Raw genomic sequence first — 113,645 nt, 5'->3', positions numbered from 1 at the left:
GATGGGTGATCCCACTGCCCACTCGGGCTCCTCCAGCTCCGCCGGCCGGGGGACGCTGTTGTCGGGGCTGGGGCTGGGGCTGAACTTGCGGCGCATCTCGGCGACCTCCTGCCGCGATGTGTCCACGACGGGGAGGCTGGTGCCGGGCCTCAGCTCACGGGCGATCGTGTCCGAGAGGCGGCGGCCCGCCGCGCTCTCCAGGAAGCGCGCCTTCTGCGCCTCGTCGGTCATGGAGTTGTCGGAGAGCAGCGCCGACGCGATGCGGTTGATGAAGTGGAAGGCGAGGGCCGTACCGATGAACTCGGCGGCCTGCTCCGGCGGGAAGGGGCGCTCGGTGGACGGCACACCGATCGCCCGGCCCCACGCCAGCAGCCGCGCCTGCGCCGAATCGGCCGGCTCTTCGCCGCGCCCGATCGTCTCCGCGAGGGCGTGGTCGCCGCCCGCGTACAGCAGCATGGTGTGTGCGTTGATGCAGAACTCGCACTCGTTCGCCAGTGACACCCCCGTGGCCACCAGCTCTTTTGCCGTGCGGGACGTCTGGCCCGCCAGCAGGGACTCGCGCATCAGTGCCCAGGTGGCGGTCAGCACCGGGGGAGCGGACGACAGCACGGTGAACGTCGCCGGGGCCTGGATGCCGAAGTCGGTGTCCAGTTGGGCGTAGACATCGGCGACGACTCCGGTCGCGGACTTGGCGGGTACGGGTGAGGTGAAGCGGAAAGGTCCAGTCATGCTGACGATGCTCGCCCGCGGGCCGGGTCCCCGTCGTCGTACATCCGGAGGCATTCCCGGCTGCGCCCGGCATACGGCGTCGCGCCGGGACTACTTCCCCGGAAGTAGCGTGAAAGCCGTCTGCGGGGAGGAGGCGCGGGGTGGGAGCGGCGTCTAGGGTGCGGTTCATGCGCGGGGATCAGCGGGATCGGCATGCCTGGCGAACGGGGCTCATCGACAAGGGACTTGCGGCCGTCATCGGCGGCGCGGTCCTCCTCGCGGGCTTCACCACGTCGGGGCCGGGGCCCGGTACCGCCGACGTGGTCCTGGTCATGGCAGGGTCGCTGGCGCTCGCCGTGCACCGCCGCGCCCCCGTCCCGGTGCTGGTTTTCACCGCGGCCTGCATGCTCGGTTACGTCGTACACGCGAATCCGGGGACTTCGGCGGCGTTCCCGGTGGTCGCCGGCGTGCACGCGGTGACCCGGGCAGGGCACCGGGCGGCGGCGGTCGGCGTGAGCGTCGTCTTCCTCGTGGGGTTCTTTTTCGCGAGCACGTCCGGGGACGGGTTCGAACGCACGCTGCTGCTGCACGGCTGGTTCATCTGCGCCGGGGTGACCGGGCTCATCGACAAGAACTGGCAGGCGTATCTGCGTCAGACCGAAGAGCGCGCCGCCGAGGCGGAACGCACCCGCGAAGAGGCCGCGCTGCGCCGGGCGGGGGAGGAGCGGCTGCGGATCGCGCGCGAACTTCACGACTCGCTCACCCACTCCATCTCGATCGTCAAGCTCCAGGCGGGAGTTGCCGTCCACCTGGCGCGCAAACGGGGCGAGGAGGTGCCGGAGGCGCTGCTCGCGATCCAGGAGGCGAGCGGCGAGGCCATGCGCGAGCTGCGGGCGACGCTCGACGTGCTGCGCACCGACGTCGTACCACCCGGCAGCGGCCTCGACAGGCTCGGCGAACTCGTCGAGCGGGCCTGTGCGGCCGGACTCGCCGCCTCGGTGACCGTCGCGGGTGAGGAACGTCAGCTGCCGACAGACGTCGACAGGGCGGCGTACCGCATCGTCCAGGAGGCACTCACCAATGTCGCCCGGCACGCGGGCCGGGCCAAGACCTCCGTCCAACTCACCTACGCGGGCGATCACTTCGCCGTACGAATAGACGACGAGGGCACGGACGCAACAGCCGGCCCGACCACCCCCGGCACCGGCCTGACCGGCATGCGCGAGCGCGTCGCGGCCCTCGGCGGTGTCCTGCACGCCGCCCCGCGCCCCGACGGCGGCTTCACCGTACGGGCCGAACTCCCCCTGGACGCTTCATGATCCGCGTACTGATCGTCGACGACCAGGCGCTGATGCGGGCAGGCTTCCGCGCACTCATCGACGCCGAGGACGACATCGAGGTCGTCGCGGAGGCCCCCGACGGCCGTCAGGGCATCGAACTCGCCCGCCGCCACGTCCCGGACGTCGCGCTCGTCGACATACAGATGCCGGTCATGACCGGCATCGAAACCACCCGCCACATCGCCGAAGACCCCGCGCTGGCCGGGGTGCATGTCGTCATCCTCACCAACTACGGCCTCGACGAGTACGTCTTCGACGCCCTGCGTGCCGGGGCCGCCGGTTTCCTCCTCAAGGACACCGAACCGGCCGACCTGCTCCAGGCCATCCGCATCGCGGCCCGCGGCGACGCCCTCCTCTCGCCGTCCGTCACCCGCCGCCTCATCACCGAATTCGTCGCCCGCCCACCGGACCGCCACACCGCCCCCGGCTTCGAGACCCTCACCCGGCGCGAATGCGAGGTCGTCGCGCTCGTCGCGCACGGCCTGACGAACGAGGAGATCGCCGACCACATGGTGATCAGCCCGTTCACTGCCAAGACCCACGTCAGCCGCGCGATGATCAAGCTGGGCGCCCGCGACCGTGCCCAACTGGTCGTATTCGCCTACGAGTCGGGGCTCGTCGCACCGGGACCGGGTAGAAACGGTCCGCCTCGCGGAGCCCATTGCTAACCTCGTGTACATCGAATCTGCGGGGGAGGTGTGGATGCGGCTGGTCTTCGTGCACGGGATAGGCGGCCCCCGTGAGTGCGACCGCGAACTCGCCGACTGGAAAAGGGCTTTGGCCGCCGGAATGAGCGTGGGCGGCCACACCCGGATGGCCCGCGAACTGGAGCGGCCCGGTGGCGCGGTGGAGTGCGTTTTCGCGTACTACGGCGACCTCTTCCGGCGCCCGCAGGCGCAGGGCGCGGGGTCCGGTCCGCTCGACGACGAGGAGGCCCGGATCCTCGTCGACCTGCTGGCCGAGCTGGTCGACGTACTGGCGGCGGAACACGAGCAGAACGCCGGACCCACGGGCCACAAGCGCGGCGGCGACGACTACGAGGCGGGCCGCAGGCTGCTCGAACACGCGCGGGCGGAGGCCGCCCCCAGGCCGCAGGCCCAGGGCAGCATGTCGCTCGTGCGCCGCGCACTCAACGTCGCGACGACCCTCCTGTCCTGGCAGCCGTGGGGCGGGGCCGCCCAGTGGGCGGCGCCCAAGCTGATGGTCCGCGACCTCGCACAGGTCTCCCGCTACCTGGCGCGCGTCGAGCACGACAAGGCCGGCGTCGGCCTGGACCGGCGTATCCGTGCCCGGGTCACCGAGGCGGTCGGGGACGGGCCCGCCGTGGTGGTGGCGCACTCCCTGGGCACGATCGTGGCACTGGAGGCCCTGCATGAACTGCGCGCCGCCGTACCGCTGTTCGTCACGCTCGGCTCGCCGCTGGCCATGCGCACCGTCGTACGGCCGAAGCTCGTGCCGCAGCCGCCCGGCACGCCCCACGGGCTGGCGTGCTGGCTGAACTTCTGGGACCGGGACGACGTCATCGCCGTACGCCCCATCCTGGAGCGGGACTTCACGGTGAACGCGGCAGCGGTCGGCCCGGACAGCAGGCGCGTCGACTCCGACGGCATCTGGGTCCACTCGGCGGTGAAATACCTCGCCCAGCCAGGCGTCGCGGCACCCATCGCCGAGGCCCTCCCGCAGACCGGACACCACCGGGGCCGCGGATGAGAAACGCCCCACCGCGACGCCATGTGCTGGTGGTCGCACCCCAGTGCCGGTCGATGGAAAAGCTCGACCGGCTGGAGGAAGCCGCGACCGACCTGTACGACGTGCTGGCCGACGACGACCTCGGCGCGTGCCGGCCAGGGCTTCCCGACGACCGCCCGTCACTCGTGACGGGCCACAACCTGACGAGCCACGAAATCCGGGCACTGATCGAGGACGCCATCGAGCACGCCGCCAAGCGCAACGCCAGTCTGTTCCTCGCGCTGCTCGGCCACGGATTCGTACCCGGGACGACGACCACGCTGTACCTCATGGGATCCGATTCGAGGGAGGACCGGACCGAACGCGCCGTAAATGTGGGCGAGTTACTGGCCGGGGCCGCGAATCACGGCGCCATTCCGAGTGTCCTCGGGATCATCGACACCTGCCACGCGGCCGGCGCGTCACCGCCCCGCGAAGACCTGGCCGCCGGCATGCGCAACGGACGCAGCCGCCTCTCGCTCCTGATGGGCTCGCTGGCCGGCGAAGAAGGCTCCGGCCTGACCTTCTCCAGAGAACTGGCCCGCGTCATACGCAAGGGCGTATCCGGCAGCGGTGCGCTGCTCGGCCTGCGCGAAGTGCGCCAGAGCGTACGCGGCCTGGTCGTCGGGCAGAACGTCAGCAGCTGGGAGCACGACGGCGACGGGCTCGCGCGGGGGTGGCTCTGGATCACCCGCAACGCCAGCCATCACCATGTGTTCCCCGGCGGCCTGTGCGGCCCCCTGGCCCGCGAAGAACTGACCGCCGCACTCGGCGCCCTCGACCCAGAGGCGTCGGCCACCGCGCTGCCCAGTGACGCGCAGTCGGCCCTGGAGTGCCAGGAACGGCTGAAGGACTTCCCCGACTCCGTGGCCCGCAGACGCGCAGAACGTGCCGTACGGAGCCTGCTCATCGCCGTACACACCGTGAAATTCATCCGCTCCTGGCTCGGCAGCGACCTGACCACCGCAAGACTGCGCCGCGCCCTGCACACCCAGCTCGCCTGGGAACGGCGCCTGCCCAGCAGCGTGCTGGAACTGTCCGAGGTCGAAGCGGTCGACCGGCTGGCCTTCGACCATCCGCGCGCCGACCCCGACTGCCGGCCCTCGGTGGCCAGGTTCGTCGCCCTGCTCGCGCAGGACGCCAGGAAGGACTTCCACGACGAGGCGCTTGCACGCTGGGCACTGCTGATCGACGCCCAGCGGGCCCTCAACGACGCCGTGGAAGACGTAACGGGCAGGCAGCGCGTACGCAGACTGAAGCTCGCCGTCAGCCTGCACTCCTCCCTCACCGGCGACTGGCCCGAGGAGGTCGGCGCCTGGCTGCTCAAGGACGGCGGGCTGCTGCACCGGGAGGACTTCCGCTGCCCCACCGTCGACCGGAACGGCACGGAGAGCGCCGTCATGGCCGCCGTACGCTGGGCCGAGACGTACGCCGCGGCGCTCGACATCAAGCTGAAGCGCATCGACGTCGCCGCACCCAGCAGACTGCTGCGCACCTGGCGCCCCGAGGAAGCGGGAGTGGCGCAGCGCCTCGGAGTGACGTACGACGTCGTCATGCACTGGAGCCGGCGGCTGACGCCGGACCTGGTGCTCCAGGAGATCGAACCCACCGTCCGCGACAAGTCGGAGGCGATCGCCGCCTGCGACGTGGGCGTCCCCGTCGACTGGCTCGCGGAGCAGGACACCGGCGAAAGACAGGTCCTGCGCGGACACCTGCGCAACGGCCGCTACGCACGCGCGATCGGACTGACGCACCACACAGGTGTCGACGACGACCTGCTGGACATGCTCCTCGCCTACACCCCCGTGCTGCTGTGGCCGCACACCGCCGCCGGTTTCCCCGAGGCGCGTCACGGAAGCCTCGAACACGACTGGCGGGACATGCCCGAAGCGCTCGTACGCGCCTACCAGTGCCGCTGGCGGGAGGAGGCCGTGAAGGACTTCGTCGACCTCCGTGCCGTCTGGGACGACCACGAGTGGCTGCGCTTCTGCCGCCTCTTCAGGACCGCGATTCTCCCCGCACAGACTCCGGATGAGGGAACCTCATGACGTGGAACGCGTACTACCGAGGAAACGGTGAGCCCGGGGAGGACGTGCGGCTGCCCGCGCCGCCTCCGTGGCGCACCTTCCCCAGGCGTTCGGCGGCCGAGGTGTTCCAGCCCCCGGAGGGCCTCGTCGACGTGGTGAATGCGGCGCTCGCCCTGCGCAGGCCCCTGCTGATCACCGGCGTACCCGGCTCCGGCAAGTCCACCGTGATCGAGCAGGTCGCGGTGGAACTGTCCCTCGGTCCCGTCCTGCGCTGGCACATCACCTCGCGCAGCACCCTGGCCGACGCGCTCTACCACTACGACGCCCTCGGCCGCATCCACGCCCAGCGGCTGCAGCAGGAGAAGGCCCGCGCGGGCGACGGAAAGCCCGCCGAGGACGACATCGCGGCCTTCCTCAGTCTCGGGCCCCTGGGGACGGCGCTGCTGCCGTCGCCCCGGCCGCGCGCCCTGCTCATCGACGAGATCGACAAGGCCGACCTCGACCTGCCCGGCGACCTTCTCGACGTCCTGGAGCGCGGCGAGTTCCGCATCCCCGAGCTGCTGCGCGAGGAGCAGCGCGCCGTCACCGTACGCATGTGGGACTCCGACGACAGCCACTTCGTCGGGGACGGCCATGTGCAGTGCACCGAGTTCCCCTTCATCGTGATGACGAGCAACGGCGAACAGGAACTGCCCGCCCCCTTCCTGCGCCGTTGCGTGCGCTACGTCATGCCCAAGCCCACCCCGGAGCTCGTCCGTGAAGTGGTGCGCAGGCACCTCCGGCTGGACGTCCCGGACAGCGGGCCGATGGCCGACTTCGTCGACGAGTTCGTACGACGCGTCGCCGGCGGCGAGTCCGTGGCCATCGACCAGCTGCTCGGCAGCCTCCATCTGCTCCACGGCCCCGAAGGCCTCGACCCGGACCAGCACGGCAAGCTGATCAGCCTCCTCATGAAGGACCTCTCCGGTGCCTGAGCACGACCCGCTGGACCGGGTCGTCGGGGCGCTGCACGGGCTCGGCATGGACATGGACACCCTGTCCATCGCCGAGGTGCTGTGGCTGGCGGCCTTCCAGGGGCGGCCGTCCGGCATCCGGGGCGAGGGGGCACGCCGGGAGGCAGCCGGTGGGCGGACCGCCGAACAGCCGGAGCACCGCCGGGAACCGGACGCCGGGCAGGACCCCGACCCGCAACGCCTGCCCCTGTACGACCCGGCCGGGCGAGGCGACACCGCCGTAAGCCCCGCATACCCGGTCTCGCTTCCGCGTGGCCGCGCCCTGCCGGGCGCCCGTGAACTGACCCGTTCGCTGCGGCCGTTGAAACGCTCCTGGCCGCAGGGGCGCCGGATGCGGCTCGACATGACCGCGACGGTCTCCGACTACGCGCGCAGCGGCGAGCTCATCCCGGCGTTCCGCCCCGCGCCGGAACGGTGGTTCGACGGCACGGTCGTCGTCGACCGTTCGGCCACCATGGCCGTATGGGGCGACACGACCGCCGAGCTGCTCAGGCTCCTGTCGCGGGCCGGGATCTTCCGCACCCTGCGGGTCTGGGACCTCAACACCCAGCACACGGCCTCCACGGCCTCCGCACTGCACGGCCCGCTCGGGCAGCGGGTCCCGGAAGGCGGCTCCCGGTCCTCCCAGCCGCGCCGGCTGACGCTCGTCGTCTCGGACTGCGCATCGGCCGCCTGGCGCGACGAACGGCTGTGGCGCCGCCTCCACGGCTGGGCCAAAGCCATGCCCACCGTCCTCGTCAACCCGCTGCCGCCGAGGACCTGGCGGACCGTAGGCCTCGACCTGCCCGCCGTACGGGTCACCTCGCCGGGGCGCCCCGGCGTACGCAACTCACGACTGCGCTTCACACCCCCGCCCCTGATGGAGGAGGCATTTCCCGCCGCCACAGCACCGGGGAAGGAGTGGCTGGCCGTGCCGGCCGTGTCGCTGTCGCCGCGCGCGGTGGGCAACTGGGCGCGCACGCTCATGCGGGCGGACCCCGCCGGTTGCGAGGCGCTGCTGCTGCCCGCTCCGGGGGTGGTCGACCGCGCGGCGGCGCAGGGGGCTCCGGCTCCGGTGGACGCGCGGACGGCGGCCGAGTCGTTCCTGTTGCGGGCCTCGCCGGCGGCCGCGCGCCTGGCCGTACTCTGCTCGCCGTACGAGGAGGTGAAGCTCCCCCTGCTCCGGCTCATCCAGCACGAACTTGTCCCGGAGGCCACGACGGCCGATCTGGCGGAGTTCGTGGTCGGTGGCCTGGTCACGTTCGCGGACAGCGGGACCGCCGGGACCGCCGGGGACGCCGCGAACGCGGGGACCGAAGGGCCGGCACTCCGCTTCCGCAGCGGCGTACGCGAGCAGCTCGAACCGCGGCTGGGCGAGCGCGACCTCTGGCGCTTCTACGACGCGCTGGAGCGGTACAGCGCCATGGACGCGGAGCCGTTGTGCACGCTCCCGGCCGTCGTGCCCGGCGTACGGGGAAGGGCCGCCGTAGCGGCGGGCCGCTCGCCCTTCGCCGAGGCGTCCCTCCAGACGCTGCGGGCGCTGGGGATGGCGGCGGAGGAGGCGCCGGTCGAGGCGGTTCAGGTGGCCGAATCCCAGGGAGCGACGGAGCAGAGGGCCGTACGGCGGCAGACGCCCGCCCCTGCCCCGCAGCCGCAGCCGGATCCCGAGCGGATCCAGCCCTTCGTCGACGGCCCGGACGGCAGGCAGTTCCGGCTTGTCGACGCACCGGCTCAGCAGCCGATCAGCGACGTCCCGGCCGACCTTGCCGCCAAGCCCGCCCCCGAGCAGCCGCCCCCCGTCGGTGCGGACAGCCCCCGGGAATCGCCGCGGCCGCCGCGCGAACCCGGACGACGGCGTGGCACGGAGCAGCGGCCGTACTTCTTCCTGAGCTACGCCCACACCCCGAGGTACGGGGCGGGCGGCCCCGACCCGGACATGTGGGTCGAGCGGCTCTTCCGGGACCTGTGCGGGCATGTGATGGCCATGACGGACCTCCCGGCCGGTACGCCTGCCGGCTTCATGGACCGGGAGATACGGTCGGGCGAGGGCTGGTCGGAGCGGATGGGCCAAGTCCTCGCTGAATGCAAGGTGTTCGTGCCGCTGTTCTCCCCGCGCTACTTCGCGAGTGAGATGTGCGGCAAGGAGTGGTTCGTCTTCGCCCAGCGGGCCATTCACCACCGGGCCAGGTCGGCACGCCCGGCGGAGGCGATCGTGCCTGCCCTCTGGGTGCCGACCCCGCCCGAACAACTTCCGGCGCCGGCGGAACGGTTGCAGTTCAATCACCGGGCGTTCGGGGACCGCTATGTCACCGACGGGCTGTACGGGCTGATCAAACTCCGGATCTTTGCCGAGGAGTACGAACGGGCCGTCTACGAACTCGCCAAGCGCATCGTCAGTGTTGCCGAGCATGCTGACCTTCCCGCCGGACAGCCCGTGGACTACCGGCAGGTTCCCAGCGCCTTCGGCAGCCCCCGCGCAGCAGGTACCCAGAAGATGCAGATCACCGTGGCGGCCCCGGGCCGCGACAGTCTGCCCGAAGGGCGCAGTCCCGACTACTACGGTGCCGGGCCGCAGGACTGGAATCCCTACCACCCGGAGTCGGCAAGGCCGTTGGCGGACACCGCGCAGGACCTGGTACGTGCGCTGAACTACCGGGTGACCGTCTCCACGCTCGGCGAGGCTCAGCCCCTCGACAAACGGCAGCCGCCGCTCACTCCGGAGATCCTGCTCGTCGACCGCTGGGCGCTGCGCGACGACGCACTGCGCGAGCGGCTCGCCGCTTTCGACGCCGAGCCGCAGCCCTGGACGAGCGTCGTCGTCCCCTGGAACCGGGCAGATCACCAGAGCAGAGCCGCCGAAGCCGAGCTGACCGAGCTGATGGAGGTGACCTTGCCGACCATGCTGAGGCAGGGCCGTGCGGCCAGCAGAGCGGCGGCCAGGGGCATTACGTCCATGGAGGCGTTCGCCCAGATCCTGCCGCAGGTCGTGGAGTCCGCCGCCCAGCAGTTTCTGCGCCATTCCGAGGTCTACCCGCCGAGCGGCGGCAGTTCGGTCGAGCGCCCGCGCCTGCGCGGTCCGGTCACAGCCGAATACGACCCCAAGGCCCACCAGAGACCGTGATCGGCTGCCACGTGCGCAGAACGGTTGCCACGACGACCGCCAGCTCCGCACCGGCGAAGCCTCCGCCGATGGACATGTCCTTCCAGCGGTCGGGTCTGAAGCGCTGCGGGTCGGGATACAGCGCCGGGGCGCGGTGCAGGGCGGTGCGGTTGTACAGCAGTTCCGTACCGGCGGGGATGCGGTACGGCCCGAGCCCCACGTCCTGGCCCGCCGTGGTCAGCAGGAACTCGTCCGGCGTGTGCAGCCGTACCACTTCCTGCACCACGCTGCGGGTGTACGGCAGGTGCTCGATCGCGCCCATGGTCAAGTCGTGCTCGTCCGATCCGAGTTGACTTTCGAGCTCGGCGACGATCCGGGACATGACGTCGCGTTGTCTCAGCAACTCGTCGAACAGCCGGGTCAAGGTGGCGGACATGGTCTCGGCGGCGCTGTGCAGCAGCGGGCCGCTCACCGTCCGGTCGACGACTTCACCGAGCGCGCGGACGGCGGCGTCGAACCGGCGGTTGACCGGCAGCGACAGGCGGGCGAGCGAGGGGCGCGGATACAGCAACCGGACGATCCGCCCCTTCACCAGGTCCGGCAGGGCACGGTGGAAGGCGGCGAAGCCTTCGTCCCTGAGCCGGGTGTCGAACAGGGCCCGGGCGACGATCTCCAGCGCCAGCCGGTTCATCTCCTCGGCGACATCGAGGACTTGCCCCCGCTGCCAGCGGTCGACGCGCTCGCGCGTCACCTTCTGGACGACCGGCACGTACGCCGCCATGCGTGCCGGGGCGAAAGCCGTCTTGAGGGTGTCCTGCGCAGGGCAGCCGTCGGCGCATGTCACCAGCAGGGCGTGCACGAGGGCGGGGTCGGTGACCACACACACCCTGCGCGTGCCCAGGTGGATCCGGACCACTCCGCCGACCGGCGACAGCGACCCGATGAACCCCACGGGATCTCGCAGCAGCGCCCGCGTGTGCCCGAGGCCGGGGATGCGTCCCGGCGCTGTGGGGGCGTCCTGCCTGCCCGTTGAGGTCGACGTGAGCACGCCATCACCTTCCCGTGTGTGTCGTCGCGACTGGTCCCGGCGGGCGAGGGAGGTGTACGTGCCGACCGCCCAGCGGCGTCCACCGCTCATAACTCTCTGTATTGCGAACGGTTACTGGGAGTGTCGAAGTGCGGTGCGGGGAACCGCCGACGGCCAACCCCGGGGGAATGCGGGGTTACGTACCGGGGCGGCAGGAGCACCACTGGTTGTCAGCGGTCCGTGCTTTGCTGGACGCATGATCGATGACAAGTTGTCCGACGTCGAAGAGGCAGTGCGCAAGGCGGCCGCCGCCGAGATCGTGCCGCGGTACCGGCAGCTCGCCGCGCACGAGATCGTCGAGAAGAGCGGCCCGCACGACCTGGTGACCGTGGCCGACCGGCTGGCCGAGGAGCACCTGACCGCTTCCCTCACGCGGCTGCTGCCGGGGTCCGTGGTGGTCGGGGAGGAAGCTGTTCACGCGGATCCGTCGGTGTACGACGCCCTGCGCGGCGACGCCCCGGTGTGGATCGTCGACCCGGTCGACGGGACGCGGCAGTTCGTGCGGGGAGAGCCCGGGTTCTGCACGCTGGTCGCGCTGGCGCACCGCGGCGAGGTGCTGGCCTCCTGGACCTATGCGCCGGCCCTCGACTGGATGGCCGTGGCCGTCCGGGGCGGCGGGGCCCGTCTGAACGGTGAGGTGCTGCGCCTGGGGCCCGGCGGGGAGACGCTGCGGGTCGCCACGTCGCACCCCGACTACACGACGCCGGATCAGAAGCGTGCGCTGCTCGGGCTGAACGTCGAGGGCGTCGACGCGCGGCCGTGCGGGTCGGCCGGGCTCGAGTATCTGGCCGTGGCGAAGGGGGAGTTGGACGCGGTCGCCTTCTCCTGGGAACTGGCCTGGGACCATGCTGCCGGGCTGCTGCTGGTCGAGGAGGCGGGCGGTACGGACCGTACGCTGGCGGGGGAGCGGTTCCGTATCACCGGAGGCAACGCCCTTCCGTTCACGGCCGGGCGAAACGAGGCCACGGTGGAGCGGGTCGTGAGACTCCTCGGCGGCGACGCGTAGGGCCGGGCGCCGCCCGGCAGCTGCTCCGGAATATCCTGGGGATCCAGGCCATCGGCTGACGAAGGAGTCCGAAGGTGCCGTCGATGCTCGATGCTGTCGTCGTGGGGGCGGGGCCCAACGGACTGACCGCCGCTGTCGAACTTGCCCGCCGGGGCTTCTCGGTGGAGGTGTTCGAGGCGTCCGGCACAGTGGGGGGCGGAGCCAGAACCGAGGAGCTCACGCTGCCCGGCTTCCGGCACGACCCCTGTTCCGCAGTCCACCCCCTGGGCGCGGGCTCGCCCGCCTTCAAAGCCATGCCGCTGGGCCGGTACGGGCTGGAGTGGCTGCATCCCGAGCTGCCCATGGCGCACCCCTTCGACGACGGCAGCGCCGCTGTGCTGTCCCGGTCGGTCGCCGAGACGGCCGCTTCATTCGGGTCGCGGGACGCCGGGACGTACCGGCGGCTCGTCGCGCCGTACCGGGGGAAGTGGGACACGCTGGCCCGGGACTTCATGTCGCTGCCGCTGAGCGCGCTGCCGCGCGATCCGCTGACGCTGGCCCGCTTCGGGATCGACGGGCTGCCGCCCTCCACCTGGTTGATGCGCCGCTTCCGCGACGACAGGGCGCGTGCCCTCTTCGCCGGGCTCGTCGGGCATGTCATCGCCCCGTTGGACGGCATCGCCACCGGCGCCGTCGGCCTCGTCTTCGCGCTCGCCGCGCACGCGGGGGGCTGGCCGCTCCCACGCGGCGGCTCGCAGTCGATCTCGGACGCCCTCGCGGCGTATCTGCGTGACCTGGGCGGGGTGGTGCACACCGGGTACGAGGTGAAGCGGCTGGACGACCTGCCGCCCGCACGCGCCTACGTTTTCGACACGTCGCCCACCGCGCTGGCCCGGATCGCCGGTCTGGGCCGGGCGTACGAGAACTACCGGTACGGCGCGAGCGTATTCAAGATCGATTACGCGTTGGACGGGCCCGTTCCGTGGACGGCCGAGGAGCCGAGGCGGGCCGGTACGGTCCAGGTCGGGCCGAGCAGCCGCGAGATCGGCACCGCGCTGCGGCAGGCGGCCGGCGGCACGGCTCCCGAAACGCCGTTCCTGATCACCGCGCAGCCCAGTCTCGTCGACCCGTCCCGGGCACCGGACGGCAAGCACGTCTTCTGGGCGTACGGCCATGTCCCGCACGCCTGGGAGGGCGACCTCACCGACGCCATAGAGCGCCAGATCGAGCGCTTCGCCCCCGGCTTCCGCGACCGGATCCTGGCCCGCGCCACGGCAGGCCCGCCCGAGCTCGCCGCGCGCAACGCCAATTACGTGGGCGGGGACATCGCCTGCGGTGCGGCTTCCGGGCTGCAGCTGCTGCTGCGGCCGAAGATCTCCCTCTTCCCGTACGCGACAGCGCATCCGGCGGTCTTCATCTGCTCGTCGGCCACCCCGCCAGGGCCCGGCGTGCACGGCATGTCCGGCCACAACGCGGCGAAGGCGGTCTGGCGGCGGCTGCGCGCGACCTGACCGTCAGGACGCGGCAGGAGGGGCTGGAGGGGCTGGAGGGGCAGGATGGGTGCATGACGGCCATCACTCTCGTACGCGGTGACATCACCGAGCAGCACGTCGACGCCATCGTCAACGCCGCCAACTCCTCCCTGCTGGGCGGTGGCGGCGTAGACGGTGCCATTCACCGGAAGGGCGGCCCGGAGATCCTCGCCGAGTGCCGCAAGCTGCGCGCCTCCCACTACGGGAAGGGGCTGGCGACCGGCCAGGCCGTCGCCACCACGGCGGGGCGGCTGAATGCCCAATGGGTGATCCATACGGTCGGCCCTGTCTGGCAGGCCGACCGGGACCAGTCGGAGCTGCTCGCCTCCTGCTACCGCGAATCCCTGCGCGTGGCGCGGGAGTTGGGGGCCACCACCGTCGCGTTCCCCGCCATCTCCACCGGTGTCTACGGCTGGCCGATGGACGACGGTGCGCGTATCGCCGTCCGTACGGTCCGGGAGGCGGCGGACCAGCCGGTCGCCGAGGTGCGGTTCGTGCTGTTCGACGAGGCTGCCTACGGGGAGTTCGAGAGGGCCCTGGCAGAGACACCTTGATGTCGGATTTTCGCCAGTCAAAGCCATCGGGCGTGCCCGATGCTTGAGCCATGCACACCGACACCGAGCGCTGTGTACGCGCCGTGCAGTCCAAGGACGCCCGCTTCGACGGGTGGTTCTTCACCGCCGTACTGACCACCCGGATCTACTGCCGTCCGAGCTGCCCCGTCGTGCCGCCCAAGGTCGAGAACATGACCTTCCTGCCGAGCGCCGCCGCCTGCCAGCAGGCCGGTTTCCGGGCCTGCAAGCGCTGCCGTCCCGACACCAGCCCGGGCTCCCCGGAGTGGAATGCCCGCGCCGACGTCGTAGCCCGCGCCATGCGGCTCATTGGGGACGGTGTCGTCGACCGCGAGGGCGTGCCGGGGCTCGCCGCCCGCCTCGGCTACAGCACCCGGCAGATCGAACGCCAGCTCCTCGCCGAGCTGGGCGCGGGACCACTCGCCCTGGCCCGCGCCCAGCGCGCCCAGACCGCCCGCCTGCTCATCGAGACGACGCCGCTGGCCATGGCGGACATCGCCTTCGCCGCCGGTTTCGCGTCCGTGCGCACCTTCAACGACACGGTCCGCGAGGTCTTCGCGCTGTCGCCGAGCGAACTGCGCGCCCGCGGCAGGAAGCAGCCGCAGACACCCGGTGTGATCTCCCTGCGGCTGCCGTTCCGCGCCCCGCTCAACCCCACGAACCTGTTCGGGCACCTCGCCGCGACCGCCGTACCCGGCGTCGAGGAATGGCGCGACGGCGCCTACCGCCGCACGCTCGACCTGCCGTACGGGCACGGCATCGCGTCCCTCACGCCGCAGCCCGACCACATCGCCTGCCTGCTCTCCCTCACCGACCTGCGCGACCTGACCATGGCCATCAGCCGGTGCCGCCGGCTGCTCGACCTCGACGCTGATCCGGTCGCCGTCGACGACCACCTGCGCACCGACCCGGTGCTCGCCCCGCTCGTCGACAAGGCTCCCGGGCGCCGGGTTCCGCGTACCACCGACGCGGCGGAATTCGCGGTACGCGCCGTGCTGGGCCAGCAGGTTTCGACGGCCGCCGCCCGTACGCACGCCGCCCGCCTGGTCACCGCGCACGGCACCCCCGTCGACGACCCCGGGGGCGGTCTCACGCACCTCTTCCCGGACGCGGCGGCCCTGGCCGACCTCGATCCGGAGGCGCTGGCCCTGCCGCGCAGCCGGCGGACCACCCTCACCACGCTGGTCTCGTCGCTCGCCGACGGCACGCTCGAGGTCGGCATCGACAGCGACTGGGAGCGGGCCCGCGCGCAGCTGCTGGCGCTGCCGGGGTTCGGGCCCTGGACGGTCGAGGTGATCGCGATGCGTGCACTCGGCGACCCCGACGCGTTCCTGCCGACCGACCTCGGAATCCGGCGCGCGGCGCAGGAGTTGGGGCTGCCGTCGACACCGGCCGCGTTCACGGCACGGGCGGCGGCCTGGCGGCCCTGGCGTGCGTACGCGGTCCAGTACCTGTGGGCCACCGACGACCACCCCATCAACTGCCTTCCCGTATAGAGGCATGCAGAGGAGCGCGTACATGAACACGAAGCAGCACACCGTCATCGACAGCCCGTACGGTCCGCTCACCCTCGTCGCCACGGACGGCAAGCTCTCCGGCCTCTACATGACAGGCCAGCGCCACCGCCCGCCGGAGGAGTCCTTCGGGGACCGCGACGCCGCGCCCGCGATCTTCGGCGAGACCGTCCGCCAGCTCGACGCGTACTTCGCCGGCGAGCTGACGGAGTTCGACCTTGAGCTGAGCCTGGCCGGCACGCCGTTCCAGCGCAGCGTCTGGGCGATGCTCCAGCAGATCCCGTACGGCGAGACCTGGTCGTACGGCGAACTGGCCGAACGCCTCGGCAACCCGGCGGCTTCGCGCGCGGTCGGCCTGGCCAATGGGAAGAATCCGGTGGGCATTGTCGTGCCGTGCCATCGGGTGATCGGCGCGGCGGGCAGCCTTACGGGGTATGGCGGCGGGCTGGACCGGAAGCGGCGGCTGCTGGCGTTCGAGAGCGGTGCGACGGCCCACGAGGACCAGCTCTTCTAGGCCTACGGTCGCCTGCGGCGCTGTTCCCCATCCCGGAACGCGCCGCAGGCGCCTGTCCTAGTCGCCCAGCCGTTCGAACGGGGTCGGGGTCCGCCCCGTCCACCGGTGCTGCACCGACCGCGCCGTCTGCTTCAGTACGCCGCCCTCCTGCACCGTTCCCGCCTCCGTGAGGTAGTAACGCCCGCCGCCGAGCGCGATCAGCCCGTACTGCCCGCCGGACTCCCACCCGTACGTGTCCGACGCCTCGTGGTGCAGACCCTTCGGCAGGAGGGACAGCAGCCGCCCGCGCTCGGGCTCCGGCTGGCCGGTGATCGGGCCCCTCACCGGCTGCTTCGAACCATCCGCGATGTACAGCGAGTAGTTCGGGAACTGCGGCTTCGCGCCCTTGTAGACGGCCATCAGCCAGTTGCCCGTGTGGTCGTCGTACTCCAGATTCTGCACGCCGTACCGCGTGTTGCCGGTGCGGACGAAGACCTTGTCGTCGGCCTGCGAAGGACCGCTGCGGTGCGGCGCGCTCTCCGGCAGCGGGCGCTCGTACTTGCGCCACCAGCGCACGTCGTACTGGAGCAGCACCTGGTGGTCGTTGTCCTTCCGCTTGACGTTCGAATAGATGCCGTACGCGACGGTCAGGACCTGCTTCCCGCGCATGCTGCGGCCGTTCCTGTCGAACTCGGGACCGAACGCGACTCCGTCGATCCCGCTGCAGCCGTACCGGTGGTCGGGGGTGTTCGCGGTGTCGCCGTCGAACTTCCCGTCGCCGTTCATGTCGGCCGTGTAGTCGTCGACGACCTCCTTGAGATGCACCGTCGACATGACGTTGCTTTCCCGTGCGTCCATGCCCATGCGGTCGATGCGGTCCACGTCCAGGATCGCGATGTAGAACGCCTTGGCCGACTTGTACTCCAGCGAGCCGTAGACCCGGCCGTCCTTCGAGTTGAAGTCGAGATCACCCAGATGCCCGGTGAATCCCGATACGGAACCCACCGGATTCCCGCGCAAATCAGTCTTGACGAGCAGGTTGGTGTACGAGAAGTACATGTACCCCTTGTGCCGGTCCACGGTCACGCCCTGCACGTGCCCGGCCTTCCAGGCGCCCCCGTAGACCTCATCCGGCAGGTGTCTGGCCCTGGACGCCTCGGCCGGCGCGGGTGCTTCCGTCGCGCCGGCCAAGGGGGTTCCCTGGGCCACAAGGGCCCCAGCTGCAAGAACAGTCATGAATCCGCCAACGAATGTGCGCATGGGCTCTCCAGATTCGTCGAGGAACGAAGGAACTGCTGGAAGGGACGGACGAGGCAGATGACGCCGGGCACGCTAGGCCGTGCTGTCAACCACTCGGTGCACACCGGTGCAACACCGCGTGAAGGCACTGAGGCAACAGACCGTAGGGCGGACGGAGGTTGGCGGACAGCCTTGATTTCAGCCGTGCGGGGCTTTCTTCGAAGTCAAGCGGTACGTCGCGTGTCCTGCCTGGCCAGTTGGGCCGTACGGTCGGCCAGTTCACTGATCCGTATGCCGTCGAAACCGAACACCGCGCTGCGTACGGTGTCCTCCAGCGGATCGGTCCACTGCGGCGGAATCCCGGCCGCGCCGCACATGACCCCGGCCACCGAGCCCGCCGTTGCGCCGTTCGAGTCGGTGTCGAGGCCGCCGCGCACGGTGAGTGTGATGGTCCGGGTGAAGTCGCCGTCGCCGTACAGCAGTCCCGCCGTGATCACGGCGGCGTTCGGGACGGTGTGGATCCAGCCGAGGCGCCCCGTCTCCTCCTCCAGCGCGGTGAGCGTGTCCGCCCAGGCGGCGCCGGCCGCATGCAGGGCGACGGTGTGCCGGACCGTACGGGCGAGCCGGCTGCTCGCCGGTACGCGCTCCAGCGCGACCTCGATCGCGGCGCGCGGGCCCGGTGCGGTGAACGCGGCGGCGACCAGGGCGGCCGCCCACATCGCGCCGTACACCCCATTGCCGGTGTGCGAGAGCACGGCGTCGCGGCGGGCGAGCGCGGCGGCCCGGTGCGGGTCGCCGGGGGCCGTCCAGCCGAAGATGTCGGCGCGGATGAGGGCGCCGATCCACTCCTGGTACGGGTTGTCGTAGGTGGCGGACAGCGGCGGCCTGATGCCGTTCGCGAGATTGCGGTACGTCGCCCGCTCGGCGGTGAAGGTCTGGAGATAGGGCAGCCGCAGCAGCCACAGCTCGCCGACCTGCTCGGTGGTGAAACCGAAGCCGTGGGTCTCCAGGAGGTGCAGCCCGAGGATCGCGTAGTCGATGTCGTCGTCGCGGCAGCTGCCGCTGATCCGGCCGCGCACGCACTCCGGCCACTCGGGGCGCATCTCGAAACCGGCCGCGCCGGGCGGGGGCGCGGGCAGGTAGTCGGTGAGCGGCAGCGCGCCGGTGAGTCGCAGGTAGCGGTCGATGCGCGAGCGCGTCCAGTAGTCGCCGCGCTCGACGGGCTTGCCGAGCATGTTCCCCGCGATCCGGCCCAGCCAGCCACCGAGGATCCGGTCGGCCGTCCGCGTGCTGTGTGGCGTCATGCGTCGGGTCTACCCATTTCCGGCGGTCAGACGTAGGGCATTTATGCGGTTTTAACTGAAATGCGAGAGCCTGCCGCTAGGTGTGCGGCCCCTCCTGCAGATAGGGTCGGGGCGGCGCGACTGCCTGTTCGAAAGCAAGGGATAGCAAGGTGACGGACGGAGCAGTAACTGAGACCGCCCGCGTGCTCGTCGCGGCGGACAAGTTCAAGGGTTCGCTCACGGCTGTGCAGGTCGCGGAGCGGGTGACGGCCGGGCTGCGGCGGGTCGTCCCCGACGTACGGGTCGAGGCACTGCCCGTCGCCGACGGCGGCGACGGAACGGTGGCCGCGGCGGTCGCGGCCGGGTTCGAGCGCCGGGAGGTACGGGTCACCGGGCCGCTCGGCGAGCAGCTCACGGCGGCCTTCGCGCTGCGCGACGGCACCGCTGTGGTCGAGATGGCGGAGGCCTCGGGCCTCCAGCACCTCCCCGCCGGCGTCTTCGCGCCGCTCACCGCCACGACGTACGGTTCCGGCGAGCTGCTGCGCGCCGCGCTCGACGCGGGCGCCCGCACGATCGTCTTCGGTGTCGGCGGCAGCGCCAGCACCGACGGCGGCGCAGGGATGCTGGCCGCGCTCGGGGCGCACTTCCTGGACGCGGCGGGCGAGCCCGTCGGGCCCGGTGGCGGGGGCCTGCGCGACCTCGCTACCGCCGACCTCGGCGGCCTCGACCCGCGCCTCGCCGACGTGGACCTCGTCCTCGCCAGCGACGTCGACAACCCGCTGACCGGCCCCAAGGGTGCGGCGGCGGTGTACGGCCCCCAGAAGGGCGCCACCGAGGCCGACGTGGCGACCCTCGACGCCGCCCTGGCGCACTACGCCTCGGTCCTCGGCCCGGAGCTCGCCGCTGCGCCCGGCGCGGGTGCGGCCGGCGGTATCGGCTACGGGGCACTGATCGCGCTCGGCGCGAGCTTCCGCCCCGGCATCGAGGTCATGCTCGACGTCCTGGGCTTCGGGCCCGCGCTGGAGCGGGCCACCCTGGTCATCACCGGCGAGGGCTCACTCGACGAGCAGACCCTGCACGGCAAGGCGCCGGCAGGGGTGGCGGCGGCGGCCCGCGCCAAGAACATCGAGGTCATCGCTGTGTGCGGCCGCCTGGCGCTGCCGCCGGAGGCGCTGGGCCGGGCGGGGATCCGCCGCGCGTACGCCTTGACGGACCTGGAGCCGGACCCGGCGAGGTCGATGGCGGAGGCGGGCCCGCTGCTGGAACGAGTGGCGGAGAAGATCGCCCGGGATTTCCTGAGCTGACGACCCGGCGAGGTAGCGGGGCCCGCTCCTCGAACGCCGTAGGGGCTGAAATATTCAGCCCGTCCGGCGTTTGAGGACACTCCCCCAGACTTCGTCCGGGGGACCCCCAAGGGCGTCCCAGGTCTGGGGGCTTGCCCCCAGTTCGGGAAGGGGCGGGTAGGGGGAACAGCCCCGCAGGGCACGCCCAGTGGCGGACAGGGCAACGGTTCCGGGCGGCGCCGCCTACCCACCGCCTTCGCCCCGCACCGCCGCCCCCGCGTCACGCCCCGCTCAACCGAAACGCGTCCAGCGCCAGCGTCATCTCGATCAGGTCCCGCGGCCGCGACAGGGAGCGGGACGTCAGCTGTTCCAGCCGCCGGAGCCGGTTGAACACCGTATTCCGGTGGCAATACAGCCGACCGGCCGTCCGCCCCGCCGACCCCTCGCAAGACAGCCACGCATCCAGCGTCTCCAGCAGCACCACCCGGTCCGCCGGCTCCAGTTCCATCACGCCGGCGAACACATCCGCCACCAGCCGCTCAGCAAGCTCAGGCTGGCTCACCACCAGCGCCGTCGGCATCCGCTCGTCGAGCCGTACGATCCCCGTCGCGTCCGGCGCACACGTCCGCAGCGCCAGGTCCGCGAGCCGGCGGGCCGCGCCCAGGCCGGCGAGCCCGTCCACCACCGGACTGATCCCGCCGGGCCCGGGACACCGCCCGGCGAGGAGCTCCGACAGGTCGGCCGGCGTCGTCTCCTCGCCCAGCGAGACCACCCCCACCTCGCAGTCCGTGCGCATCCGCCAGATGAACCGCATACCTGTGCCCTGGATGCGCCGGTGGAAGGGCTCGCGCCCGTCCCGCCGTTCCACCCGCAGCACCACCACCGCGTACCGCCCCTGCTCCGGCAGATCGAGACCGGCCGCCGCGCGGGCCGCCAGGCCCGGTGAGTCCTTGCCCTCCAGCAGCGCGTCGAGCAGCGCCTGGAGCCGTTCGTCCGTACGGTGGCGCAGCTCCGACTCCGTCGCGCGGTACGCCTCCGAGGCGATCGCCGCCTGCGCGTCCACCGCGGCGAACACCGTCGTGGCCGCCCTCATGAGCACCGCAAGCGTCTCGGGGTTCTCCGCCTCCGTGCCCTCCAGGAGCGCGTCCCACACGAGGTAGCCCGCGTGCCGGTAGGAGTGCACGAGCAGTTCCAGCGGGAAGCCCTGCTGCGCCCGGCGCCGGCCCGTCCACTCCGCGTACTCCAGATCGCGGCGCGGTTGCGACTTCGGCGCGGAGATCGCCTCGATACCGATCCGCATCGCCTGCTCGGTCTCCTGCCAGTGCTGGTCCTGCGACAGGACCTGCCCGTACAGCGGCGAGTGCGCGTTCAGCTCGCGCATGTGCTGATCCACCAGATCCGGCAGCCGGCCGAGCAGCGCCGCACATGCCTCGGTCAGCACCGCCCAGTCGTGCCCCGTCCGTGCTCTGCGGGCTCCCATGGCCGAGAGCGTGCCATGGCCACGGCTTCCTGACAGGCCCCTGACACGCACTGTTGTGCACGTGCACAACCGGTCGTGGGTGCCGCTGGTCACCGGCAGCGGTTCCGCCGCCGACCGTGGACGGGAGGCCACGCCGGTGCTGAGGTGAGCGCCACCGAACGGCCCGAGGAAGGGGTGCCATGTCTGGCGCCGCATTGGAAATACGGGATCTGTCGGCGGGATACGGACCTGTGAGGGCGCTGCGACACGTGTCGCTCACGCTGCCCGAAGGGTCCGTGGTCGCCGTACTGGGCAGCAACGGAGCAGGGAAGTCCACGCTCCTGCGCGCCATCTCCCGCACACTGTCGTTTCACGGCGGAGCGGTCACCGGAGGCACCGTCGCCTTCGACGGCCGGCCGCTGACCGGGCTCTCCCCCGACCGGGTGGTGGCCGCCGGCCTCTGCCAAGTCCCCGAAGGGCGCCAGGTGTTCGCCCGGATGACGGTCGCCGACAATCTGCGCGCGGGCGCACTCGGCTCCACCGGCAACCGCGCCGCCCAGACCGCCGCGCTGCGACGGGTCCATGAGCTGTTCCCGGTACTGGCCGACCGCGCCGGGCAGCGCGCCGGGCTGCTCTCCGGCGGCGAGCAGCAGATGCTCGCGGTTGCCAGAGCCCTGATGGCCGGACCGAAACTGCTGCTGCTCGACGAGCCCTCACTCGGCCTCGCCCCGCTGATGGCACAACGCATCGCCGAGACGATCACCGAGATCAACGCGCAGGGCACGGCCGTACTGCTCGTGGAACAGAACGCCGCCATCGCTCTGCGCCTCGCCTCCCACGCGTACGTCCTCGACGTCGGTGAGGTCGTGCTGTCGGGCCCCGCCGACGAGCTCGCCGCGTCCGACGAGGTACGCCGCCGCTATCTGGGCGTCGTCGACGAGGAGGCCGCGGCCGACGCCTCCCGGGCCGTGGCGGCCCACCGCACCCTCAGCGTCTGGGAGGGCCGATGAGCACCGAAGCGACCCTGGACGTCAGAGATGTGACCGTACGGTTCGCCGGTCTGACCGCACTGGACGCGGTGAGCTTTACCGTTCAGCCCGGAACCGTGCACGCCGTCATCGGACCCAACGGCGCCGGCAAGTCGACCTGCTTCAACGTCCTTTCGGGCGTGTACCGGGCCACCTCGGGCAGCGTCCGCTTCGGCGGCCAGGAAATGACCGGGCTGCCGCCCCACCGCATCGCCGGTCTCGGCATCGCAAGGACCTTCCAGAACCTCGCCCTGCCGCCCGGCGCCACCGTCGAGGACAGCCTGATGCTGGGCCGTCACCGCCTCACCCGCACCGGCTTCGTCGCCGCCGGACTGCGACTGCCTTCCGCCGTACGGGAGGAGGCGAGGCACCGCGAACGCGTCCGGGAGATCGCCGCCTTCGTCGGCCTCGAAGAGCAACTCGGCCGCCCAGCAGGCGCCTTGCCGTACGGGCAGCAGAAACTCGCCGAGCTGGCCCGCGCACTGTGCATGGAGCCAAAGGTGCTGCTCCTCGACGAACCGGTCGCCGGAATGACCGCCGACGAACGCCGGGCCACCGCGTCCATCGTCGCGGGCGTACGGGACAGCCTCGGCATCTCCATCGTGCTGGTCGAGCACGACATGGGCGTGGTGATGCGACTCGCCGACTCCGTGACGGTCCTCGACTTCGGCCGGCTGATCGCCGACGGAACACCCGCCTCCGTCCAGTCCGACCCCGCCGTCGTCCGCGCCTACCTGGGAGAGGAGGCCACCTCATGACCACCTTCGCCGAACTGCTCCTCAATGGGATCTCGATCGGTTCCGTCTACGCCCTGATCGCCCTCGGCTTCGTGGTGATCTTCCGCGCCACCGAGGTCGTCAACTTCGCCCACGCCTCGCTGCTGCTCGCCGGCGGCTACGTCACCGCCGTCCTCCACGATGACATCGGCTTCTGGCTCGCCCTGCTCGCCGGGATCGGCGGCGCCGCCGCCGTAGGAGCCGGGGTCGAGTTCCTGGTGATGCGTCGTTACCGGGGCTCGAATCACAGCGTGCTGGCCATCGTCACCATCGGCGTCGACATCCTCCTCACCACCGAGCTGACCCGGCGTATCGGCACCGACGTGCTCGCCCTGGGCGACCCCTGGGGCGACGCGGTGCTCACCTTCGGCGGGGTGACCGTGGCACACACCCGGATCGCCGCGTTCGTCGCCGCCGGCCTGCTCATCACGGTCTTCCTGCTCGCCTTCCGCTTCACCTCCTGGGGCGTGGCGATGCGCGCCGCCGCCGAGAACTCCGAGACCGCCGCACTGATGGGCGTACGCCTCGGCAGGGTCTCCCTCGGCGCCTGGGCCGTGGCGGGCGGACTCGCCGCCGTCGCCGCACTGTTCCTGACGGTCTTTCCGACGCCGGGCCTGGAGCGCTCGACCTCGCTCGCCGCGATGAAGGCCTTCCCGGCGGCGATCCTCGGCGGCCTCGACTCCACCACCGGCGCACTCGTCGGCGGGTTCCTCGTCGGCATCACCGAGTCGCTCGCCACCGGCTACCAGAGCGATCTGACCTTCCTCGGCCGTGGCATCGGCGACCTGGCTCCGTATCTGGTGATGGTCGCCGTCCTGCTGGTCCGCCCGGCCGGTCTCTTCGGTACGAAGGAGCTGGCCCGTGTCTGAACCGGCCAAGAGACTGCGCCGCCTCCCGCGCACCGCCCTGCTGTGGAGCGCCGGAGCGGTCCTGCTCCTCGCGCTGCCCTTCTACCTCGACCGGTTCTGGCTGCAGGCCGGACTCTTCGCGATGGCCGCCGCCATCGGCGCCATCGGCCTCAACCTGCTGACCGGCGCCACCGGCCAGCTCTCCATGGGCCACGCGTTCTTCCTCGCCGTCGGCGCGTACGGCTACTGCGTCTTCGCCGGGGACTCCGCCGGGACACTGACGGGCCTCGGTCTGCCCAGCTGGCTCGCCGCGGTCCTCGCGGTGGCGCTCGCCGGGGTCGCGGGCGGCCTCTTCAGCCCCATCTCGGGACGCCTCCAGGGCGCGTATCTCGGCATCGCCACCCTCGCGCTCATCTTCATCGGCCAGCACGTGCTCTTCAACGCACACGACCTGACCGGCGGCTTCAACGGCCGCGACGTCCCCCCGCTCAGTCTCTTCGGAATCACCTTCGACGAGAGCGAGCTGCTGGTGGCCGCCGTGCCCTTCGGATCCGCCGAGAAGCTCTGGTACGTCGCCCTGATCGCCGTGGCCGGCTGCGCGCTCTTCGCCCGCGGAGTGCTGCGCGGGCGTCCCGGACGGGCCATGAACGCCATCCGTGACCACCGCATCGCCGCGGGCGTCATAGGGGTGCCGGTCGCCCGCTACCGGGCCGGGGTGTTCGTCCTCTCCTCCATGTACGCGGGCCTGGCGGGCGTACTGCTCGCGCTGGTCTTCCAGCGGACCGTGCCGGAGTACTTCGGCATGATCCTGTCCCTCGAATACCTCGCCATGATCGTCATCGGCGGTCTCGGCTCGGTCGCGGGAGCGGTGGTGGGAGCCGTGTTCGTCTCTCTGCTGCCCCAGCTCCTCACCCGGTACAGCGATGCCCTGCCCCTCGTCTCCGCCCCCGGTACGGGCGGGGTCGCACCGGGCGAGGCATCCCGGTACCTCTACGGCGCCGCCGTTGTCGCGGTGGTGCTCTTCCTGCCGGGCGGCCTGGTGCGGCCTGCCCTCCGGCGCAAGACAACAACCCCAGAGGAGTAACCATGACCACACGCAAGCAGGCAACCAGAACCACCGCCGCCACCCTCGCGGCGCTGCTCGCGCTGACAGCGGCCGGGTGCAGCTCGAAGGCGAAGGACACGAAGGACGACAAGCCCGGGGCCGGCGGGGTCAAGACCGGCCAGGGCGTCACGGACAAGAAGATCAAGCTCGGTGTACTGACCGACATGACCGGCGTCTACGCCTCGCTCGGCAAGAGCGTCACCCAGGCCCAGCAGCTGTACGCGAAGCAGACCAACGCGGCCGGCGGCATCTGCGGCCGGCAGATCGAGCTCACGGTGCGCGACCACGGATACGACCCGCAGAAGGCCGTCTCCGGGTACACCGAGCTGTCGCCGGAGGTCCTGGGCTTCGTCCAGTTCATCGGCTCGCCCTTCGTGGCTGCCGTCAAGCCACGCATCGACGGCCAGGACAAAGGCCTCGTCATCCCGCAGGCCTGGTCCGCCTCGCTGCTCGGCAGCCCGTACATCCGAGTCATAGGCAATACGTACGACGTGGAGACGATCAACGCGATCGACTTCCTGACGAAGGAGCAGGGCGTCAAGAAGGGCGACAAGATCGGCCATGTCTACTTCGAGGGAGATTACGGCGAGAACGCGCTGGCCGGAGCGAAGTACGCGGCGGAGAAGGCCGGGCTCACCGTCGTCGAACAGAAGATCAAGCCCACCGACAACGACATGACGGCCCAGGTCGCGGCGCTCAAGAAGGCCGGGGTCAAGGGCGTCGTCATCAGTGCGGGACCGCGCCAGGCGGCGTCGTTCGTGGGCGTCTCGGCGGCGGTCGGGCTGAAGGTACCGATCATCGGCAACAACTCAGCCTTCTCGCCGCAGCTGCTCGCCACCCAGGCCGGACCGGCACTGATGAAGAACTATTACGTTGCCTCGCCCACGGAGCCGATCGGCACGGACTCGCCCGCCGGCAAGAAGCTCGTCGCCGACTACAAGGCGGCGTACCCCTCGGACGCCCTCGACAACGGAGTGGTGGCGGGCTGGACGGCAGCCTCGGTCTTCGGCGAGGCGCTGAAGAAGGCGTGCACGTCGAAAGACCTGACCAGGGAGGGTGTCGACAAGGCGCTGCTGACGATCAACTCCTACGACTCGGGCTTCGGCACCACGCACGACTTCACCGACCCGAAGGCCCCCTCCTCGCGCCAGACGGTCATCCTGCGGCCGGACAAGAAGGCGACCGGCGGCATGAAGGTGGTGCGCGAGGCGAAGGTCTCGGAGGGCGCCAAGAACTACACCGTGGGCGGCTGACAGCCCCGGGAAACGGAAGGACCGCGGGCCCCGGGGATGTAACCCCGGGGCCCGCGGTCGTACGTACGTCAGCCGCTTACGGAAGCTGCGCGGCCCTCGCCTCGCGTCGGTTGTCGCGGAACGTGTTCACGCGCCGCGCCGTCGCGAAGAGCGGGATGACCGCACCCAGAACCACCTGGAGCGCGCACCCGGTTGCGAGCAGGAACTGTCCGCCGGGCGCGTCGAACGCCCAGGCCGCGAGCAGCCCCATCGCGCCCACTATCCAGGCGAGCATGGCCACCGCGAGGACACCCCGCGGCTTCGGGTACTCGACCCGGCTCACCATCAGCCACGCGACGCCGATGATGGCGAGCAGCGTGGGGATGAAGGGAAGCTCTAGCAGCACGATCGAGACGACCGTGAGCGCACCGAAGGGGCTCGGCATGCCCTGGAACATGCCGTCCTTCATGGTCACGCAGGAGAATCTCGCAAGCCGCAGCACCACCGCCAACAGCACCACGATCGCCGCCAGCGCCGAAACACGCTGGTGGGCGTCGTCCGCGACCATTCCGTACACGAGTACGAAGTAGGCCGGGGCGAGCCCGAAGCTGATCAGGTCGGAGAGGTTGTCGAGCTCCGCACCCATCGGCGAGCTGCGCAGCTTGCGCGCCACGAGCCCGTCGCAGAGGTCGAAGATCGCCGCGAGGAGCATCAGGATCACGGCGGTCGCGGCGCTGTGCCGCGCCATGCCGGTCTCCTGGCTGCCCTGGAGGTGCGGGATGAGGATTCCGGTGGTGGTGAAGTACACCGCCATGAATCCGCACGTCGCGTTACCGAGGGTGAGCGTGTCCGCTATTGACAGCCGCAGTGAGAGCGGCATGTCCTCGGCGTCGGTCTCTTCCTCGGCCTCCGGCACCCAGCCGGCCTGAGTCTCAGGATCAGTCACGGTCAATTCGAGTCACCCCCGCAGTGGTGGCCTGGCCGACCTCGACCGCGACATCGACACCTTCCGGAAGGTAGATGTCGACGCGCGAGCCGAAGCGGATGAGGCCGATGCGCTCACCCTGCTCGACCTTGGTGCCCTGGGGGACGTACGGGACGATGCGGCGCGCGACCGCGCCGGCGATCTGCACCATCTCGATGTCGCCGAGCTCGGTGTCGAAGTGCCAGACAACGCGCTCGTTGTTCTCGCTCTCCTTGTTGAACGCCGGAACGAACCCGCCGGGGATGTGCTCGACCGACGTCACGGTGCCCGCCAGGGGCGCGCGGTTGACGTGGACGTTCAGCGGGCTCATGAAGATCGCGACGCGGGTACGCCCGTCCTTCCACGGCATGATGCTCTGCACCACTCCGTCGGCCGGGGAAATGACCCGGCCCTGGGTGATCTCGCGCTCGGGGTCGCGGAAGAACCACAGCATGCCCGCCGCGAGCGCGGTGGTGGGCACGGCGACGGCAGCCCAGCGGCCGGACTTGCGAGCCCGGGAGAGGCTGAGCGCCGCTGTGGCGACGGTCGGCAGAAGCCACGGCGATGCTCCGCGAGCAAGGCGTCCCTTGAGGAAGCCGTCGCGTGGTGCAGAGGTTTGGCTGTGGGGCATGGATGACCTTCGTAGCGGATGATGCCGCGCTGGCAACGGGGGACGGCGGCTTTCCGGCGATGTTAGCGGTTGCGGGCCGCAACTGGGCAAGCCAGAAGCCGAGTCGACGGCCTGAAGACGATGACAGGGTGTGATCTTCTCCGCGGGCATTTCGCCGCAAAGTGAGCAATCAGCCCTGGAATCGGTACTCTTCGAGGAGCCGCCGACCAATGATCATTTTCTGGATCTCGGCGGTACCTTCACCGATGAGCAGCATCGGCGCCTCGCGGTAGAGGCGCTCGATCTCGTACTCCTTCGAGAACCCGTATCCACCGTGGATACGGAAGGCGTCCTCGACTACCTCCTTGCAGTATTCGGAGGCGAGGTACTTCGCCATCCCTGCCTCAAGGTCGTTTCGTTCCCCGGAGTCCTTTTTGCGTGCTGCATTCACCATCATCGCATGAGCGGCCTCGACCTTGGTAGCCATCTCGGCGAGCTTGAACTGAATCGCCTGGTGCTGGGCGATCGGCTTGCCGAAAGTGTGACGTTGCTGGGCATACGAGACACCCAGTTCGAACGCACGCTGCGCGACACCGCAGCCACGCGCCGCCACATTGACGCGGCCGACCTCGACGCCGTCCATCATTTGGTAAAACCCTCGGCCGGTGGTGCCGCCGAGTACCCGATTGGCCGGAATGCGCAGTCCGTCCATGATCAGCTCAGTGGTGTCGACACCCTTGTAGCCCATCTTGTCGATCTTCCCGGGAATGGTCAGACCCGGACGCACCTCGCCGAAGCCGGGCTCCTTCTCCACCAGGAAGGTCGTCATCTGCTTGTGCGGGGCGGTGCCCTCGGGGAGACCCTCGTCACTGCGGCACAGGACCGCGACGAGCGTGGACGAGCCGCCGTTCGTCAGCCACATCTTCTGGCCGTTCAGGACGTACTCGTCGCCGTCCTTCACGCCCTTCGACGTGATCGCCGACACGTCGGAACCGAGCGCCGGCTCCGACATCGAGAACGCGCCACGCACCTCGCCCAGCGCCATGCGCGGCAGGAAGGTGTCCTTCTGCTCCTGCGTGCCGTGCTGCTTGAGCATGTACGCCACGATGAAGTGCGTGTTGATGATCCCGGAGACGCTCATCCAGCCACGAGCTATCTCTTCGACACACAGCGCGTATGTGAGAAGGGACTCACCCAGGCCCCCGTACTCCTCGGGGATCATCAGCCCGAACAGGCCGAGCTCCTTGAGGCCCTCGACGATCTCCGTCGGGTACTCGTCGCGGTGCTCCAGCTCGGTCGCGACAGGGATGATCTCCTTGTCGACGAAGTTCCTGACGGTGGCCAGGATCTCCTGCTGGATGTCGGTCAGACCGGCGGTCTGGGCGAGACGGGCCATGACTACTTCTCCTGAACCTTGGCGTAGTTAATTAGACGCTGCCGGGCGGCCGGGCTGCTCGCCGCCGCGCTCCTTGATGTACGTCTCGGTCGGCACCATCACCTTGCGCCGGAACACGCAGACGACGGTGCCGTCCTGCTTGTAGCCCTTCGTCTCGACGTAGACGATGCCGCGGTCGTTCTTGGACTTCGACGGCGTCTTGTCGAGGACGGTCGTCTCGCCGTAGATCGTGTCGCCGTGGAAGGTCGGCGCGATGTGCTTGAGCGACTCGACCTCCAGGTTGGCGATGGCCTTGCCGGAGACGTCCGGGACCGACATGCCCAGCAGCAGCGAGTAGATGTAGTTGCCGACGACGACGTTCTTGCCGAAGTCGGTGGTCTTCTCGGCGTAATTGCTGTCCATGTGCAGCGGGTGGTGGTTCATGGTGAGCAGACAGAAGAGGTGGTCGTCGTACTCCGTGACCGTCTTTCCGGGCCAGTGCTTGTAGACGGCGCCGACCTCGAACTCTTCGTAAGTGCGTCCGAACTGCATGATCAGGCCTCCGGAGCTTCGAACTTGGAGGTGCGCTGCATGCCCGCAGCGCGACCCTTGCCGGAGATGACCAGCGCCATCTTGCGGCTCGCCTCGTCGATCATCTCGTCGCCGAGCATCGCCGAGCCCTTCTTGCCGCCCGCCTCGGACGTGCACCACTCGTACGCGTCGAGAATCATCTCCGCGTGGTCGTAGTCCTCCTGGGAGGGCGAGAACACCTCGTTGGCCGCGTCGACCTGACCGGGGTGCAGCACCCACTTGCCGTCGAAGCCCAGCGCCGCCGCACGGCCCGCGACCTCGCGGTACGCGTCCACGTCGCGGATCTGGAGGAACGGGCCGTCGATCGCCTGGAGGTCGTGCGTACGGGCCGCCATCAGGATGCGCATCAGGATGTAGTGGTACGCGTCCGCGCCGTAGCCGGGCGGCTGCATGCCCACGACCAGGGTCTTCATGTTGATGGAGGCCATGAAGTCGGCCGGGCCGAAGATGATGGTCTCCAGGCGCGGGGAGGCGGCGGCGATCTCGTCGACGTTCACCAGGCCCTTGGCGTTCTCGATCTGCGCCTCGATGCCGATCTTGCCGACCTCGAAGCCCATCGTCTTCTCGATCTGGGTGAGGAGGAGGTCGAGCGCGACGACCTGCTGGGCGTCCTGGACCTTCGGCAGCATGATGCAGTCGAGGTTCGGGCCGGCGCCCTCGACGACCGTGATGACATCGCGGTACGTCCAGTGGGTCGTCCAGTCGTTGACGCGCACGACCCGCGTCTTGCCCGTCCAGTCGCCGTTGTTCAGCGCGTCGACGATGGTGTGCCGGGCGCCTTCCTTGGCGAGCGGCGCGCACGCGTCCTCCAGGTCGAGGAAGACCTGGTCGGCCGGGAGGCCCTGGGCCTTCTCCAGGAACCGCGGGTTCGAGCCCGGCACGGCCAGACAGGAGCGGCGCGGGCGCAGGCGGTTCACGGGCGTGGGCGTGGTCATGCGAGGACCTCCAGAGGGTCGAGCTTGTTCGCTTTCCGGATCTCGTCGACGATACGGCCGATGATCTCCGTGATGCCGAAGTCCTTCGGGGTGAATACTGCGGCCACTCCGGCAGCCCGCAGCTCCGCGGCGTCCGCAGGCGGAATGATTCCGCCGGCGATCACCGGAATGTCCGCGGCGCCCGCCTCGCGGAGCCGTACCAGCACGTCCGGCACCAGTTCGGCGTGCGACCCGGACAGGATCGACAGGCCGACGCAGTGCACGTCCTCGGCGAGGGCGGCACTGACGATCTGCTCGGGCGTGAGCCTGATGCCCTGGTAGACCACCTCGAAGCCCGCGTCGCGCGCTCGTACGGCGATCTGCTCGGCGCCGTTGGAGTGCCCGTCCAGGCCGGGCTTGCCGACCAGCAGACGCAGCCTTCCGGAGCCCAGATCGTCCGCCGTACGGGACACCTTCTCCCGTACGAGCGCGAGCGGGGTGCCCGCCTCGGCGGTGACCGCGACCGGGGCGCTGCTCACGCCCGTCGGCGCGCGGAACTCGCCGAAGACGTCGCGCAGCGCCCAGGACCACTCGCCAGTGGTGACGCCCGCGCGGGCGCACTCGACGGTGGCCGCCATCATGTTCTCGGTGCCCGCGGCGGCCTTCTTGAGGGCTGCCAGGGCCTCCGTCGCGCGGGCCTCGTCGCGGTTGTCGCGCCACTCGTGGAGCTTCGCCACGACGCGCGCCTCGTTGGCCGGGTCGACCGTCATGATCGCGCCGTCGAGGTCCGAGGTGAGCGGGCTGGGCTCGGTGGCCTCGTAGCAGTTGACGCCGACGATCTTCTCGTCGCCGGCCTCGATACGCGCGCGGCGCTCCGCGTGCGAGGAGACCAGCTGCGACTTGAGGTAGCCGGACTCGACGGCCGCCATCGCGCCGCCCATCTCCTCGATACGGTCCATCTCCGCGAAGGACTCGGCGACCAGCGCCTCCACCTTGGCCTCGATGACGTGCGACCCCGCGAAGATGTCCTCGTACTCCAGCAGATCGCTCTCCAGGGCGAGCACCTGCTGGATGCGCATCGACCACTGCTGGTCCCAGGGGCGGGGCAGACCCAGCGCCTCGTTCCAGGCAGGGAGCTGAACGGCGCGGGCGCGGGCATCCTTGGAGAGGGTGACGGCCAGCATTTCGAGGACGATGCGCTGGACGTTGTTCTCCGGCTGCGCCTCGGTCAGGCCGAGCGAGTTGACCTGCACGCCGTAGCGGAAGCGGCGCTGCTTCTCGTTCTCGATGCCGTACCGCTCGCGCGTGACCTTGTCCCAGATGCGGCCGAAGGCGCGCATCTTGCACATCTCCTCGACGAAGCGGACGCCCGCGTTGACGAAGAAGGAGATACGAGCGACGACGTCCCCGAACTTCTCCGCCGGCACCTGACCGCTGTCCCGTACGGCGTCGAGAACGGCGATGGCCGTGCTCATCGCGTACGCGATCTCCTGGACCGGTGTGGCACCGGCCTCCTGGAGGTGGTAGCTGCAGATGTTGATCGGGTTCCACTTGGGAATGTTGTTCACCGTGTAGGTGATCATGTCCGTCGTCAGACGCAGGCTCGGCACCGGCGGGAAGACGTGCGTCCCGCGCGACAGGTACTCCTTGACGATGTCGTTCTGCGTCGTCCCCTGGAGCTTGGTGATGTCCGCGCCCTGCTCCTCCGCGACCACCTGATACATCGCCAGCAGCCACATGGCCGTGGCGTTGATGGTCATCGAGGTGTTCATCTGCTCCAGCGGGATGTCCTGGAACAGCCGCCGCATGTCGCCGAGATGGGACACCGGGACCCCGACCCGGCCGACCTCGCCGCGGGCGAGGATGTGGTCGGGGTCGTAGCCGGTCTGCGTCGGAAGGTCGAACGCGACCGACAGACCGGTCTGGCCCTTGGCGAGGTTGTTGCGGTACAGCTCGTTGGACGCTTCGGCGGTCGAGTGACCGGCGTACGTCCGGATGAGCCAGGGCCGGTCCTTCTTGCGCTCAGTCATTACACATTCCGGCTGTGCTTGTTGGTCCGCTCCGCCGGCGCGTCACGGAACAGGTTGATGGCGTCGATGTGCTGCTCGCGAAGCTCGTGGTTCCGCACGCCGAGACCCTCACGGGGCGAGAGCGCCAGCACGCCGACCTTGCCCTGGTGCAGGTTGCGGTGGACGTCGTACGCGGCCTGGCCGGTGTCCTCCAGCGAGTACACCTTCGACAGGGTGGGGTGGATCTTGCCCTTGGCCACCAGACGGTTGGCCTCCCACGCCTCGCGGTAGTTGGCGAAGTGCGAACCGACGATCTTCTTCAGCGACATCCACAGGTAGCGGTTGTCGTACTCGTGGTTGTAGCCGGACGTCGACGCGCAGGTGACGATCGTCCCGCCCTTGCGCGTCACGTACACACTCGCGCCGAAGGTCTCGCGGCCCGGGTGCTCGAAGACGATGTCCACGTCCTCGCCGCCGGTCAGCTCACGGATGCGCTTGCCGAAGCGCTTCCACTCGCGCGGGTCCTGGTTGTGCTCGTCCTTCCAGAACTTGTAGCCCTCGGCGCTGCGGTCGATGATCGCCTCGGCGCCCATCTTGCGGCATATCTCCGCCTTCTGGTCGCTGGAGACGACACAGATGGGGTTTGCGCCACCGGCCAGCGCGAACTGGGTGGCGTACGAACCGAGTCCGCCGCTCGCGCCCCAGATCAGGACGTTGTCGCCCTGCTTCATACCGGCGCCGTTGCGCGAGACGAGCTGGCGGTACGCCGTCGAGTTGACCAGGCCGGGGGCCGCCGCCTCCTCCCAGCTGAGGTGGTCGGGCTTGGGCATCAGCTGGTTGGACTTGACGAGCGCGATCTCGGCGAGGCCGCCGAAGTTCGTCTCGAAGCCCCAGATGCGCTGCTCGGGGTCGAGCATCGTGTCGTTGTGGCCGTCGGACGACTCCAGCTCGACGGACAGGCAGTGCGCGACGACCTCGTCGCCGGGCTTCCAGGCGTTCACGCCGGGTCCGGTGCGCAGCACGACGCCCGCCAGGTCGGAGCCGATGACGTGGTACGGGAGGTCGTGGCGCTTGCTGAGGTCGCTGAGCCTGCCGTACCGCTCCAGGAAGCCGAAGGTCGACACCGGCTCGAAGATCGAGGTCCAGACGGAGTTGTAGTTCACCGAGCTGGCCATGACCGCCACCAGCGCCTCGCCGGGGCCGAGCTCGGGCACCGGCACGTCCTCGACATGGAGGGACTTGCGGGGGTCCTTGTCGCGGCTGGCGACGCCGGCGAACATCTCGGCCTCGTCCTTGTGCACGGTCACCGCGCGGTACGACTCGGGGATGGACAGGGCAGCGAAGTCTGCGGCCGTACTGTCCTGCGACTGGATCGCGTCCAGGATTTCCTTCACGGGGTGCCTCCGGCGAATGGGGACGGGGGGTGGTGCTGTGGAGGTGTGCCGTCGGTTCGGCGGTGCTGCTGGTGCGGCGCGGGTGGCGCGAAGGTTGCCTGGTGACGCAGGCGGCCGGGCGCGCAAGCACTTGGCTTACGGGGACAGCCGACGTACGAATGGTCTCTGCACGTCGGCCGCCCGACAACCACAACGTATGGCACCCCGTGCCAAGTGACAAGACACTGCGTGCCAGTAATTTCACTCAGCTGTGAAAAGCTCACCTCAGGTGAGCGATGATCGATCGAATGCGCCCAGCAAAAAACGCCGACCGCCCCAGGTATCAGGGGCGACCGGCGTCTCGGTGAGCGGAAAGTGTCTCGTCAGCGTTGCTTGAGTGCCCGCTCGATCGTGCGCATGACCTCGTCGAGAGGGGCGTCCGTGCGGGCCACTGCCACCAGCACCTCATCGTCCGTCCGGGTGGTGGCCACCGGCGCGCGGTCCGCGGCCGACGACGAGCGGCCCGCACCGATGCCCGTGCCGAAGGTGTCGCGGACGATCGAGAACGCGTGGTCCAGCTGCGCCTCCACGTCGCCCTGCCCGCCGGCCCGGAGCCAGCGCCGCAGCACATGGTTGTGCGCCGTCACCACCGCGGACGCGGCCACCTCGGCCAGCAGCGGGTCGTCGTTGCCGTCATGGTGGTCGTGCTCGTCGAAATGGCCCAGCAGATAGCGGGTGAACAGCCGCTCGTAACGCGCCACCGAGGCGATCTCCGCCTCGCGCAGAGTGGGAACCTCGCGGGTCAGCTTGTAGCGGGCCACCGAGACCGCGGGAGACGCCGCGTACATCTTCATGACTTCCTTGATGCCCCGGCAGACCGTATCGAGCGGATGCTCGTGCGGGGACGCCGCGTTGAGCACAGCCTCGGCGCGGACGAGCGTGTCGTCGTGGTCCGGGAAGATCGCCTCTTCCTTGGAGCGGAAGTGCCGGAAGAAGGTCCGGCGCGCGACCCCGCCCGCCGCGGCGATCTCGTCGACCGTCGTCGCCTCGTACCCCTTCGTCGCGAACAGCTCCATCGCCGCGGCCGAAAGCTCACGGCGCATCTTGAGCCGCTGCGCCGCCGCGCGGCTGCCCGCGGCGCTTTCAGGGGCGTCGGACGCGGAGTTCGTACGGGACGGGCGTCGGGGTGCGGAAGCGGGCTGGGACATGCCCCGAACGTACTGCATATGCGCAGGAGAGCGCGCCTGTGGGTGCGGGCTGCCGGGAGGTCCTTCCCACGCCGCAGGCTGCGCGGGAGGTTCCAGCAGCCCGCCCCATCCGGTCGCACTCTCCTGCTCAGCGTCGGGCATACTCCCGGAAGCCGCGTCCCGTCTTGCGGCCGAGGCAGCCCGCGGCCACCAGGTGCTCCAGCAGCGGCGCGGGCGCCAGGCCCGGGTCGCGGAACTCGCGGTGCAGGACCTGCTCGATGGCGAGCGAGACGTCCAGGCCGACGACGTCGAGGAGTTCGAACGGACCCATCGGGTAGCCGCCGCCCAGCTTCATCGCGGCGTCGATGTCGTCCAGCGTCGCGTAGTGCTGCTCGACCATCTTGATCGCGTTGTTCAGGTACGGGAAGAGCAGCGCGTTCACGATGAAACCGGCCCGGTCGCCGCAGTCCACCGGGTGCTTGCGGATCTTCGTGCAGACCTCGCGGACGGTCGCGTGGACATCGTCGGAGGTGAGCACCGTACGGACCACTTCGACCAGCTTCATCGCGGGCGCCGGGTTGAAGAAGTGCATCCCGATGACGTCCTGCGGGCGCGAGGTGGCGCGGGCGCAGGCCACGACGGGCAGCGAGGACGTGGTCGTGGCGAGCACCGCGCCCGGCTTGCAGACCTTGTCGAGCGTCGCGAAGAGCTGCTGCTTGACCTCCAGGTCCTCCGCCACCGCCTCGACGGCCAGGTCGACGTCGGCGAACGCGTCGAGCGACCCGGCCGGGGTGACCCGCGCCAGCGTCTCGTCGCGCGCCTCGGCCATCATCCTGCCCTTGTCGACAGAGCGCGAAAGGGACTTGGCGATACGGGACTTGGCCGTCTCCGCCTTCTCCTGGCTGCGGGCGGCGAGCACCACGTCGTACCCGGCCTTGGCGAATACCTCCGCGATACCGGACGCCATCGTGCCGGAACCGGCGACGCCGACCGACTGCACGGTCCGTCCCGTGGCGGCGGTTGCCGACTCCAGCGGCGTGAGCGCGTCGCGCACCACGACCTGGCTGCCCGCGCCCTCGTACGTGTAGAAACCGCGCCCCGACTTGCGGCCGCTCAGACCGGCCTCACTGAGCTGCTTGAGGATGGGGGCGGGCGCATGCAGCCGGTCCTTCGACTCGGAGTACATCGCGTCGAGGACGGTACGGGCCGTGTCGATGCCGATCAGGTCCAGCAGGGCGAGGGGGCCCATCGGCAGGCCGCAGCCCAGCCGCATCGCGGCGTCGATGTCCTCGCGGGAGGCGTACTTCGCCTCGTACATCGCCGCGGCCTGGTTGAGGTAACCGAAGAGCAGCCCGTCCGCGACGAAACCGGGGCGGTCGCCGACCGCGACCGGCTCCTTGCCCAGGTCGCGGGCGAGCGTGGTGACGGCCTCGACCGCCGTGGGCGCGGTCAGCACGGACGAGACGACCTCGACCAGCTTCATCGCGGGCGCCGGGTTGAAGAAGTGCAGGCCGAGGACGCGCTCGGGGTGCGCCGAGTCGGCGGCGAGACGCGTGACGGACAGCGCGTTGGTGCCGGTCGCGATGATCGTCGTCGGGCGCACGATGGAGTCGAGGGCGCGGAAGACCTCCTGCTTGGCCTCGTACGACTCGGTCACGACCTCGATCACGAGGTCGGCGTCCGCCGCGGCCTGGAGGTCGGAGAAGGTACGGAAGCGGGCGAGGGCGTCCCGCCGCTCCTCCTCGGTGATCCGCTCGCGCTGCACGGCGCGGGCGGTGGAGGCTTCGAGTGCGGCAACGGCCTGCAGTGCGGCGGCGTCGCTGACATCGATGCCGATGACTTCACGGCCGGCCCGGGCGAGGACCTCGGCGATGCCGGTGCCCATGGTGCCGAGACCGATCACGGCGACGGTGGAGAGAGGGGTGTCCATCACGGGACTCCAGAGAATGAGTGACGACTGAGGTGGCACACGCACCGCGGGTACGCCGAAGGGCGCACGGCGAAAGAGAGTTGCGTGCGGAGTAACTGCAGGTCGTGGTGCAGGGCCGACGGACTCTGTCCCGGAGTCGCGTCGTACAGAAGAGAACCGAACCGACGAACACTCGTGGCGGCTGCGTCACCAGGCCGCCCTGAGGGTGATCAATCAAGCGGGGGGTTGCCCGCTCACTTGAGGTTAACCGGCGAGTAACGAGCGCGCCAGCCCTGGAGCGATGTGATCTGAGACGCCTGTACGACGCCGATACGCTGGCGGGCATGGATGAGGAGCTGCGGTCGCTCGTGGACCGGGTGCGGGGCGAGGCACACGGTTCGGCAGGGCAGTCGGCGGGGGATCCGGTCGCCTACGAGCGGCTGATCGCCACGGAGGACCGGGACGAACTGGCCCGTGTCCTCACCGAGACGGAACGACCCCTCTGGGCCCGGGAAATAGCCGCCTTCCGGCTCGGCTGCGCGGGCGACCGGCGAGCCTTCGAGACGCTGGTGCTCCTCCTCAACCACCGCGACCCGGAGCGCTGCGTCAGTGCCGCCCATGCGCTGGCCCGCCTCGGCGACCCGCGCACCGCGCGCGCGGCCGCCGCGCTCGCGACGAACACACTGCGCACGGCGTACGCGCTGCACCCGGTGCGGCTGCTGACCGAGCTCCGGGCGCCCGAGACCGTACCCGCGCTGATCACCACCCTGCGCGGGCTGCTCGCCCCGCAGGACCCGCACTGGCGGGTGGCGCTCGCGTGCGTCGAGGGTCTGGGGCAGCTGCGGGACGCGCGGGCGCGTCCGGTGCTCGAAGCGGCCCTGGGTCACCCGCGGTTGAGCGCCGCGGCGTCCGCCGCGCTGAGCCGCCTCGCGTAACGCGTCTCGTGGACGGCGACGCCGTCCACGTCCCACGGAGCCTCGACGCCGTCGGGTGCGAAGCCCGCCTTTTCGTAGAAACGGCGGGCTTCGGTGTTCTCCGTGAGGCGCATGTACGGGAAGCGTCTCTGATCGGCTTAGTGATCCTGTGGGTTGCACAGGATCAGAACCCGGGAATCGCCCCGTGACACCGATCGCCTTCGTGCCCTGGTGCCGATGGCCAAAGCCGTCGGCCCGCGTGGCACGTCCCTCCGGACGCTGACCGGTCAGTTGTTTTACGTCCTGACCGGGGAGGGTGCCCGACGTCGCCTGGGCGCCGAGCGTGCGAGTCACACTCTGCCACAGCATCACTACGGTTGGCTAATTCGAACCGGTGAGCCTTCGGCGGCGGCGCGGGCGAGTATCTCGGTGGTGAGGGCGCGGCCGACGCCGGTCGCTTGGTGCTCCGGTAGTACGTAGATGGCGTTCAGCCCGTAGCTGTACGCCGCTCATGGGCGGCACTCTAACGAGGGGCGAGCCGCCGCAGCAGACGGACGTACCAGCTCCAGCGGGCCGGGCGGGCGACCTTGCCTGTGAGGGCGGACTCGGCGCGGTCCAGGGCGTCTTCGAGGACCGCGTCGTGGCACGACCGGTACATCAGGGGCCACGTGAGCAGGGCCGGGCCCCGGACCTTCATGGCGAGGGTGTGGCGCAGCACGGTCCGGCCGTCGTCGACGGCGTGCACGGTGAGCTCGTGGAAACCGTCGAAGCCGCGCGGCCCGCTGAAGGTGAAGCGGACCCATTTGTCGGGGACGTACGACGTCACGGTGTAGCGCACCGGTCCGTGGCCACCCTTGGAGCCGGGTGTGAGGCCGTTGTCCAGGGACATGCGCGGCCAGTCGTCGCCCGGCCAGAGCAGGTCGCCGGGCGTGGCGAGGGTGTCGATGAGGGCGCCGACTTCGCTTGCCGTGGCGGGCAGAAGGCGCTCGTGGACGTTGAAGGCTGACGTTGACACTGCCATGGGGATACTCCCGGGGCTGGTTTCAGAGAGGTCTCTCTAATTAATTGGAGGGTACTCTCCAGAACATGGCAAGACCACCCCGGTACGACACTCCGCTCCTCCTCGACGCCGCCGTGCGGCTCGCGGCCGAGGGCGGCCCGGCCGCCGTCACCATGGCCGCCGTCGCCAAGGCCGTCGGCGCCCCGAGCGGCTCCGTCTATCACCGCTTCCCGTCCAGGACCGCACTGCTGGCCGAGGTGTGGCTGCGTACGGTCGAGAGATTCCAGGAGGGATACGCCGCGGTGCTGACCGCATCCGGCGACGACCCCAGGCAGGCCGCCGTCGCCGCCTCGCGGCATGTGGTGGCCTGGAGCCGTACGCATCCCGAGGAGGTCGCGCTGCTGCTGCACGGCGCCGAGGCGTTCGGCAGGAGCGAGTGGGCGCGGGAGTATGCCGACCGCGCGGACGAGGGTAATCGCCGGGTCTTCGGAGAGATCTCCGCGATGGCGGCCGCGCTCGGCGCAGCCGGCACCGTCGAGACCGAGCGCATCGCACTCGCGCTCGTCGACCTGCCGCTCGCGCTGGTACGCCGTCATGTGCGGGGAGGCGGGCGCCTCCCCGCACATGCGGAACAACTGGCCGCCGACAGCACGGCCTTGCTTCTGTCGGACCTGTGAGCCGTCGGTCGTATCAGCTGCGGAAGCCGATCAGGCGGTGCAGCGCACCGCCCTTCGACGTGTCCGTACTCGCCCTGGCCGCGGCAGGCAGGGGCTTCGGGTCGGGCAGGGCCGTACAGACCGCGTCCGCGTCACCGCCGTCCTTCGCGCGCGGGACCTTGCCGGTGGTGAGGTAGTCCGCCAAGTACCGGTCCAGGCAGGCATTTTCGCTCAGCGTGACGCCGTGGTTGCCGCCGCCCTCCTCGACGACCAGGCTCGACCCGGGCAGCATGCGGTGCAGGGTGACGCCGCCGCTGTACGGCGTGGCGGCGTCCTCGGTCGCCTGGAGCATCAGCGCCGGCGGGAGCTCGTCGTTGGAGACATTCGGCGGATTCAGCGACTGCGTGGGCCAGAAGGCGCACGGGGCGTTGTACCAGGCGTTGTTCCAGGTCGAGAAGGGCGCCTTCGCGTGCACGTTCCAGTTGTCCTGGTGCCAGAAGCCCCAGTCGCGCTCCCACGGCGCGTCACGGCACTGCACCGCCGCATAGATGCTGTAGCTGTTCTCGCCCGCGGCACCGATGGCGCCGAAGTTCTCGTACTCTCCGACCAGCGGGCCCGCGTCCTTGGCGTTGACGTACGACGCGAACGCCTTGGCCAGCTGCGGCCAGTAGCCGTTGTAGTAGCCGCCGGGCAGGAACGTGTCCTCCAGCTCGCCCGGGCCGACCTTCTTGCCCGCCGGGTTCTTGCGCAGCGCCTCGCGCATCTTGTACCACTTGGCCTCGACCTTCGCCGGGTCGCTGCCGAGCTTGTACGCCGTGTTGTGTTTGGCGACCCATGCGGCGAACGCCTTGTGGCGGGCGTCGAACGCGTAGTCCTGCCCGATGTTGTCGTCGTACCAGACACCGGTCGGGTCGACGATGCTGTCGAGCACGAGCCGCCGCACCCGCTGCGGGTAGAGCTTCGCGTACACGGCGCCGAGGTAGGTGCCGTAGGAGTAGCCGAAGTAGTTGATCTGCTGCGCGCCCAGGGCGCGGCGGACGACGTCCAGGTCCCTGGCGGTGCTCACCGTGTCCATGTACGGCAGCAGCCCGCCGTACTTGGTGGCGCACGCCGTGGCGAAGGCCTTCGCCCGGTCGAGATTGACCCGCTCGTCCTCCTCGCTGCGCGGCACCGAATCGGGCCGTACGGGCGAGAAGTGCCCGGGACGGCAGTTCAGCGCCGGTTCGCTCCTGCCCACGCCGCGCGGGTCGAAGCCGATGACGTCGTACTGCGCCGCGACCTCCTTGGGCAGCGAGGTCGCGACGAATCCGGCCATCGAAAGGCCGCTGCCGCCGGGGCCGCCCGGATTGACCAGCAGCGGACCCTGGAAGGTCTTCGCGGTGTGCGGGACACGCGAAAGGGCGAGGGTGATCTGCTTGCCGTGCGGGTCCGCGTGGTTGAGCGGGACCTTGACGGACGAACACTGGAGCGCCGGGTATTTCTTGGTGCCGCAGTCGGTCCATTTGAGTGCGGTGCGCGCCGCGGCGGTCGCGGAACCGGCGTCGGCCGAGACCGCGGGCGGTACGGCCGTGATCAGTCCCGCCACCGTCGCACCGGCGGCGAACAGAACTCCTGCGCGTTTCTTCACTTGGCCTCCCGTCGGGGGAAAGCGGCTGTGAGTGACACAGCCCCCGCCGCATGGTGCCGGAAACGGCGCCCGGAAGGTGGGCTTCTGACCCTTTGTTGACGCGTGTGGCGTCAGAGGAATGTCAGGCGGATTGTCAGAATTATCAGAGGTGTGTCACAGGAGTGTGAGCTGCGTCGGGCCGGGATCCTCCGGCTTCGCCGGCTCGGGGACGCGCCGGTGCAGGCCGGGACCCGACGGGCCGATGCCGAACTCCGTGGCCAGTTCGTGCACTTGTCGGGTGATCCGCCGCTGGTACCACTTGGGTGCGTATGCCCCTTCGGCGTACAGCCGCTCGTACCGCCGCACCAGGTGCGGATGGTGATCGCCGAGCCAGGCCATGAACCACTCGCGCGCGCCCGGCCTCAGATGGAGTACGAGCGGAGTGACCGACGTCGCACCCGATGCGGCGATGGCGCGGACGGTGGCGCGCAGCTGATCGGGGGAGTCGCCGAGGAAGGGGATGACGGGGGCCATCAGCACGCCGCAGCCGATGCCGTGGTCGGTGAGGGTGCGTACGACGTCGAGGCGGCGCTCCGGGGAAGGCGTACCTGGCTCGACCGTGCGCCACAGTTCCTGGTCGGTGAAGCCGACGGAGACGGAGATGCCGACCTCGGTGACCTGGGCGGACTGCACAAGGAGGTCGAGGTCGCGCAGGATCAGCGTGCCCTTGGTCAGGATCGAGAAGGGGTTCGCGCGGTCGCGCAGGGCGGTGATGATGCCGGGCATCAGCCGGTAGCGGCCCTCTGCGCGCTGGTAACAGTCGACGTTCGTCCCCATGGCGATGTGCGCGCCCTGCCAGGTGCGGGAGGCGAGCTGGTGGCGCAGCAGTTCGGGGGCGTTGATCTTGACGATGATCCGGGTGTCGAAGTCGAGGCCGGTGTCGAGGTCCAGATAGCTGTGGGTCTTGCGTGCGAAGCAGTAGACGCAGGCGTGCGTACAGCCGCGGTACGGATTGACCGTCCATTCGAACGGCATGCGTGAGGCGCCCGGCACCCGGTTCAGGATCGAGCGGGCCCGCACTTCGTGGAAGGTGATCCCGCGGAACTCGGGGGTGTCGAAGGTGCGGGTCGTGACCGCGTCCGTTCCGAAGAGCGCGGGGTTCCCGATGGCGGGGGTTTCGGCCAGATTGTCCCAGCGCATGAGCGCCTCCTCGGTAGCACTGAGCTCAGAATAGAACACTTGTTCCCTTGATTGCTGCAACCCCCGATTTTGGGCGGCGGACCGGAGGTGGTTGGGTAGCCGCACCCCCGAAAAACCGAGTGCTGGAGGAACAGGCATGGCGCAGGTCGAGGCCACGACGGAGCGGATCATCGCGGCGGATGCGGAGGCGGTGTTCGATGCGCTGGCCGACTACAGCGGCACGCGCGCGAAGATCCTCCCCGAGCACTTCAGCGAGTTCGAGGTGCGCGAGGGCGGTGACGGCGAGGGCACTCTCGTCCACTGGAAGCTCCAGGCCACCAGCAAGCGCATCCGCGACTGCCTGCTCGAAGTGACCGAGCCGACCGACGGGCAGCTCGTCGAGAAGGACCGCAACTCGTCCATGGTCACCACCTGGACCGTCACCCCGGCCGGCGAGGGCAAGTCGAAGGCCGTCGTCAGCACCGTCTGGAACGGCGCCGGCGGCATCGGCGGCTTCTTCGAGAAGACCTTCGCCCCCAAGGGCCTCGGCCGGATCTACGACGCCCTGCTCGCCAACCTCGCCGCCGAGGTCCAGAAGTAGCCCATCACCGGTTCGAGTGGTCTTCCCCATCGGCCGGTCGTGCGCCGTAGGGGCTCCCACCGGGGGTGTAGCCGCCCGCGTACGCCTCCCGCGCCCTTCGTCGCGGTTGCTCCCCCTTCTCACGCAATGCGAGAAATGGGCGGCGCATTGTGACGAGGGGAGCAGTACGTGGGCGGGACCACTCTGGTGGAGGGCGGGCAGGCCGCAGAGCAGCCCGCCCACGAAGGGCGCCGAGCGGCAGGAGAGTTCGGCCCTCCACCACCCCAACTCCCCGTCGGCCCAGAGGCCGCGGGCCTGCCGCTCAGCCCGGGCCGCGTCCGGCTGGTCTTCTTCGGGCTGATGCTCGCGCTGCTTCTCGCGGCGCCGGGGCAGATGATCGTGGTCACCGCCCTCCCGAAGGTCGTCGGTGAACTCCACGGCCTGGACCGGATGTCGTGGGCGATCACCGCCTATCTGCTCACCGCCACGATCGGCCTGCCGGTCTACGGAAAACTCGGCGACCTCTTCGGCCGCAAGGGCGTCTTCCAGGTCGCGATCCTCGTCTTCGTCGTCGGATCGGCACTGGCCGGCCGGTCCCGCACCATGGACCAGCTCATCGCCTTCCGCGCCGTCCAGGGCCTCGGCGCGGGCGGTCTCATGATCGGCGTCCAGGCGATCGTCGCCGACATCGTGCCGCCCCGGGCCCGGGGCCGCTTCATGGGCCTCATCGGCGCCGCCTTCGGCCTCGCCTCCATCGCCGGACCCCTGCTCGGCGGGCTGTTCACCGACCACGTCTCCTGGCGCTGGTGCTTCTACATCAACGTACCCTTCGGCCTGTTCACCATGGCCCTGATCGCCGTGGTGCTGAAGCTCCCGAAGCCGGACGTACGCCCGCGACTCGACGTACTCGGCGCGCTGCTGCTCGCCGCCGCGTCCACCTGCCTCGTCCTGCTGACCAGCTGGGGCGGTACGGAGTACGCCTGGGACTCGCGCATCGTCCTCGGTCTCGCAGCGGGCGCTGCCGGAACGACTCTGCTCTTCATCGTCGTCGAGTCCTACGCGCCCGAACCGGTCGTGCCGCTGCGGCTGTTCGGCGACTCGGTCTTCACCATCACCTCACTCGTCGGCGCGGTCGTCGGCATCGCGCTCTTCGGCGCCGCGAGCTACCTGCCCACCTTCCTGCAGATGGTCGCCGGCGCCGGCGCCACCGAGTCCGGGCTGCTGATGCTCCCCATGATGGGCGGCGTGGTCATCGCCTCGATCGTCTCGGGCCAGCTCATCAGTGCCACCGGCCGCTACCGCATCTACCCGGTCGTCGGCGTGGCGTTCTCGGCGGTCGGCATGTGGCTGCTGTCCCGGCTGGAGGCCGACACTTCCCGGCTGCACTACAGCATCTGGATGGCCATCCTCGGCACCGGGATCGGCCTCGTCCTGCCGGTGCTGGTCCTCGCCGTGCAGAACTCCGTGCGCCCCACCGACCTCGGCGCCGCCACCAGCGCCAACAACTACCTCCGGCAGATCGGTGGCAGCATCGGCGCCGCCGTCTTCGGCACGCTCCTTGCGAACCGGCTCACCGACGCCCTCGCCGAGCGGCTGCCCGCCGGAGCCGACCTCCCCGACCCGCAGAGCATCACCCCGCAGCTCGTGCACGCCATGCCGCCCGCGCTGCGCGACGCCTACATCGAGGCGTACGCCGAAGCCATGCCGCGGATCTTCCTCTACCTCGTGCCGGTGCTCGTACTCGGCCTGCTCATCGCCTGCTTCCTCAAGGAGAAACCGCTGGTGTCCCACAACGCCCCCACGGCTGTCCCGGCGGCCCGCACCGCGTCGTACTCCCAGTCGTCCCCCTCACCCTCACTTTCCCCCTCGCCGTCCGCGCCCCAGAACCCGTACCTCTCCGGGGTCCCCGTCCACGGCACCGTCCAGCACCACGACGGCACCACCGTCCCGCGCGCCGCCCTCACTCTCATCGACGTGTCGGGGCGGCAGGTCGGGCGCGGTGCGAGCGGTGACGACGGGCGGTACGCGCTGAGCGTGCCCTCGCCAGGGGCGTACGTGATGATCGCGGCGGCCGGCGGACACCAGCCGCAGGCCGTCACTGTCACCGTCGGCGAACGCCCGGTCGAGCTCGACGTCGTGCTCGGCGGCGCGGGGCGGCTCGCAGGGACGGTGCACACGGCGGACGGCACGCCGGTGCGGGACGCCGCCGTGACGCTCACCGACGTACGCGGAGAGGTCGTCGCATCCACCCGCAGCGGGCGCGAAGGGGGCTATGTCATCACGGAGTTGGTCGCGGGCGAGTACACGCTCGCGGGAAGCGCCCCCGCCTTCCGGCCCGCCGCGCTCCCGGTCAGCGTGCAGGCCTCGCGCGAGACCAGGCAGGACATCGAGCTGGCGGGCGGAGCGGTACTGCGCGGCACCGTACGGGCGAGCGGCGGCAGGCCTGTCGAGGACGCCCGCGTGACGCTGCTCGACGTCGCCGGCAATGTGGTGGACACGCTCACCACGGGTCCCGACGGCAGCTTCCGCTTCATCGATCTGTCGTCCGGCGAGTACACGGTGATCGCCGCGGGCTATCCGCCGGTCGCCACCGTCCTCCAGATCGCGGGCGGCGGACGATCCGAACGCGATCTCCAACTCGGCCACGAGGACTGACCGTTATGAACGGCCACGGGCAGGCGGGAGACCCTTGTGCGCGGGCGCACCACCTATTGCGTCGTTGCGCCGCGCACAGCCTTCCAGTGGCCGTACGGTGGTGAGGGAAGCCGCAGCTTCCTCGCGGCGGGAAGGGGGCTCCCACCCATGGACAGTGGAACTCCGCCACGGCTGCCGCGGCAGCGTGCGGTGACCGGCCGGATTCCGCTTGGCGTGGTCGTGGTGGACAGCGGCGGGCTCGTGTCGCACTGGTCCACCGGCGCGCGGCGGTTGTTCGGCCGCTCCAGGGAAGAGGCGGTGGGGCAGCCCGCAGCCGACCTGATGCCGGTCTCCGGAGCACTCCCCGACGACGCCGCCTACACGGCGTACGACGCGTACGAAGGCCCCGGCCCCGGCCTCGGCGACTCGCTGAACGGCCTCACGTCCTATCCGGCCGCGGGCAGGGCCAGGGTCCACGGGCCGGGAGGCGAGCGGGTCGACGTCCTGTGGTGGGCGTACCCGCTGGTCGGGCCCGGACCCGAGCGGCTGCTCGTACTCGCGGCGGACGCGGCCCGGTTGGAGAGCGCGGACCGGACCGGGAACGCGGTCAGCATCGAGCGGACAGCACCCGGATTCGCCCTGCACACCGAGTTCGCCGGATCCGACGAGCTGGCCCGCCGGCTGCCAGAGATCCTGCCCAGCATGAGCGTCGGCGAGGCGGGACGCATCGTCTCCCAGATCCTCGAACTGGGCTATCCCGTCCTGGAGTTCAGCCAGCACGACCGGGTGCCCGTCACGCCCGACTGGGGTGTGCCCAGGCGTGCGGTCCGCAGGACCGGACAGCCGCGGACCGCACGGACCGGCGAAGGGCCTTCCACCACCGCGGCCGACGAAGACCTCGATCTCGAATGCGACCTCGACCTCGAATACGCCGCTGTCCGCGAGCGGCTCGAATTTCTCAACGAGGTGAGCGGGCGCATCGGTTCATCGCTCGACCTCGCCCGTACGATCCAGGAAGTCAGTGCCGCCGTGGTGCCGCGCTTCACCGATGTCGCGGGCACCTATCTGCGCGAGCAGGTCATCGCGGGCGAGGGCTTCCCCGACGGGCCGCCGGACGCCACCACCATGTGGCACAGGGTCGCCGTCGAACATGTCGACGCACCCGGGCGCTGGGACGATGTGGTGCCGGTCGGCGAAGCCATGCCGTTCCCCGTGCACACCCCGTTCTTCCAGTGCATGACGACCGGCGATCCGGTGCTCGTACCGCGGATCAGCGAGCAGATGGGCACCGCCATCGCCTCGCAGTTCGAGAAGCGCGACATCAGGCCGCTGATCAGCGGGCGCTCCATGCTCGTCGTGCCGCTCAAGGCGCGCAATGTGGTGCTGGGTTTCATGATCCTGCTGCGTCACCCGGGGCGCGCGCTCTTCAACGACATGGACCGCGTCACCGGCGCCGAACTGGCCGCCCGGGCCGGGCTCGTACTCGACAACGCCCGGATGTACACGTACCAGGAGAGCGTCGCCGAGACCCTTCAGGACAGCATGCTGCCGCAGGTCACCCCGCGCATGGCGGGTTGTGACACGGCGACCCGTTATCTGCCGGGAACGCTGCTCGGGCGCGTCGGCGGCGACTGGTTCGACTCCATCAAGCTGCCCGGATCGCGCACCGCACTGGTGGTGGGCGACGTCATGGGCCACGGCCTCAACTCGGCAGCGATGATGGGGCAGTTGCGTACGGCGGTGCAGACCATGGCGGCCCTGGACCTGCCGCCCGCGCAGCTCCTGCGCAACCTCGACGACCTGGCGCAGCGGCTCGGCGAGCACTATCTCGCGACCTGCCTGTACGCCGTCTACGACCCGGTGCGCGGCGAGCTGCAGCTCGCGAACGCGGGCCACATCCCTCCCGTGCTCGTACGGGCCTCGGACGGGCGCAGCGAGCTGCTCGCCCTGCCCACGGGGGCGCCGATCGGTGTGGGCGGGGTGCCTTTCGAGTCCGTTCGGGTGCGTGTCGAGCCCGGCGACCGGCTGGTGATGTGCACGGACGGCCTGGTCGAGGTGCGGGGCGAGGACATCGGCGTGGGGCTCGCGACGCTGTGCGAGTCGGCGGCGCATCCGGCGGCGTCCATGGACGCCGCGTGCGACACCATCATCCGCGCGCTCAACACCGGCGGGGATCGCAAGGACGACGTGGCGCTTCTGATGGCCCGTCTCAACGGCATCGCGGAACGGGACGTCGCGGTGTGGCAGCTGACCCTGGAACCGCGCGAGGTGGGCCGGGCGCGGCGGCTCGTGCGCGGGCAGCTGGCCGCCTGGGGGCTCGAAGAGGCCGCGGAGAGCATGGAGCTGCTGGTCAGCGAGGTCGTCACCAACGCGGTGCGGCACGCGGGCAGCCGCGGTGCGGAGCTCAGGGTCGTACGGACGGACGCACTGCTCTGCGAGGTCACGGACGGCGGCCATGCGCTGCCGGCGCTGATGACCGCGGGGCCGGACGACGAGGCGGGGCGCGGGCTCGGGGTGGTGAGCGCCGTGGCGCGGGAGTGGGGTGCCAGCCGTTCGGGAGAGGGCAAGACGGTGTGGTTCGAACTGCCGCTGCCGCGTGTGCCCGGGTCGAACGCACGGTGAAGGTATACGCCGAGGACTTGTCGGCATAACTCTCCGGCGGTAGACCGATCTTGACGTGATGTCAGAGATCGGGCACATCCTGGGGAGCTGAGCATGAGCGTGACGGGCCGGTACAAGGACGCCTGGGAGGGCTTCTGGCGGGATGCCTCGCACGAGCCGGGGGCGGTCTTCTGGGACGCGGAACCCGCCCTCACCGCCGAGCTCCACCTCGCCCTCTTCGAGCCGCACCTGACGGACCCCGCCCTGCCCGTGGTCGACCTCGGCTGCGGCAACGGCACGCAGGCGCTCTTCCTCGCCGACCGCTTCCCCCAGGTGATGGGAGTCGACCTGGCGGGGTCGGCGATCGAGCACGCCGAACGCAACGACCCGCTCAGCCGGATCCACTTCCAGCAGCTCGACGCGGCGGACGGGGCGGCCGTACAGCGACTGCGCGCCGGGCTCGGGGACGCGCAGGTCTATATGCGCGGCGTGCTGCACCAGTGCGAGGCGGCCGACCGGCAGCCGGTGGCCGACGCCGTCGCGGCGCTGGTGGGGGAGCGGGGGAGGGCGTTCGTGGTGGAGCTCTCGGAGGCGGCGCGGCCGGTGCTGATGGGCCTGGCGCAGGGGCCGGCCGGGCCGCCGCCCAAGCTCCGGCCGGTCTTCGAGCACGGCATCGCGCCGGGCGAGATGGCGGACGCGGAGCTGAGCGGGCTGTTCCGGTCGGCGGGGCTCACGATCCTGGCGAGCGGGGAACTGCCGCTGACGACAACGGAGGCCGGAGCGGACGGCATGCGCATCGAGCTGCCGTCGGCGTGGCTGGTCGTGGGCCGTCCGTCGCGGAGTCCGGAATGACGCGTTACGCGGCGACCCTCCCGAGGATGTGGCCCATGGCCGCCAGTACGGACGGCTCCACCCGGTAGTACACCCAGGTCCCGCGCCGCTCGGAGGCGAGCAGGCCCGCTTCCCTCAGTTTCTTCAGGTGATGCGACACGGTCGGCTGGGACACGCCGACGTCGGAGATGTCGCACACGCACGCCTCGCCGCCCTCGTGCGAGGCGACCAGGGAGAACAGGCGCAGGCGGACCGGGTCGCCGAGCGCCTTGAACATCGCCGCCGTGCGGACGGCCTCCTCGGCGGTCAGGGGACGCTCGGTCAGCGGCGGGCAGCACGGCGCCGCCAGGTCCGGCTCCAGCAGCGGCAGCACCTCGGTATTCGACATATGTCTATGTTGACACACGTCGAACCAAGGATCATCGATGCGGATGCTGATTCGATAGCTGTCTATGTTGACGTTCGTCGAATCAGGTGCCATGCTGGGCCGCGAAGTCATCGACGTATGTCGAATCAACTGGGGAGTCACCGTGACCGTGCAGACCAGCGCCCTGCCCACCGTCGTGATCGGAGCCGGCCCGATCGGCCTGGCCGCCGCCGCCCATCTCGTCGGACGCGGCATCGAGCCGCTGGTTCTGGAGGCCGGCACGGGCGCGGGTGCCGCCGTCCGCGAGTGGAGCCATGTGCGGCTGTTCTCCCCCTGGGCCGAGGTGGTCGACCCGGCGGCCGAGAAGCTGCTCGCCCCGACCGGCTGGAGTGCGCCGGACGGGGCGACGTACCCCTCCGGCGGTGACTGGGCTGCGGACTACCTCCAGCCGCTGGCCGACGTCCTCGGCGACAGAGTTCGCTTCGGCGCCCGCGTCACCGGCGTATCGCGCCTCGGGCGGGACCGGGTCGTCGACGCCGACCGCGAGCGGCAGCCCTTCACCGTCCACGTCCGGTACGCCGACGGCACCGAGGAGCGGATCACCGCCCGCGCCGTCATCGACGCCTCCGGTACTTGGGCGACCCCCGCTCCCATCGGCGGCGACGGCCTCCCGGCCCTCGGTGAGCGCGCTGCGGCCGCGCGCATCTCGTACCGCGTGCCCGACCTCAAGGACCCCGCCGTACGGGCCCGTTACGAGGGCAGGCGCACCGCCGTCATCGGATCCGGCGCGTCCGCCTTCACCGCACTCGCCTACCTGGCCGAACTTGCCAAGGACGCCCCCGGCACCCACGCGGTATGGGTCCTGCGGCGCGGAATCGGCGGCTCCACCTTCGGCGGCGGCGAGGACGACCAGCTTCCCGCCCGCGGTGCGCTCGGACTCGCGGCCAAGGCGGCCGTGGACGACGGACATGCCGACGCCGTCACCGGGTTCCGTACGGCCGCCGTCGAGAAGGACGGCGACCGGCTGGTGCTCGTGGCCGAGGACGGCCGCCGCCTCGACCCGGTCGACGAGGTCATCGTCCTGACCGGCTTGCGCCCCGACCTGTCGTTCGTCTCCGAGTTGCGCCTCGGCCTCGACGAACGCCTCCAGGCCCCGACGGAACTTGCTCCGCTCATCGATCCCAACCAGCACTCCTGCGGGACCGTCTACCCGCACGGCGTAAAGGAGCTGTCCCACCCCGAGCAGGACGTCTACCTGGTCGGCATGAAGAGCTACGGCCGCGCGCCCACCTTCCTCGCCATGACCGGTTACGAGCAGGTCCGCTCCATCGCCGCCCACCTCGCCGGAGACGCGGAAGCCGCCGGACGCGTCGAGCTGACCCTGCCCGAAACCGGGGTGTGCGGTGGCGCGGGCCTCTTCGACGAGCCCGACGCCGCCCAGGCCGAGGGCGAGGGTGGCGGAGGTTGCTGCGCCGCGCCCACGACGCTTCAGATCGGCGCCCCTGCCGCCTCGGGCGGCTGCTGACCCGGTGGGCCGGCCCGGCCGGCCCGGCCGGGCCGGTGAGGCCATCCGTCTGAACCTGGCCCGCGTGTTCTCCAGCGCGTAACGTAACGCGACATGAAGATCTCATCTCGCCTGCCGTAGGACTGGAGCACCGTGAAGATCCTCATCAGTGCCGACATGGAAGGCGCCACCGGCGTCACCTGGCCTGCCGATGTGCTTCCGGGCACGCCACAGTGGGAGCGCTGCCGCCCCATGTTCACCTCCGACGTGAACGCGGCCGCGCTCGGCTTCTTCGACGGGGGCGCCGACGAAGTGCTCATCAACGAAGCGCACTGGACCATGCGCAACCTGCTCCTCGAACAACTCGACGAACGCGCCGAGATGCTCACCGGCCGGCACAAGTCGCTCAGCATGGTCGAGGGCGTGCAGCACGGCGACGTCGACGGCATCGCCTTCGTCGGCTACCACACCGGCGCGGGCACCGAGGGCGTCCTCGCGCACACCTACCTGGCCAACTCCATCACGGGCGTGTGGCTCAACGGCGAACGGGCCAGCGAGGGCCTGCTCAACGCCCATGTCGTCGCGGAGTACGGCGTCCCGGTCGTGCTCGTCACCGGCGACGACATGACCTGCCGCGACGCCGACGGGTACGCACCCGCGGCCCGCAAGGTCCCGGTCAAGGACTACGTCTCGCGGTACGCCGCGGTCTGCCGCACCCCGGCCCGTACCGCCGCCGGCATCAGGGCCGCCGCCAAGGAGGCGGCGGCCCTCGCCATTCGCCACGAACCCGTGATCGGCGGCTCGTTCACCGTGGAGCTGGAGTTCGACGCGGAGCACCTTTCGGGGGTCGCCACCGTCGTGCCGGGGGTGGTGCCGACCGGGGAACGGCGTGTCGCGTACACCAGCGGCACGATGTATGAGGCCATTCGTACCTTCAAGGCGGTCACGACGATCGTCTCGTCCGCGGTGGAGGAGCAGTATGGCTGACAAGCAGCCGGTCGGCGCGGGGGCGACCGACGACGGGGCGGACGGCGACGGAGTGATCGACGCGCTCGCGCTCGACGAGGTCGTGGCCTTCACGTCCGATCTCATCCGCATCGACACCACGAACCGCGGCGGCGGCGACTGCCGCGAGCGCCCGGCCGCCGAGTACGTCGCGGAGCGGCTGGCCGACGCCGGCCTGGAGCCGGTGCTCCTCGAACGCACCCCCGGACGCACCAACGTCGTAGCCCGAATCGCGGGCACCGACCCCACCGCCGACGCACTGCTCGTCCACGGCCACCTCGACGTCGTACCGGCCGAGCCCGCCGACTGGAGCGTGCACCCCTTCTCCGGGGAGATCCGCGACGGAGTGGTCTGGGGCCGTGGCGCGGTCGACATGAAGAACATGGACGCGATGGTCCTCGCGGTCGTACGGGCCTGGGCGAGATCCGGCACCAGACCGAGACGCGACATCGTGCTCGCCTTCACCGCGGACGAGGAGGCCAGCGCGGAAGACGGCTCCGGCTTCCTTGCCGCGGAACACGCCGAGCTCTTCGACGGCTGTACGGAAGGCATCAGCGAATCCGGCGCCTACACCTTCCACGCGGGCCCCCGCATGGAGATCTATCCGATCGCGGCGGGGGAGCGCGGCACCGGCTGGCTCCGCCTCACCGGAGTCGGCACGGCAGGACACGGCTCCAAGGTCAACCGCGACAACGCGGTGAGCAGACTGGCCGCCGCCATCGCCCGGATCGGCGAGCACGAATGGCCGGTACGGCTCACCCCGACCGTCCGCGCCAGCATCACCGAACTCGCGGTCCTGCACGCACTGGACGCACCGGACTTCGACGCGCCCGACTTCGACGTCGACGCCCTGCTCAACAAGCTGGGACCCGCCGCGGAGCTAGTCGAGGCGACCGTACGGGGCAGCGCCAACCCGACCATGCTCGACGCCGGATACAAGGTCAACGTCATCCCCGGACGCGCGACCGCCTACGTCGACGGGCGGTTCCTGCCCGGCGGCGAGAAGGAATTCGAGCAGACCCTCGATCTGCTCACCGGGCCGCACGTCGACTGGGAGTACCACCACAAGCAGGTCGCCCTCCAGGCGCCGACCGACTCCCCGACGTACGCGAAACTCCGTGCGGCCGTGGAACGCTTCGCCCCCGAAGGGCATGTCGTGCCGTACTGCATGTCGGGCGGCACGGACGCCAAGCAGTTCTCCCGGCTCGGCATCACCGGCTACGGCTTCTCGCCGCTCAAGCTGCCCGCCGACTTCGACTACCAGGCGCTCTTCCACGGCGTCGACGAACGTGTACCGGTCGAAGCCCTGCACTTCGGTGTGCGGGTACTCGACCACTATCTGCGAACCGCCTAGCCGCACAGGGGGAGTGGGAAGCATGGTGCCCTCAGGGCCGTACGGAAGCTGGCCGTCGCCGATCGGCGCCGCGCTCGCCGCCACACACGACGGCCACCCGGAGTACGTCGGCATGGTCGGCGACGAGGTGTGGTGGACCGAGCCACGGCCCGGCGAGGGCGGCCGGCGCGCGCTGGTGCGGCGGCGGGCGGACGGCGGCGAGGAATCGGTCCTGCCCGCCCCCTGGAACGTACGCAGCAGAGTCATCGAGTACGGCGGACAGCCCTGGGCGGGCACGGTGCGCGACGAGGGCGGCGCCCTGGTCGTCTTCGTGCACTTCCCCGACCAGCGGCTCTACGCGTACGAACCCGACGTCCCCGGCGCCGCACCCCGCCCCCTCACCCCGGTGTCGGAGACCGGCGGCGGGCTGCGCTGGGCCGATCCGCAGCTGCGCCCGGAAGGCGGGGCCGCGGGCGAAGTGTGGTGCGTGCTGGAGGAGTTCACCGGCGAGGCGCCCACCGACGTACGCCGCGTCATCGCGGCCGTACCGCTCGACGGCTCGGCCGCCGACGACCGCGCCGCCGTGCGGGAACTCTCCGACGACGCGCACCGCTTCGTCACCGGGCCCCGCGTCTCGCCGGACGGGCTCCACGCGGCCTGGATCGCCTGGGACCACCCCCGGATGCCCTGGGACGGCACGGAGGTGATCCTCGCGGACGTCACGCAGGACGGCACCTTCGAGGGCGCACGGCGCCTCCTCGGCGGGCCCGACGAGTCGATCGCCCAGATCGACTGGACCGCCGACGGGCAGCTGCTGTGCACCAGCGACCGCACCGGCTGGTGGAACCTGTACTGCGTACCCGATATCGCGGACCCCCACCCGGAAGCGGTGACGCTCTGCGGGCGCCCAGAGGAGTTCGGCGGGCCGCTCTGGAAGATCGGGCTGCGCTGGTTCCACCCCCTGGACAACGGCCTGATCGCCGTCATCCACGGCAGCGGCACCACGGCGCTGGGCATCCTCGACCCGGAGAGCGGCGAACTCGTCGACGCCGCGGGCCCCTGGACCGAATGGGCCCCCACGCTCGCCGCGAACGGCAGCCGCGTCGTCGGCGTCGCCGCAAGCCCGCGCAGCGCGTACGAGGTCGTGGAGCTCGACACCGGCACCGGCCACACCCGCGTCATCGGCTCCGCCCACGACGACCCGGTGGACCCCGCGTACTACCCCGAGCCACAGCTCCGCACCTTCACAGGCCCCGACAGCCGCGAGATCCACGCCCACATCTACCCGCCGCACAACCCCGGCCACATCGCGCCCGACGACGAACTGCCGCCGTACGTCGTATGGGCCCACGGCGGCCCGACCGGACGCGCCGCGCTGGTACTCGACCTGGAAATCGCCTACTTCACCTCGCGCGGCATCGGCGTCGCCGAGGTCAATTACGGCGGATCCGCCGGGTACGGCCGCGAGTACCGCAACCGACTGCGCGAGCAGTGGGGCGTCGTGGACGTCGAGGACTGCGCCGCCGTCGCCCTCGCCCTGGCCGAGGAGGGCACGGCAGACCCCCGCCGGATCGGTGTCCGTGGCGGCAGCGCGGGCGGCTGGACGGCAGCGGCGTCCATCACCACCACGGATGTGTACGCCTGCGCCACCATCCTCTACCCGATCCTCGACCTGACCGGCTGGGCGACGGACGAGACCCACGACTTCGAGTCGCAGTACACGGAGAGCCTCGTGGGCCCGCACGAGGCCTGCCCCGGCCGGTACCGGGACCGCTCACCCATACAGCACGCGGAACGGATCACCGCACCGTTCCTGCTGCTCCAGGGCCTCGACGACGTGATCTGCCCGCCCGTGCAGTGCGAGCGGTTCCTGGAACGGATGACGGGCCGCGGCATCCCGCACGCCTACATCGCCTTCGAGGGGGAAGGCCACGGCTTCCGCAGGGCCGAGACGGTGGCCCGGGCGCTCGAGGCCGAGCTCTCCCTCTACGCCCAGACCTTCGGCATCGACCGCAACGACGTACCCCTGCTGGAGCTCAGGAAGTGACCCTTACGCCGCTGACCAGGCCCGCGCGACTGAAACAGGGGGCGCGCGTCGCCGTCGTGGCACCCAGCGGTCCCGTCCCCCAGGAGCGCCTCGACGCGGGCCTCGACATCCTGCGGGGCTGGGACCTCGACCCGGTGGTCGCGCCCCATGTGGTGGACCGGCACCGGCAGTTCGACTACCTCGCGAGCGAGGACGCGGCGCGCGCCAGGGACCTGGAGGCGGCCTGGTGCGACCCGTCGGTGGACGCCGTGATCTGCGCGCGGGGCGGGTACGGCGTGCAGCGCATGGTGGACCTGGTCGACTGGGCGGCGATGCGCGCGGCCGGGCCCAAGGTGTTCGTCGGCTACAGCGACATCACCGCGCTGCACGAGGCGTTCGCCGTACGGCTGGGCCTGTCCACCCTGCACGGCCCGATGGTCGCCACGATGTCCTTCCTCAAGGACCCCCGCACCCGGGAATCACTGCGGGCCACGCTCTTCGAACCCGAGTCGGTCATGACCCTCGGCCTGCAGACGGCGCGACCGCTGGTCCCCGGCCGGGCACGCGGCATCACCCTCGGAGGCTGTGTCTCCCTGCTCGCCGCCGACCTCGGAACCCCGCACGCCAGAGCCTCGGTGCGCGGCGGCCTGCTGCTCATCGAGGACATCGGCGAGGAGCCGTACCGCCTCGACCGGATCCTCACCCAACTCCTGCGCTCCGGCTGGCTGGACGGCGTCGCGGGCGTCGCGCTCGGCTCCTGGGAGGAGTGCGGCCCGTACGAGCAGGAGGTGCGGACGCTGCTGTACGACCGGCTGGTCACCCTGGGTGTGCCGGTCGTCGAGGAGCTGGGCTTCGGCCACTGCGCGACCGCTCTGACCATGCCGCTCGGCCTGCCCGCCGTACTCGACACGGACACCGGCACCCTCACGCTCGATGTGCCCGCCCTCGGCTGAAGCGAACGGGAGGGCGGAGGTCAGGCCCTCGGATGGTCGCCTGACGCGCCGTCAATGAGCTCGCGCAGGATGTCCATATGGCCCGCATGCCGTGCGGTGTCCTCCAGCATGTGGATGAGCACCCACCGCATCGACACGGTATTGCCCGACCACGACGTGCCGAGGGTGTCGAGGTCGAGCTCGGCGATAGCCCGGTCGGCGGCGGCCCGCGCACGGCCGTAGAGCTCCACGATGTCCGCCGTGGACTCGCCGGCGGCCACGACCATGTCTTCTTCCGGATCGAACCAGAGCGGCTCGGTCTCGCGCCCGAACGTGGTGCAGAACCAGCCGTACTCGACGCTCGCCAGATGCTTCACCAGACCCAGCAGATTGGTCCCCGACGGCGCCATCGGCCGTCGCAGCTGCTCGTCGTCGAGGCCTTCGAGTTTCCACAGCACCGCATCGCGGTGCCGGTCGAGGCTGACCTGGAGACTTTCCTTCTCATCACCGGTGAAGGGAACGTGTTTCATCATGCCCGAACGTAACAGCCGGGTCTGACAACGGGACGCGAGCGCTTCCGGTCGGCCGTCCGGCCGAGGCCGCTTCATCTTTTCTGACTTTCCATCAAGCATGCGTGTCCTCAACGTTGACAGTGGTATGACACGTGTCACAGCAATGACCGCCGTCGATCCTTACTGGCCGGTAAGGTGCCTTGGGTGTTCCTCAGTGTGGAGGTCTTCATGCCGTCCCGTCGCCGCCGCTCCGCGCCCGCGTCCCGCAGACCGATCGTCTTCGCCGCCGGTGCGGCATTGGCAGCGCCCCTCGCCCTCTCCGCACCCGGCCAGGCCGGTGCGGCAGCCGAATACACCGTCACCCCACTGAGTTTCACGGTCGATGCGGGCGACAGGAAGTGCACCGTCGACGCCGACCTCTACCGCCCCGCCGGAGTCGACAGGACGCGCCCCGCTCCCGCCGTCCTCACCACCAACGGCTTCGGTGGCAGCAAGGCCGACGGCTCCACCGACGCCATCGCCAAGGCCTTCGCCACCCGCGGCTATGTCGCCCTCGCCTACTCCGGCCTCGGCTTCGGCGAGTCGGGCTGCCTCATCTCCCTCAACGACCCCGAGATCGACGGCAGGGCCACCTCGGGTCTGATCGACTTCCTGGGCGGCAGCCGCGCGGCCGACGACGGCACCCGGGCGGACTACGTCACCAAGGACCGTAAGGGCGACCCGCGCGTCGGCATGATGGGCGGCTCGTACGGCGGCTCCATCCAGCTGTCGACGGCCTCGAAGGACCGCCGCCTCGACGCGCTCGTCCCCCTCATCACCTGGAACGACCTCGCCTACGCCATCGACCCCAACAACGCGAACGACCAGGTCACGCCCGTCACGCCCGGTGCGTACAAGTACCAGTGGACGTCCGCGTTCTTCCTCATGGGCGAGGCCCAGGGCCTGCTCAACCCCAGGCTCGATCCGTCGCGCCTGGGCAGGGGTGGCTGCGTGCACTTCGTCGCCGAGGTCTGCCGGACCACCCGCCTGCTGACCTCGGGCCGCTACCCCGCCGACCGCACCGCCGAGATGCTCGCCTTCGCGCGCAGTGTCTCCCCGGCCTCGTACCTCCACCGGGTCAGGACACCGACCCTGATCATCCAGGGCCAGGCCGACAGCCTGTTCAACCTCAACGAGGCGGAAGCGACGTACAAGACCCTCAAGGCGCAGGGCACCGAGACCAAGATGATCTGGCAGTCCTGGGGCCACAGCGGAGGCTTCCGCGACCCCGCCCCGGGTGAACTCAACATCGGGGAGGGCAATCTGGAGACGAGCTACGTCGGCAAGCGCATCCTCGCCTGGTTCGATCGCTATCTGCACGGGAAACGGGGCACCGACACGGGCCCGTCCTTCGCCTACTACCGCGACTGGCAGAGCGGTTACGGTACGGCTGCCGCGCCGCCCGCCCTGTCGCAGAAGGTCTACCTCTCCGGCGACGGCAAGCTCGTCGACAACCGCGCCAAGGTGGTGCCCGGTGCGCGCAAGTACCGCAACTGGAGCATCCCCACCAGCCATTCGGAGACCTCGCTCGCCCCGATGCTCGGCATGATCGACCCCAAGCCCCATGACACCAAGGGCACTTACCTCGGCTGGTCCACCAAGCCGCTCAAGGCCCCGGTGGATGTCGTCGGCGTACCGAAGGCGACCCTCGAGGTCGTCTCGCCCAGGGCCGAGCGCGTACAGAACTCCGGCGACGCCGCAGACAAGCTCGTCCTCTTCGCCAAGCTGTACGACGTCGCGCCCGACGGCACGAAGACGCTCGTCCGACGGCTGATCGCGCCGGTGCGCGTGCCCGATGTGACGCGGCCCTTCACCGTCACGCTTCCCGGCATCGTCCACCGTTACGAGAAGGGGCACCGCCTGCAATTCGTCATCGCGGCGAGCGACGGGGCGTACTACGGCAACCGGGGCATCAAGCCGGTGAAGGTAGTGAGCGAGCCGGACGACACGGGCGTGCTGGAGCTCCCTGTGATCAGGGGCTCCCTGGGCTGACGGTCACCCGTACGGCCCGCTCCACCGCCCCGCGCGTCCAGGATCCCCACATCCTGGACGCAGACCCCCAGCACTCCAGGAAAGGGCCGGAGCATGAGCCCCAAGGACGGACCGGGCGGCGACTGGCGCCGGGCGGACGGCAGGATCACGCCCGCCAGGGTTGCGATTATCCTGATCGTGATCTTGACGCTCGTCTTCATCTTCGAGAACACCCGTCAGGTCAAGGTCCGCCTTCTGATTCCGGAAGTCACCATGCCGCTCTATCTGGCGCTGCTCGCCATGGCGGTCATCGGGGCGCTGTGCGGCGGTTACTTCATCAAGAGACGCAAGTGAAGTGTGGGGGGCATGTATCTCGCTGAGGGCCCGCGTGCGGGCATACGGCACTTCAGGCCCGACGATGCGGAGGAATTCACGGCGCGGGCGCGGGAGAGCAAGAGCCTGCACCATCCCTGGCTCTTCCCGCCGGACCAGCTCCCCGCGTACGCGGCGTACGCGGGGCAGCTCATCGCCGACCCGGCCAGGGAGGGCTTTCTGGTCTGCGAGCGGTCGGGCGGCGGACGGATCGCCGGCTTCATCAACATCAACAACATCGTCGGGGGCAGCTTCCAGTGCGGGGCACTGGGGTACGGGGCGTTCGCACACGCCGCCGGGCGGGGCTTGATGGGCGAGGGCCTCGATCTGGTGCTGGGGTACGCGTTCGGGGCGTTGGGGCTGCACCGGCTGGAGGCGAACGTTCAGCCCGGGAACGAGGCTTCCATCGCGTTTGTGCGGAGGGCGGGGTTCCGGCGGGAGGGCTTCTCGCCGGACTTCCTCTTCATCGACGGGGCGTGGCGCGACCATGAACGGTGGGCGATCACGGTGGAGATGCGGGGCGCCCGCTGACGGCGGAGGCGACGCCTGCCCCCCCGGACGCCCTTCTCGCCGGCCTCGTCGTGGCGGCCTTTGCCGAAGGCTGACGTACTGGCTCAGGGATCCCCTGGTCAGGGCGGCACCCGGCATGTTCCGATGGTCGTCGGGCGCCGGCGGACGGCCGCCCGTGTGAGGGAGTGAGGTTGCCTTGGCCACGACTGTGCGACGTGCCGTACTGACCCTGCCTGCCGCCCCTTTGGGGCCGGAGAACCCGCTTCCAGGACTGCGGCCCCTCGACGAGTCGCACGTCATCGACGAGCGGTCCCGCGCGGAGCTGCCGCGCGACATGGCCAGGCAGGTCGGATACGAGCCGCTGCGCACCCTCCTGCCCGTACGCGTCCTCGACGGGTACGGGCGCGAGCGTACGGAGACGGAACTCGACGCGATCGTCATCGAGAACGACCGGCTCCGGGCGACCGTACTGCCAGGACTCGGCGGGCGCGTGCACTCGCTGTTCCACAAGCCGACCGGCCGTGAACTCCTCTACCGCAACCCGGTGTTCCAGCCCGCCGACTTCGCGCTCAACGGCGCCTGGTTCTCCGGCGGTGTCGAGTGGAACATCGGTGCCACCGGGCACACGACCCTGTCCTGCGCCCCGCTGCACGCCGCCGTCGTCCCCGCCCCCGACGGCGGCGAGATGGTCAGGCTCTGGGAGTGGGAGCGGCTGCGCGACCTGCCCTTCCAGGTCGACCTGTGGCTGCCGGCCGACTCCGACTTCCTGTACGTCGGCGTGCGCATACGCAACCCGCACGAGCTGACCGCACCCGTCTACTGGTGGTCCAACATCGCGGTCCCCGAGGACGAGACGACCCGGGTCCTCGCCCCGGCGGACGAGGCCTGGCACTTCGGGTACGAACGCAGCCTGCGGCGCGTGCCGGTGCCGGAGTTCGACGGCGCCGACCGTACGTATCCGCTGCGCAGCGAGTACCCGGCCGACTACTTCTACGAAGTGCCCGAGGAACAGCGGAAGTGGGTCGCCTCGCTCGGCGCCGACGGGCAGGGGCTCGTCCAGACCTCCACCGATCTGCTGCGCGGCCGCAAGCTCTTCCTGTGGGGCGCGGCGCGCGGCGGGCGCCGCTGGCAGCAGTGGCTGACGGAGGCGGGGACGCCGGGTTACGCCGAGATCCAGGCGGGGCTCGCCCGTACGCAACTGGAGCACGTACCGCTGGAGGCGGGCGCCGAGTTCAGCTGGCTGGAGGCGTACGGGCCGCTGGCCGCCGACCCCGCCGCGGTGCACGGCGCGGACTGGGGCGCAGCCCGTGGGGAGGTCGGGGCGCGGCTGGAGGAGGCGCTGCCCCGGGCGCAGGTCGAAGCGGCGTACGAGGCGTGGCGGCCGTACGCCGACCACGAGCCGGGGGAGTCGCTCGCCACCGGCTTGGGATGGGGCGCGCTCGAAGTCCTGCGGGGCGGTCTGAAGCTGCCCGGCACGCCCTTCGGCGAGTCGACGCTGGGGGAACAGCAGGAGCCCTGGGCGGAGTTGCTGCGCAGCGGCACCTTCCCCGATGCGGGCATGTCCGCCCCGCCGGGGCCTTCGCTGGTCGCACCGCACTGGCGCGACATGCTGGAAACCGCCCTTGCGGAACCCCTCACCGAGTACCACCTGGGCGTCGCGCAGTGGCACGCGGGCGATGTGGCGCAGGCGGTGCGCAGCTGGGAGCGCGGCCTGCAACTCGCGGCCAGCCGCTGGCCGTTGCTGCGCTGCCTGGCCGTTGCCGACCGGGAGGCGGGCCACCTCCAGCGCGCCGCGGACCGTTATGCGGAGGCCTTTGACGACCTGTGCCGGGAGCGGGGCGACGGTGAGGCCTGGGCGGCAGCGGGCGCGGCGCTGGGCCGCGAGGCGATCGCCTCGCTCCTCGCGGTGGGGCGTGCGGAGGGGGCGCGCGCGGTCTGGGAGGGGCTTGGTCCCGATGTGCGGGGGAGCGGCCGCTTCCGGCTCATCGAAGCGCAACTCCTCGTGGCGGAGGGCGATGCGGAGGCCGCCCGCGCGATCCTCGACGCGGGCATCGAGGTGGCCGACCTGCGCGAGGGCGCGGAGACGCTGGGCGAGGTCTGGGCCGCGGTCAGCGACGAGGCGCTTCCGGAGGCGTACAACTACCGGATGCGGCCGACCGCGGCGGGCTAGGCGGATAAGCAGGCTTCAGGACGCGGCGGCGCGGCGGTCGACGTACTCGAAGACGGAGCCGTCCGGGTGGGCGGCGATCAGGTTGCGGCCCACCGGGGTCGGTACGGGCCCCGCGATGATGCGGGCGCCGGCCCCGGTCAGGGCGGCGCCCGCCTCGTCCACGTCCTTGACGGCGATGGTCGCCGACACCTTGCGCAGCACCTCGAGTTCCGACTCGGGGCCGCTCATCAGGAGGAAGCAGCCGACCGCTGCGACTGAGACCCCGCCGCGCTCGAAGCGCAGCGCCCGGGTTCCGGTGAGGCGTTCGTAGAAGGCCACCGTGGCCTCCAGGTCGTCGACGCAGATGCGCAGCGTGGTTCCGAGGATCTCCATAAGGATCAGGGTAGTTGGTGCGGGTGCGGGTGCGGCGGCCGAACCGGGGCTCCGCCCCAGACCCCGCTCCTCAAACTCCCCCAAGGACTACGTCCAGGGGGACCCCCAGGGGCTGGTAATCCAGTCCCTGGGGGGCTGGGGGCTTGCCCCCAGTTTCGGGAAGGGGCGGGGAGGGGAAAGCGCCGCAGGCAACCCGAACTTCACGCGCCGCACCGCACACGCCGCGCCTCACACCCGGCACAGCACCTCCCCATGCGGCACCATGAACCACGCGTCGTCCCGGCCGCCCCACTCGCGCCACGCCCCCGCAATCGCCCCCAGCTCCTCCACCCGCGCATGGCCCCCCTCGACCGCCAGGCGCGCGTACACCGAGCTCGTCGTACGGTCCGCCCACAGGCCGCTCCACCACGCGCGCTCCTCGGGGGTCGCGAAACACCACGCCGCCGCCGACGCCCGTACGTCGGTGAAGCCGGCGCTGCGGGCCCAGGAGAGCAGTCGGCGGCCGGCGTCCGGCTCGCCTCCGTTCGCGCGGGCCACCCGGCCGTACAGCTGCTGCCACTCGTTCATGCCGGGCACCTCGGGGAACCAGGTCATCGCCGCGTAGTCGCTGTCGCGCGCCGCGACGATGCCACCGGGGCGGCACACGCGGCGCATCTCGCGCAGGGCCTGCACCGGGTCGCCGACGTGCTGGAGGACCTGGTGGGCGTGGACGACGTCGAAGGAGTCGTCGGGGAAGTCGAGAGCGTGCGCATCGGCGACCGCGAACTCCACGTTGTTCAGGCCCCGTTCGGCCGCCACCTCCCGCGCCTGCTCCAGCACGTCGTCGGCCGCGTCGACCGCCGTCACCCGGCCGGGAGCGACGAGCGCCGCCAGGTCGGCCGTGATGGTGCCGGGGCCGCAGCCCACGTCCAACACGTCCAGTCCGGGGCGCAGTTCGCCGATGAGGTACGCCGCGGAGTTCGCGGCGGTCCGCCAGCGGTGCGAGCGCAGCACCGACTCGTGGTGGCCGTGGGTGTAGACGGCGGTCTCCTTCGGCATGGTCGTACTCCTTCTCTCGGAAGCGATACGCGCACGCTACGCCCTCATGTCGGATTGTGAGACTCGAATCTCGCGATGTGGACAAGCCGTTGTGTGCGAATAGCGCCGGGGCCGCCGGGTACTCGCCGCCCCATGGACACCAACCTGTCGGAACAGATCGCACAGGCCGTCCGCGAAACACTCAAGGACGAACTGCGCGAACAGGCCACAAAGCGGCGTCGCACGGCCCGCCTCCACGCCGGATCCGGAGCAGCGGCCCTGTACGCGGGTGCTGCCGTCACGGCGTTCCTCGTACTCGTACTTGACCTCGTCCTGCCCGCCTGGGCGGCCGCGCTCGTCGCGGGCATCGTGCTCTTTGGTGTGGCGGTGGCACTCAGGCAGGCCGCGCGTCGCCCTGCGGGCAGGCCGGGGGGATCAGTCGTCGGTGGTGCGCCCACGCACGGCCCCGAGCTCGGCGTCCCCCTCGCGCCGTCAGTCGCCCCGCCGACCGCCCCGCCCGTCACCCCTCCGGACGCCGCCTCGCCGGGAGGCGTACCGGCGCCGCCCGTACCGCCGGCGGCGCCCCACGGCCCGGGGCGCCTGCACTCCGGCGAGTGACGGCGAGGGCGGGCGGCGCCCGGCTGCGGTTGTTGGTGCCACGCGCGCCGACGTACACTCAGTGTGCCGACGATTACGCTGCGTAATGACCCTGTCCGTCCACCGCCACCACCCCCGCAAGAGGTGAAGTGCAGTGACACGAGAACGCCCCCGCATTGTCATCGTCGGAGCAGGCTTCGCCGGCCACCAGGCCGCCAGGACCCTCTCCCGGCAGATCAGGCAGCTCAGGGACCCGGCCGAAATCGTTCTGCTGAACCCGACCGACTACTTCCTCTACCTTCCCCTCCTCCCGCAGGTCGCAGCCGGAATCCTCGAACCCCGCCGGGTCACGGTCTCGCTCCCCGGGACGCTGCCGCACGTACGGCTGGTCCTCGGTGAAGCGGACCGGGTCGACCTGGAAGCGCGGACCGTTCACTACACCGACCCCGAGGGCGACACCGGCGAGCTCACGTACGACCGGCTCGTGCTGGCCGTCGGCAGCGTCAACAAGCTGCTGCCGGTCCCGGGCGTCGCGGAGCACGCCCACGGTTTCCGCAGCCTGCCCGAAGCGCTCTATCTCCGCGACCACGTCACCCGCCAGATCGAGCTGGCCGCCGCCACCGGCGACCCCGCCGAATGCGCCGCGCGCTGTACGTTCGTCGTCGTCGGCGCGGGCTACACCGGAACCGAAGTGGCCGCCCACGGCAAGATGTTCACCGACGCGCTCGTCCGCAAGCAGCGCGCCTGGCAGCACAGCCGGCACACGCCGCGCTGGCTGCTCCTCGACATCGCGCCACGCGTCCTGCCCGAGCTGGACCGGCGGCTCTCGAAGACCGCCGACCGGGTCCTGCGCGAGCGCGGTGTGGACGTACGGACCGAGACCTCCGTCAAGGAGGCCACCCCGGCCGGTGTCCTGCTGGACGACGGGGAGTTCGTCGACACCAGGACGCTGATCTGGTGCGTCGGCGTACGGCCCGACCCGCTGGTGTCCGGTCTCGGCCTGCCCGTCGAGCGCGGGCGTCTCGTCGTCGACCCGCAGCTGAATGTGCCGGGTCACCCGGAGGTCTTCGCCTGCGGGGACGCCGCCGCCGTACCGGACCTGACCAGGCCGGGCGAGTATACGCCGATGACCGCGCAGCACGCGGCCCGGCAGGGGAAGGTGGCGGGCCGCAACGTGGCCGCGTCCCTCGGGCACGGGATGCGGCGCACGTACAGCCACAACGACCTGGGCTTCGCCGTCGACCTCGGCGGCGTGCAGGCCGCGGCCAATCCGCTCGGCGTGCCGCTGTCGGGGCCCCTGGCCGGTGCCGTCACCCGCGGCTACCACCTCGCCGCCATGCCCGGAAACCGGGTGCGCGTCGCGGCCGACTGGCTGCTCGACGCCGTACTGCCGCGCCAGGCCGTGCAGCTGGGCCTCGTCCGCTCCTGGTCGGTGCCGCTCGACACCTCGTCGCCCGAACTGGCCAAGGTCGCAGGCGCACCCGAACGCCCGCACAAGGAGTGACATGGAAAGCAGGAAACGGGCGGAACTGGCGGAACTTGCCGAGCTCGGCCAGCAGTTGAGGGTGGACTCGGTGCGCGTCGCCGACGCCGCCGGGTCGGGCCACCCCACCTCGTCCATGTCGGCGGCGGACCTCGCCGCCGTACTCCTCGCCCGGCATCTGCGCTACGACTTCGACCGCCCCGACCACCTCGGAAACGACCGGCTGATCCTCTCCAAGGGCCATGCGTCGCCCCTGCTCTACGCCATGTACCGGGCGGCCGGCGCCATCGACGACGAGGAACTGCTGACCTACCGGCAACGCGGCAGCCGCCTCGAAGGCCACCCGACGCCTCGCCTCCCGTGGGTCGACGTGGCGACCGGCTCGCTGGGGCAGGGGCTGCCGGTCGGCGTCGGAGTGGCGCTCGCGGGCAAGCGGCTCGACCGGGTCCCGTACCGCGTCTGGGTGCTCAGCGGCGACAGCGAGATGGCGGAGGGCTCGGTGTGGGAGGCCGTCGAACACGCCGCCAACCAGCACCTCGACAACCTCACCCTGGTCATCGACGTCAACGGGCTCGGGCAGCGCGGCCCCACCCGCCACGGGCGCGACCTGGCGGCGTACAGCCGCAGACTGCACGCCTTCGGCTGGCACGCGATCGAGGTCGACGGGCACGACCCCGAGGCGATCGACCTCGCCTTCGCCGAGGCCCGGTCGACCATCGGCCGGCCGGCCGCGGTCATAGCGGCCACCCACAAGGGCAGGGGCGTCGCGGCTGTCGAGGACCGTGAGGGCAGGCACGGCAAGCCGCTGAAGAACGCCGAGGCGGCGATCGCGGAGCTGGGCGGGCTGCGGTCCATCCACGTCGACGTACAGAAACCGGATCCGGCGCCGACACCGCCCGCCACCGTCGCCGGTCAACTCGACCTGCCCCGTTACGAGTTCGGCGACAAGGTCGCCACGCGTGACGCGTACGGCGCGGCGCTCGCCGCGGTCGGCGCCGCGCGCGGGGACGTCGTGGCCCTGGACGGGGAGGTCAGCGACTCGACGCGGTCCCAGACCTTCGCCAAGGAGTTCCCCGAGAGGTTCTTCGAGTGCTACATCGCGGAGCAGCAACTCGTCGCTGCCGCCGTGGGGTTGCAGACCCGCGGATACGTTCCGTACGCCTCGTCCTTCGCGGCGTTCCTGACCCGCGCGCATGACTTCGTACGGATGGCCGCGATCGGCGGGGCCGGCATCAACCTTGTCGGCTCGCACGCCGGTGTCGCCATCGGCGAGGACGGGCCCTCCCAGATGGGCCTCGAAGACCTGGCGCTCTTCCGCGCCGTGCACGGCAGCACGGTCCTCTACCCGTGCGACGCCAACCAGACGGCGAAGCTCGTCGCCGGCATGGCGGAGGGCGACGCCAGGACGCGCGGCATCCGCTATCTGCGCATCACCAGGGGCGCAACGCCCGTGATCTACAGCGCCGACGAGGAGTTCCCGGTCGGCGGCAGCACGCTGCTGCGGTCCGGCGACGACGACAGGCTGACGCTGCTCGCCGCGGGCGTCACGGTCCACGAGGCGCTGCGCGCGGCGGACGTCCTCGCGGAGGACGGCATCACGGTGCGGGTCGTCGACCTGTACTCGGTCAAGCCGGTCGATGCGGAGGCCGTGCAGACCGCGGCGGAACTCACCGGCTGCCTGGTGACGATCGAGGACCACCACCCGGAGGGCGGCATCGGCGACGCGGTGGCGGAGGTCTTCGCCGACGGCCGGCCCGTCCCGCGCCTGGTGAGGCTGGGGGTGCGGAACATGCCGGGTTCGGCGACCGCGGCGGAGCAGCTGAGCGAGTCGGGCATCGACGCGGACTCGATCGCGGCCGCGGTGAAACTCCTGGTGGAGGAGGCGATCGTACGGTGAACGGCGCGCGGTGGGGTGTGGGTGGCGGGGCGCCCTGGCTGTGACATGTGCGGCTCCGCCCCAGACCCCCGGCTCCGCCCTTCTGGGGGTCCCCCGACGCCCCAGGCGTAGGGGAGCGTCCTCAAACGCCGGCCGGGCTGGATTTCCGGCCCGTCCGGAAAATCCCAGCTTCGGGAAAGGGGCGGGGAGGGGAAAGCGCCGCAGGCAACCTGCCCACGCCCACGCCCCCGCCGCCCACGCCGCGCTCGCGACAGGAGGAACCATGACCGACACCACGCGCGTGCGCGCGGGCCGCCGCACCGTAGAAATCCATCGCCCGCAGAAGGTCCTCTTCCCCGACTGCAACCTCACCAAGGCCGACATCGCCGAGTACTACCGCCGCATCGCCGCCTCCATGCTCCCGCACCTGCGCGACCGCCCCCTCATGCTCGAACGCCACCCCGACGGCATCGAGAGCCATCGCTTCATGCAGAAGGACACCCCCGACCACTATCCCGACTGGGTGCGCCGCGTGAAGGTCGAGAAGGAGGGCGGCACCGTCACGCACACGGTGTGCGACGACAGCGCGACCCTCGTCTTTCTGGCCGACCAGGCGTGTATCACCCTGCACCGCTGGCTGTCGCGGGCCGGACGTGTCCAGTGGCCCGACCGTCTCGTCTTCGACCTCGACCCTCCCGGCGACGACTTCCCCGCCGTGCGCGACGCGGCGCTGCGACTCGGTGAGCTGCTGGACCAACTCCGGCTGCCCTCCGCCCTGATGACCACCGGATCCAAGGGCCTGCATGTGATCGTGCCCCTCAGCGGTCACACCACGTTCGACGACTCACGCGCGTTTGCCACGGACGTCGCGGAGACCCTCGCCGCGCGCCACCCGGACCGGCTCACCACGGCCGTACGCAAACAGTCACGCGGCGGCCGGCTCTATCTGGACGTACAGCGCAATGCCTACGCCCAGACGGCCGTAGCGCCCTGGTCCATCCGGCCCAGGCCCGGCGCGCCCGTGGCCGCGCCGGTCTCCTGGGAGCAGCTCGACGACGAGGACCTGACGGCGCGGCGCTGGTCGGCGACGGACGTCGAGGACGTGCTGGAGCAGGCCCGCGCCAACCCGTGGTCGGGCCTGTCGTCGCGCGCCCGCGCCCTGGGACCGGCCCGCAAGCGTCTCAACTCCCTGCGCTGACACGGGGTTTGGCCCGGCCGCCGGGGGGTGCTCGCACGACCGAGGCTGCCACGTCTTCCTCGACGTGACGGAGGCGCCCCTGGGCGAAGAAGGAGAGGAAACCGCCGGGACGGCTAGAGAGCCAACGGACGGTACACCGTGAGCGCCTCGTCGACCTTGTCGATCAGCAACTCCCATGGTGCGTCCGCCACTTCACCGTCGTAGGCGAGCGGCGTACCCGGTGCGATGCCGGTGATCCGCAGCCTCCGCCTCCGCTGCGCCGCGTGTACGGGCGACCGGCTCAGCGGGCCCGCCAGCGCCGCGGCCAGCAGCCGCAGCCCGGGCGTGCGACCGCCGTGCACCACGCGTACGTCCAGCAGCCCGTCCGCCATGTCGAAGCGCCGGCCGGGCGTCGGGCCGACCCGCTGGTACATGCCGTTCCCGGCGAAGAGCAGCCACAGCGCCCGGCGCTGCCCCTTCAGCTCGGCCTCCAGCGGCTGCTCTCCGCGCAGTACCTCCAGAGCCGCCAGGACGCCCGCGGGCCAGCCGCCGATGCGGGGTGCCCAGTGTTCCCGGATGCGTACCAGCTCCGGATAGACGCCCAGGCTGAAGTTGTTGAGGAAGAACCCGGGCGTGCCCTCGGCCCCCGGGCCCGGCGTAAAGCGGCCGAGGTCGACCTTGACGGCATCGCCCGAGGCCAGCGCCCGGCAGGTGTCGTGGACCTCCTCGATGCCCAGGTCGTACGCGAAATGGTTCAGCGTGCCGCCGGGGAACACGGCGAGCGGCACCCGGTGCCGGGCAGCGACCACCGCCGCCCGGTTGACCGCGCCGTCACCGCCGCAGACCCCGAGTGCGTGTCCGTCCGTGGCGGCCTTCTCCAGGGCGGCGCCCAGCTCGTCGGGCGCGCACTCGACGACCCTGGCGAGCGGCAGAGCGTCCCGCACCAGGCGGGCCTTGGTGAGCGCGGTGCCCGACGCCTTGTTGACCACGACGACCAGGTCACGGCCGCCGGGCAGGGCAGGCGCGTCGGTGTGCGGCCGGCCGGGCGCCGGGATCTGCGTCCTTGTCGGTACGAGCCCCCGCACCGCGAAGGCGGAGCCCACCCCCAGCGCCGCGCCGACCAGCACATCGCTCGGGAAGTGCGCGCCCGTATAGATCCGGGAGACGGCGACTGCCGTGGCGACCGGGGCCACGACCGCGCCCCACCTCTTCGACTCCAGCGCCACGCCCGTCGCGAAGGCCGCGGCGGAAGCGGAGTGCCCGGAAGGGAAGGACGTGGTGATCGGCTGCCGTTTCAACTGCCGTATCACCGGCACCGCGTCCAGCACGGGCCTGACACGGCGTACGGAACGCTTGCCCACGGTGTTGACGGTCGCGGACGCCAGGGCGAGCGACGCGATCCCGCGCATCGCGGCGCGGCGCGCGCGGGTGCTGCCGCCCAGGGCCGCCATCCCGGCGGCGGCGCCGAACCACAGCATGCCGTGGTTCGCGCTGTGGCTCAGGCGGGGCAGGAACTGCTCGGCGCCGGGCCAGTGCCGGGAGGCCACCGCATGGAAGACGGCATGATCACGGGCGGTCAGCCAGGCGGACAGACTCCTGGCCGGACGGGACGAGGCATCCTGCGCGATGGGGTCAGGCATGGCACGCGGGTACCCTGCGCGGCCCGTTTCGAATCCCGTCGCGCCCCGTCTCACCCACCAGGACTCGCGCGGGCGCGTCAGCGAGGGAAGAGTTGGGGGCATGAAAAAGAACCCTCTTCTCGAGCGCCACGAAAAGGCGCTCAAGCTCTTCACCGACCGGGTGCATGCCGTACGGGAGGAACAGTGGCAGCTGGCGACACCGTGCACCGAGTGGTCGGTACGCGATCTGGTCGGTCATCTCACCGAGGAGCAGCTGTGGGTTCCGCCGCTGGTGAGCGAGGGGCGGACGATCGCCGATGTGGGCGACGAGTTCGACGGCGACGTGCTGGGCGACGACCCGGTGGCCGTCTGGGACCGGGCCGCGGAGAGGGCGCGCGCGGCGCTCGCGGAGCCGGGGGCGCTGGAGCGGACCGTACACCTGTCGTACGGGAGCAGCACGGGCCACGCGTACTGCGCACAGATGGTGACCGACCTGGTGGTGCATGCCTGGGACCTGTCCCGGGCGATCGGCGCCGACGAGCGGCTGCCGGACGATCTGGTGAAGTTCGCGGTGCGTGAAATCGGCCCGAACTCGGCGGAGTTGGAGAAGAGCGGCCTGTTCGCCGCCCCGGTGGAAGCGCCTCCCGGGGCCGACGTACAGACCAAGCTCCTCTCCTTGACGGGGCGCCGGGTATGAGAACCCGTTCCGCCGCTACAGCGCGCTGCCGGGACCGGAACCGGGGCTGGGCGCGGCGCGGCTGATGTCGGCGAGCGCGGAGCCCGGGTCCCGGAACTCGGCGAGATCACCGAGGCTCACCACGCCGAGCGGCCTGCCGTCCTTGACCACGGGAAGCCGCCTGATCGCGTGCTGGCGCATCAGGGCGACCGCTGTCGACACGTCGTCGTCGGGGCCGATGCACACCGGGGACGGTGTGCAGACGGACTGGGCGTTGACGGTCAGGGGGTCCACGCCGTCCGCGACCGCCCGCAGGGCGATGTCCCGGTCGGTCAGGACTCCGATCAGCCGGTCGTCCTGGGCCACCAGGACGTCACCGATGTCCTGGGCGCGCATCAGCTGCGCGGCTTCGACGAGCGAGGCATCGGGCCGTACGGCTGCGACGCCTGCCGTCATGACTTCCCTCACGAACTGAGTCATGGCTGTATGCCTCATCCCTCTCGTCTCTGTCTCTGGGCTCTTTGTGCGGTTGCTGCCGCCCGCAGTACCCAGGAATCGACCGGCCATGCCGGTTTGCGCACCGGCTTGCTGGTGACTCGGCATTACAGGCTGTCCATCAGGAAGGACAGGGCGATGGTGGTACTGGCCGTGCTGATCCCGGGACTCATGCTGGGCGTGATCATCGCGCTCGGCCGCTACGAGGAATTCATGCTGACGCCGACGAAGGCGACGGCAAAGGTGCAGGAAAAGGTGCAGGCGCAGATTCAGTTGAAGGACAGTGACCCGGTTGGCCGAACGATCCCCGGCTGACCGGGTTTTTGTTTGACCGGCCGGGTGCCGGGCACGCGCTACTTGTGCTTCGGACCGGAGGCACGTCCGTGGGAGCGCCAGTCGGCGCTCCGGGCGTGTGACGACCGGAGCCGTTCGCTCCCCACGGTGACACCCATCCGTCTGCACCGTTCAGGGAGATGCAACCACGATGCGCACTCACGTGCAGCGAAAGCACCCGCACGACGACGCCCCCGACACCGCCGCCGCCTTCCGGCGGCTGACCGGACTGCCGGAGGGCGAGGAGCGGGACACGCTGCGGCAGGAGATCATCAACGCCTGGCTGCCCATGGCCGGGCGCATCGCCGGCCGGTTCCGCAATCGCGGCGAGGCGCTCGAAGACCTGCGCCAGGTCGCCGCACTCGGCCTGGTCAAAGCCGTCGACAGGTACGACCCCGACCGCGGCTCAGCCTTCGAGAGCTTCGCGGTGCCCACCATCACCGGCGAGATCAAGCGGCACTTCCGCGACCACATGTGGACGCTCCACGTACCGCGCAGGGTCCAGGACCTGCGCAACCGCGTCCGCGCCGCCCGCCAGGACCTGGCCCAGACCGCGACCGGCAGCGCCCCCACCGTCGCGGAGGTCGCCGCGCGGGCGGGCATGACCGAGGAGGAGGCCATGACCGGCCTCGAAGCACTGGACTCCTTCACCGCGCTGTCCCTCGACGCCCAACTCCCCGGCGCCGACGACGGGTACACACTCAGTGACGCACTGGGCGGCCCCGACCCGGCACTCGACATCGTCGTCGACCGCGAGTCGGTCAAGCCGGCCCTGCGGAAGCTCCCCGACCGGGAGAAGAAGATCCTTTACATGCGTTTCTTCCGCGACATGACGCAGAGCCGTATCGCGGAGGACCTGGGGCTCTCGCAGATGCACGTCTCCCGCCTGATCAGCCGCTGCTGCACCCGCCTGCGGGACCAGGCGCTGCACGACCAGGCTGTGCATGACCAGGCTGTGCACGACCAGGCTCTTCGGGATCACGCTCTGCTCGACCAGGAGGTGCGGGACGCCGCATAGCGAGCGCCGCATGGCGTGACATCAGGTCCATGACCTGTGCCTCCGCCATGGAGAAGGCCCGCCGCGGCCCCGTACGGAACAGGCTGAGCACGCCCTGTACGGGCCCGGGGGCCCCGCCGTCGGCCGGCGCGGTCAGCGGTACGCACAGCAGCGAGCTGACCTCGGCCCGTAGGAGCACCGCATCGCCCGCCGCGTCCCGGCCGAAGCCGTCCGCGTCCTCGGGACGCACCTGCAGGGTCGTCGAGCCGCCGCGCGCGGCCTCCACCACCAGCGGGCACCCCGCCGGATCCTGCCCGGCCACCTCCTGGGCGAGCGCATCGGCGCCGGGCTCGTCGGGGCACCGTACGACCAGCCGCTTCAGCGACCGGCCCTCGACCGCGTCGGCCACCACCCAGTCGGCGAAGCGTCCGTGCAGCACCCCCGCCGCGCTGCCGAGGGCCGCCGTACGGTCCCCGGGCGCGGCGGACAACAGAGCCGTCGTCATCGCGTCGACCAGATCCATCAGCTCCGCGTGCCTGGTCGTTTCCGACAGATCGGGCAGCGCCTGGCTCGGCACCCGGGCCCCCGCAGCCCCGGCCGGTGGGTGGGCGCCGGTGGAGACACCGGCCTGGAAGACGGTGAGCACCGCGGACTGAGGCTCGTCCGGCGGGCGAAGCGCGCTGAGCGTGGCCAGGAGCGGCTCGTGCGGCCGCTGTTGGAGATGGACGACAAGGCTGCGGGCACCCTCGCCGCGCGCCACGGCCGCGGCCTGCGAGCGGAAGGCGGCCCGGTCACCGGGGGTGAGGAGAGCGGCCAGCGGTCGCCCCGTCGCGTACCCGGCCCGTACGCCGGTGAGCCCCGTCGCGGCGAAGTTCAGCCGCCGCACGACGGTGTCCCGGTCGATGAGGGCGACCGGCAGCGGCAGCCGCTGGAACAGGGCCTTGAGCAGCTGCCGTTCCTGGCGGTCGGCGGACGTGACGGCAGGGGCCCCGGCCGCCAGCTGTTCGTACCGGGGCCACAAGGTGTCGGCCACATGCTGGAGTTCGAAGAGAGCCGCGTCAAGAACGATGAGGTGCTCGCCGGACGGTCTGGACCGGGCAGTCCTCAACTCCCCGACCCTTCTGACGAAATCCGCAAGGTCCTGGCCGAACTCGTCCATCTGCGTCATACGAGAAAGCTAACCTGCCCAGCAGTTTTGCGGAGCGGACCGGGGGAAGCCGCAGGGGAGAGGGAAGGAACCCGGGCATGCTTCTGGAGCCTGAGCAGCAAGGAACGGAGTCCACTTCCACGGACGGGCGGTTGTCCGAACTGGCGGAGCAGGCCGCGCGCTGCGCCCCTGCCTGCTGCGGCGCCGTCGCGACGATCGCGGACGGTGCGGCGGAGCGCCGCAGCACGGCCACCCACCCGGACCTGGCCGCGCTGGCCTCAGTCCAGCTCGCCATGGGAGACGGGCCCATTCCCACCGCCATCGACCGCGGCGAACCGGTGGACGCCGAGGACCTGCTGAGCGAGGAGCGGTGGCCCGAGTACCGGGCCGTGGCGCTCGAATCGGGCGTACGGTCCAGCGTCACGATTCCCTTCCGCCGCGCCGGCATCGAAGTCACCGTCAGCCTCTACGGATTCCGCCCCGGATCTCTGGAGAACGCGGCGCACGGCCCGGTGAGCATCCTCGGCGAACAGGCCACCGCAGGTCTCGTCCGCGACCGCCGCTACCGCGCCGCCCTCGCGGAGGTCGACCAGCTGGAGGCGGCGCTGCGCTCGCGTCCTGTCATCGACCGGGCGAGCGGCATCCTGATGCATGTGCTCGGATGCGAGGCCGACGAGGCGTTCGGGGTACTGCGGCGCATCTCGCAGCGCTCGAACCGCAAGCTCGCCGACGTCGCGGACGCGGTGGTCAGCGGCAAGGGACGCGGCCTGGAAAAGGACCTGTCCCGGCTCGCAACGCCCGATTAAAGGGACCTCTCTCCGGCTCGCACCGCCGACTCAGCGCGCCGCGCCGCGCCCAACGGGCCCGAGAGATTCGCACACCACCCTCCGTGACACAGCCCCGTCCCACAAGCGCGCCACCCCTATGCCCCGTATAACCGTATACATACAGGGCACTGAGGCCGGGCAGTTGTCCTCAGTGGATCGGTGGAGGTGGCGCATGCAGCGGACGGTGTCGGAAGGGCGCGGCCCCGTCCGTTACGGGCCGCACGCCCCCGAATCGGGGCTGCCCGTGCTGCCCGAGCTCGCCGCCGTACTCGCCGCCGCAGCAGCACGGCCCGACCCCGAGCCCCCCGGCGGCGGACCCGCCCTGCGCGCGGCGGCCACCGGGTACTGGCAGCGGCGCGGGCTGCACACCGAGCCCCAGTGCGTGGTCGCCGCTCCCGGCGCCCAGCCGCTGCTGTTCGCGCTGATCGCCGCGATCGGCGGCGACGTCCTGCTGCCGCGGCCCTGCCCCGCCTGGTGGGTGCCGCAGGCCAGGATGCTCGGCCACCCCGCCTACCATGTGCCGACCCCGGCCGAGTGCGGCGGCGTACCGGACCCCTTCGCGCTCTTCGAGACCGTACGACGCGTACGCGACGAGGGCGGCGATCCGCGACTCCTGCTGCTCTCCGTCCCCGACGACCCCACCGCCACCGTCGCCCCGCCCGAAGTCGTGCACGAGGTCTGCGAGGCCGCGGTCTCCGAGGGGCTGCACGTCATCAGCGACGAGACGTGGGGCGACACCCTGCACCGGCCGCAGGAGACGGTGTTCCTCAGACCGGCCGAGATGTTCCCCGGCCATGTGACGGTCCTCGCCGACCTGGCCGGCGCCTGCACCCCGACCGGCTGGCCCGTCGCCGTCGCCCGCCTCCCCGTCACGGGGGAGGGCGCCGGACTGCGCGCCAGGACCCTCGACCTCCTCACCGCCACCGGCGCCGTCGTGCCGCGTCCCGTCGCCGAGGCAGCGACGTACGCACTCGGCGAACCGGAGCCCGTCGCCGCCGGAGTCCTGGCCGCGACCGCCCTGCACGCACGCGTCGCCGCAGCCGCGCACCGCGCCGTCCTCGCGTCCGGCGCCCTGGCCCGCCCCCCGCAGGCGGGCCGCCACCTGTACGCCGACCTCGCCCCGCTGCGCACCGGCCTCGCGGCCCGGGGCGTCACCGACTCCATGGAGCTGGAGGATTACCTGAGCGAGCGCCTCGGTGCGCCCGTACCCGGCGGTCACCGTTTCGGCGACGAAATGGACACCCTGCGCGTCAGGATCGCGACGGCTCCGCTGCTCGGGGCAACCCCGGAGCAGCGTCTGGAGTCCCTCAACGCAGTGGAGCCACTGGAATTGCCGCACGTGACCCGGGCGTTGAGCACTTTCGGATCGGCCTTCGACGAACTGCGATGACCCCTACGCCGGCGTACGCCACCGAATGGAGCCCCTTCGATGACGGAGACGGAACAGCAGACCGAGCGCTCCCTCACCCCGCCTGACACACTCGCCCCACCCCGCCCCCAGGGCGACATCCGCACCCGCCCTCTCGGCGAGATCCGCACCTGGCCCCGGTCCTTCGCCGACCGCCTCACCACCCCGCTCCCCGGCGTCAAAGCCTTCACCAGGCTCGCCCGCGAGGGGGCCCTGCGCCCGGGGCCCGAAGCGCTCCGCGACGCGTCGCTGGTGCCCTACGAGCCCGGCCCCATGCCCGCCGCCGGGGCATCCACCGTCGCCGTCACCTGGGCGGGCCACGCCAGTTGGGTGATCCGCATCGGCGGCCTCACGGTCCTCACCGACCCCGTCTGGTCGCGCAAGATCCTCGGTACGCCGTCCCGCATCACCCCCGTCGGCATCCGCTGGGCCGACCTGCCGCCCGTCGACGCGGTGGTCATCAGCCACAACCACTACGACCACCTGGACGCCCCCAGTCTCAAGCGGCTTCCCCGGGACACCCCGCTCTTCGTCCCGGCCGGCCTGGCCCGCTGGTGCCGGCGCCGCGGGTTTACCCGGGTCACCGAGCTCGACTGGTGGGAGGGCGCGGAACTCGGCGGCGTCCGCTTCGACTTCGTCCCCGCCCACCACTGGAGCAAGCGCTCCCTCACCGACACGTGCCGTTCGCTGTGGGGCGGCTGGGTGCTGAGCGACCGTCGGGGCGACAGCGCCCGGAGCGACGGCCTGGGGGAACGCGTGTACTTCGCGGGCGACACCGGCTACGGCCACTGGTTCGGCGAGATCGGCGCCCGCCACCCCGGCATCGACCTCGCGCTGCTCCCGATCGGCGCGTACAACCCCCGCTGGTGGCTCAGCGACGTACACGCGGACCCGGAAGAGGCGGTGCAGGCCTGCGACGACCTGGGTGCGGAGCGCATGGCGCCCATGCACTGGGGGACGTTCCTGCTCTCCGCCGAGCCGGTGCTGGAGCCGCTGACACGGGTGCGTACGGCCTGGGAGAAAGCGGGCCGCGTGCGCGAGGCGCTGTGGGACCTGCCGATCGGCGGGTCCCGCGTACTGACGCCGTAGGGCCGTAGGGCGATTGCGGCGTACGTACGCCCACGGCTACGCACGCCGCAGTCTGCGCCACACCGTCGGCGCCCCGCTGATCAGCAGAGCAAGCGCCACCGCGGCGACCACGCCCTGCCACGGCTCGGGGAACAGCGACCCGCCCAGGATCCCGATCAGCTGGTACGCCGCCGCCCAGGCGAGGCAGGCCGGTACGTCGCCCCGGGCGAAGCGGCGCATCGGCATTCGGGAGAACAGGCACGCCAGCATCACCGGGATGCGCCCGGCCGGCACCAGGCGGGAGAGCACCAGCACCTGCGAACCGTGCTCGTGGAGCTTGCCCTGCGCCTGTTCGAGGCGGTCGGGGGCGGCCCGCTTGCGCAGCGCCTCCAGCCAGCGCGAGCCGTTCCTGGAGCGGACACCGCGCAGGCCCAGCCAGTACAGGCCGATGTCCCCGAGGAAGGCGGCGGACGAAGCCAGCGCGAAGACGACAAGCAGCGCGAACGGGTCGAGCTGGTGGAAGGCCACCACGGCCGCCGTACTCACCAGCGCACCCGTCGGCACCACAGGCACCAGCGACCCCAGCACGACCAGCAGGAACAGCGCCGGATAGCCGACGGCCTGCTGGGTCGACTCCGGGGGCACCTGGCTCACCACTTCTTGGGTCAACACGGCCTGGTTCAACGCTGCCTGGTTCAACACCGTATGGGTCAACACCGCCTGGATCACCGGGTGGCCTCGGGCCGGACGCTCTCGCCGTGCCCGAGCCGGTGCACGGCGACCTCCGGCGCGAGCCTGGCCGCCTTCCGTACGAACTCGTCGCCGGGGGAGTGGAACTCGTGCGGTCTGAACCCGTCGAGGCCGATCGGCCAGTACGTGCCGTAGTGCACCGGCACGGCCGCCGCCGGCGCGAGCCGGGCGAGCGCCTGCGCCGCCCGCCCCGCGTCCAGATGCTCGTGCCCGAGGAAGGGCCCCCAGCCGCCGACGGGCAGCAGCGCCACATCGACGGGCCCGACGGCCTCCGCCATGCCGTCGAAGAGCCCGGTGTCCCCGGCGAAGTACGTACGCTCCTCACCGGTGACGACGTAGCCGAGGGCGGGCGCGCGGTGCGGCCCGACGGGCAGCCGCCGTCCGTCGTGCAGCGCGGGAACGGCCCGTACGAGCAGATCCTTCACCCGCACTTCCTCGCCGACCGCTACCTCGGTGATGCGCAGCCAGGAGAGCCTGCGCAGCGCGGGCACGGCGCGCGAGGCGCCGCGCGGCACGATCAGCGTGGTCCCGGGCGCGAGCCGGGCCAGCGAAGGCAGATGCAGATGGTCGGAGTGCATGTGCGAGACGAGTACGGCGTCGGCCACGGCGGCATCGGGCGGCGGCAGCGCGCCGCGCCTGCGCCGCAGATGGGCCAGGCGCCGCGCGAACAGCGGGTCGGTCAGCAGCCGGACACCGGAGTCCTCGACGGTGCACGTGGCATGACCCCACCAGGTGATCTCCACCGGCACGAACGGCCTCCTCGCTGTCGGTGGCGTCGGTCCCTCGGCACGAGTTCTCGGTACCAGTTCTCGTTACGAGCGTAGGCGGTGTGCGGCGGGCCTGATCGCAAATGCCCTGATGCGTGCGTGAAGGGGCCGAGTCTGTTCATGAATGTCCGGGGGTAGCAATCCCGGGGACGAACGGGAGGGCAGCGCCATGACCACGCACTCCGAGCAGTGCCCCCGCTGCGGGGGAGTCCTGGCGGTCACCCAGGACGGCTGGAAGATCTGCCACTCGTGCGGCTACTCCTCCCCGCCCTGAACGCTCGCCCTGAATGCTCCTCGGGTGCGCCTCCTCCCCGCGACGCGATCGGAGTAGGGTCGGCGGCGACAGCTAGCACAGGGGGTCGGGTCATGGACGAGGTAAGAGTGGCGGCCATTGCCAGCCTGACTCCGCTGGAGGAGCTCGACAGCGATCCGTTCCTGGTGGACACCCGCAGCCAGCAGGCGATGTGCGCGCGCTGGGCGGCCGACAAGGGATACGTCGTCACACGGCAGTTGCTCTTCTACGGGATGCGTCCCGACCACTGCGGCCTGTGGGCCGACATCGACGCGGGCACGGTCGACCTGTTCGTCGCGCCCAACGAGCGCGTGCTGGAACGGGCGTTGACGTCGGTCCCCGAATTCTCCGCCGAGTGCGAGCGCCGCGGCGTACGCCTGGAGACCGCGGGCCTCGACGAGCCCGCGTACAACGCCGCCATGAAGGCCAGCGTCCACCGCAGACTGTCGATGCCGACGGCCGGATACGACGGCTGCTGACGGACCGCTGAACCCCGCTCCACGCCCACCCCGCGCCGTTCCCGTTGTGCCAGGCTGGAGACCGGCCCACAGGCGCGGGCCGGGACGTGAGGTGGTTACGGCGTGGTCCGAGGTCGATGGCGCAGTACGGGCAGCGCCGCACTGCGCGTGGTCACGGTGTGGGCGGTCTCGACCCTCACCATGCTGGCGCTTGCCGGCATCCTGCCGGACTTCCAGCTCCGGGCCGACGACCGCGACAGCATCACCCAGGTAGCGCTCACCGCGGCCTGGGGCGCGGGCGCCTTCGGTCTCCTCGGCGCGCTCGTCTGGCCGTTGGCCGTACGGGCACTGCTGCTCGTCCCCGCACTCGTCCTCGGTCTGCTGGCCTTTTTCCTCAACGGCTCGCTGCTGCTCATCGCGCTCAGCCTCATCCCCGACGGGCGGGGCGAGGCCGACCCCGAGACCGCGGTCGTGGTGGCCGCCGTCATGTCCGCCGTCGCCTCCGCGACATCGGGTGCCCTCGCCGTCCGCGACGACGAGGCGTACCGGCGCAGGCTCTCGCGGCTCGCGCAGCGACGCCGCAGGCGGGGCGGCGACGACGGGCGTACCGGGCTGCCCGGCACGCTCTTCCTGCAGCTCGACGGCGTCGGCCATGACGTGCTGCGCGAGGCGGTCGGCGACGGGCTGATGCCGACCGTCGCAAGCTGGCTCGAAGGCGAGGAGCCCTCGCACCGGCTCACCGCGTGGCGCACCGACTGGTCCAGCCAGACCGCCGCCAGCCAGCTCGGCATCCTGCACGGCAGCAACCACGACGTCCCCGCCTTCCGCTGGTACGAGAAGGAGACCGGCGAGATCGTCGTCTCCAGCCGCCCCGCCAGCGCCGCCCTCATGCAGCGCCGCGCCGTCGAGCGCACCGGCGACGGCGGACTGCTCACCTTCGACGGCGCGAGCCGAGGAAATCTTTTCAGCGGCGGCGCCGACCAGCTCGCCCTCGTCCTGTCCATCGCCGCCAGACGCGGCAAGTCCAACAGGTCCCGCGCCGGCTATTTCGCGTACTTCTCCGACCCCGCCAATGCCGTACGTACCGCCATGTCCTTCGTCGCCGAAGTGGGCCGGGAGATCGGCCAGTCCACCCGCGCGCGCCTGCGCGGAGACGTCCCCCGGGTGAAGCGGGGCGGCTTCTACCCCTTCATCCGGGCTTTCGCGACCGTCGTCGAGCGGGACGTGGTCGTCGCCGCCGTGCTGGGCGACATGCTCGCCGGGCGCACTGCCGTCTACGCCGACCTCGTCGCGTACGACGAGGTGGCGCACCACTCCGGGCCGCACAGCGCGGACGCGAAGAAGGTCCTGGAGCGGCTCGACCGCTCGCTCGCGCTGATCGTCAAGGTCGCCGAGCACGCCCCGCGTGCGTACTGGATCGTCCTCCTCTCCGACCACGGGCAGAGCCCCGGTCAGACCTTCGCGGACGCGTACGGGCTCACGCTCGCCGACCTCGTCAGGGCAGGCTGCGGGCTGCCGGTTCCACGCCGCGCGGCGCGCACCGTCAGTGCCTCCGAGGCGCGCGACGCGGTACGGATCGCGTTGCACAGGCCGGTGGTGGAGGGCGAGGAAGAGCACCCCGGGCCCGGCACCGACCCGGTCGTGCTCGCCTCGGGCAATCTGGGGCTGATCTCGTTCCCCGACGCCAGGGGCCGGGCGACCCGCGAGCGGATCGACCGCCGTCATCCCGCGCTGCTCACCACCCTCGCCAACCACCCCGGCATCGGCTTCCTGCTCGTACGGAGCGAGGAGCACGGCGCGCTGGTGCTCGGGGCCGACGGCGCCGAACTGCGCCTGGACGACGACGGCACGGGTGACACCGGGCCGCTGGCGGTCTTCGGCCCGGGCGCGGCCGAGGTGGTACGGCGTACGGACGCCTTCCCCCACGTCGCCGACATCATGGTCAACTCCTGGCACGACCCGGCCACCGGCCGCGTGCACGCCTTCGAGGAGCAGATCGGATCGCACGGCGGCCTCGGCGGCGAGCAGGCCCGGCCCTTCCTGCTGTCCCCGTACACCCTCTCGGCGCCGGTCGCCGACGGGCACGAGCTGGTCGGCGCGGAGCAGCTGCACGGGGTGCTGCGGCGCTGGCTGCGGGAGTGCCAGGGGCCGCAGGTGCCGGTCACGACTACGGAGGATTCTTCGCGGGAACGCAGCACTGAAGGGCATATTCCGGTTACTGACGGCGCCGTACAGGATGAATCTGCCTGATGTGGTGCGCTGTTCCCCGTTACGTTCGCTTGGTGTGGACCGCCGAACGGGAGGCCTCGGCAAGGCCGTCGTCATGTGCCGGTGTCCCGCTCCTCCGGATCGGTGAGGCGGGTGGGCAGTCCGACACGGCGGGCCAGGGCGACGGCGGCGAGCGACGAATGCACATCAAGCTTGACCATCAGATTCTGGATGTGGGTGCGCACGGTGTAGGGCGACAGGAAGAGGTGCCGTGCGATCTTCGGCCGGGGCATCCCCGCGCACATGCACATCAGCACCTCACGCTCCCGGGCGGTGAGGGTGGACAGCCTCTTGGCCTCCCCCTCCAGCTCGATGTACAGGGACGTCAGGTCCGACAGAATGCGGGTGAGGAGTGCGGGCGGAATCCAGGTCTCGTCCCGGAGCACCCCGCGGATCACCTCGCCCAGATGTTCGATCGGGCTGTCCTTGGAGACCCAGCCCCGGACGCCGGCCTGAACGGCGGCGGAGGCCAGGCTGTCTGCTCGGCCGTTCCCGGTGACCACGACGACCGGCACGCCGGGTGAGTCGGTCCACGGAAAACGACCGTCGATACCGCCCTCCCCGACCTCGACGGAGTCGAGGTCCACCACGGCCACATCCACCTGCCTGCGGGCAACTGCCCGATGTACCTCATTCATGTCGGTCACCGCACTGCCGGTGATACCGCTGTGCTCCAGCGCAGCGACGAGCACCTCGGCGACCAACCGGCGGTCAGCCACCACGAGCACGTGAATGCCGCTGGACATGGACATACGCCGATGGTCCACCGGGTCACAGAGGCCCACCACCGGTGGGCATCCGAAGCGGTCCCGGCTCCGATATGACAGGCCCCCCTCACCGTGATCCCATGAAGAGGGGTAGTGGTCCCACTGAGCGCGACCAGCGAACGGGAGAAGGACCCCCCATGGCCCCTCGTACTTCGCTCTCGGACAGGAGCCCGCGAGCCACGGCTTCGCCGCAGCTGGTCCTGGCTGACGAGCACCGTCTCTTCGTGGACGCTCTCGCCCTGACCCTGGCCCGCCGGGGCTACGGCGTAAGGGGCATCGCCACCACGCGCACCCAGCTGCTGCGCGCGGTGCTCGTGCACCGCCCCGACGCCTGCGTACTCGACATACAGCTTCTGGACGGCCCGGCCATCGATGTGATCGACCGCATCCACGCGCGGCTGCCGAAGGTCAAGGTGCTCGTCGTCTCGGCCCGTACCGACGCGGACTCGGTCGCCGCCGCCATGGAGGCCGGAGCGGTCGGCTATCTGAGCAAGAGGCAGGGGGTGGATGTGATCGACCACGCCCTGGCAGAGCTGAGCCGCGGCGAGCTCACGATCGAGCCTTCCCTGGCCCAGGAGACGCTCCGGCATCTGGGCAACCACCGAGACGTCGAGGACCAGCCGCTGCGCTGGCTGACCCAGCGTGAACTGGAGGTTCTGCGGAGGCTGACGGATGGCGAGGGCACCACCGAGATCGCCCAGGCGCTGGGGGTGACGATCAATACGGCGCGTACGCATGTCCAAAATGTCCTCGACAAACTCGGGGTCCACTCACGCCTGGAGGCCGTCGCCCTTGCCGACCGCGCACCGCACGCACCGTCCCTACGGCGGATGGCGTAGCAGTGATCGGCACCTCGGCGGTGTCGTGCCGCGTCGATTGCCCACCAGAATCTTTCCCGGCGCGAGCTCAATCCCTGGTAAAGCTCAACCCCTGGTGAAGGAGCGCAGCGATGAAGGCACTCGTTCTCGCGGGCGGTTCGGGGACGCGCCTGCTGCCCATCACACATACCTATGCCAAGCAGCTCGTACCGATCGCCAACAAGCCGGTGCTGTTCTACGTGCTGGAAGCGATCCAGGATGCAGGCGTAACCGATGTGGGCATGGTTGTGGGCGAAACAGAGCAGGAGATCCGGGGGGCGGTCGACGACTCCGGCCCTGACGGGCTTCGCATCACCTACATCCGGCAGGAAGCCCCGCTCGGCCTCGCGCACGCTGTGCTCATCGCCCGCGAATATCTCGCCGGTGACGATTTCGTCATGTACCTCGGCGACAACTTCCTCATTGGCGGCATCACCGAGCTGGTCAAGGAGTTCAAGCATGGCATTCACGACGCACAGATACTGCTGACGCCCGTCGCGGAGCCGCGAGCCTTCGGGGTGGCCGAGCTGGACGAGACGGGCCGGGTGATAGGCCTGGAGGAGAAGCCGTCCCGCCCCAAGAGCGACCTCGCTCTGGTCGGCGTTTATATGTTCGGCCCTCTGGTCCATGAGGCGGTCCGCGCGATCAGCCCGAGCCGACGTGGCGAGCTGGAGATCACCGATGCCATCCTGTGGCTCCTCGACGGCGGTCACTCGGTGCGGTCGCACATCGTCAACGGATACTGGAAGGACACCGGGCGGCCGGAGGACATGCTCGAGTGCAACCGCAAAGTGCTGGAGTCAGTGAGCGGCCGCGTGGACGGCTACGTGGACGAGGGCAGCCAGATCATCGGCGAACTCATCGCGGAGGAGGGCTCGCGGATCGAGCGCTCAGTTGTGCGCGGCCCTGTGGTGATCGGCCGGAACACCCGCATCGTCGACTCGTACATCGGGCCGTATACGTCAGTACAGAACTCGTGTCTGATCGAGGGGACGGAACTGGAGTACTCGATCGTGATGGACGAGGCCACCATCAGGGGGGCGACACGCATCGAGAACTCCCTGATCGGGAGAAGGGTCCGGGTGGTCCCGTCGACGGGGATGCCGACGGCACACCGGCTGGTGCTCGGCGACCACAGCCAGGTCTCGATTGCCTGAACCGTACGGTGATGCCGCATCACCGTACGGTGCTGCCAAGGACATCGGCGTCGCCATGCTGCCGGATCCAGTCGGGCAGTCGGTCCTGGACGATCGCGGGCCAGAGGCTCTTCGACTTGGCCCGGTCCATGATCACCACGCTCTGGCCCTTGATGAAGTCGGACCGTGCGATGGGCGCGGTCATGAACGTCACGTCCCGGGTCTTCAGATCGCGCAGGTCGAACGCGAGTGTGCGCAGCTCGCTGTTGGACAGTTGGTCGTCCACGCTCACCGCATCCGTGAACGCGTCGAGGACGTCGATGACGCCGCCGGGGTTGGTGAAGCTGATGTCGCCGCGCATCTTGCTCATCAAGGTGCGCAGGAAGTTCTGCTGCCGCGCGATGCGGTCGAAGTCGCTTCGGGGCAGACCATGCCGCTGTCGCACATAGTCCAACGCTTCCTCGCCGTTCATCGTGTAGGTGCCGGCTTTCCAGCCGCGATGCTGTTCGGTGTCATAGGTGTCTTGCGGAACGGTCAGGGTCACTCCGCCGACGGAGTCGGTGAGGGACTTGAACCCGTCCCAGTCGATTACAGCGAAGTGGTCGATGCGGATTCCGGTGAGCTTCTCCACGGTGTCGATGAGCAGCGGCGGGCCGCCCAAGGAGAACGAAGCATTGATCTTGGCGTCGCCATGACCGGGGATCGGCACCCAGGTGTCCCGGGGTACGGAAACCACGTATGCCTTGTGGCGATCGGCCGCCAGGTGCAGCAGCATCAGCGTGTCGCTGCGCTGCGCCCCCGGCTTCCACAGGTCGGCTTTGCTGTTCTTACCGGTAGTCGGCAGGTCGGAGCGGCTGTCGATGCCTGCCACCAGGAAATTCAGCGCACCGTCGTCCCCCTGCTTGTCCGGTCGGTCGTTGTGGTGCGGGAAGACGTTGGGCAGGCGCTCGACACGGTCGGTGTAGTGCTCCGAAGCCCACCACAGGCCACCCGCAGTGAGGGCGACGAGCCCGAGCGCGGCGACCACGAGGAACACCAGCACCGCGCGGCCGCGCCGCCGACGGCGCGCTCCGGCAGGCCGAGGAGGCCAGCCGGGAAACCGGTCGCCGGGCCCGGGCATCAGAAGTCGTCCGGGTACGGATCTGTCAATGGACTAACGAGATCGGGTGAGGACGAGGCGGGGAAACCTGGCAGCAGGCGCGCGAGCAAGAGGCGGGTCTGCGTCGTGTCGTTGTGCTCCGTGGCGGTGTAGAGGGCCGCGAGCTGCTGATGCAGGACGGCGGGGCTGTGCTGCGGGGCGGCGTTCGTGACGAAGATTCTCGAATGGGCGGTCCGGGCGCACTCCTCGGACTCGGAGAACAGTGCCTCGTTCAGCTTCTCCCCTGGCCGCAGACCGGTGTATCGGATCTGCACGTCCTGTGCGTTGATCGTCTGGGCGAACCTCTGGATGAGGTCGACGATCCGCACCGGGTCACCCATGTCGAGGACGAACACCTCGCCGTCGGCTGCCATCCGCGCCGCCTCCAGGACGAGTCCGACAGCCTCCTCGATCGTCATGAAGTAGCGGGTGACGTCCGGGTGAGTCACGGTCACCGGCATCCTCGACCCCAGCTGCTCCGCCACCACGGACAACAGCGAGCCACGGCTGCCGAGCACATTGCCGAAGCGGACAGCAGCGAATACGGTCGGGCCGCCGTCGTTGGCCTGGACTATCAGCTCCGCCAGCCGCTTCGTCGCGCCCAGGACCGAAACGGGGTCGGCCGCCTTGTCCGTGGAGATGAGGATGAACCGCTCGACGCCGGATTCGACTGCGGCCCGGACGAGGTGCTCGGTACCCAGCACGTTCGACTTGACTCCCTCGCAGGGATTGCGCTCGAGCAGCGGAAGGTGCTTGTGCGCGGCGGCGTGGAAGACCACATCGGGCCGGCAGTCATGGAAGAGCTGGTCGATCCGGGCTCGGTCCCGGATGTCCGAGATCACGATGTCGTCGTCGAGGAGCGCATCGCCGTACAGCTCGAGCTGCAGCCGGTGCAGGTTCGACTCGTCGTGGTCGAGCAGGAACAGCCGACTCGGTTCGAAACCGCGTACCTGTCGGCACAGCTCGCTCCCGATCGACCCGCCGGCACCGGTAACCAGAACGCGCCGCCCGGCGATGATCGAGCGCGCTTCCGGACTGACCACATGCATCTCCGTGCGCCCGATCAGCCGCTGGACGTCCAGCGAGCGCATGTCGGTGCCCACTACCTCACGGCGCAGCGCCGCGATGAATGGCGGCAGGAAACGGACGCTGGCCCCCGCCGCGGCGGCCGCTTCGGCAACCCGGTGGAAGCGCTCCGTCGGCAGCCCGGGAATGGCCACGACGACCACCTCGGCACCGTGGGCCCGAACGGCCGCTTCGGTATCGTCCAGACCGCCCAGCACCGACAGGCCGTCGCCGAGCCGCCTGGCCGGGCGGTCGTCCAAGAATCCCACGGGAACCAAACCGAACTCGGGTGTCCTCGCCAGGTCCCGTGCGAGGGCCTGCCCGGCCTCCCCCGCGCCGATCACGAGCGTACGCAGCCCCGCGTGGTCTGCCTGCCGCGCGCTGTCCACTGCCGTCGTCAGCGAGGTCGCGATCGCAGGGCGCTGCCGTGCGGGCGGGCGGCCGAGTTCCTTGAGCGCGGTGCAGACCCGGTCGACCTGGCCCTCGGTGAGGGCGGGGTACATCGGCAGCGACAGGAGCTGGGGGAAGAGCGCATCGGCTCCGGGCAGGCCCCCCTGCGGGGACAGGGCGGCCTGCTGGAAGTAGGGCATGTGATGCAGCGGGATGAAGTGCACGGACGTGCCGATCCCGCGCTCCGCCAGCTCGGTGATCAGCTCGTCGCGGCTCATCCCGTACTCCTCCAGAACCCGCACGACGTACAGGTGCCAGGCATGGCGGCCGTGGACCGGGGCCATGGGCAGGATCAGGCCGGGCACCCGCCGCAGTCGGGCCGTGTACCAGATGGCGATCGCGTCACGCCGATGCTGCCAGCCGGACAGGTGACCAAGCTGCGCCCGCCCGATCGCGGCCTGCACATCGGTCATGTTGGCCTTCAGGCCGGCGTCCTCGACGGTGTAGCGCCAGCTTCCGCCCGGCAGATTGCGGCGCCAGGCATCCGTGGACATGCCATGCAGCCGCCCGCGGCGGATCCGCTCGGCGAGGTCGGGGTCCTCGGTGGTCACCATGCCGCCTTCACCGATCGGCAGGTTCTTGGTCGCGTAGAAGCTGAAGCAGGCGGCCCGGGAGAGCGCGCCTACGGGACGGCCGTCGACGGAGGTCCCCAGCCCGTGGGCGGCGTCCTCGATGACGAGGTCCAGCGGCAGTCCGGCCGCCTCCGCCAGCTCCTCCAGCGGCGCCGGAGCTCCGGCGAAGTGCAAGACGAGCATGGCAGCGGGGCGCCCGCACTCGCGGGCCGCCGCGGCGACCGTGTCCGGGGAGGCCATCGCGGTGCGCGGGTCGACGTCGACCAGCACGGGCCGGAGCCCGGCGTGCACGATCGCCTCGGCCGCGCCGCAGAAGGTCAGCGTCGGCAGCAGTACGTTGCTGTCGGGAGGCAGCCGAAGGGCACGGAATGCCAGCTCGATCGCCGCTGTACAAGAGCTCACGGCAACCGCATGCCCGGCCTGAACGGTTGCTGCGAACTCGCGCTCGAACTGTTCGGTCTCCGGCCCACTGGTCACCCACCCGGAGGCAAGCACGCGCTGCGTCGCCTTCCTGGCCTCAGGGCTGATCTCGGTGACAGCGAACGGCACCGCCAATTGCTCGGCCGCAGGCACACGCGTCCCCGCTCCCCGGAGGCCGCCCGGTCCCCGGGCTCGCCGGACATCCAGCCGGTGGACCATCATCACCGATAACTCCTTGAGACCGGGGCCACCTGATCCGCTACTCCGTAAGCCAGTGGCGTTCCACGCGTACCAGTTGAGACGACCCTAGGCAGCCGTCGGCTCGGCCGGATGCGGTCCAAGGACGGCTTTTGGTACGTCGTGTGCGCGATCAGCCCGCCCGTCCGCGCGGGCAGCATGTGTTATGTCAGTGATCAGAAGCGATGGCAGGGCGTGCTGTGGCGGATTCATTGATCATCGACGTGGGCAAGGAGGGAGTCGGTGACATCCATGCGAAGGGGGAATGGGGAGGCCAAGCGCATCCTGGTCATTGGCTCCATGGACGGCTTCGCCAATAGCTGGAAACCCCTGGAGATCGAGCGGTTCCTCCAGGAACGCGGGCACGAGGTGCGCTTGGTCGATACGTACTCACTGAGTCGGGCCTCCAGCTCTGCCGGGTCCTTGGGGAGAAAGCTCCCAAGTCTCAGGCCCGCGAGGTTGGCCCTGTACGCGAACGACGTGGCATCGGCTCTGCTCACACGCTATGGGAGACGCGGTCGGCGCTTTCTCTCCTACTACGTGCTGGTCACGGATCACCGTCTGCGACGCACCATCTTGAAGTCGTCGCTGCCGCTTGATGATTTCGACCTGCTGATCTGCGAAACCCCTTACGACGCAGGAGTCCTGGCCGACGCCGTTTCCGCCCGCACTTTGTACGACGCCCCCGCTCCGTGGGCGGACGAGGTTTATTACGAGGGCAGGCTGACCGGTCGACAGCATCTCAAGCTGCGCCGCCTGGAGACCGGGCTGATGGAAGACGTGGACCACTTGTCCTTCCACTGGGAGTCGTACGCACGATACGCGGTCGAGCAGTACCGGATCAGCGGCCGTAATCTGATGACTCTCAATTACGGCTGCACGCCAGCGGCTCAGCGCGCCCGGTTCGAGGACCCACCACGCATTGTCTACCTCGGCTTTCTCAGCTCGCGGTTCAACGACCCACCGCTCCTCGCGCGCCTTGCGAAGCAGTACCCCATCGATGTGTACTCGGGGCGCCCACCCGATCCGCAGCTCGGACTGAATTACCTCGGACGTGCGCCGTCGCCCGACGTGTTGCAGAATTACCAACTCGGGATCGTAACGTGCAGCAAGGACCAGCTGAGGCGCGACGGCTTCTCCTCAAAACACCTGAATTACTTCGCCTACGGACTCCCTGTTCTGGTTCCCGCGTGGCGGCGTCACCTGGATGTGCTGGCCGGATCCGTGACCTATACGGAGCAGACCTTCCGCTCGGTGATCGAGTCGCTGAACAACGAGAAGCGGTGGCAGTCCCTCAGCGACGAGGCGTACGCCCAGGCACAGCGGCTCACCTGGGACGAGACCCTCCGGCCACTGGAGGCCCTGCTTTCCTAGCGGCAAGGGAGCGAGATGGACCTCAGAACGTATCTCCGGCTGTTCCGCAGACGCTGGTCCATCATCCTCTTGCTGACCGTGCTGGGTACGGCCGCGGGTGCCGCCGTGGCGTGGACACAGCCGCCGGTATATGCGGCCAAAACTCAGATGATCGTGACCGCTGCCGATACGGTCGCCGAACCGAGCGAGGCGTACCAGGGTGGCCTTCTCGCCCAGCAGCGGGCCAAGTCCTACACCAACCTGGTGACCAGTCAGCACGTGGTCAAGACGCTTATCGACGAAATGCAGCTGCCGTACTCGGTCCAGGAGCTCCAAGGGAAGATCAGCGCCACGAATCCGACCGATACCGCCGTCATCGACTTCACTGTGGAGGACAGGTCCGCGCAGCGGGCGAAGGAGATCGCTGACTCTGTCGGACCGGTGCTCTCCCGTGTGGTGGCCGGTGTGGAGAGTCCCCCGGATACCCCCCAGTCCGGAGTGACCGAGACGGGAGTGAGCTCGCTCGCCCCCGCGCAGTTGCTGCCGGGACCTGTGTCGCCCAAGAAGCAGCTCGACATGGCGCTGGGTCTGGTGGCGGGGCTCGTCCTGGGCATCGGCGCTGCGGTGGTAAGGGAGGTCACCGACCGCCGGGTGCGCGATGTGGACGATCTGGTGCGCGCCGCCGGGGTCAGCGTTCTCGGCGTTGTGCCCGATGACGGTGTGCGTGAGGGCAACCCCCTGCCGACGGGTGGGCAGAGGCCCCCAAGGGTGATCGAGGCTTATCGGCGACTGGGGATCAACTTGCAGTTGACCGTGTCCGGATCCGGGCCGCAGACATACGTGTTGACGGAACCCAGCGGCGGAGGAGCGACGGCGACAGCCGCCGGCCTGGCAATCGCCATGGCCGAAGGCGGCACGTCGGTCGCCCTGGTTGACGCAGACACGTCCGATACACGCCTGGCCCGGCTGCTGGGACTCTCGCCGGGCGTGGGCCTGAGGGCAGTGCTGGCCGAGCAGGCGCCTCTGGACCTCGCGTTGCGCAAGTGGCGTGCGGATCTGCCGCTTCTCGTGCTCACCAGCGGTGAGCACGAGCCGGGCTCAGGCCAGGCGCCGCTGCGCGAGGGCGCCCTCGTCGCCCTGCGCGCCGAGCTCGAGCGCCGAGCAGACGTCGTGATCTTCGCGTCACCCCCCGTACTGACACAGACGGACGCCGTGGTCCTGGGCCGCGCAGTGGGCCAAGTCGTGGTGGTGGCCAGGACCAAGGCGGCCAGGAGCGACGAGCTCGGCCAGGCCGTGCAGTACCTCCGCGCGGTCGGCATCAGGGTCCTCGGCGCCATCCTCACGCAGGCGAACGGCCGTCGTGGCGATGTGTGGGCCAGGCCTGCTCAGCAGGAGAGCGGACCGGGCAATGAACAAGGGCAGCAGGTCGCCGGCCCTACCATTCCCGGGCGATCCCCATGAAGCGCATTCTGCTCATCGGCCAATTGGACGGCTACGCCAACAGCGTGAGACCCCTCGCGATTCAGCGCTTCCTCGAAGAGCGCGGGCACGAGGTACGTCTGTTTGATACGTCCAGACTGAGCCGGGCCTCCAGATCCCCCCGGTCGATCCGGAGGAAACTCCCCGCCCTGCGGCCCGACAAGCTGGCCCTATATATGACCGAGGTCGCGTCGGCGCTGCTCACGCGCCGTTGGGAACTTGGCAGGCGCCGTCTCTCGTACCACCTGGCCATGGCCGATCACCGTCTGCGGAGGGCCATCCTGAAATCGTCGCTCCCGCTGGATGATTTCGACCTGGTGATCGGCGAGACGCCGAACAACGCGGGGGTACTGACTGCCGTCCGGTCTGCCCGCACGCTGTACGACTGCCCGCAGCCATGGGCGGACGAAGCGTACTTCCAGGGCCGGTTCACTGCCCGGCAGCACAAGAGGCTACGCCGCTTCGAGAGCAGACTTTTCGAGCGCGTGGACCACTTGGCATTCTCTTGGGAGACGATTGGGCAATATGCGGTCGAGCAGTACGGACTCAGTGGCCGCAACCTGATAACGCTCAATTACGGATGTACGCCGTCGGCCGACCGGGTGCGGTTCGACGATCCACCACGGATCGTCTACCTGGGATTCCTCGGTATGGAAGGGTTCATCAATCTCCCCCTCCTTGCACGTCTGTCGTCGCTGTACCCGAACATCGATGTGTACGGTGGACCGCCACCCGACCCGCGCCTGAAATTGAATTACCTGGGATACGCGCCGCCCGATGTTCTGCGGAACTACCAGATCGGGCTGATCACCTGCAGCAAGGACTTGCCGATGCGACAGGGCTTCTCGGCAAAGCAGCTGACTTACATCGCCTACGGCCTTCCTGTCCTTGTCCCCGCGTGGCGGCGCAATGCGGGGCTGGAGCCCGGATCCGTTTTTTACACCGAGGAGACCTTCCGCTCGTGCATCGACATGCTGAGCGACGAAAAGCGTTGGCAGTCGGTCAGTGACGAGGCGTACGCCCATGCGCATCAGTTGTCCTGGGACAACACCCTTCGCCCCCTGGAGACTCTTCTGGACGGACCCAGTTCGACGGAAGCGCTCAGACCGGGACGCCCCTGATGATGTCGGCCGCACCGGCGACGCTCGCGACGGCGAGCCGTGCGTAGTGGCCGGAGCGGTGAAACGCTGCCAGGACCAGCGAGACAAACACCTCGCCGGCGATCGCATAGAGCACTGCGGCCCGATTCACGCGTCCCACGCCGTCGGATGCGAGCCGCCACCGGTGACGGATCATGCGCCGCAGGACCATGCCCGGATCCTCGCGGTTGACTGATGAGAGCCGGTGTTCGACAGCGGCCCTCGGTGTCCATACGAGTTGCGCCCTGGCCGCCACCCGCGCCGAGAAGTCCACATCCTCCCCCATACCGCCCCCCGTGCGGCTCTCGTCGAATCGCATCCCGGCGATGGAGCGGCAGCGATAGGACATCGCGCAGCCCGAGAACCAGTCCACCCGCCGTGGCCGTTCACCGGTGAAACTCAGTACGTTGACCCCGGAGGGGAGCAGGACGCCCTCTCGCCGGCTGTCGAGCAGGAAGGCGCGGCGATACCATCGCGGCGCGTGCTCAGGAAGATTCGAGATACGACCGCCCACGCCGGCGGCTTCCGGATGCGTCTCGAATGCCGCCAGAATCTCGTGCAGATATCCCGGGTCGAGAATCGTGTCGTCGTCGACGAAGTGCACCACGTCGGTCGATTCATCCAGACAGTCGAGCGCCACATTGCGCTGCATGGTCAACCCCGGGGGAGCCTCGACGAATTCGACGGCAAACCCGCTCCGCCCTCTGAATGCCTCGGTCACCCGCCGCGTCGCATCGGTGTCACTGCTGTCTACGACGAGTACCCGATCGGGAAGCGCGGACTGCCCGGCGACGGAGATCAGGCACTGGCGTGTGTCGTCCGCCCTGTTCCTGGTACAGATGACCAGCTCATGGCGCATGCAACACCTTCCCTCCGCCCGGCTCGCGGCCGAGCTGCTCCTGCGCTTCGGACGCCCGGGTCAAAGCGGTGGCGAGACCGACCGAAAGGTAGAACAGCACCCGGAGGACCGTGCCTTCGAAACTCGACTCCACTGCGAAGATCAAGAGTTGCGCCATGAGCGTGAACCCAACGGCGCGAGCGACGCCGCTGGTGCGCCAACGGCTGAAGAAGAAAACCGCTGTACCGATCAATGACAGCGACACGATCAATCCCAACAGTGGACCGAAGTTCAGCACCTGCTGGAGATAAGTGTTGTGAACACGTGCCAGGTCCAGCTCATAGTCGGGTGGGACGCCGGCTCCGTAGCCGAGGAACGGCCGCTCGGCGAGCTTTTCGATCGCCGCCGTCACAAAGTCGGATCGGATGAGGATGTTCTCCTGGCTGAACCGGCCACCGAAGAACTCACGGGTACGAGGATTGAACTGATACAGCAAAACTATTCCGGCTGCAATAACCGCTACGCCGCCGAGGGTCTTGCCGGCCGCCCGGCTGTCGATGCCCCGATGGCGCGTGACATTCCCCAGAGCTGCACATGCTGCCGTGATCAACAGTGCCAGAGCGACACCTCGCGACAGAGTGAGGACCACGGCGATGAGCGCGATATATCCCGCTCGCGTGATGCGGCGATCGCGGTGTACATGCCCCCAGTAAAGGAGGATCGGGATGAAGAAGGCGAGAGCGGTGGCAAGATTGTTGGACTTGCCCAGCACGGGGTGTGAGAGCCGGGAGTAATAGGAAAGGTACTCGGCGGAGGACGGGGAGAGTTCGATTCCTCGCGGAGAAAACCCGGGGGCGTGAAGCAGCAGCAGTACAGCTGGAATTATCAGCAGGTACGTGAAGCGCTTGATGTAAGTCATGATGCGACTCGGTGATGCCCCGCCAAGTTCTCGCAGCGCAAAGAGATAGGCGACGATCCCTTCCACGTAGATGATAGTGGAACGCGCCGTGTACCCCCTGCCCTGTGACCAAAGAACCGAAAGTCCGCAGATGACCACGGGAATGCACAGGAGCGCGAAGAGCTGCGGATACCCGATGTCCAGCGGGCGGAATGCGAGATCGATGAGCAGGGTCGCCGCGGCGGCCGCCAGCAGAATGTCCAGTACAGAAACCGAGGGAATGAGCGGCAGCTGTACCGCGGTACGCACCGGCATCGCAGCCGCAATCAGGACGAGCATGAGAGCGACCCGGTGCCGCTGTGCAGCAGGCCCTGCCATGTTTGGGTTGGATGGGGGCTCCTGCTGCGTCATGGATCCTCTATTCGGACCAGAAGCACACTGATTTGGGTCACGGCGTCCCGCCGGGGATTCTGGCGTCGAGGATCCGCTCCGGATGAGGCTAGTCCCGTCTGGCGCACGGTGCGAATCCCCCTCACCCTATGGTGAGAAGGTCCTTACCAGAAGGGAACGACATGGTGCCTACAGGGCGCAGGAGATGGCCACTGCGACCTGAATTCGGCAAGCCGTCACCTGATGCCGATAGGGATGGCGATCACTCTTCCGGCCCTGCCGACGACGCTCTTACACGAAGCGAGTTGAGACGGCGGGCGTCGGCGGGCGTCCTCATTGTGGGAACCCGCGGGCTGGTGATCATGCTGCTCGGGTTCGTCGGAAACATCATCGTCGCCCGCCTGCTCGCCCCGCGCGAATTCGGCGTCGTCGCCATTGGCATGACGTTTGTTTTCTTCGCCGGACTCATCTCTGACGGCGGCCTCGGCGCCGGGCTCATCAGGCGCGACGAACCCCCCACCCGCGATGAACTCGGAGCATTGAGCGCGCTGCAACTCGGCATCACCAGTGCCGGCACATTGGTGGCGGCGACGGTGGCAGCCGTGAGTCCGTTCGGCCAGGTCGGCTGGGTAACCGCGATCATGGTGGCGTCCATGCCGTTGGTCGCGCTGCAATTCCCGGGCCGCATCCTGCTGGAGCGGTCACTGCGCTATCAGCGTCTCGCCATGGTCGAACTCACGCAAGTGATCTGCTATCAAGCCTGGGCGATCGGCACCGTGATCGCCGGGTTCGGCGTATGGGGACTGGCCACGGCGACTGTCGTCCGGGCTGCGACCGGGGCGCTCGCCATGGCCCTCGCCTGCCGCGAAGGCCGCGTACGCCCCCGGTTCTCGGCTCGCCTGATCAAGCCCCTCATACGTTTCGGCCTGCAGTTCCAGGCAGTCAACGCCGTCTGGATCCTGGGCGACCAGCTGCTCAATGTGACCGTCGCCGCGATCAGCGGCATCGCAGCACTCGGCTTGTGGACTCTCGCCAGGCGGATGACGGAGGTCCCTTCGTTACTCTTCGTGTCGCTGTCGCGCGTCTCGTTCCCCACGATGTCCCGGCTGGTCGCAAGCAAGGAGGACGTGGGGCCACTTGTGGAGCGGGCCGCAGGCATGACAGCCGTGGGCACAGGCTTCGTCCTCACGGCGATGGTTGGTTCCGCACCGGGGCTTGTCCCCGGCCTCTTCGGGAATCAGTGGCGTGAGGCGAGCACGATCCTTCCAGGTGCCTGTCTGGCGCTGCTCATCGGCGGCTCGATTTCGGTGGCCACCCAGAGCTATCTCTACGCTATTGACGACGCCAAAGCCGTCCTGCGTGCCGAAGTCCTGCAGCTCGCTGCCTGGTTCGCCGTGACGTTGCCGCTGCTCCCGGTGATCGGCGTAGCCTCCATTGGGCTCGGCTGGACCGCCTCGGCGCTGACGGAAGCGGCAGTCCTGGTACGGGCCACCTCCCGGCGACTGCGTGTACGGCTGCTCCCTGAGGTACTCGGCCCGGTGGTGGTAGGCCTTGGTTCGGCCTCGGCCGGATGGGTGATCGCCACACGGGCGGGCTCCGACCTGCTGTCCGGGGCCCTGGGCGGCGTAACTTCCGTACTCCTGTTCGCTGCGGGCCTGGCCGTTTCAAACCGGCAGCGGTTGCGGATGACGTACCGTTTCGCCGCGGAGTCGGTACGCGCAGCGTTTTCCCGCCGACAGCACGACGACGCCGGGTAAGGGGAGACAGCCGGTCATGACATGATCTCAGGTTCCTTCCCGTCATCGGGGTCGCTGCGCCCCTCGGTAGTAGCGGACGATCTCCTTCGGCGACATCTCTCTGTCCCGTTTGCGGCCCAGGAAGTAGAGCGCGGAGGCGTTGTCCGACGCGTAACCCGCCGGGACGAGCGCGTCGAGGTAGCGCAGCCAGAACAGTGCGCCGCGCGTCAGCCGGCCCGCGGTCGTGGATTGCGTCAGGCCGCGCACCAGATGGTCGGCGCTCCAGAGCAGTTGGGTGCCCGGCCCCGCGACCGTACCGGCGTCGATTTCGCTGAACCGCCGGAAGAGGTAGCGGTGCCCGCTGGCGGTGAAGCGGAGGAAGTCGTACGCACCGGCGTGCACCTGCTGCAGGAACGGTGTCTCCGCGTACACGAGTCCGCCGTCCACCAGCACCCGGTGAATCTCGCTGACCACCTGTGCCGGGTCGAGCACGTGCTCCAGCACGGCCTGCACCAGCACGGCGTCGACACTCCGGTCCGCCAGCGGGATCTGGTGTGCGTCCGCCACGAACTGTGTCATCGCACTGGGCGCGATGTCGAAGCCGATGACCTGAACCCGGGGATCGGCGTAGACCGCTGCCACCCCGTTGCCCACCGTGCCCCCTCCGACGACCAGCAGCGTGGGCGCGGGGCCCGGCAGCAGCCGCAGTAGCCGCTCGGTGTTGCGTACGGCGACTCTGTTCAGCGGCTTCCACACTCCCCGCACCAGTTGCGGGAGTCGGCCCCCGGCGGCTCGCGGGGGTCCCACGAGGTCCTGTCGGCGCAGGATGCTGCGCTCGAAATCGACGAGTACGGGCAGTCGCCCCACCACCGGGAAGGCGTCGGCCGGATGGTAGGGGCAGGCGGCCGAGACGCAGTGGAAGGCACTGTCCCCTGCCACCAGAGCCGACCGGCACTGCGGACACACCAGGAGGAGCTTGACCTGGTCCAGTGCGGCGAGGGCCATGCGAGCTCCTCGTAAGGTGGCCGACGGTGTCGATACTGGTCCAGTATGTTCATATGGCTTCAGATATGCTCAGCTCTGGGTTATAAGGCGCATTCGCCCCGATATGGACCGCCGACCACCAGGAACGGGGTTCCATGGACGACAGCCTGGACCGCGATCACCTGGACCGCTGTGCTGTGACGCCCTACGGCCGGAACGCAGGCAGTTCGCGGGTCCGCGTGTTCGAGTGGCTGGACCGCACGGAACTGCGGTTCACCGTGAGCAGCTATCTCTCCCTCAGGAACGCCAGGCCCGCACAGCTCGCGCGCCGCCCCGTCGCCCTCGCCCGCGCCGAGCGCCAGCTCCGCGAGATGGCGGCCGCCCGGCCACGGCGGCTCCTGCTGCACCGCGAGGCATCCCCGCTCAGCCGGGGTGGGACGGAACGGCGGCTGCTCGCCCGTTCGGAGTTCGCCGTGTACGACTTCGACGACGCGCTTCAGTGGGACTACGGCAGCGGCGGTCTGCTGCGCAGGCTGGCCCCGAAGGCCGGAAAAGCGCGCGTCGCCGTGCGGTACGCCGACCGGGTGATCGCCGGCAACGCCGTCCTCGCGGACTGGGCCTCCCAGCACCACAGAGACGTCGTGGTGATCCCCAGCTGCGTGGCGCCCGAGGCGTACGTACGCAAGACGTCGTACCACCTGCACGATCCGCCGCGACTGGGCTGGATCGGCTCGCCGGACAACGAGGCGCATCTGCTGCTCGTCGAGGACGCGCTCGTCGAGGTCCACCGCAGGACCGGTGCCCGGCTGACGATCATCGGCACCACGCGCCCCACGCTCGGCCGTCTGGAGAGCTTCACCGACCGCGTCGAGTGGACCACCGCCCGCCAGCGGACGGCTCCGGCGGAGGTCGACATCGGCATCATGCCGGTGCCCGACACCGCCTACAGCCGGGGGAAATGCGGCTACAAGCTGCTCCAGTACGGTGCTGCGGGCCTGCCGGCGGTCGCCAGTCCCGTCGGGGTCAACGCGGAGATTCTGTCCCTGTTCGCCATGCCCGCCCCTCCACACGCCGAGGACTGGACCGACGCGATCCTCAGCCTGCTGGACTCGCCGGTGTCCACCCGGGAGCGGCTCGGGCGGCAGGCCCATGAGATCACCTGCCGGCGGTACTCCTACGACGCGTGGCTTCCACGCTGGGAATCGGCCGTCGAGACGGCGGCGGTGCGGAGATGACGGGCGCGCGGACAGCACCGGTTGCCGACATCGTGATCGTTAACTGGAATACCGGGCGCTACCTGCAGGAATGTCTGCACTCCATCGCGCGTGCCGACCGGTCCGCGCTCGTCGTCCACTCCGTGGTCGTGGTGGACAACGCCTCCAGCGACCGGTCCGCATGCGACCTCGACCTGTCCGGACCCCGGCTCAAGGTGATCACCAACGCCCGCAACCGCGGATTCGCCGCCGCCTGCAACCAGGGCGCCGCCCTCTGCGGCTCCGAATACCTGCTTTTCCTGAACCCGGACACCAGGCTCCTTCCCGACACCCTGCGGATCGTCGGAGAGTTCTTGTGTACGCCGTCGGCCGAGCGGGTCGGCATCTGCGGAGTCCAGATCGTCGACGAGCAGGGGCGGCCCAGGATCTCGGCCTCGCGGTTCCCGAGCCTTCGCGCGTACGTCGGCATGATGACCGGCCTCGACCGTCTCCTGCCCGCGCTCTTCCCTCCCCGGCATCTGACGCCCGAGGAAACCCTTCAGTCCGGGCCGGTGGACCAGGTCATCGGCGCCTTCTATCTGATGCGCCGGTCGCTGTTCGAGGCGCTTGAGGGCTTCGACGAGCGCTACTTCCTCTACTTCGAGGAGGTGGACCTCGCCCTGCGAGCGAGTCGGCAGGGACGGCCGTCGTACTTCCTGCGCGCCGCACGCGTCTATCACGCCGAGAACGTGAGCACGGATCAGATACGGGGCACGCGGCTGAGCCACTCGCTGCGCAGCCGGACCCTGTTCGCCTTCCAGCACTGGCCCCGCCTGCGGGCGTGCCTGCTCCTCGCACTCTCCCTGACCGTCGAACCGGCTGCGCGGCTCCTGCGGGCGGCGTTGCGCGGCAGCGGACGCGAACTGCGTGACACAGCAGTCGGGTACGTGGGCTTCCTGCGCTGGCTTCTCTCGCGCGAAGTCCGCTCAGCGGCCCTGGCGCAGAGCACACCGACGGGTCCCGTCCGCCCGCCCGGTACGCCCACGCGGCCGGGAGCGACCCGCCGGATCCTGGACGTCACGTTCAGCGTCGCGGCACTGGTCGTGCTCTCCCCCGTGCTGGCCGTCGTCGCGTTGCTCGTACGGATCACGGGCCCTGGAGGGGTGCTGTTCCGCCAGCAGCGCGTCGGCGAGGACGGGGCCGAGTTCACGCTCTACAAGTTCCGTACGCTGCGCAGGGGCGCGTGGGGGCCGGAGGTGACGGGCAGCAGCGACGCGCGGTTCACCCGGGTGGGACGGCAGCTGCGCCGTTTCTCCCTCGACGAACTGCCGCAGCTCTTCAACGTGGCGCGCGGCGACATGACCCTGGTGGGCCCGCGCCCGGAGACCGCCGGTCTGGCCCGGCGCTACCCGCCCGACTGCCGGTGGGTCCTCGACTACCGGCCGGGGCTGACCGGTCCGGTGCAGCTCAGGTCGCGCGAGTACGCCGCGCAGCTCGAAAAGCAGCCGAACCCCGAGGCGTACTACCTCGACGTCATGGTTCCCCAAAGGGTGGCGCTGGACGCGGAGTTCCTGGCGGATCCCTCCCTGGCCCACACCGTGCGCTTCATCGCGCGCACCGCGCGGTACGTGCTGTCGGCCGTGGGCGAGCGGACGGACCGCACGGGGGAAGGAGGCTGACCATGCGAGCAGTAGTGACGGGTGCGGCCGGATTCATCGGGTCACACCTCTGCGAACATCTGCTGGCCTGCGGGGACGACGTCATCGGCATCGACGCCATGACCGACTACTACCCCGTTTCTCGCAAGCGGGCCAACCTCGAACGGCTGCAGGGCAGAGACAGGTTCACTTTCCGGCACGGCGACCTTCTCACGCTTCCGCTGGGACGGGAGTTCGCCCGCGCCGACGTGGTCTACCACCTCGCCGGCCAGCCCGGCGTACGGGCGTCCTGGGGCGCGGAATTCGCGGTGTACCTGGACCGGAACGTACGCGCCACGCAGCGCGTCCTGGAGACGGCGCACGAGGCCCGGCACGGCGTACGACTGCCCAGGGTCGTCTTCGCGTCGAGCTCCTCCGTGTACGGCGACGCCGAGACGTACCCCACGGCCGAGACGGCGCGGCCACGGCCCGTCTCTCCGTACGGCGTGAGCAAACTCGCCGCCGAGCACCTGTGCGAGATCTACCGCACCACGTTCGCCGTCCCTGCGGTGTCGCTGCGGCTCTTCACGGTCTACGGTCCGCGCCAGCGCCCGGACATGGCGTTTTCGCGCCTGGTGACGGCCGCCCTCACCGACGGGACGTTCCCCTTGCACGGAGACGGCGAACAGACCCGCGATTTCACCTATGTCATGGATGTGGTGAGCGTGATGCGGCGGGCGGCGCTCTCCTCGTGGAGCGGTGTCGCCAACGTCGGCGGGGGCAACCGGGTGACGATGAATCAGGTCCTGGCCATCGTCGGTGAGCTGATCGCTCCCGTCCGCGTGCTCCATGAGGCCGCGCAGCCCGGAGACGCCCGCCACACCGGGGCGGACATCACGGTGGCGCGCGACGCGTTCGGCTACCGGCCCGCGACCGGCATCCGCCAAGGGCTCGCGGCGATGGTCGAAGCCGAGCGTGCCGCGTTCAGAGTGGCGGGCGCATGAGCGGCTGGCCGACGGCTCCCCCGCCGGTGGTCCCGACGGACGGCCTTCCGCCGCAGCCCGCGACGCCGCGGGTCAAGGTCCTGCATGTCATCACCCGGTTCTGGGCGGGGGCCGGCGGCAACACGCTGCTGTCGGCTGCCGGGATGGACCCTGCCGTGTACGAGGTATGGGTGGCGGGTGTGCCGGGAGGTGATCTGTGGGAGCGGGCCAGGGCGGCGGGCGTACGCACCGTGGAGATCCCGGGCTTCAAGGAGGTGCTCACCCCGGCGGACGCCCTCGTACTGTGGCGGCTGGTACGGCTGATCCGCCGCGAGCGGTTCACCGTCGTGCACACCCACTCGGCCAAGGGCGGCTTCCTCGGCCGCCTCGCGGCACGGCTGTGCCGGACGCCTGTGGTCGTGCACACCTTCCACGGCCTCAGCTTCCACGCCCACATGCCCCGGTGGCGGCGTGTGGCGTACCGACGCCTGGAGCGCCTGACCCGGCGCTGGACGCATGCCTTCTTCGCCGTCGCCCCGCTCCTGGCCAGGGAGGCCGTCGAGCAGCGACTGGCACCGCCGGGCAGCGTCCTCGTCGTGCCTTCGGCGGTGGATCTGGACGACATTCCGCACCGTTTCGACCAGGACGCACGCCAGGCGCTGGGCGTCCCGCCGGAGGTCGCGCTGGTCGGCACGGTGGGCCGGATCGACCACCAGAAGGCCCCGCTGGACTTCGTCCGGATGGCCGCAGCGGTCCACGCCACGCACCCGGAGACCGCCTTCGTGATCATCGGTGACGGCCCGCTCGCGGACGACGTCCGGCGGCTGGCAGCCGCGATGGGCGTCGACGTCCGGCTGGCCGGTTACCGGCCGGATGCGGCCCGGCTGGCAGCCGGCCTGGACGTCTTCGTGATCACATCCCTCTACGAGGGGCTCGGCCGTGCGCTCACCGAGGCTCTCGCCACGGCCCGCCCGGTGGTCGCTACGGCCGTGAACGGCGTACCCGACCTCGTGGAAGCGGGTGCCACCGGACTGCTCGCCGCCCCGGCGGACCCGGCAGGCGTGGCCCTTGCGGTCGGCTGGCTGCTCGACCACCCCGACGAGGCCGCCGACATGGGGCGCCAGGGATGCGCGCGGGTGCGCATGGCCTTCGCGCCGGACGCCATGTGCGCGGCGATCGACGGGTGCTACCGCCGGTTGCTCGGGCTTGAGCGTCCGCTTGACGCTGATGCGCATACGGCGCAAAGTTGAACGTATACAGCGTAAGTGTACGTCTGATATTTAGGGCGTTGGGACTGCGACCATGAAAGCGCTCGTACTCGCCTCGGCGGAGCGGGAACCCGCCTCCGCCCGATCACTCACACCTCGGCGAAGCAACTGGTCCCCGTCGCCAACAAACCGGTCCTGTTCTACGGCCTGGAAGCCATCGGGCAAGCCGCGATCACCGACGTCGGCATCGGGAGCCGGAGATCACCGACGCCATCCAGTGGCTGATCGACCAGGGCCGGGACGTGCGCTCCACAACAATCTCGGGCTACTGGAAGGACACCGGGAATGTCACCGGACATGCTTGAGGTGAACCGCACGGTGCTCGAAACGCTGGACCCCGGCAGCGAAGGAAGCGTCGACGACGCCAGTGAGCTCATCGGCCGGGTCCGCATCGAGGCAGGTGCGAAGGTGACGGCCAGCCGCATCGTCGGCCCCGCCGTCATCGGCTACGGGACCGTGATCAAGGATTCGTACGTCGGCCCGTTCACCTCGGTCTCGGAGGACTGTCGCGTCGAAGACAGCGAGATCGAGTACTCCATCGTCCTGCGCGGCGCCAGTGTCGTCGGCGTACGACGCATACAGGCCTCCCTGATCGGCCACTTCGTCGAGGTGACCCAGGCACCCCGCAGCACACCGCCTCGTACTGGGCGATCACAGCAGGGTGCAGATCGCCTAGTGACCGCGGCGGTCTATTGGGTGTCGCGCAGGCTCTGCCGGTAGGCGCGGCTCCTCTCGCACGAGGGCAGCAGCCCTTGCCGCTCGGCCTCCGCGAGGGTGGGCGCCGCCGCGTCCTTCTCTGAGAGCAGCGGCGTCACGCCCTTCGGCCACGCCACGGCCAGGGCGGGATCGAGGGGATGAACGCTGTGCTCGCGCCGTGGTGTGTACCCCTCCGAGCACAGATAGACGACGGTCGAATGATCGTCCAGCGCTATGAAGGCGTGCCCCAGACCCTCGGCCAGATAGACGCAGCGGCCGCTCTCCTCGGACAGCCGCGCGGCCTCCCACCGGCCGAAGGTGGGAGAGCCCGTGCGGATGTCGACGACGACGTCGAGTACGGCGCCCCTGACACAGGTGACGTATTTGGCCTGCCCCGGAGGAACCGCGGCGAATTCCGGCGTCGGCGGTGAAGGCGGTACAGCGTCCGCCGGTGTAGACCTCGATGTCGGAGTCGGCGTGCGCGCCGATGCCCTTCTCGTAGGTCTTGCCCGCGAGGGTGAGGGTGTGCCCGTCGGCCGTGCCCGACTCGCCGTTGCTGCGGTCCCGTTCGGCCGGACCGTACCCGTTGGTGGCCTTCAGCCAGACTATGCGTTCTCTGGCGGTTGGTGCGGCTGATCCGGCACGAACGGTTCACGATCGTGCACACCCACTCCGGCAAGGGCGGTTTCCTCGGGCGGCTGGCCGCATGGCTGTGCCGCACACCGGCGGTGGTGCACACCTTCCACGGCATCAGCTTCCACGACTACATGTCCCGGCGGCGCCGTTGGGCGTATCGCAACCTGGAGCGCTCGACCAGGCACTTCACTCACGCGTTCCTGGCTGTCGCACCACGCCTGGCCCGCGAGGTCGTCGAGGAGCGTCTGGCGCGGCCAGGCAGCGTCCAGGTCGTGCCATCGGCGGTCGACCTGGACAGTGTTCCCACCGAGTTCGACCCAATGGCCCGTCAGGCGCTGGACGTCCCGCCGGGGGCTGCCCTCGTCGGCACGGTGGGTCGGATCGCCTTCCAGAAGGCCCCACTGGACTTCGTTCGCATGGCCGCGGCGCTCCGGACTTCGTACCCGCACACAGTTTTCGTGATGGTGGGAGACGGCCCGCTCGCCGACGAAGTCCGGAAGCTGGCAGCCGAACTCGGTGTCGAGGTCCGGCTCACCGGCCACCGGCTGGACGCCGACCGGCTCGTGGCCGCCCTGGACGTCTTCGTCATCACTTCGCTGTACGAGGGTCTCGGCCGATCGCTCACCGAAGCACTCGCCGCGGCACGCCCGGTCGCCGCCACAGCTGTCAGCGGCGTACCCGATCTCGTGCGGCACGGCGCCACCGGGCTGCTCGCTGCCCCAGCGGATCCGGCCAGCATGGCCCGGGCGGTCGGCTGGTTGCTCGATCACCCGGACGAGGCCGCCGAGATGGGGCGTCGTGGGCGCGCACGCGTACGTGACGCCTTCAGCCCGGATGCCATGTGCAAGGCCATCGACGCGTGTTACTGCCGGCTGCTGGGCCTGCCCGAGCCCCAGCCGGTCGAGTCCCGCTGAGCGTACGACGCGAGTACGTCCCGAAGGGGCGACCGCCTTGCGCTGACCGTGACGTCAGAGGCTCGGCTTCAGCGGCTCCCACCAGGCGCGGCTGTCGCGGTACCAGGCAACAGTCGCCGCGAGCCCCTCGGCGAAGGGCACCCGTGGTGCATAGCCGAGCGCTCGCAGCTTGGTGTCGTCCACGCTGTATCGCCGGTCGTGGCCCGGACGGTCCTGCACCGGCCGCACCATGTCCCAACTCGCTCCGCAGGCATCCAGCAAAAACTGCGTGAGCTGCCGGTTGTTCAGCTCGACTCCGCCGCCAATGTTGTAGACCTCACCTGGTACGCCGCGCTCCGAGACGATCTCGATGCCGCGGCAGTGGTCGTCGACGTGCAGCCAGTCCCTCACATTGAGGCCATCTCCGTACAGCGGGACAGGCAGGCCGTCGAGCAGATTGGTGACGAACAGCGGGATGACCTTTTCCGGGAACTGGTACGGCCCGTAGTTGTTCGAGCAGCGAGTGACGCAGACGGGCAAGCCGTAAGTACGCTGGTAGGCCCGGGCCACGAGGTCGCCGCCGGCTTTCGTCGCGGCGTACGGCGAGTTGGGTTCCAGCGGGCAGTGCTCCGTCCAGGCCCCGGAGTCGATGGATCCGTACACCTCGTCGGTGGAGACCTGCACCACTCGGGGCACTCCGGCGTCCAACGCGGCCTGGAGCAGCGTCTGGGTGCCCGCCACATTGGTCAGCACGAATTCAGCCGGGCCGGTGATGGAGCGGTCGACGTGCGTATCCGCCGCGAAATTGATCAGGAGGTCATGGCCGGGGACCACCTCGGCAAGCAGCTCGGAGTCGCGGACGTCACCGCGGACGAACACAAACTCACCCGCCACCGGCTCCAGATTGGCGAGATTGCCGGCGTAGGTCAGTTTGTCCAGTACGGTCACCTTGGCACCCGCGTGCGCGGGATAGGCGCCGCTCACCAAGTTCCGCACGTACGCCGAGCCGATGAATCCGGCGCCGCCGACGACGAGAACGCGCATCCGTCTCTCCAGCTCGGATCGGTCTTTCCAGGGTGGCTCGCCTCCTTCCACGTTACGCCGCCCCCGCTCGCGAACCCTTTCGACCGGAGGCAGGCTTGAAGAGTGGAGGTACGCGAGCTGGATATTCCTGATGCCTTTGTGATGACCCCTCGCCTGTTCCGGGACGACCGCGGGGTCTTCGCCGAAGAATTCGTCCAGGAGTCGTTGGTCGGGTCGGTGGGGCATCCTCTGGCACTCGCGCAGGTCAACTGTTCAACCTCTCGCCGGGGGGTGATCCGGGGAATCCACTGCGCGGCCGTACCGCCGGGGCAGGCGAAGTACGTGAGCTGTCAGCACGGCGCCGTGCTCGACGTCGTCGTGGATCTGCGGGTCGGCTCTCCGATGTTCGGTGCGTTCGCCACCGTCCCGCTGCACAGCGTCGAACGCCGCTCGGTGTACATCGCCGAGGGGCTGGGCCATGCGTTCGCGGCCTTGAGCGAGGAGGCCACGGTCAGTTACCTGTGCTCGACTCCGTACGCACCCGAACGGGAGTTCGGTGTGAATCCGCTCGATCCGGCCATCGGTGTGCCGTGGGGCGTCGAGGGCGAACCGATCCTGTCCCCCAAGGATCTGGCCGCCCCGACACTGGGCGAGGCGGAGCACGCCGGACTGCTGCCCGGGTACGCCGACTGCCGCGCGTTGTACGCGAGCCTGCGCGACAGCGCCGGGCACCCGGCCGGAGCGGGCCCGTGAGCGGCCGGCTGGCGGCGCTCGTCACCGGGGCGCATGGGCAGCTCGGGCACGACCTGGTGACCGTACTGGGATCGCGGCCCGATGTGCTGCCGGTGTGGGGTCCGCGCCATGCGGATCTGGACATCGGCGACGCAGTCGCAGTGGAACGGTACGTGGGCGACTGGGCCTCCTCCGCGCGGCGGGAGGGCGCCGCGCGCCTGGTGATCTTCAACGCCGCCGCGTACACCGCAGTCGACGCGGCGGAGAAGGACGAGCCGGCTGCCCTGCGGGTCAACGCGGCCGCTCCGGGATTTCTGGCGGCGGTGGCGCAATCCCACGGAGCGAGGCTCGTCCATGTTTCCAGCGACTACGTCTTCCCCGGAGACGCCACCACGCCCTATCCGGAGGAAGCTCCGGTCGGCCCTCTCAGCGCGTACGGGCGTACGAAGGCCGCTGGGGAGCGTGCCGTCCTGACGGCCGCGCCGGAGCAGGCATACGTCGTGCGCAGCGCGTGGTTGTACAGCGCGCACGCGCCGAGTTTCGTCCGCACGATGGCGCGGCTGGAACGCAGCCGCGACACCGTCGAGGTGGTGACGGACCAGCGCGGCTCACCGACCTGGTCGTATGAGTTGGCCCAGGGTCTCCTGGCCCTGGTCGTCCGCGGCGCGCCGCCGGGGATCTACCACTGCGTGTGCGCGGGCGAGGCGAGCTGGTACGAGTTGGCTCGGGCCGTCTTCGAGGAGCTGGGCGCCGACCCGGACCGGGTGCGGCCGGTGAGCAGCGATCGATTCGCCCGGCCGGCGCCACGTCCGGCGTACAGCGTGCTGGGTACCTTCCGTTGGGATCGGGAGGGACTGCCGGCGTTGCCGCACTGGCGGACAGCTCTGCACACGGCTCTCGCCCGGGCTGCTGTCAGCACCTGACACGCGGCCCCTCGGCACAGCACCCGGTCAGCGGCCGGGGAACGGCAGCCGGCAGCCTTCGCCCAAGGCAAGCTCGACGGTGCGGTCGCCCACGGTGCAGCGGCTCCTGGGGTGCGAGCCGCGGCAGGTCGGGCCGTGTGCGCTGCCACGGTCTCACCCCCCGGTACGGCAAGCAGGCCCAGCCCGTCTGTCCAGCCTGCAAGGCGGAGGAGAAACCCGCGAAGCGACAGCCGGGCCAGGGCAGGCGCCGACAGGGCACACTCCTGACCGGCGCGGAGGGTCAGGGCTGCGGCCTGACGGTTTCTTTCCCCCACCCGGCCTACGATGCCGCGCCCCCGCTGCCACCCACCGTCTCCCGCACCAGCGGTGCCACCTCGCCCGCGAAAATCTCCGTCTGGCGGTCGTGGTCGTCCTCCGGCCAGTACACGAACGCATTCATCGCGTCCTCCCGCACCAACGTGACCAGCGCATTCGCCCACTGCCGCACCGACCCGTGAAACGGATCGACCGCCTCCGCCCCGATGAGCCCCGCGACGTTGTAGACCTTCCGCATCCGCGTCAGCTCCGCCAGGTCGCGGCCCGCCTCCTCCGCGCCCGCCTTGATCAGGCCATTGCCCCTGGGCAGTTCGGCCGGGCCGAAATAGCTGCTCGACGCGATCCAGCCGTCGGCCTTCGCGCCGAGCAGCCGCAGCGCACGCGGATCCAGCACGTCGAGCCAGATGCCCAGCCCTTCGGTCACGCCCTCCCGCTCGTCCCGCTCACCCCGCCACATCGCGTGCACGACATCGATGCCGTTGCTCAGCGTGTCGAGGACCTCGCCCGTACGAGCCCCCAGACCCAGTTGCACGCGCCCGTCGGACAGCAGGTACGCGGTGGCCGCGGACCTCGCGACCACGGCACGCCGGCGCAGCGGCAGATTGAAGACCGTGGGCAGGACCAGCAGCCGGTCCGTGGACGCGAGGATCCAGTTCGTCAGGGCCCACGGGTCGTAGAACGACGGACGGTCCTGGAGGGTGATCAGATCGAGCCCCGCCTCCTCGACCCGCCTGGCCCGCACGACCGCCCGCAGCGGATCGGACCAGGCGGGATCGACGTTCGCACCCAGCAGGAGGGGCAGAGGAGTCGGCACCGTCACAGCACGAGCATCACCCGGCCCGACCACCTCCGCACATCGGCGGGCGCACGATTACGCTGCCACGTCGAAGCTCCCGCCCCAGGAGGAACACATGACGGCTCACCCCGAGGCCGAACGCCCCGAGCGCGCCCGCCCCACGCCGAACGCCCTGACCGGCGTCGGCGTCATCGTCGTAGACCCGGCCGGGCGCATCCTCCTGGGGCTCGGCCACGACGGCCGCTGGGAGCTGCCGGGCGGCAAGGTCGACCCGGGCGAGAGCTTCGAGGACGCCGCCGTGCGCGAGCTGGCGGAGGAGACCGCGCTGCGCGCCGACGCCGACGCCGTCCGGATCGTCGCCGTACTGATGGACGCCGCCGGCGGCATCACCCGCGTCACCGCCGCCGCGGTACTGGAGACGGCGGCGGGCGCCCCGCACGTCACCGAACCGCTGAAGATCGCACGCTGGGAGTGGTTCGCCGCAGCCGATGTGCCCTCGCAGCTCTTCGCACCGTCGGCGGCCGTACTGCGCGCCTGGCGTCCGGAGTTGGACCTGCCCGAGGTCCGGGCGTACTGCTACCCCACACTCGGCTGAATCCGTCACCGCGCCCGCCGCGCGCCCCGACTGGCGCAAGAACCCCACACAGCCACCCCCGCAGCAGCGCCCCGCTACCCTACGATCATGGCTGACGGGGCTCCGTTCCTCAGCCGCCCCCGCACCCATGGAGGTCAACCGTGTCCAGGACGGCCAACGGTCACCGCGCCCGCCGCATCCGTACCCTCGCGACCGCAGGCGTCGCCGCGGCCGGGCTGTTCCTCGTCGCCGGCTGTGGTTCGGACGACGACGGGCCCGGCGAGGCAGCGGGCGGCGTACCCGTGGTCAAGAAGGGGAAGCTGACCACCTGCACCCACCTGCCCTACCCGCCGTTCCAGTTCGAGCAGAGCGGCAAGGTCGTCGGCTTCGACGTGGCTCTCATCGACATCGTGGCGAAGAACCTGAAGGTCGAGCAGGAGATCCGCGACACCCCGTTCGAGAACTTCAAGACAGGGGCGTTCCTCAACTCGGGCGAGTGCGACCTCGCGGCCGCCGGCATGACCATCACCGACGAGCGCAAGAAGAACGTCGACTTCTCGGTCCCCTACTTCGACGCGACCCAGGCTCTCCTCGCCACCAAGAAGAGCGGCGTCAAGTCCCTGGCCGACGTGAAGTCCATGAAGAAGAAGCTCGGCGCCCAGGCGGAGACCACCGGCGAGAGCTACGCCACGGGCCAGGGCTTCGACCCTGTCGCGTTCGAAAGCTCCGACGCCGTGCTCAACGGTCTGCGCACCGGCCAGGTCGACGCCGTCGTGATCGACTATCCCGTCGTCCAGGGCTGGCTCAAGGACAAGGCCAACGCCGACCAGTTCGCACTCGGCCAGAACATCGAGACCGGCGAGCAGTACGGCTTCTCGGTGAAGAAGGGCAACGAGAAGCTGCGCGCCGCCATCGACAAGGCCATCAAGGATGCCAAGGCCGACGGCACGTACAAGAAGCTGTACGAGCAGTGGATCGGCCCGCTGCCCAAGGGCCAGTCGTGACCTCTCGCCTCACCAGGCGACAGCGGCGCCGAGTCTCGCAGGGCATCCAGTACGCGGTGTTCGTCGCGGTCCTGGTCCTGATCGGTCTCCTGGCCGACTGGGACCGGCTGCAGAACCAGTTCGCACAGAAGGACCTCGCGGAAGAGCTCTTCCCCGAAATCATCACCACCGCCCTGCGCAACACGGTGGTCTACACGCTCTCCGGTTTCGCGTTCGGCCTCGTACTCGGCCTGGTCATCGCGCTGATGCGGCTGTCGTCGGTGGCGCCCTACCGGTGGGTCGCCAGTGTCTACATCGAGTTCTTCCGTGGCCTGCCCGCCCTGCTGATCTTCATCTTCGTGGGCGTCGCGGTACCGCTGGCGTTCCCCGGAACGGAAATCCCCGGCGATACGTACGGCAAGGTCGCCCTCGGCCTCGGACTGGTGGCCGCCGCCTACATGGCGGAGACGATCAGGGCCGGCATCCAGGCCGTACCGAAGGGGCAGATGGAGGCGGCCCGTTCGCTGGGCTTCTCGCACGCCAGGGCCATGGTGTCGGTGATCATCCCGCAGGCGTTCCGGATCGTCATCCCGCCGCTGACCAATGAACTGGTCCTGCTGTTCAAGGACTCCTCACTGGTGCTGTTCCTCGGCGTCACGCTCCAGGAGCGCGAACTGACCAAATTCGGCAGGGACCTGGCCAGCCAGACCGCCAACTCCACCCCGATCCTGGTCGCAGGCCTGTGCTATCTGCTGGTGACCGTGCCCCTGAGCTTCGTGGTACGCCGCCTTGAAGCCCGAGCAGACAAGGCCAGGTAAGTGAAGAAGACGGACAGCACGGCCACCGACCACCCGGAGATCGAAATCCGGGGCCTGCACAAGTCGTTCGGGGACAACGAGGTCCTGCGGGGCATCGACCTGACCATCGCCAGGGGCGAGGTGGTCTGCGTCATCGGCCCCTCCGGCTCGGGCAAGTCGACTCTGCTGCGCTGCGTCAACCTCCTGGAGGAGCCCACCTCCGGCCAGGTCTTCGTCGGCGGCACGGAGGTCACCGACCTCGACGTCGACATCGACGCGGTACGCCGCCGCATCGGCATGGTCTTCCAGCAGTTCAACCTCTTCCCGCACGTGACAGTGACCAAGAACCTCACCCTGCCCCAGCGGCGCGTCCTTGGCCGGGACAAAGCACGGGCGGCAGAGGTCGCCCGCGAGAACCTGGACCGTGTCGGGCTGGCCGAGAAGGCGGACGCCTACCCCGCGCAGCTGTCCGGCGGGCAACAGCAACGGGTGGCCATCGCCCGGGCGTTGGTGATGAGTCCCCAGGTCATGCTCTTCGACGAGCCGACCTCCGCACTCGACCCGGAGCTCGTCGGCGACGTCCTCGCCGTCATGCGGGTGCTCGCCTCGGAAGGCATGACGATGATGGTCGTCACCCACGAGATGAGCTTCGCCCGCGAGGTCGCCGACCGGGTGGTGTTCATGGACGGTGGCGTGATCGTCGAGGAGGGCCCGGCCGCCCAGGTCGTGGTCGACCCGCAGCACGAGCGGACCAGGAACTTCCTCAACCGCATCCTTGACCCGGCCGCCGCTCAGCAGCCGGGCCCGGAGGACGCGACCGGCAAGGACGACCGTCCGTAGAAGCCCCGTACGGGCCCGGCCGCGCCTCACCGTGCCGCGTACACGATCCAGATCTGACCGGAGGCGAACGTCATCCGCTTGCCGTCCGGGGTCGTGAACACGGTCCGGGACTCCGCCTTGTCCCTGCCCCATTCGGCGTTGTACGCCCTGCCGCCCCGCAGGACGGTCGCGGAGCCGGACCCCACGGTCTCGGTGAACGGAGACGGGCTGCCCGACCGGTCCCGGAAGGCCGAGGGCCGCACGGTCACGTCCTGCACGACGACGTTGGCGGCGCTCAGCCGCTTCCCGTCGGCCGTACGGGCGGGGGAGCCGTCCATGGCGACCAGCCACCGCTGCTGGTCCGCGGACCAGGTGAAGGTGAAGCGTGCCGCGGGATAGCGGACCGTGCGCTCCTTCACGACTTTCCCGCCGGCCGGCGGGGCGGCGAAGCGGAGGCCGATGCTCTCGGCGGCGTTCACACCGGAGGAGTCGTACGGGGTGTCGCCGGGGCGCAGGTAGAGGTTGTGGGGCGCCGGACGGTCGCCGCCGCGGAAGTACGCGCGCGGCGCCTTCGACGGCGGCAGTGCGTCCAGCGGCGCCGCCTCGATGAGCGGAATGAGTCTGGACTGGGCACCGGAGTAGGCGAGCGTCGGCCGGTTGAACTGCCGGAGCAGCTCCAGGTCCGACTCGCGGGCGCTGCGCACCGGGCCGATGACGGACGGCACGTCGGACGAGTAGGCGGCGAGTATGCGGCTGAGGCCGGACTCGACCTGCTCGACGTAGACGATGTCCGCCCGGTCCAGTCCCGTGGGCGGCCGGGCGGCCCGGACGTTGTCGATCTTCACGGCGAGGATGCGGGCGTCGTCCGGTACGGGCGCCGGCTTCTCGGTGGACGGAACCCGGTTGTCGGGCGGAGGCGATGTCCCGCCGCCCTGGCCGCTGCCGTCACCGCAAGCCGCCAGGACCAGCAGCGCCAGTGTGGCGACCGAAACCGCGGCTGTTCTCTTCACTCCCGTTGCGTGCATGGCTGCCGCCCCTTTCGGGTCAGACCGCGGAGCCGCACTGCCGCACGAGCGCGGCGGCAACAACTCCTACACCCATCATCACGCCGACGCGCGCAAACCCCGAGTTGAACCTACTCGCGCAGCCCTGCCGCGTGATCGGGGACGTATGTCTGCAGGCCACGGGGCGGCCTTTCGTAACCGCTCGACGGGGGTCGCGGAGGCAGTTCCAGGTCCGGAGGGGGCACCGGCTCGTACGGCACGCTCGACAGCAGGTGGGCGATCATGTTCAGCCGGGCACGGCGCTTGTCGTCGCTCTCGACGACGTACCAGGGGGCCTCAGGGATGTCCGTATGGACGAACATCTCGTCCTTCGCCCGGGAGTACGCCTCCCAACGGGTGATCGACTCCAGGTCCATCGCGGAGAGCTTCCAGCGCCGGGTGGGATCTTCCAGGCGTCGGCGGAACCGCTCCTCCTGCACCTCGTCGCTCACCGAGAACCAGTATTTGCGCAGCAGGATGCCGTCCTCCACGAGCATCCGCTCGAAGACCGGGCACTGGTGCAGGAAGCGCTGGTGCTCCTCCTCGGTGCAGAAACCCATGACGTGCTCGACACCGGCCCGGTTGTACCAGCTCCGGTCGAACAGGACTATTTCGCCCGCTGCGGGAAGGTACTGGGTGTAGCGCTGGAAATACCACTGGGTGCGCTCGCGCTCGGTGGGCCGCGGCAGCGCGACGATGCGTGCGACCCGCGGATTGAGGCGTTCCGTGACCCGTTTGATCGTGCTTCCCTTGCCCGCCGCGTCCCGCCCCTCGAACACCACGACAACCCGTGCACCTTCGGCCCGTACCCACTCCTGGAGCTTCGCGAGCTCGGTCTGCAGCCGGTACAGCTCCTGCTCGTACAGCGGTCGCGGCAGCTTCTCGCGCTTGCCCGCGCCCTTGCCCGTGCCCTTTTTGTCTCCCATGTATCGACGTTACGGAGGAATCCATGGCCAAAGTCAAGCCTCGGGGGCGAGTGGCGCTGAGCCGCGAGGAGCTGGACGGCCTCGACGCCCACTGGAGGGCCGCCAACTACCTCGCCGCCGGGCAGATCTATCTCTGATCTTGGCCAGTGCTCCGTCCTTCAGGGCGGAGGTGAAGGCCATCCATGGGCGGTGGCGCGGAGCGCCGGAGGGCTCGGCGCCTTTGTGGTGACGGTCAGACGGGGCGCTGCTGGTTCTCGATGTACTGCTTGACATCGGTCAGGGGTGGTCCGCCGCATGAGGTGCCCCCCGGAGTGTGG

At 70.2% G+C, this 113,645-nt stretch carries 97 protein-coding genes and 6 pseudogenes (1 of these 103 running past the window's edge); 63 read left to right on the top strand and 40 right to left on the bottom strand.

The annotated features are described in order from the left end of the window. A protein-coding gene (locus J7I98_RS24505) for a carboxymuconolactone decarboxylase family protein (protein WP_214925464.1) crosses the window boundary here: on the bottom strand, positions 1-729 show its 5' portion. It extends 303 nt beyond the left edge of the window; the window shows 729 of its 1,032 coding nt (coding positions 1-729); it begins with the start codon at positions 727-729; its stop codon lies beyond the left edge, outside the window. A gap of 167 nt (positions 730-896) precedes the next feature. On the opposite strand from J7I98_RS24505, the gene J7I98_RS24500 reads away from it, so the two are divergent. Genes J7I98_RS24500 through J7I98_RS42620 form a run of 6 tightly spaced genes read left to right on the top strand, consistent with a single transcriptional unit; the run spans position 897 to position 9,916 of the window. Continuing rightward, positions 897-2,027 (top strand): sensor histidine kinase, encoded by a 1,131-nt coding sequence (locus J7I98_RS24500; RefSeq protein WP_214925462.1) that lies wholly within the window; start codon positions 897-899, stop codon positions 2,025-2,027. Next, positions 2,024-2,716, top strand: coding sequence for a response regulator transcription factor (locus J7I98_RS24495; protein WP_214925461.1), 693 nt, complete (start codon positions 2,024-2,026; stop codon positions 2,714-2,716). The genes J7I98_RS24500 and J7I98_RS24495 overlap by 4 nt, the downstream gene beginning before the upstream one ends. A gap of 4 nt (positions 2,717-2,720) precedes the next feature. Then, complete coding sequence (locus tag J7I98_RS24490) at positions 2,721-3,758, top strand: hypothetical protein (protein ID WP_308377918.1); 1,038 nt, start codon at positions 2,721-2,723, stop codon at positions 3,756-3,758. Next, positions 3,755-5,824 (top strand): caspase family protein, encoded by a 2,070-nt coding sequence (locus tag J7I98_RS24485; protein ID WP_214925457.1) that lies wholly within the window; start codon positions 3,755-3,757, stop codon positions 5,822-5,824. Before J7I98_RS24490 ends, J7I98_RS24485 begins: the two co-directional genes overlap by 4 nt. After that, positions 5,821-6,777: a MoxR family ATPase gene (locus J7I98_RS24480; protein WP_214925453.1), complete on the top strand. Its 957-nt coding sequence runs from the start codon at positions 5,821-5,823 to the stop codon at positions 6,775-6,777. The genes J7I98_RS24485 and J7I98_RS24480 overlap by 4 nt, the downstream gene beginning before the upstream one ends. Next, the gene (locus J7I98_RS42620) at positions 6,770-9,916 is read left to right on the top strand and encodes a TIR-like protein FxsC (RefSeq protein WP_308377917.1); all 3,147 of its coding nucleotides are present in this window, start codon (positions 6,770-6,772) and stop codon (positions 9,914-9,916) included. Before J7I98_RS24480 ends, J7I98_RS42620 begins: the two co-directional genes overlap by 8 nt. On the opposite strand, the gene J7I98_RS42615 is transcribed toward J7I98_RS42620, so the two are convergent. Then, positions 9,876-10,943 carry a cytochrome P450 gene (locus J7I98_RS42615; RefSeq protein ID WP_214925452.1) on the bottom strand — a complete coding sequence of 356 codons (1,068 nt, stop codon included), beginning with the start codon at positions 10,941-10,943 and terminating at the stop codon, positions 9,876-9,878. The genes J7I98_RS42620 and J7I98_RS42615 overlap by 41 nt on opposite strands. Positions 10,944-11,178: 235 nt before the next feature. Here J7I98_RS42615 and J7I98_RS24465 point away from each other — a divergent pair, with 235 nt between their 5' ends. From J7I98_RS24465 to J7I98_RS24445, 5 genes are all read left to right on the top strand, one after another. After that, positions 11,179-11,988: an inositol monophosphatase family protein gene (locus tag J7I98_RS24465; RefSeq protein ID WP_214925451.1), complete on the top strand. Its 810-nt coding sequence runs from the start codon at positions 11,179-11,181 to the stop codon at positions 11,986-11,988. A 74-nt stretch (positions 11,989-12,062) separates the two neighbouring features. After that, positions 12,063-13,478 (top strand): NAD(P)/FAD-dependent oxidoreductase, encoded by a 1,416-nt coding sequence (locus J7I98_RS24460; RefSeq protein ID WP_214925450.1) that lies wholly within the window; start codon positions 12,063-12,065, stop codon positions 13,476-13,478. 53 nt (positions 13,479-13,531) lie between these two features. Beyond that, positions 13,532-14,053, top strand: coding sequence for an O-acetyl-ADP-ribose deacetylase (locus J7I98_RS24455; RefSeq protein ID WP_214925449.1), 522 nt, complete (start codon positions 13,532-13,534; stop codon positions 14,051-14,053). Positions 14,054-14,103: 50 nt separating this feature from the next. After that, the gene (locus tag J7I98_RS24450) at positions 14,104-15,567 is read left to right on the top strand and encodes an AlkA N-terminal domain-containing protein (RefSeq protein ID WP_214925446.1); all 1,464 of its coding nucleotides are present in this window, start codon (positions 14,104-14,106) and stop codon (positions 15,565-15,567) included. Positions 15,568-15,589: 22 nt separating this feature from the next. Next, complete coding sequence (locus J7I98_RS24445; RefSeq protein ID WP_214925443.1) at positions 15,590-16,099, top strand: methylated-DNA--[protein]-cysteine S-methyltransferase; 510 nt, start codon at positions 15,590-15,592, stop codon at positions 16,097-16,099. 57 nt (positions 16,100-16,156) lie between these two features. Here the strand turns inward: J7I98_RS24445 and J7I98_RS24440 are convergent, their stop codons facing one another. Continuing rightward, positions 16,157-17,314 (bottom strand): hypothetical protein, encoded by a 1,158-nt coding sequence (locus J7I98_RS24440; RefSeq protein ID WP_214925732.1) that lies wholly within the window; start codon positions 17,312-17,314, stop codon positions 16,157-16,159. Positions 17,315-17,541: 227 nt separating this feature from the next. Next, the gene (locus tag J7I98_RS24435; protein WP_214925441.1) at positions 17,542-18,621 is read right to left on the bottom strand and encodes an ADP-ribosylglycohydrolase family protein; all 1,080 of its coding nucleotides are present in this window, start codon (positions 18,619-18,621) and stop codon (positions 17,542-17,544) included. A gap of 149 nt (positions 18,622-18,770) precedes the next feature. Between J7I98_RS24435 and J7I98_RS24430 the strand changes: the two genes are divergently transcribed. Next, positions 18,771-19,904, top strand: a complete 1,134-nt coding sequence (locus J7I98_RS24430) for a glycerate kinase (RefSeq protein ID WP_214925440.1) — start codon at positions 18,771-18,773, stop codon at positions 19,902-19,904. Positions 19,905-20,163: 259 nt separating this feature from the next. Here J7I98_RS24430 and J7I98_RS24425 read toward each other — a convergent pair whose 3' ends face one another. Continuing rightward, positions 20,164-21,363, bottom strand: coding sequence for a CdaR family transcriptional regulator (locus tag J7I98_RS24425; RefSeq protein WP_214925438.1), 1,200 nt, complete (start codon positions 21,361-21,363; stop codon positions 20,164-20,166). Between the two features lie 179 nt (positions 21,364-21,542). On the opposite strand from J7I98_RS24425, the gene J7I98_RS24420 reads away from it, so the two are divergent. Genes J7I98_RS24420 through J7I98_RS24400 form a run of 5 tightly spaced genes read left to right on the top strand, consistent with a single transcriptional unit; the run spans position 21,543 to position 26,352 of the window. Next, positions 21,543-22,352 (top strand): ABC transporter ATP-binding protein, encoded by an 810-nt coding sequence (locus tag J7I98_RS24420; RefSeq protein ID WP_214925436.1) that lies wholly within the window; start codon positions 21,543-21,545, stop codon positions 22,350-22,352. Continuing rightward, a complete protein-coding gene (locus J7I98_RS24415) occupies positions 22,349-23,128 on the top strand; it encodes an ABC transporter ATP-binding protein (protein WP_214925434.1) in 780 nt (259 codons plus the stop codon). Before J7I98_RS24420 ends, J7I98_RS24415 begins: the two co-directional genes overlap by 4 nt. Beyond that, positions 23,125-24,015, top strand: coding sequence for a branched-chain amino acid ABC transporter permease (locus tag J7I98_RS24410; RefSeq protein ID WP_214925433.1), 891 nt, complete (start codon positions 23,125-23,127; stop codon positions 24,013-24,015). Before J7I98_RS24415 ends, J7I98_RS24410 begins: the two co-directional genes overlap by 4 nt. Beyond that, entirely contained in the window at positions 24,008-25,078 is a 1,071-nt protein-coding gene (locus tag J7I98_RS24405; RefSeq protein ID WP_214925432.1) for a branched-chain amino acid ABC transporter permease, read from the top strand. Before J7I98_RS24410 ends, J7I98_RS24405 begins: the two co-directional genes overlap by 8 nt. Positions 25,079-25,080: 2 nt before the next feature. Further along, positions 25,081-26,352, top strand: coding sequence for an ABC transporter substrate-binding protein (locus J7I98_RS24400; RefSeq protein WP_214925431.1), 1,272 nt, complete (start codon positions 25,081-25,083; stop codon positions 26,350-26,352). 76 nt (positions 26,353-26,428) lie between these two features. Here the strand turns inward: J7I98_RS24400 and pssA are convergent, their stop codons facing one another. The 9 genes from pssA to J7I98_RS24355 form a co-directional block, all read right to left on the bottom strand. Next, positions 26,429-27,247 carry a CDP-diacylglycerol--serine O-phosphatidyltransferase gene (gene pssA, locus J7I98_RS24395; RefSeq protein WP_214925727.1) on the bottom strand — a complete coding sequence of 273 codons (819 nt, stop codon included), beginning with the start codon at positions 27,245-27,247 and terminating at the stop codon, positions 26,429-26,431. Positions 27,248-27,269: 22 nt separating this feature from the next. After that, positions 27,270-27,926: a phosphatidylserine decarboxylase gene (locus tag J7I98_RS24390; protein ID WP_214925428.1), complete on the bottom strand. Its 657-nt coding sequence runs from the start codon at positions 27,924-27,926 to the stop codon at positions 27,270-27,272. A gap of 169 nt (positions 27,927-28,095) precedes the next feature. Beyond that, entirely contained in the window at positions 28,096-29,301 is a 1,206-nt protein-coding gene (locus J7I98_RS24385; RefSeq protein ID WP_214925425.1) for an acyl-CoA dehydrogenase family protein, read from the bottom strand. 27 nt (positions 29,302-29,328) lie between these two features. Beyond that, on the bottom strand, positions 29,329-29,832 hold the full coding sequence (locus J7I98_RS24380; protein WP_214925422.1) for a MaoC family dehydratase: 504 nt from the start codon (positions 29,830-29,832) through the stop codon (positions 29,329-29,331). A 2-nt stretch (positions 29,833-29,834) separates the two neighbouring features. After that, positions 29,835-30,806, bottom strand: coding sequence for a CoA ester lyase (locus tag J7I98_RS24375; protein WP_214925419.1), 972 nt, complete (start codon positions 30,804-30,806; stop codon positions 29,835-29,837). Next, positions 30,803-32,815, bottom strand: a complete 2,013-nt coding sequence (locus J7I98_RS24370) for a protein meaA (protein WP_214925416.1) — start codon at positions 32,813-32,815, stop codon at positions 30,803-30,805. The genes J7I98_RS24375 and J7I98_RS24370 overlap by 4 nt, the downstream gene beginning before the upstream one ends. After that, a complete protein-coding gene (ccrA, locus tag J7I98_RS24365) occupies positions 32,815-34,188 on the bottom strand; it encodes a crotonyl-CoA carboxylase/reductase (RefSeq protein ID WP_214925408.1) in 1,374 nt (457 codons plus the stop codon). Before ccrA ends, J7I98_RS24370 begins: the two co-directional genes overlap by 1 nt. Before the next feature lie 362 nt (positions 34,189-34,550). Further along, the gene (locus J7I98_RS24360) at positions 34,551-35,375 is read right to left on the bottom strand and encodes a TetR family transcriptional regulator (RefSeq protein WP_214925405.1); all 825 of its coding nucleotides are present in this window, start codon (positions 35,373-35,375) and stop codon (positions 34,551-34,553) included. A 127-nt stretch (positions 35,376-35,502) separates the two neighbouring features. Beyond that, entirely contained in the window at positions 35,503-37,284 is a 1,782-nt protein-coding gene (locus tag J7I98_RS24355; RefSeq protein WP_214925404.1) for a 3-hydroxyacyl-CoA dehydrogenase family protein, read from the bottom strand. Between the two features lie 323 nt (positions 37,285-37,607). Here J7I98_RS24355 and J7I98_RS24350 point away from each other — a divergent pair, with 323 nt between their 5' ends. After that, on the top strand, positions 37,608-38,198 hold the full coding sequence (locus J7I98_RS24350) for an adenylosuccinate lyase (RefSeq protein ID WP_214925403.1): 591 nt from the start codon (positions 37,608-37,610) through the stop codon (positions 38,196-38,198). On the opposite strand, the pseudogene J7I98_RS24345 reads toward J7I98_RS24350, so the two are convergent. The 3 genes and pseudogenes from J7I98_RS24345 to J7I98_RS24335 form a co-directional block, all read right to left on the bottom strand. Further along, positions 38,147-38,305: pseudogene (locus tag J7I98_RS24345) on the bottom strand (GNAT family N-acetyltransferase); the annotation flags it as partial. The gene J7I98_RS24350 and the pseudogene J7I98_RS24345 sit on opposite strands and share 52 nt — an antisense overlap. A 243-nt stretch (positions 38,306-38,548) precedes the next feature. After that, entirely contained in the window at positions 38,549-38,659 is a 111-nt protein-coding gene (locus J7I98_RS42940) for a hypothetical protein (RefSeq protein ID WP_374225167.1), read from the bottom strand. A 41-nt stretch (positions 38,660-38,700) separates the two neighbouring features. Next, positions 38,701-39,198 (bottom strand): SRPBCC family protein, encoded by a 498-nt coding sequence (locus J7I98_RS24335; protein WP_214925399.1) that lies wholly within the window; start codon positions 39,196-39,198, stop codon positions 38,701-38,703. A gap of 65 nt (positions 39,199-39,263) precedes the next feature. Here J7I98_RS24335 and J7I98_RS24330 point away from each other — a divergent pair, with 65 nt between their 5' ends. After that, positions 39,264-39,854 (top strand): TetR/AcrR family transcriptional regulator, encoded by a 591-nt coding sequence (locus J7I98_RS24330; protein WP_214925391.1) that lies wholly within the window; start codon positions 39,264-39,266, stop codon positions 39,852-39,854. Between the two features lie 13 nt (positions 39,855-39,867). Here the strand turns inward: J7I98_RS24330 and J7I98_RS24325 are convergent, their stop codons facing one another. Both J7I98_RS24325 and J7I98_RS24320 read right to left on the bottom strand, forming a co-directional pair. Further along, entirely contained in the window at positions 39,868-41,460 is a 1,593-nt protein-coding gene (locus tag J7I98_RS24325; RefSeq protein ID WP_214925389.1) for an alpha/beta hydrolase, read from the bottom strand. 153 nt (positions 41,461-41,613) lie between these two features. Next, the gene (locus J7I98_RS24320) at positions 41,614-42,639 is read right to left on the bottom strand and encodes an Rv2578c family radical SAM protein (protein ID WP_214925386.1); all 1,026 of its coding nucleotides are present in this window, start codon (positions 42,637-42,639) and stop codon (positions 41,614-41,616) included. A 136-nt stretch (positions 42,640-42,775) separates the two neighbouring features. Here J7I98_RS24320 and J7I98_RS24315 point away from each other — a divergent pair, with 136 nt between their 5' ends. From J7I98_RS24315 to J7I98_RS24300, 4 genes are all read left to right on the top strand, one after another. Further along, entirely contained in the window at positions 42,776-43,219 is a 444-nt protein-coding gene (locus tag J7I98_RS24315) for an SRPBCC family protein (protein ID WP_214925384.1), read from the top strand. A 168-nt stretch (positions 43,220-43,387) separates the two neighbouring features. Further along, positions 43,388-45,853 (top strand): MFS transporter, encoded by a 2,466-nt coding sequence (locus J7I98_RS24310; protein WP_308377916.1) that lies wholly within the window; start codon positions 43,388-43,390, stop codon positions 45,851-45,853. Between the two features lie 147 nt (positions 45,854-46,000). Beyond that, positions 46,001-48,454, top strand: coding sequence for a SpoIIE family protein phosphatase (locus J7I98_RS24305; protein ID WP_214925380.1), 2,454 nt, complete (start codon positions 46,001-46,003; stop codon positions 48,452-48,454). Positions 48,455-48,547: 93 nt separating this feature from the next. Then, positions 48,548-49,285, top strand: coding sequence for a class I SAM-dependent methyltransferase (locus J7I98_RS24300; protein WP_214925378.1), 738 nt, complete (start codon positions 48,548-48,550; stop codon positions 49,283-49,285). A 4-nt stretch (positions 49,286-49,289) separates the two neighbouring features. On the opposite strand, the gene J7I98_RS24295 is transcribed toward J7I98_RS24300, so the two are convergent. Next, positions 49,290-49,652, bottom strand: a complete 363-nt coding sequence (locus J7I98_RS24295; RefSeq protein WP_214925375.1) for a helix-turn-helix transcriptional regulator — start codon at positions 49,650-49,652, stop codon at positions 49,290-49,292. A gap of 91 nt (positions 49,653-49,743) precedes the next feature. Between J7I98_RS24295 and J7I98_RS24290 the strand changes: the two genes are divergently transcribed. From J7I98_RS24290 to J7I98_RS24270, 5 genes are all read left to right on the top strand, one after another. Then, positions 49,744-51,156, top strand: coding sequence for an NAD(P)-binding domain-containing protein (locus J7I98_RS24290; protein ID WP_214925718.1), 1,413 nt, complete (start codon positions 49,744-49,746; stop codon positions 51,154-51,156). Positions 51,157-51,288: 132 nt separating this feature from the next. Continuing rightward, positions 51,289-52,122 (top strand): M55 family metallopeptidase, encoded by an 834-nt coding sequence (locus J7I98_RS24285; RefSeq protein ID WP_214925372.1) that lies wholly within the window; start codon positions 51,289-51,291, stop codon positions 52,120-52,122. Continuing rightward, on the top strand, positions 52,115-53,494 hold the full coding sequence (locus J7I98_RS24280; RefSeq protein ID WP_214925369.1) for a M20/M25/M40 family metallo-hydrolase: 1,380 nt from the start codon (positions 52,115-52,117) through the stop codon (positions 53,492-53,494). Before J7I98_RS24285 ends, J7I98_RS24280 begins: the two co-directional genes overlap by 8 nt. 22 nt (positions 53,495-53,516) lie before the next feature. Next, entirely contained in the window at positions 53,517-55,520 is a 2,004-nt protein-coding gene (locus tag J7I98_RS24275) for a prolyl oligopeptidase family serine peptidase (protein ID WP_214925366.1), read from the top strand. Then, complete coding sequence (locus tag J7I98_RS24270; protein ID WP_214925358.1) at positions 55,517-56,452, top strand: LD-carboxypeptidase; 936 nt, start codon at positions 55,517-55,519, stop codon at positions 56,450-56,452. Before J7I98_RS24275 ends, J7I98_RS24270 begins: the two co-directional genes overlap by 4 nt. 20 nt (positions 56,453-56,472) lie before the next feature. Here J7I98_RS24270 and J7I98_RS24265 read toward each other — a convergent pair whose 3' ends face one another. Next, positions 56,473-56,961: a DinB family protein gene (locus J7I98_RS24265; RefSeq protein ID WP_214925715.1), complete on the bottom strand. Its 489-nt coding sequence runs from the start codon at positions 56,959-56,961 to the stop codon at positions 56,473-56,475. A 210-nt stretch (positions 56,962-57,171) separates the two neighbouring features. On the opposite strand from J7I98_RS24265, the gene J7I98_RS24260 reads away from it, so the two are divergent. The 4 genes from J7I98_RS24260 to J7I98_RS24245 all read left to right on the top strand — a co-directional run bounded on the left by J7I98_RS24260 (position 57,172) and on the right by J7I98_RS24245 (position 62,005). Then, positions 57,172-58,974 (top strand): CocE/NonD family hydrolase, encoded by a 1,803-nt coding sequence (locus J7I98_RS24260; RefSeq protein WP_214925712.1) that lies wholly within the window; start codon positions 57,172-57,174, stop codon positions 58,972-58,974. Positions 58,975-59,067: 93 nt separating this feature from the next. After that, positions 59,068-59,307, top strand: coding sequence for a lipopolysaccharide assembly protein LapA domain-containing protein (locus tag J7I98_RS24255; RefSeq protein WP_214925355.1), 240 nt, complete (start codon positions 59,068-59,070; stop codon positions 59,305-59,307). 12 nt (positions 59,308-59,319) lie between these two features. Next, positions 59,320-59,856 carry a GNAT family N-acetyltransferase gene (locus J7I98_RS24250; RefSeq protein WP_214925353.1) on the top strand — a complete coding sequence of 179 codons (537 nt, stop codon included), beginning with the start codon at positions 59,320-59,322 and terminating at the stop codon, positions 59,854-59,856. Positions 59,857-60,031: 175 nt separating this feature from the next. Beyond that, entirely contained in the window at positions 60,032-62,005 is a 1,974-nt protein-coding gene (locus J7I98_RS24245) for a DUF5107 domain-containing protein (RefSeq protein WP_214925346.1), read from the top strand. A 15-nt stretch (positions 62,006-62,020) separates the two neighbouring features. Here J7I98_RS24245 and J7I98_RS24240 read toward each other — a convergent pair whose 3' ends face one another. Together J7I98_RS24240 and J7I98_RS24235 are read right to left on the bottom strand one after the other, a co-directional pair. Further along, positions 62,021-62,377: a VOC family protein gene (locus tag J7I98_RS24240; protein ID WP_214925344.1), complete on the bottom strand. Its 357-nt coding sequence runs from the start codon at positions 62,375-62,377 to the stop codon at positions 62,021-62,023. 228 nt (positions 62,378-62,605) lie between these two features. After that, the gene (locus tag J7I98_RS24235) at positions 62,606-63,415 is read right to left on the bottom strand and encodes a class I SAM-dependent methyltransferase (protein WP_214925341.1); all 810 of its coding nucleotides are present in this window, start codon (positions 63,413-63,415) and stop codon (positions 62,606-62,608) included. A 132-nt stretch (positions 63,416-63,547) separates the two neighbouring features. Between J7I98_RS24235 and J7I98_RS24230 the strand changes: the two genes are divergently transcribed. From J7I98_RS24230 to ligD, 4 genes are all read left to right on the top strand, one after another. Then, entirely contained in the window at positions 63,548-64,012 is a 465-nt protein-coding gene (locus J7I98_RS24230) for a phage holin family protein (protein WP_214925339.1), read from the top strand. 133 nt (positions 64,013-64,145) lie between these two features. Next, a complete protein-coding gene (locus J7I98_RS24225; protein WP_214925337.1) occupies positions 64,146-65,495 on the top strand; it encodes an NAD(P)/FAD-dependent oxidoreductase in 1,350 nt (449 codons plus the stop codon). A gap of 1 nt (position 65,496) precedes the next feature. After that, positions 65,497-67,371, top strand: a complete 1,875-nt coding sequence (locus tag J7I98_RS24220) for a transketolase (RefSeq protein WP_214925336.1) — start codon at positions 65,497-65,499, stop codon at positions 67,369-67,371. Positions 67,372-67,633: 262 nt separating this feature from the next. Continuing rightward, complete coding sequence (ligD, locus tag J7I98_RS24215; RefSeq protein ID WP_214925333.1) at positions 67,634-68,548, top strand: non-homologous end-joining DNA ligase; 915 nt, start codon at positions 67,634-67,636, stop codon at positions 68,546-68,548. A gap of 113 nt (positions 68,549-68,661) precedes the next feature. Here ligD and J7I98_RS24210 read toward each other — a convergent pair whose 3' ends face one another. Further along, entirely contained in the window at positions 68,662-70,167 is a 1,506-nt protein-coding gene (locus tag J7I98_RS24210) for a bifunctional phosphatase PAP2/diacylglycerol kinase family protein (protein WP_214925331.1), read from the bottom strand. A gap of 100 nt (positions 70,168-70,267) precedes the next feature. Between J7I98_RS24210 and J7I98_RS24205 the strand changes: the two genes are divergently transcribed. Further along, positions 70,268-70,843 carry a TIGR03086 family metal-binding protein gene (locus J7I98_RS24205; protein ID WP_214925327.1) on the top strand — a complete coding sequence of 192 codons (576 nt, stop codon included), beginning with the start codon at positions 70,268-70,270 and terminating at the stop codon, positions 70,841-70,843. Positions 70,844-70,858: 15 nt separating this feature from the next. Here J7I98_RS24205 and J7I98_RS24200 read toward each other — a convergent pair whose 3' ends face one another. Continuing rightward, positions 70,859-71,302: a CBS domain-containing protein gene (locus tag J7I98_RS24200; RefSeq protein WP_214925323.1), complete on the bottom strand. Its 444-nt coding sequence runs from the start codon at positions 71,300-71,302 to the stop codon at positions 70,859-70,861. Between the two features lie 153 nt (positions 71,303-71,455). Here J7I98_RS24200 and J7I98_RS24195 point away from each other — a divergent pair, with 153 nt between their 5' ends. Together J7I98_RS24195 and J7I98_RS41270 are read left to right on the top strand one after the other, a co-directional pair. Continuing rightward, positions 71,456-71,632 carry a hypothetical protein gene (locus J7I98_RS24195; protein WP_214925766.1) on the top strand — a complete coding sequence of 59 codons (177 nt, stop codon included), beginning with the start codon at positions 71,456-71,458 and terminating at the stop codon, positions 71,630-71,632. A gap of 169 nt (positions 71,633-71,801) precedes the next feature. Then, positions 71,802-72,668 carry an RNA polymerase sigma factor SigF gene (locus J7I98_RS41270; RefSeq protein WP_251021100.1) on the top strand — a complete coding sequence of 289 codons (867 nt, stop codon included), beginning with the start codon at positions 71,802-71,804 and terminating at the stop codon, positions 72,666-72,668. A gap of 700 nt (positions 72,669-73,368) precedes the next feature. Here J7I98_RS41270 and J7I98_RS42610 read toward each other — a convergent pair. Beyond that, positions 73,369-73,806 (bottom strand): annotated as a pseudogene (locus J7I98_RS42610) (PAS domain-containing protein); the annotation flags it as partial. Between the two features lie 86 nt (positions 73,807-73,892). Between J7I98_RS42610 and J7I98_RS24185 the strand changes: the two are divergent. The 3 genes from J7I98_RS24185 to J7I98_RS24175 all read left to right on the top strand — a co-directional run bounded on the left by J7I98_RS24185 (position 73,893) and on the right by J7I98_RS24175 (position 77,118). Further along, a complete protein-coding gene (locus tag J7I98_RS24185) occupies positions 73,893-74,600 on the top strand; it encodes an ANTAR domain-containing response regulator (protein ID WP_214925319.1) in 708 nt (235 codons plus the stop codon). 193 nt (positions 74,601-74,793) lie between these two features. Beyond that, positions 74,794-76,011: an aminotransferase class I/II-fold pyridoxal phosphate-dependent enzyme gene (locus J7I98_RS24180; protein ID WP_214925317.1), complete on the top strand. Its 1,218-nt coding sequence runs from the start codon at positions 74,794-74,796 to the stop codon at positions 76,009-76,011. 39 nt (positions 76,012-76,050) lie between these two features. Next, positions 76,051-77,118, top strand: a complete 1,068-nt coding sequence (locus J7I98_RS24175; RefSeq protein ID WP_214925315.1) for an MBL fold metallo-hydrolase — start codon at positions 76,051-76,053, stop codon at positions 77,116-77,118. A 36-nt stretch (positions 77,119-77,154) separates the two neighbouring features. Here J7I98_RS24175 and J7I98_RS24170 read toward each other — a convergent pair whose 3' ends face one another. Both J7I98_RS24170 and J7I98_RS24165 read right to left on the bottom strand, forming a co-directional pair. Beyond that, complete coding sequence (locus J7I98_RS24170; RefSeq protein ID WP_214925705.1) at positions 77,155-77,766, bottom strand: VTT domain-containing protein; 612 nt, start codon at positions 77,764-77,766, stop codon at positions 77,155-77,157. Positions 77,767-77,822: 56 nt separating this feature from the next. Next, on the bottom strand, positions 77,823-78,596 hold the full coding sequence (locus J7I98_RS24165) for an MBL fold metallo-hydrolase (protein WP_214925314.1): 774 nt from the start codon (positions 78,594-78,596) through the stop codon (positions 77,823-77,825). Positions 78,597-78,980: 384 nt separating this feature from the next. Here J7I98_RS24165 and J7I98_RS24160 point away from each other — a divergent pair, with 384 nt between their 5' ends. Next, the gene (locus J7I98_RS24160; protein WP_214925304.1) at positions 78,981-79,385 is read left to right on the top strand and encodes a hypothetical protein; all 405 of its coding nucleotides are present in this window, start codon (positions 78,981-78,983) and stop codon (positions 79,383-79,385) included. Positions 79,386-79,487: 102 nt separating this feature from the next. After that, complete coding sequence (locus J7I98_RS24155; RefSeq protein ID WP_214925301.1) at positions 79,488-81,614, top strand: phage holin family protein; 2,127 nt, start codon at positions 79,488-79,490, stop codon at positions 81,612-81,614. 71 nt (positions 81,615-81,685) lie between these two features. Here J7I98_RS24155 and J7I98_RS24150 read toward each other — a convergent pair whose 3' ends face one another. Next, positions 81,686-82,384 carry a response regulator transcription factor gene (locus J7I98_RS24150; RefSeq protein WP_251021099.1) on the bottom strand — a complete coding sequence of 233 codons (699 nt, stop codon included), beginning with the start codon at positions 82,382-82,384 and terminating at the stop codon, positions 81,686-81,688. Between the two features lie 152 nt (positions 82,385-82,536). On the opposite strand from J7I98_RS24150, the gene J7I98_RS24145 reads away from it, so the two are divergent. Together J7I98_RS24145 and J7I98_RS24140 are read left to right on the top strand one after the other, a co-directional pair. Beyond that, positions 82,537-83,238, top strand: a complete 702-nt coding sequence (locus J7I98_RS24145; RefSeq protein WP_214925299.1) for a response regulator transcription factor — start codon at positions 82,537-82,539, stop codon at positions 83,236-83,238. A gap of 110 nt (positions 83,239-83,348) precedes the next feature. Beyond that, the gene (locus J7I98_RS24140; RefSeq protein ID WP_214925297.1) at positions 83,349-84,413 is read left to right on the top strand and encodes a glucose-1-phosphate thymidylyltransferase; all 1,065 of its coding nucleotides are present in this window, start codon (positions 83,349-83,351) and stop codon (positions 84,411-84,413) included. Positions 84,414-84,432: 19 nt separating this feature from the next. On the opposite strand, the gene J7I98_RS24135 is transcribed toward J7I98_RS24140, so the two are convergent. Both J7I98_RS24135 and J7I98_RS24130 read right to left on the bottom strand, forming a co-directional pair. After that, positions 84,433-85,512 carry an LCP family protein gene (locus J7I98_RS24135; RefSeq protein ID WP_251021098.1) on the bottom strand — a complete coding sequence of 360 codons (1,080 nt, stop codon included), beginning with the start codon at positions 85,510-85,512 and terminating at the stop codon, positions 84,433-84,435. Next, complete coding sequence (locus J7I98_RS24130) at positions 85,512-88,259, bottom strand: aminotransferase class I/II-fold pyridoxal phosphate-dependent enzyme (protein WP_374225166.1); 2,748 nt, start codon at positions 88,257-88,259, stop codon at positions 85,512-85,514. Before J7I98_RS24130 ends, J7I98_RS24135 begins: the two co-directional genes overlap by 1 nt. 315 nt (positions 88,260-88,574) lie before the next feature. Between J7I98_RS24130 and J7I98_RS24125 the strand changes: the two genes are divergently transcribed. Genes J7I98_RS24125 through J7I98_RS24115 form a run of 3 tightly spaced genes read left to right on the top strand, consistent with a single transcriptional unit; the run spans position 88,575 to position 92,227 of the window. Continuing rightward, on the top strand, positions 88,575-89,648 hold the full coding sequence (locus J7I98_RS24125) for a hypothetical protein (protein ID WP_214925293.1): 1,074 nt from the start codon (positions 88,575-88,577) through the stop codon (positions 89,646-89,648). A 15-nt stretch (positions 89,649-89,663) separates the two neighbouring features. After that, positions 89,664-91,088, top strand: coding sequence for a polysaccharide biosynthesis tyrosine autokinase (locus J7I98_RS24120; RefSeq protein WP_214925292.1), 1,425 nt, complete (start codon positions 89,664-89,666; stop codon positions 91,086-91,088). After that, on the top strand, positions 91,085-92,227 hold the full coding sequence (locus J7I98_RS24115) for a hypothetical protein (RefSeq protein ID WP_214925290.1): 1,143 nt from the start codon (positions 91,085-91,087) through the stop codon (positions 92,225-92,227). Before J7I98_RS24120 ends, J7I98_RS24115 begins: the two co-directional genes overlap by 4 nt. Here J7I98_RS24115 and J7I98_RS24110 read toward each other — a convergent pair. Together J7I98_RS24110 and J7I98_RS24105 are read right to left on the bottom strand one after the other, a co-directional pair. Further along, entirely contained in the window at positions 92,208-93,104 is an 897-nt protein-coding gene (locus J7I98_RS24110) for a glycosyltransferase (protein ID WP_214925280.1), read from the bottom strand. The two genes, J7I98_RS24115 and J7I98_RS24110, sit on opposite strands and share 20 nt — an antisense overlap. After that, the gene (locus J7I98_RS24105; protein WP_214925276.1) at positions 93,094-94,392 is read right to left on the bottom strand and encodes an O-antigen ligase; all 1,299 of its coding nucleotides are present in this window, start codon (positions 94,390-94,392) and stop codon (positions 93,094-93,096) included. The genes J7I98_RS24110 and J7I98_RS24105 overlap by 11 nt, the downstream gene beginning before the upstream one ends. Before the next feature lie 128 nt (positions 94,393-94,520). Between J7I98_RS24105 and J7I98_RS24100 the strand changes: the two genes are divergently transcribed. Next, complete coding sequence (locus J7I98_RS24100; protein WP_308377914.1) at positions 94,521-96,128, top strand: oligosaccharide flippase family protein; 1,608 nt, start codon at positions 94,521-94,523, stop codon at positions 96,126-96,128. 42 nt (positions 96,129-96,170) lie between these two features. On the opposite strand, the gene J7I98_RS24095 is transcribed toward J7I98_RS24100, so the two are convergent. Continuing rightward, positions 96,171-97,112, bottom strand: coding sequence for a class I SAM-dependent methyltransferase (locus J7I98_RS24095; protein WP_214925271.1), 942 nt, complete (start codon positions 97,110-97,112; stop codon positions 96,171-96,173). A gap of 134 nt (positions 97,113-97,246) precedes the next feature. Between J7I98_RS24095 and J7I98_RS24090 the strand changes: the two genes are divergently transcribed. The 5 genes and pseudogenes from J7I98_RS24090 (at position 97,247) to J7I98_RS24070 (ending at position 102,848) form a co-directional block, all read left to right on the top strand. Beyond that, positions 97,247-98,326: a glycosyltransferase family 4 protein gene (locus J7I98_RS24090; protein WP_214925269.1), complete on the top strand. Its 1,080-nt coding sequence runs from the start codon at positions 97,247-97,249 to the stop codon at positions 98,324-98,326. Beyond that, positions 98,275-99,963 carry a sugar transferase gene (locus J7I98_RS24085; protein ID WP_214925267.1) on the top strand — a complete coding sequence of 563 codons (1,689 nt, stop codon included), beginning with the start codon at positions 98,275-98,277 and terminating at the stop codon, positions 99,961-99,963. The genes J7I98_RS24090 and J7I98_RS24085 overlap by 52 nt, the downstream gene beginning before the upstream one ends. A 2-nt stretch (positions 99,964-99,965) precedes the next feature. Then, positions 99,966-100,925: an NAD-dependent epimerase/dehydratase family protein gene (locus J7I98_RS24080; RefSeq protein WP_214925265.1), complete on the top strand. Its 960-nt coding sequence runs from the start codon at positions 99,966-99,968 to the stop codon at positions 100,923-100,925. Beyond that, positions 100,922-102,154 carry a glycosyltransferase family 4 protein gene (locus J7I98_RS24075; protein WP_214925263.1) on the top strand — a complete coding sequence of 411 codons (1,233 nt, stop codon included), beginning with the start codon at positions 100,922-100,924 and terminating at the stop codon, positions 102,152-102,154. Before J7I98_RS24080 ends, J7I98_RS24075 begins: the two co-directional genes overlap by 4 nt. A gap of 52 nt (positions 102,155-102,206) precedes the next feature. Further along, positions 102,207-102,848: pseudogene (locus J7I98_RS24070) on the top strand (sugar phosphate nucleotidyltransferase). 13 nt (positions 102,849-102,861) lie between these two features. Here J7I98_RS24070 and J7I98_RS24065 read toward each other — a convergent pair. Both J7I98_RS24065 and J7I98_RS24060 read right to left on the bottom strand, forming a co-directional pair. Continuing rightward, positions 102,862-103,281, bottom strand: a pseudogene (locus tag J7I98_RS24065) (dTDP-4-dehydrorhamnose 3,5-epimerase family protein); the annotation flags it as partial. Continuing rightward, positions 103,250-103,471, bottom strand: a pseudogene (locus tag J7I98_RS24060) (NPCBM/NEW2 domain-containing protein); the annotation flags it as partial. The pseudogenes J7I98_RS24060 and J7I98_RS24065, both read right to left, overlap by 32 nt. On the opposite strand from J7I98_RS24060, the pseudogene J7I98_RS41265 reads away from it, so the two are divergent. Both J7I98_RS41265 and J7I98_RS24055 read left to right on the top strand, forming a co-directional pair. Further along, a pseudogene (locus J7I98_RS41265) lies at positions 103,459-103,740 on the top strand (glycosyltransferase); the annotation flags it as partial. The pseudogenes J7I98_RS24060 and J7I98_RS41265 sit on opposite strands and share 13 nt — an antisense overlap. A gap of 84 nt (positions 103,741-103,824) precedes the next feature. Then, positions 103,825-104,418 carry a glycosyltransferase family 4 protein gene (locus tag J7I98_RS24055; RefSeq protein WP_251021109.1) on the top strand — a complete coding sequence of 198 codons (594 nt, stop codon included), beginning with the start codon at positions 103,825-103,827 and terminating at the stop codon, positions 104,416-104,418. A gap of 54 nt (positions 104,419-104,472) precedes the next feature. On the opposite strand, the gene rfbB is transcribed toward J7I98_RS24055, so the two are convergent. Next, positions 104,473-105,441 (bottom strand): dTDP-glucose 4,6-dehydratase, encoded by a 969-nt coding sequence (gene rfbB / locus J7I98_RS24050; protein WP_214925257.1) that lies wholly within the window; start codon positions 105,439-105,441, stop codon positions 104,473-104,475. A 141-nt stretch (positions 105,442-105,582) separates the two neighbouring features. Here rfbB and J7I98_RS24045 point away from each other — a divergent pair, with 141 nt between their 5' ends. Both J7I98_RS24045 and rfbD read left to right on the top strand, forming a co-directional pair. After that, entirely contained in the window at positions 105,583-106,173 is a 591-nt protein-coding gene (locus tag J7I98_RS24045) for a dTDP-4-dehydrorhamnose 3,5-epimerase family protein (RefSeq protein WP_214925252.1), read from the top strand. Continuing rightward, positions 106,170-107,075, top strand: coding sequence for a dTDP-4-dehydrorhamnose reductase (gene rfbD / locus J7I98_RS24040; RefSeq protein ID WP_308377913.1), 906 nt, complete (start codon positions 106,170-106,172; stop codon positions 107,073-107,075). Before J7I98_RS24045 ends, rfbD begins: the two co-directional genes overlap by 4 nt. A gap of 319 nt (positions 107,076-107,394) precedes the next feature. Here the strand turns inward: rfbD and J7I98_RS24035 are convergent, their stop codons facing one another. Continuing rightward, entirely contained in the window at positions 107,395-108,210 is an 816-nt protein-coding gene (locus J7I98_RS24035) for an LLM class flavin-dependent oxidoreductase (protein ID WP_308377912.1), read from the bottom strand. A gap of 91 nt (positions 108,211-108,301) precedes the next feature. Between J7I98_RS24035 and J7I98_RS24030 the strand changes: the two genes are divergently transcribed. From J7I98_RS24030 to J7I98_RS24015, 4 genes are all read left to right on the top strand, one after another. Beyond that, complete coding sequence (locus tag J7I98_RS24030) at positions 108,302-108,781, top strand: NUDIX hydrolase (RefSeq protein WP_214925250.1); 480 nt, start codon at positions 108,302-108,304, stop codon at positions 108,779-108,781. Positions 108,782-108,921: 140 nt separating this feature from the next. After that, the gene (locus J7I98_RS24025; protein ID WP_214925248.1) at positions 108,922-109,764 is read left to right on the top strand and encodes an ABC transporter substrate-binding protein; all 843 of its coding nucleotides are present in this window, start codon (positions 108,922-108,924) and stop codon (positions 109,762-109,764) included. Then, the gene (locus J7I98_RS24020) at positions 109,761-110,561 is read left to right on the top strand and encodes an amino acid ABC transporter permease (protein ID WP_308377911.1); all 801 of its coding nucleotides are present in this window, start codon (positions 109,761-109,763) and stop codon (positions 110,559-110,561) included. The genes J7I98_RS24025 and J7I98_RS24020 overlap by 4 nt, the downstream gene beginning before the upstream one ends. After that, complete coding sequence (locus tag J7I98_RS24015) at positions 110,562-111,380, top strand: amino acid ABC transporter ATP-binding protein (RefSeq protein WP_308377910.1); 819 nt, start codon at positions 110,562-110,564, stop codon at positions 111,378-111,380. A 26-nt stretch (positions 111,381-111,406) separates the two neighbouring features. Here the strand turns inward: J7I98_RS24015 and J7I98_RS24010 are convergent, their stop codons facing one another. Both J7I98_RS24010 and ppk2 read right to left on the bottom strand, forming a co-directional pair. Beyond that, on the bottom strand, positions 111,407-112,384 hold the full coding sequence (locus J7I98_RS24010) for a DUF3048 domain-containing protein (protein ID WP_214925240.1): 978 nt from the start codon (positions 112,382-112,384) through the stop codon (positions 111,407-111,409). A 110-nt stretch (positions 112,385-112,494) separates the two neighbouring features. Then, positions 112,495-113,328 (bottom strand): polyphosphate kinase 2, encoded by an 834-nt coding sequence (ppk2, locus tag J7I98_RS24005; protein ID WP_214925238.1) that lies wholly within the window; start codon positions 113,326-113,328, stop codon positions 112,495-112,497. Between the last annotated feature and the right edge of the window lie 317 nt (positions 113,329-113,645).

The sequence above is a fragment of the Streptomyces sp. ISL-98 genome (assembly GCF_018614055.1).
Lineage (GTDB): Bacteria > Actinomycetota > Actinomycetes > Streptomycetales > Streptomycetaceae > Streptomyces > Streptomyces spiramyceticus.
This window is presented reverse-complemented; position numbering and strand designations above follow the sequence as displayed.

What these genes read in the sequence shown, in the direction of transcription:
- J7I98_RS24500 (WP_214925462.1), top strand. Translation starts at nt 897, where the DNA reads ATGCGCGGGGATCAGCGGGATCGGCATGCCTGGCGAACGGGGCTCATC.
- J7I98_RS24495 (WP_214925461.1), top strand. Translation starts at nt 2,024, where the DNA reads ATGATCCGCGTACTGATCGTCGACGACCAGGCGCTGATGCGGGCAGGC.
- J7I98_RS24485 (WP_214925457.1), top strand. Translation starts at nt 3,755, where the DNA reads ATGAGAAACGCCCCACCGCGACGCCATGTGCTGGTGGTCGCACCCCAG.
- J7I98_RS24480 (WP_214925453.1), top strand. Translation starts at nt 5,821, where the DNA reads ATGACGTGGAACGCGTACTACCGAGGAAACGGTGAGCCCGGGGAGGAC.
- J7I98_RS24465 (WP_214925451.1), top strand. Translation starts at nt 11,179, where the DNA reads ATGATCGATGACAAGTTGTCCGACGTCGAAGAGGCAGTGCGCAAGGCG.
- J7I98_RS24455 (WP_214925449.1), top strand. Translation starts at nt 13,532, where the DNA reads ATGACGGCCATCACTCTCGTACGCGGTGACATCACCGAGCAGCACGTC.
- J7I98_RS24450 (WP_214925446.1), top strand. Translation starts at nt 14,104, where the DNA reads ATGCACACCGACACCGAGCGCTGTGTACGCGCCGTGCAGTCCAAGGAC.
- J7I98_RS24445 (WP_214925443.1), top strand. Translation starts at nt 15,590, where the DNA reads ATGAACACGAAGCAGCACACCGTCATCGACAGCCCGTACGGTCCGCTC.
- J7I98_RS24440 (WP_214925732.1), bottom strand. Translation starts at nt 17,314, where the DNA reads ATGACTGTTCTTGCAGCTGGGGCCCTTGTGGCCCAGGGAACCCCCTTG.
- J7I98_RS24435 (WP_214925441.1), bottom strand. Translation starts at nt 18,621, where the DNA reads ATGACGCCACACAGCACGCGGACGGCCGACCGGATCCTCGGTGGCTGG.
- J7I98_RS24425 (WP_214925438.1), bottom strand. Translation starts at nt 21,363, where the DNA reads ATGGGAGCCCGCAGAGCACGGACGGGGCACGACTGGGCGGTGCTGACC.
- J7I98_RS24420 (WP_214925436.1), top strand. Translation starts at nt 21,543, where the DNA reads ATGTCTGGCGCCGCATTGGAAATACGGGATCTGTCGGCGGGATACGGA.
- J7I98_RS24415 (WP_214925434.1), top strand. Translation starts at nt 22,349, where the DNA reads ATGAGCACCGAAGCGACCCTGGACGTCAGAGATGTGACCGTACGGTTC.
- J7I98_RS24410 (WP_214925433.1), top strand. Translation starts at nt 23,125, where the DNA reads ATGACCACCTTCGCCGAACTGCTCCTCAATGGGATCTCGATCGGTTCC.
- J7I98_RS24400 (WP_214925431.1), top strand. Translation starts at nt 25,081, where the DNA reads ATGACCACACGCAAGCAGGCAACCAGAACCACCGCCGCCACCCTCGCG.
- J7I98_RS24390 (WP_214925428.1), bottom strand. Translation starts at nt 27,926, where the DNA reads ATGCCCCACAGCCAAACCTCTGCACCACGCGACGGCTTCCTCAAGGGA.
- J7I98_RS24385 (WP_214925425.1), bottom strand. Translation starts at nt 29,301, where the DNA reads ATGGCCCGTCTCGCCCAGACCGCCGGTCTGACCGACATCCAGCAGGAG.
- J7I98_RS24380 (WP_214925422.1), bottom strand. Translation starts at nt 29,832, where the DNA reads ATGCAGTTCGGACGCACTTACGAAGAGTTCGAGGTCGGCGCCGTCTAC.
- J7I98_RS24375 (WP_214925419.1), bottom strand. Translation starts at nt 30,806, where the DNA reads ATGACCACGCCCACGCCCGTGAACCGCCTGCGCCCGCGCCGCTCCTGT.
- J7I98_RS24370 (WP_214925416.1), bottom strand. Translation starts at nt 32,815, where the DNA reads ATGACTGAGCGCAAGAAGGACCGGCCCTGGCTCATCCGGACGTACGCC.
- J7I98_RS24360 (WP_214925405.1), bottom strand. Translation starts at nt 35,375, where the DNA reads ATGTCCCAGCCCGCTTCCGCACCCCGACGCCCGTCCCGTACGAACTCC.
- J7I98_RS24355 (WP_214925404.1), bottom strand. Translation starts at nt 37,284, where the DNA reads ATGGACACCCCTCTCTCCACCGTCGCCGTGATCGGTCTCGGCACCATG.
- J7I98_RS24350 (WP_214925403.1), top strand. Translation starts at nt 37,608, where the DNA reads ATGGATGAGGAGCTGCGGTCGCTCGTGGACCGGGTGCGGGGCGAGGCA.
- J7I98_RS24335 (WP_214925399.1), bottom strand. Translation starts at nt 39,198, where the DNA reads ATGGCAGTGTCAACGTCAGCCTTCAACGTCCACGAGCGCCTTCTGCCC.
- J7I98_RS24330 (WP_214925391.1), top strand. Translation starts at nt 39,264, where the DNA reads ATGGCAAGACCACCCCGGTACGACACTCCGCTCCTCCTCGACGCCGCC.
- J7I98_RS24320 (WP_214925386.1), bottom strand. Translation starts at nt 42,639, where the DNA reads ATGCGCTGGGACAATCTGGCCGAAACCCCCGCCATCGGGAACCCCGCG.
- J7I98_RS24315 (WP_214925384.1), top strand. Translation starts at nt 42,776, where the DNA reads ATGGCGCAGGTCGAGGCCACGACGGAGCGGATCATCGCGGCGGATGCG.
- J7I98_RS24305 (WP_214925380.1), top strand. Translation starts at nt 46,001, where the DNA reads ATGGACAGTGGAACTCCGCCACGGCTGCCGCGGCAGCGTGCGGTGACC.
- J7I98_RS24300 (WP_214925378.1), top strand. Translation starts at nt 48,548, where the DNA reads ATGAGCGTGACGGGCCGGTACAAGGACGCCTGGGAGGGCTTCTGGCGG.
- J7I98_RS24295 (WP_214925375.1), bottom strand. Translation starts at nt 49,652, where the DNA reads ATGTCGAATACCGAGGTGCTGCCGCTGCTGGAGCCGGACCTGGCGGCG.
- J7I98_RS24290 (WP_214925718.1), top strand. Translation starts at nt 49,744, where the DNA reads ATGCTGGGCCGCGAAGTCATCGACGTATGTCGAATCAACTGGGGAGTC.
- J7I98_RS24280 (WP_214925369.1), top strand. Translation starts at nt 52,115, where the DNA reads ATGGCTGACAAGCAGCCGGTCGGCGCGGGGGCGACCGACGACGGGGCG.
- J7I98_RS24275 (WP_214925366.1), top strand. Translation starts at nt 53,517, where the DNA reads ATGGTGCCCTCAGGGCCGTACGGAAGCTGGCCGTCGCCGATCGGCGCC.
- J7I98_RS24265 (WP_214925715.1), bottom strand. Translation starts at nt 56,961, where the DNA reads ATGAAACACGTTCCCTTCACCGGTGATGAGAAGGAAAGTCTCCAGGTC.
- J7I98_RS24260 (WP_214925712.1), top strand. Translation starts at nt 57,172, where the DNA reads ATGCCGTCCCGTCGCCGCCGCTCCGCGCCCGCGTCCCGCAGACCGATC.
- J7I98_RS24255 (WP_214925355.1), top strand. Translation starts at nt 59,068, where the DNA reads ATGAGCCCCAAGGACGGACCGGGCGGCGACTGGCGCCGGGCGGACGGC.
- J7I98_RS24250 (WP_214925353.1), top strand. Translation starts at nt 59,320, where the DNA reads ATGTATCTCGCTGAGGGCCCGCGTGCGGGCATACGGCACTTCAGGCCC.
- J7I98_RS24240 (WP_214925344.1), bottom strand. Translation starts at nt 62,377, where the DNA reads ATGGAGATCCTCGGAACCACGCTGCGCATCTGCGTCGACGACCTGGAG.
- J7I98_RS24235 (WP_214925341.1), bottom strand. Translation starts at nt 63,415, where the DNA reads ATGCCGAAGGAGACCGCCGTCTACACCCACGGCCACCACGAGTCGGTG.
- J7I98_RS24230 (WP_214925339.1), top strand. Translation starts at nt 63,548, where the DNA reads ATGGACACCAACCTGTCGGAACAGATCGCACAGGCCGTCCGCGAAACA.
- J7I98_RS24220 (WP_214925336.1), top strand. Translation starts at nt 65,497, where the DNA reads ATGGAAAGCAGGAAACGGGCGGAACTGGCGGAACTTGCCGAGCTCGGC.
- ligD (WP_214925333.1), top strand. Translation starts at nt 67,634, where the DNA reads ATGACCGACACCACGCGCGTGCGCGCGGGCCGCCGCACCGTAGAAATC.
- J7I98_RS24210 (WP_214925331.1), bottom strand. Translation starts at nt 70,167, where the DNA reads ATGCCTGACCCCATCGCGCAGGATGCCTCGTCCCGTCCGGCCAGGAGT.
- J7I98_RS24205 (WP_214925327.1), top strand. Translation starts at nt 70,268, where the DNA reads ATGAAAAAGAACCCTCTTCTCGAGCGCCACGAAAAGGCGCTCAAGCTC.
- J7I98_RS24200 (WP_214925323.1), bottom strand. Translation starts at nt 71,302, where the DNA reads ATGACTCAGTTCGTGAGGGAAGTCATGACGGCAGGCGTCGCAGCCGTA.
- J7I98_RS24195 (WP_214925766.1), top strand. Translation starts at nt 71,456, where the DNA reads ATGGTGGTACTGGCCGTGCTGATCCCGGGACTCATGCTGGGCGTGATC.
- J7I98_RS41270 (WP_251021100.1), top strand. Translation starts at nt 71,802, where the DNA reads ATGCGCACTCACGTGCAGCGAAAGCACCCGCACGACGACGCCCCCGAC.
- J7I98_RS24185 (WP_214925319.1), top strand. Translation starts at nt 73,893, where the DNA reads ATGCTTCTGGAGCCTGAGCAGCAAGGAACGGAGTCCACTTCCACGGAC.
- J7I98_RS24180 (WP_214925317.1), top strand. Translation starts at nt 74,794, where the DNA reads ATGCAGCGGACGGTGTCGGAAGGGCGCGGCCCCGTCCGTTACGGGCCG.
- J7I98_RS24175 (WP_214925315.1), top strand. Translation starts at nt 76,051, where the DNA reads ATGACGGAGACGGAACAGCAGACCGAGCGCTCCCTCACCCCGCCTGAC.
- J7I98_RS24160 (WP_214925304.1), top strand. Translation starts at nt 78,981, where the DNA reads ATGGACGAGGTAAGAGTGGCGGCCATTGCCAGCCTGACTCCGCTGGAG.
- J7I98_RS24150 (WP_251021099.1), bottom strand. Translation starts at nt 82,384, where the DNA reads ATGTCCATGTCCAGCGGCATTCACGTGCTCGTGGTGGCTGACCGCCGG.
- J7I98_RS24145 (WP_214925299.1), top strand. Translation starts at nt 82,537, where the DNA reads ATGGCCCCTCGTACTTCGCTCTCGGACAGGAGCCCGCGAGCCACGGCT.
- J7I98_RS24140 (WP_214925297.1), top strand. Translation starts at nt 83,349, where the DNA reads ATGAAGGCACTCGTTCTCGCGGGCGGTTCGGGGACGCGCCTGCTGCCC.
- J7I98_RS24135 (WP_251021098.1), bottom strand. Translation starts at nt 85,512, where the DNA reads ATGCCCGGGCCCGGCGACCGGTTTCCCGGCTGGCCTCCTCGGCCTGCC.
- J7I98_RS24130 (WP_374225166.1), bottom strand. Translation starts at nt 88,259, where the DNA reads ATGATGGTCCACCGGCTGGATGTCCGGCGAGCCCGGGGACCGGGCGGC.
- J7I98_RS24125 (WP_214925293.1), top strand. Translation starts at nt 88,575, where the DNA reads ATGGACGGCTTCGCCAATAGCTGGAAACCCCTGGAGATCGAGCGGTTC.
- J7I98_RS24120 (WP_214925292.1), top strand. Translation starts at nt 89,664, where the DNA reads ATGGACCTCAGAACGTATCTCCGGCTGTTCCGCAGACGCTGGTCCATC.
- J7I98_RS24115 (WP_214925290.1), top strand. Translation starts at nt 91,085, where the DNA reads ATGAAGCGCATTCTGCTCATCGGCCAATTGGACGGCTACGCCAACAGC.
- J7I98_RS24110 (WP_214925280.1), bottom strand. Translation starts at nt 93,104, where the DNA reads ATGCGCCATGAGCTGGTCATCTGTACCAGGAACAGGGCGGACGACACA.
- J7I98_RS24105 (WP_214925276.1), bottom strand. Translation starts at nt 94,392, where the DNA reads ATGACGCAGCAGGAGCCCCCATCCAACCCAAACATGGCAGGGCCTGCT.
- J7I98_RS24100 (WP_308377914.1), top strand. Translation starts at nt 94,521, where the DNA reads ATGGTGAGAAGGTCCTTACCAGAAGGGAACGACATGGTGCCTACAGGG.
- J7I98_RS24095 (WP_214925271.1), bottom strand. Translation starts at nt 97,112, where the DNA reads ATGGCCCTCGCCGCACTGGACCAGGTCAAGCTCCTCCTGGTGTGTCCG.
- J7I98_RS24090 (WP_214925269.1), top strand. Translation starts at nt 97,247, where the DNA reads ATGGACGACAGCCTGGACCGCGATCACCTGGACCGCTGTGCTGTGACG.
- J7I98_RS24080 (WP_214925265.1), top strand. Translation starts at nt 99,966, where the DNA reads ATGCGAGCAGTAGTGACGGGTGCGGCCGGATTCATCGGGTCACACCTC.
- J7I98_RS24075 (WP_214925263.1), top strand. Translation starts at nt 100,922, where the DNA reads ATGAGCGGCTGGCCGACGGCTCCCCCGCCGGTGGTCCCGACGGACGGC.
- J7I98_RS24055 (WP_251021109.1), top strand. Translation starts at nt 103,825, where the DNA reads ATGGCCCGTCAGGCGCTGGACGTCCCGCCGGGGGCTGCCCTCGTCGGC.
- rfbB (WP_214925257.1), bottom strand. Translation starts at nt 105,441, where the DNA reads ATGCGCGTTCTCGTCGTCGGCGGCGCCGGATTCATCGGCTCGGCGTAC.
- J7I98_RS24045 (WP_214925252.1), top strand. Translation starts at nt 105,583, where the DNA reads ATGACCCCTCGCCTGTTCCGGGACGACCGCGGGGTCTTCGCCGAAGAA.
- J7I98_RS24030 (WP_214925250.1), top strand. Translation starts at nt 108,302, where the DNA reads ATGACGGCTCACCCCGAGGCCGAACGCCCCGAGCGCGCCCGCCCCACG.
- J7I98_RS24010 (WP_214925240.1), bottom strand. Translation starts at nt 112,384, where the DNA reads ATGCACGCAACGGGAGTGAAGAGAACAGCCGCGGTTTCGGTCGCCACA.
- ppk2 (WP_214925238.1), bottom strand. Translation starts at nt 113,328, where the DNA reads ATGGGAGACAAAAAGGGCACGGGCAAGGGCGCGGGCAAGCGCGAGAAG.